Origin of the sequence: Pseudomonas sp. CBC3, assembly GCF_037967085.1 — a bacterium.
GTDB lineage: Bacteria > Pseudomonadota > Gammaproteobacteria > Pseudomonadales > Pseudomonadaceae > Stutzerimonas.
The window spans coordinates 171,455-285,934 of sequence record NZ_JBANEO010000001.1; the positions used below are offsets into that span (position 1 = coordinate 171,455).

Genomic DNA, 114,480 nt, shown 5'->3' on the forward strand with positions numbered 1-114,480 from the left:
TCTCAGGCTCGCGCTGTCATAGAACGCCATCTGGCACCAACGCTACTGGCCATACACCTGTTCGGCTCCGCGCTGGATGGCGGGCTGAAGCCGTACAGCGATATCGATCTGCTGGTTACCGCGAGCAATCCTCCCAGCAAAGCCATCCGAAGGGCGCTCTCGCTCGATCTGTTGACCGTCTCGGCGCCGCCCGGCCACAGCGAGGCGCTGCGGCCGCTGGAGGTGACTGTTGTTTCGCTGAGTGAAGTGCTGCCCTGGCGCTACCCGGCCCGGCGCGAGCTTCAGTTCGGGGAGTGGCTGCGAGAAGACCTTGTTGCGGGCGTCTTCGAGCCGCCTGTTCTGGATATAGACCTTGCGATTCTGTTGTCGAAGACGAGGCAGCATAGCCTCGCGCTGACGGGGCCAGCGGCGGACAGGCTTTTCGAAGCGGTGCCCAAGCAGGATTTCTACGCGGCACTCGCCGACACCCTCAAGCAGTGGAAGGCGCCGGAAGATTGGGCGGGCGATGAGCGAAATATCGTGCTCGCGTTGGCTCGCATCTGGTACAGCGCTTCGACCGGCCGGATCGCGCCGAAAGAGGTTGCGGCGGCCTGGCTGCTGGATCGCTTGCCTCGTGAGCATCAGCCGGTACTGCACGAGGCTCGGCACGCCTACCTCAATGGCGGGATAGATAATCTGGCGGCTCGCGCAGAGGAGACGACGGCATTCATGCGCTTCGCCAGAACCACGATCTCTGGCCTGCCTGGAATGTCCAAAACATAACCACTCATCCGAGCGCGACGGGCGCAAAGAGCGTCGGTCATCGTCCCGTAAGAAACCCGGCATAGCGTGCGTTGGCTAACTCCAATAACCGAACGCCGAGGCCTGCATGAGAAACCCGACCCGCCTGACCCGCACTGCGCTGTCGACCGCGCTGACTTTGGCTCTGCTGCCGTTGGCCGCTCAGGCCGCGCCTTCGCGGGCTGCGGAGTATTTCGAGCGGGTTGCGACCTTACCGGTGTATCGCAATCTTGGCGCCGATGAAGACGCGTCAAACCAGACCGTCGCTGAAATAACCGCCGTGAGCCGCGATGGCCGGACGTTGGTTTACACCGACAGCCCTGGCAAGCGGATTGGTCTGGTGGACATTCGTGATCCGAAATCACCGAAGCCGGCGGGCTTCGTGCAGCTCGAAGGCGAGCCGACCTCGGTGGCCGTGCACCAGCACTACGTGCTCGTTGCGGTGAATACCTCGCTCAGTTTTGCCCAGCCCGATGGCGTGTTGGCGGTGTTCGACATTCGCAATCCCGCGCAGCCCAAGCGCGTCGCCACGCTGCCCATGGGCGGACAGCCGGACTCCATCGCTATCAGCCCGAGGGGTCGCTACGCCGCGGTGGCGATCGAGAACGAGCGTGACGAAGACCTCAACGACGGGCTGATCCCGCAATTGCCGGCCGGCTTTTTGCGCATCGTCGACCTCAAGGGCCAGCCGTCGCGCTGGAGCACTCGGGATGTGGACCTGACCGGACTTGCCGATGTGGCCCCAAGTGATCCGGAGCCGGAGTACATCACGATCAATGACCAGGATGTCGCTGCCGTCACGCTGCAGGAGAACAACCACATTGTGCTCGTCAACCTGCGTCGTGGCCGCGTGTTGCGCCACTTCAGCGCCGGCCAGGTCGATCTCCAAGGCGTGGACGTGGAAGAGAACGATCGCATCGAACCCGTCGGCGTGCTCGCTGGCAAACGCCGCGAGCCGGACGCCATCGCCTGGGTCGGGCCGTTGCTGGCGACCGCCAACGAGGGCGATTACACGGACGCGAACGGCGAGGAAGGTGGCAGCCGCAGCTTCACCTTATTCGACTACAACGGCAGTGTCTGGCATGAAGCCGGCGCCTCGATGGAGCACGCCTTCATCCGCGCGGGCCATTACCCGGAAAGCCGCTCGGAGAACAAGGGCATCGAGCCCGAAGGCATCGCCTCGGCCAGTTTCCGCAAGCAGGACTTCCTGTTCGTCGGCAGCGAGCGCGGCAATGCAGTGGCCGTCTATGACGTGGCGCGCCCGTGGGCGCCGGTGTTGCATCAGCTTCTGCCGACAGGCATGGGTCCGGAAGGGTTGCTGCCGATCCCGTCGCGCAACCTGTTGGTGGTCAGTAGCGAGGAAGACTCCGCTGAAGACGGCTATCGCTCCACCCTTTCAATCTATCAATTCGGCGCCAAGACGGCGTCATATCCTGAGATTCGCTCGACCGATAGTGCGCTCATCCCATGGAGCGCGCTTAGCGGCCTGGTCGCGGACCGTATGCAAGACAACCGCCTGTACGCCGTGCCGGATAGCTACTACAAGGCCTCACGCATCTTCAGCATCGATACCAGCAAGACGCCGGCGGTTATCGATGGGCAGATCGAACTGCACAAGGCAGGTGAGACGGTCGACTACGACCTGGAGGGGATCGCCCAGGCCGGTAATGGCGATTTCTGGCTGGCGTCGGAAGGCAACGGCAAGGCCAAGCCGAACCTGCTGATTCGCACCAATGCACAGGGCGAGGTGCTCGAAGAATATGCCCTGCCCGCAGACGTTGCGGCGCAGCAGACCAGCAATGGTTTTGAGGGTGTTGCGGTGGTCGGCGAAGGCGCCAGCACCCGCATTTACGTGGCTTTCCAGCGGGAATGGAAGAACGACCCGGCCGGAAAGGTGCGCATAGGCGTGTTCAATCCGAACAGTGGCGAGTGGGGCTTCTATCACTACCCGCTCGACCCAGCTGTCGAGGGCGGCTGGGTCGGGTTGTCCGAACTCACCTCGATCGGCAACGGCCAGTTCCTGGTCATCGAGCGCGACAACCAGCAGGGACCTGCGGCCGAGGTCAAACGCCTGTACCGCATCGATCTGGCCGGTATGCAGCCCGGCACCCAAGGCCAGCGTTTCCCTCTGGTCAACAAGCAACTGGCGCGTGACCTGCTGCCTGACCTGAAGCGCACCGGCGGCTGGGTGCTGGACAAGGTCGAAGGCGCCGCCGTCGACAGGCAGGGCCGCCTGTTCGTCGTGACCGACAACGATGGCGTGGAAGACGCTAGCGGCGAAACGCGCTTCATGCGTCTTGGCACGATCAAGCGATAGGACCAGCCGGACCGCCGACTCAGCGGCGCACGTAGCGGTGCTGGATCGGGGGCTTCATCGCTACGTGGCATTGGCCTGCACCGCGGCGGCCAGCGCGACCACCGTCAGGCCGCCATCTTCTCGCACTCCTCGGCGCACTTGCGGCAAGCATCGGCGCATGCTCGGCAGTGGTCCGCCTGGTACTTGGCGCATTCTTCGGCACAGGCGCGGCAGGCTTGTGCGCAGATCCGGCACATTTCCTTGGCCAAGGCGCTATCACGAGTCATCAAGACGGCGGCAAGCGCGCAGAGATCGGCGCAGTCGCGGTCCAGCGTGATGCAGCCGGCCATCATCTTCACGTCTTCCTCGCGCAGGCAGGACGCCGCGCAGTTTTCGCAGACGAGTGCGCAGTTGGAGCATGCCTGGATACATGCCTGATACTTGGAATTGAGCATCGCTGTTCTCCTCGGTAAGTCGCTGTTGGGTAGGTCGCCATCCCGACGACACTGGTATTTCGTTTGGGGAACGCGGGCGTCTTAAGTTCAGCCTGATCCACCGAGCGGTATCTGTGTGTTCAGCGCAGCACGGCCTCGGACGCCGGTACAATGCCCGCCTACTCCACTACGCAAACACGCCGATGACGTTCACCCTCGCAGCGCCTTGTGAGTTCCAGGAAACCATTCGCAAGAGCCGCTTTCTCGCCATGGCCGCCCCGGTATCCAGCCCTGAAGAAGCCCAGGCGTTCATTCAGGCGGTCAGCGATGCCACCGCGACGCACAATTGCTGGGCGTGGAAGATCGGCAGTCAGTATCGGTTCAGCGATGACGGCGAGCCCGGCGGAACGGCAGGCCGGCCCATGCTGACTGCGATCGAAGGTCAGGACTGCGATCGGGTCGTGGTGGTCGTGATCCGCTGGTTCGGTGGCATTCAGCTCGGCACCGGCGGCCTGGCCCGCGCCTATGGCGGCTCTGCCGCGAAGTGTCTGCAGGCGGGCGTGCTTGTCGAGTTGGTCAGACGCGAGCGCTACGGCTGTCATTGCCGCTTTGCCGAGCTGGCCTTGTTCAAGGCGCGCCTGGGCGAATACGACACTTTGATCGAAAGCGAGACGTTCGACGCAGAGGGTGCAGAACTGGTGCTGGCGTTACCGCCCGAGCAGTGGTCACGGCTGCAGCAAACGCTCGCGGACATCAGCCGTGGTCGCAGCGAACTGCGCCTTCTGAACGCCTGACTGCCCGTCCCTGTGGGAACTGCAAGCAACACGGGAAGTCGCTATTACAACGGCACTGTGTTGGGTCAACCGTTCAGCTGCGCGCTTTGTCCCACCAATGTCGTGGTCGTGGAAGTGCCGAAGCACGCATTCCCGTTGCGATAGAGGAGTCAACCAATGAAAAGCAATTACAAGTGGGTCATCCCAGGCGCCGTGCTGCTCGCCTCCTTAGGCCTCGCCGGTTGCGATGTGGAAAAAACCGAAGAAGGCTCGCTGCCGGACGTAGAGGTCGAAGGCGGCAACATGCCCGAATACGATGTGGATGCGCCGGATGTAGATGTCAATACCGAGGAGAAGACCATCACGGTGCCTGACGTCGACGTCAATATGCCCGCAGACGACGAGCCGGATATGGGTGAGCCCGTCGAGCCCAACGTACCGGCTCCAACAACCGAGCCGACTCCACAAAACTAAACGGCTATGTGGCGGATGTTCTAACGAACCCGTTGTCCGTTTGAGCCATGCCCTCCTGTCAGGGCGTGGCGTTTTTTATTGATAAGTTTTCCACTGCTGCTGTGCATGGCTTTGTGGATAACATTGGGAAGAAGCGCGCAAGGCCAGTAGCGATGGGCGCTCGAGACGGTCGTTCATTTTTTAGCCAAACTGCGCCCACTTCAATCAAGGGCTCTGAAAGGCCTTGATTTAAAAGCATTTTTGGCGTTCCAAGCGGCCCGACAAGCTATAGCAGCAAAATGCTATCTCCCAAGCGACTTTTATGCGCAATTTAAGTGGAAAACTCTGTGGATAATCTTTGGATCGTCTATCGCCGGGCACGGCTGCGCTCGTTTGCAGCGTGTTGGTCAATTCTTGCGCAGGACAGGCGATCCGCTTAGTTTCGTCCCGTGCGCCCTGACCTTGGGGTCAGCTCTTCGCGCGTTGTGGTTAGAATGGCGCTTTCCTACCGGACGGGGTTTCCTTATGTACGACTGGCTCAACGCCTTGCCTAAAGCCGAGCTGCACCTGCATCTCGAAGGTTCTCTCGAGCCCGAACTGCTGTTTCGCCTGGCCGAACGCAACAAGATCGCCCTGCCCTGGGGTGACGTAGACGCCCTGCGCAGCGCGTACGCGTTCGGCAATCTTCAGGAGTTTCTCGACCTCTACTACGCGGGCGCCGACGTGCTTCGTACCGAGCAAGACTTCTATGATCTGACCTGGGCCTATCTGCAGAAATGCGAAGAGCAGAACGTGGTCCACACCGAGCCCTTCTTCGATCCGCAGACGCATACCGACCGCGGCATCCCATTCGAGGTGGCCATGCGCGGCATCAGCGAGGCGCTGGCCGATGGGCGCGAATTGCTGGGTATCAGCAGCGGTCTGATCCTCAGTTTCTTACGTCATCTGCCTGAAGAAGCGGCTTTCAAGACGCTGGAGGAGGCGATGCCCTTCCGCGACGCTTTCTTCGCAGTCGGCCTGGACAGTTCCGAAATGGGTCATCCGCCGAGCAAGTTCGAGCGCGTGTTCGCCAAGGCGCGCGCAGAAGGCTTTCTCGCCGTCGCCCATGCCGGTGAGGAAGGCCCGCCGCAATACATCTGGGAAGCGCTGGATCTGCTGAAAGTCAGCCGCATCGACCACGGCGTTCGCGCCGCCGAAGACCCGAAGCTGATCGAACGCCTAATTGAGCAGCAGATTCCGCTCACGGTCTGCCCGCTGTCGAATACCAAACTCTGTGTGTTCGACGACATGAGCCAACACAATATCCTGCAATTACTGGAGCAGGGCGTGAAGGTCACGGTGAATTCCGACGACCCGGCCTATTTCGGCGGTTACGTGACGGAGAATTTCATGGCGCTGCATGAAAGCCTGGGCATGACGGAAGAACAGGCGCGCCGGCTGGCACAAAACAGCCTCGACGCACGGCTGGCCAAGTGATAACCAGCGGGTCGCCAAGCGCAACCCGCATCAATGCGCGAACGGTGCCTGCTGGAGCAGTAGCCGGCATCGGTCGACGAGATGTTCGCGCAACAGCCGTACCACTTCGCCCAGATGAGCGCGATGAGCACAGATCAGGTTCAGCGGCGCCGGCTCGCCCAGCAGCTCCGGCAACAGCACCAACAGACGTCCCGCCTGCACATCCTGGGCAACGTCCAGCCACGATTTATATACCAATCCCCGTCCTGCCAACGCCCAGCGCCGCACCACATCGGCATCGTCACTGATACGATCACCGCTCACGATCTGCTCCAGTTCACGTCGACCGTCGTAAAAGCACCAGCGCTCGTGAACCCGCCCCGCCAGCATGAAGCGCAGGCAGTTGTGGTCAGTGAGCTCGGCCAGCGAGCGCGGCGCCCCACGTGTGGCAAGGTAGTCAGGCGCAGCGCAGAGCACGCGGCGATTAGCGGTCGCCACGGGCAGCGCTACCAGGCTGGAGTCCTCCGGCTGGCCGTAGCGCAACGCGATATCGACCGGCTGTCGAAACAGATCGGCATTGCGATCAGCCAGTAATAATCGAAGGCCCAAGCGCGGATGCAACACCTGAAATTCGTCCAGCCAAGGCAAGAGCACGTTGCGGCCGAAGTCCGACGGAGCCGATAGCTGCAGTGTCCCACTGATGGTTGCCTTCCCTCCCGCCAGCAGTTGCTGCCCGTCGACAAGGCTCTGCAAGGCCGAGCGCGCATGAGGCAGATACAGCTCGCCTTCACCTGTCAGCCTCAGGCTACGGGTCGAACGCGCCAGCAACCGACAGCCCAGCTCCGCTTCAAGCCGCTTGAGGGCCATGCTTGCCACGGCAGGCGACAGCTCCAGCCGCCGAGCTGCGGCAGACAGGCTTCCCAGTTGGGCGGTCAGAACAAACACGTGGAGGTCATCGGCACGCAGCATTTTCAATAATCCGTTGAAAGAGCCTCTGCGGAATATGCTGTTTTTCTTCGTGGCGCGAAAGCCGAACATGACGGCATTCCGCTTTCCATCCCCGAGGAGACCACCATGAAAGCCATCGGCTACCAACAGTCGCTACCCATCGGCGATCCGCGCTCATTGCTCGATATAGAACAGCATGATCCAACGCCAGGCCCGCGCGATCTGCTGGTGGAAGTACGCGCCATCTCGGTAAACCCCGTGGATACCAAGATTCGCATGCGCGTCCAGCCGGAAGACGGCCAGCAGCAGGTGCTCGGCTGGGACGCGGCTGGCGTGGTGCGTGCGGTAGGTAGCGAGGTCAGCCTGTTCAAGCCCGGCGATGAGGTCTTCTACGCCGGGGCGCTGGATCGGCCAGGGGCCAATAGCGAGCTGCATCTGGTTGATGAACGCATCGTTGGCCGCAAACCGGCCAGCCTCGATTTCGCTGCAGCTGCGGCGCTACCGCTGACCTCGATAACCGCATGGGAGCTGCTGTTCGAACGCTTGCAGGTCAGCGAAGGCAAGGAGGACCGGGGCCAGCGTCTGCTCATCGTCGGCGCCGCAGGCGGTGTCGGTTCCATCCTCACGCAGCTGGCGCGACAGCTGACCGGACTGCAGGTGATCGGCAGCGCCTCGCGCAGCGATACTCAGGCCTGGGTTCGCGAGCTCGGCGCCCATGAGGTGATCGATCACAGCCAGCCGCTGGCCGCAGAGCTCCTGCGTCAGGGCATCAGCAACGTCACACACGTCGCCAGCCTGACCCACACCGACCTGCACTTGCCGCAGATCGTCGAGGCGTTGCAGCCACAAGGTCGTCTGGCCCTGATCGATGACCCGGCGAGCCTCGACATCAGCCTGCTCAAGCGCAAGAGCCTTTCGCTGCATTGGGAGTTCATGTACACCCGTTCGCTCTACCAGACGCCCGACATGATTGCGCAGCACCATTTGCTCAACCGCGTCGCAGAGCTGATCGACAGCGGTGTGCTTAAGACCACCCTGGGTGAGCACTACGGCTCGATAAACGCCGAAAACCTGCGCCGCGCTCATGCCTTCATCGAAAGCGGCAAGGCCAAGGGCAAGATCGTGCTCGAAGGGTTTTGAGCCAATCGCGCCGCAACCCGGGCGGCGTCCTCAGGAGGATGGCGCCCGCGACGCATTCGTTTGCTGACCGGTGTACCAGGCCAGACACGCAGCCATCAGCGCGCAGACCGTAATCACCAACGCCATGGGTACGGCCGTGCCGTTGTGCAGCGCGCCGACCGCCGCCGATGCGCCAGCCGCGACCCCGAATTGCAGGCTCCCCATCAGCGCGGAGGCCAGCCCCGCCTGCTGGCCCTGGCCCGCCATTGCGCAGGCGGTCGCATTCGGCAGGATGCTGCCAAGGCTTCCCAATCCAATGAACAGCGGGATTAGCAACGGCCAGAGCGACGCCGGCTGGCTCCAGGCAATCACCAGCAGCGTGGCGCCGCATGCGAAGTAGAACCAGACGAAACGCCGCAGCCAGAACCCCGGACCGCGAAGCCGCAACAATCGCGCATTAACCTGCGATATCACAATGAACCCCGCTGCGTTACAGCCGAACAGCCAACCGTAGTGCTCGGCGGGGATGCCGTATAGCTCGATGAATATGAACGGAGAACCGGCGATGTAGGCAAACATGCCTGCCATCGACACGCCGCCACAGAGCGCGAAGGCGATGAACTCGCGATCACGGAAGAGCCCGAGATAACGCCCCAGCGTGCCGCCGAGCGGGTGTTTCGGTGCATCGGCCGGAAGCGTTTCAGGCAACCGCAGGGCAACTGCGAGACCGCACAGTGCACTGAAAATCGTCAGCGCGACGAAGATCGATTGCCAGCCAAACGCATTCATCAGCAGCCCGCCGGCCAGCGGCGCAAGGATCGGCGCCACGCCCATCACCAGCATCAGCTGGGAGAACACCTTGGCGCCCTGAACAGGATCGCAGCTGTCGCGCACCACCGCGCGTGTCACCACGATTCCGGCACAACCGCCGAGCGCCTGGACCACGCGTGCGGCGATCAGCCAGTCCAGCGTCGGCGCGAACGAGCACGCCAACGAGGCCAGGGTAAACAGCGTCACGCCGATCAGCAGCGGCCAGCGTCGCCCGTAACGATCAGCCAGCGGCCCGTAGATCAACTGGCCGACCGCAAGGCCGATGAAATAAGCCGCCAGGGACAATTGCACATGTTCGACATCGGTAGAGAATGCTCGCGCTATGGCCGGAAACGCGGGCAGGTAGAAGTCGATGGCCAGCGGGCCAAAGGCGCTGAGGGCACCCAGAATCAGGAGAAGCGGGAGGGGCATCAAGGAAACTCGCAGAATGGGAATGCCGGTTCGCCAGCGCAGAACGGGTCGTGGCTGATTTCGAACGTTTACAGGAACGGTAAGATGCTGTTACATACAGGGACGTTTGTAAACAGCCAACGTTGCAGAGAATTGAGCAATCAACTCAGCACCATCCGCCTTCAGGACCCTAACGCAGCCTCAACGCTGCCGTAGTGCAGACATGCGAAGAACCAAAGAAGACGCCGAAAAAACCCGTATCGCCCTGCTCGCCTCGGCCGAGCGGTTGTTTCTGGATAAGGGCGTGGCGCACACCAGCCTCGATCAGATCGCTCGCGACGCTGGCGTTACTCGCGGCGCGGTGTACTGGCATTTCCAGAACAAGGCTCATCTGTTTCACGAGATGCTGAATCAGGTGCGGCTGCCGCCGGAACAAATGACCGAACGGCTCTGCAGCTGCACGCAACAGCAGCCTTTGCAGGTGCTACGCGAACTCTGCATCGAAGGCCTAGGTGCGCTGGGTCGTGACGAGCAGAAACGCCGCGTGATGACCATCCTGTTGCATCGCTGCGAGTTCACCGAGGAGCTGCGCGAAGCCGAAGAGCGTCACCAGGCGTTCATCAACATGTTCATCGATCTCTGCGAAAAACTATTCGAGCACGCCGCCGACGCACTGTATCCGGGCATCACGCCGCGGCTTGCCGCACGCACGCTCCATGCATTGATCGTCGGCCTGTTCAGCGACTGGACGCGCGATCCTGATTTGTTCGACCCCGAGTCCGACGGCCCGGCGCTGATCGATCCGATATTCCGAGGACTGGTGCGCGATTGGGACCGTGCCCAGGCGAAAAACTGAGGCGCGCCGTCCAGGAATGGCGCGCCCGCTGCCGTGACGATTACCCGACCTGATAACCCTCCTGCTCGACCGCCTCGCGGATCGCCGATTCGCTCAGGTCACCCTCGACTTCCACCACACCGCTCTGGCGATCGATCCGGACCCGGGCCTGTGCGTCGAGCGCCTGAATCGCGTTGGTCACGGCGCGCTCGCAATGGGCGCAGGTCATCCCCTGTACGTTGAACGTCTGCATAGATAAGTCTCCTCTGTTCGTGGGCATGCTGTTCGGTGAGCATGATCAACCTTGCCATATAGGGAAGGTCAAACCTTCGCTGCGACGTCACTGGTCTTGACCTTTCCATAAGGTAAAGGTTGAAGATGCTGGCGACAGACCACTCGGGGAGCGAACCATGACCAGCTCAACCTTCACCCTGCCCATCAGCGGCATGACATGCGCCAGCTGTGCCGGGCGAGTCGAACGCGCATTGCTGAAAGTACCCGGTGTGCAAAGCGCAGCCGTGAACCTGGCCGCCGAGCAGGTCCGTGTCGACGCCACCGAGGGCAACGCCGCCGAGCTGATCCGGGCCGTGGAAAAAGCCGGCTATGGCGTGCCGGTGAGCACGCTGGAACTCGCCGTGGAGGGCATGACTTGCGCCAGTTGCGTCGGTCGCGTCGAACGCGCCCTGCTCAAACTACCCGGCGTAAGCAGCGCCTCGGTAAACCTGGCCAGCGAGCGTGCCCGCGTCGAGGTGCTTGGCACGGCCGATCCAGCGGTACTGATACAGGCCGTCGAGGCCGCGGGGTACCAGGCTCGGGCCGCCAATACCGCACAGGCGAACACCGAAGATGGCAAGAGTCGCCTGTTGCGTGAACGCCTCGCCATGATCGCCGCGCTGCTGCTGGCCGCGCCCTTAGTAGCCCCGATGCTGGGCGAGCCGTTCGGCCTGCACTGGATGCTGCCGCCGTGGATGCAGTTCCTGCTCGCCACGCCCGTGCAATTCATTCTCGGCGCTCGTTTCTATGTCGCCGGCTGGAAGGCCGTGCGCGCCGGCGCGGGCAACATGGACCTGCTCGTGGCGATCGGCACCAGCGCCGGTTATGGCCTGAGCCTCTATCAATGGTGGGCAGCGCCGGCGGGGCAGATGCCGCATCTCTACTTCGAAGCCTCGGCTGTGGTCATCGCCCTGGTGCTGCTGGGCAAATACCTGGAAAGCCGCGCCAAGCGCCAGACCAGCGCGGCCATCCGGGCATTGGAGGCGCTTCGGCCGGATCGTGCGGTACGGGTCATCGATGGCCGCGAAGAAGACGTCGCCATCACCACGCTGCGACTGGATGACCTGGTGCTGGTCAAGCCCGGTGAGCGCTTCCCGGTCGATGGCGAGGTGGTGGAAGGCGAAAGTCAGGCCGACGAAGCCTTGATCAGCGGTGAGAGTCTGCCCGTCGGCAAAGCCCCCGGCGATCGCATCACCGGCGGTGCGATCAATGGCGAAGGCCGGTTGCTGGTACGCACCACGGCGCTCGGCGGCGAGACTGTCCTGGCACGCATCATCCGCCTGGTCGAAGATGCCCAGGCCGCCAAGGCACCGATCCAGAAGCTGGTGGACAAAGTCAGCCAGGTGTTCGTGCCGGCCGTGCTGATCATTGCGCTGGGCACCCTCGCCGGCTGGCTGTTGGCTGGTGCTTCGGCAGAGGTTGCGCTGATCAATGCCGTCGCCGTGCTGGTGATCGCCTGCCCTTGCGCCCTCGGATTGGCAACGCCGGCGGCGATCATGGCCGGCACGGGCGTGGCGGCGCGCCACGGTATTCTGATCAAGGACGCCGAGGCGCTGGAAGTGGCCCACGCCGTTACGGCGGTGGCCTTCGACAAGACCGGCACCCTGACGTCAGGCGAGCCGCGGATTGTCCATCTGCACGCCATCGACGGCGATGAATCCGCACTGCTGCAACAGGCCGGTGCACTGCAACGCGGCAGCGAGCACCCGCTGGCGCGCGCCGTACTGGATCGTTGCGCGGAGCAAGCGCTGACGGTCGCGGACGTGAGCCGCAGCCAGTCGCTGACCGGTCGCGGCATCGCCGGCGAGCTTGACGGCCGTTCGCTGGCGCTGGGCAACCGCCGCATGCTCGATGACAGCGGCCTGCAGCCGGGCGATCTGGGCGCCAAGGCCGAGGCCTGGGAAGCCGAAGGACGCACCCTGTCGTGGCTGATCGAAACAGTACCGCAACCGCGCGTGCTCGGCCTGTTCGCCTTTGGTGACAGCCTCAAGGAAGGCGCCGCCGATGCCATCGCCCATCTCAATGCGCGGCATATTCGCAGCCACCTGATCACTGGCGATAACCGGGGCAGCGCTCGGGTGGTGGCCGAGGCATTGCAGATCGATAGCGTCCATGCCGAGGTGCTGCCGGCGGACAAGGCCGCCACGGTGGCCGACTTGAAGAAGAACGGCGCAGTGGTCGCGATGGTGGGTGACGGCATCAACGACGCGCCGGCATTGGCCGCGGCCGACGTCGGCATCGCCATGGGCGGCGGCACCGACGTGGCGATGCATGCGGCCGGCATCACGCTGATGCGCGGCGATCCACGGCTGGTGCCGGCAGCGCTGGAAATCAGCCGGCGCACCTACCGCAAAATCCAGCAAAACCTGTTCTGGGCCTTCATCTACAACCTGGTGGGCATCCCGCTGGCCGCGCTGGGCTTTCTCAGCCCGGTGGTCGCGGGTGCGGCGATGGCGTTGTCGAGCGTCAGCGTGGTCAGCAATGCTCTGCTGCTCAAACGCTGGAAGCCTGAGGAATGAGCACGTATGCCCTGGGGCTGCGACTCGGGAATCGAATAGACCTTCAAACGAGGGAAGCCACATGAACATCGGCCAAGCCGCGAAGAAAACCGGTCTGTCGGCGAAGATGATCCGCTATTACGAATCCATTGAGCTGATCTCGCCGAGCGGGCGCAGCGCCAATGGCTATCGTCATTTTGGCGAGGAAGACCTGCACCGCCTCGCCTTCATCAAGCGCTCGCGGGATCTGGGCTTCTCGCTGGAAGAAGTGGGTCGGTTGCTAACACTCTGGCAGGACCGCCAGCGAGCCAGCGCAGACGTCAAAGCGCTAGCCGGCGCGCACATCGACGAGCTGAACCAGAAGATCGCCGAACTGGTGAGCCTGCGCGATACGTTGCAACAGCTGATTGACCATTGCCATGGTGATCACCGCCCCGACTGCCCCATCCTTCAGGACCTGGCGTCCGGGTGCGGTTCGAACCCGCAACGGTGATACAGCCGCGAGGTGCGTCGCCACGTCACTGGTAAGTCCACTTATCTGAATCATTGCAATATGTAAACCCGATGAATAAACTTCCGCCCATGCAAGGCGGTCAGCGGCTTTATTGCCACTGGCGTTTCACCGGGCTTAATTCCAGCCCTGATCACGCCGCCTTGTCTCCAGAGGCCTCTGGCCTTCCCCGCGTCACCTGAACCAATAAAAAGAAGAATAGGCTGCCTTGCCTGCAGCCTGTTCGGTAGATTCGTTCGCCACTTCCCGGCGTCCCTGACCTGATTCGGCGTCGCGTTGCGCGCCCTGCCTCGCCGCATCACGTGTGGCGGTCAGCTTCAGTGTCACGGCGCTCGGTATGGTCATACCAATTATCCGAGCAGACCCATGCGGCCATGCCATTGGTCAACAGGTGCGCATTCGATAATTGACTAGGGCAACGAAACCACCGATGAAAAAACTTACAGTGGCGCTCTTGTGCTTGGGCCTGGCCGCCTGCTCCAAGCCCAACGAGCCCGAGAAAACCGTTGATGTACTGCTAATTGGCGGCGGCATCATGAGCGCGACCCTAGGCACCTACCTGCACGAGCTCGAGCCCGAATGGACCATCGACGTCTACGAGCGCCTGCCCAGCGTCGCCGATGAAAGCTCCAATGCCTGGAACAATGCCGGTACCGGCCATTCCGCATTCTGCGAGCTGAACTACACCCCGCAGAAAGCCGATGGCAGCATCGACATCAGCAAGGCTGTGACCATTGCCGAGTCGTTCGAAATCTCCAAGCAGTTCTGGGCGCATCAGGTCGAGCGCGGCGTGCTTCAGGAGCCGCGCCGGTTCATCAATTCCGTCCCGCACATGAGCTTCGTCTGGGGCGAGGACAACATGGAATTCCTGCGCAAGCGTCATGCGGCGCTGCAACAAAGCCCGCTGTTCAGCGACATGGAATACTCCGAGCAGCCCGAGCAGATTGGCGAATGGGTTCCACTGCTGATGAACGGCCGCGACGAAACCCAGCCGATCGCCGCCACGCGCATGTCGCTCGGCACCGATGTGAACTTCGGCGAGATCACCCGCCAGCTGTTCGATGCCCTGAGCAAGAACGAGCAGGTCAAGCTGCACCTGCAGCATGAAGTGCGCGACATCGTGCGCAACGACGACGGCACCTGGACCGTGGTCTCGGCCAACCTCGCCGACGGTGAAACTCAGACCAGCGTCAAGGCCCGCTTCGTCTTCATTGGCGCCGGTGGCGGCGCGCTGAAGCTGCTGCAGATGGCTGACATTCCCGAAGCCAAAGGCTATGCCGGCTTCCCGGTGGGCGGCCAGTTCCTGATGACGCGTAACCCCGAAGTCGTTGCCCAGCACCAGGCCAAGGTCTACGGCCTGGCATCGGTCGGCTCCCCACCGATGTCCGTTCCGCATCTGGATACCCGCGTGATCGACGGCGAGAAAGTGCTGCTGTTCGGACCCTTCGCGACCTTCTCCAGCAAGTTCCTGAAGAATGGCTCGCTGATGGATCTGCCTAGCTCGGTCAGCACCGACAACGCACTGCCGATGATCCAGGCCGGCCTGGATAACCTCGACCTGAGCCAATATCTGGTCGGGCAGCTGATGCTCAGCCAGGAAGACCGCATCGAGGAGCTGAAGAATTACTTCCCCGAAGCGGATGCCAGTGACTGGGAACTGATCACCGCAGGACAACGCGTGCAGATCATCAAGGACGATGCCGAGAAAGGCGGCGTGCTGCAGTTCGGCACCGAAGTCGTCAGTTCTGCAGACGGCTCCATCGCCGCCCTGCTGGGTGCCTCGCCGGGCGCCTCCACGGCCGCGCCGATCATGCTCAACCTGCTGAAGAAGACCTTCGCTGAGCAGGTCGAATCGCCGGAATGGCAAGCGAAGCTGAAAACCATCTTCCCGTCGTACGGCCTGGCGCTGAACGACGACGCGGACCTCACCGCGCGCGTGCGCGCCTTCACCAGTCAGCAACTGCAGCTCGACGTGCCGGCCGCCCAGGCCACGGTGAAGCCGAGCGCAACTCCGGTGAACTGAGGCACTCGCTCGAACCGAGAAACCCGCTTCGGCGGGTTTCTTTTTTGTGACCCGATGCCAGCGCTTAGGCGTCGCAAACAGCTCGTCCCGCCCATTTAATTGGCGTCATATTCACGTCGCAGGGATACGCCGGCTCCTCCGATAGCGCAGCGGCTCAGTGCGACGATGACCGACAGCTTCTTTGATCCTCATTTATTGGTATCTGCATGAACAGATGGTTTGGAAACATTGGCGTCAGCCGCAAGCTCACCATCGGCTTCGGTGCCGTTCTGATCCTTACGCTTGTCCTGGCCTGGATCGGCTGGGGCAGCTTAAGCAGCGTCATCCAGCGCAGCGGCTGGATGACGCAAATCGCCCAGCTCAACAACGACCTGACGGATCTGCGCATCGCGCGCCTGCAACTCATGTTGGCCAACGGCGACGCAACCACCAGCGCACGCGTGGACCAGACGCTGGACGTCTACCTGACCCATCAGACCAAGCTGCTCAACTCCTTCAAAAACCCGGTAAACGTGGCGATGCTCAAGGAGCAGGCCGGCTACAACGAGCTGTTCCGCCGCTCGCTGGACGACATGCGCCAGGGTTATGCGCTGGCCAACGACGCCCGCCAGACGATCGATGACAATGCCTCACGGCTCGGCGAACTCACCACGCAAGTCAGCGCACGGGTCATGCAGCTGGCCGAAGACAACGTCCAGCACCTCGGGCAGTACCGCGCCATCACTGAGGTCAAGGAAGCGATCAAGCAGGCTCAGTATCTGCTGCGAATCTACATGGCCTCTTCGACCTCACAGAACGCCCAGGCCGTCTATGCGCAGCTCGATGCAGCCGTGGCCACCCTGGACCGGCACCACGGCGCCCTCCAGCTGACCAGCCGGGATGCGGCGCCGCAAATTCGCACGGTTCTTGGCCAGTACCGCACGGCAATCGAATCGCTCGAAGCCGCGACCCAGGCAATCGCCAAGGCACGCCAGGGCATGATCGACCATCAGACGGAAATCCTGCGACTGAGCAAGGCACTGTATGCCTATCAGCTGGAACGGCTGGATATCGAGGGCAGCGAAGCGGGCAATCGCCTGATTCTCAGCGCAACATTGGCTGTACTGCTCGGCATTCTGGCGGCGTGGCTGATCACCCGGCAGATCGTTCTGCCGCTGCGCACCACCCTCGCGGACGTCGAACGCATCGCCGCGGGCGACCTGACCGCCACCGCGCAGATCACCCGCCGCGACGAACTGGGCGTTCTGCAGCAGGGCATCCAGCAGATGGGCAGCACCCTGCGAGCGTTGATCGGCGGCATTCGCGACGGCGTGAGCCAGATCAGCAGCGCCGCCGAGGAGCTGTCGGCGGTGACTACCCAGACCAGCGCCGGGGTCATTAGTCAGAAAGAGGAAACCGATCAGGTCGCCACCGCCATGCATGAGATGTCGGCCACTGTCCATGAAGTCGCGCAGAACGCCGAACAGGCGGCGCGGGCTGCCACCGAGGCGGATATCGAAGCGAGCGACGGCGACCGCGTGGTTGCCGAGGTGGTCACGCAGATCGAACGCATGGCCAGCGAAGTCATCCGCTCCTCGGAAGCGATGGCGGCGCTGCAGCGCGACAGCGACAAGATCGGCAGCGTGATGGGCGTGATTCGCGCCGTGGCCGAGCAGACCAATCTGCTGGCGCTCAACGCTGCCATCGAGGCGGCGCGCGCGGGCGAAGCCGGTCGCGGTTTCGCCGTTGTAGCCGATGAAGTGCGCGGCCTGGCGCAGCGTACGCAGAAATCCACCGAGGAAATCGAACAACTGGTCACCGCCCTGCACAACGGCACCCAGCAGGTCGCGGCCATCATGCAAAGCAGCCGCAATCTCACCGATAGCAGCGTCGAACTGGCGCGTCGCGCGGGTAGCTCGCTTGCCAGCATCACCCGCACCGTGTCCAACATCCAGGCGATGAACCAGCAGATCGCCACGGCGGCGGAAGAGCAGAGCGCCGTAGCCGAGGAAATCAGCCGCAGCGTGGTGAACGTACGCGACGTCTCCGAGCAGACCGCCGCAGCCAGCGAGCAGACGGCTGCATCGAGCGTCGAACTGGCCCGTCTGGGCAGTCAGTTGCAGACGATGGTCAGTCGCTTCCGTATCTGACCGGTCGTTGCCCGAGGCCAGGCATTGCGCCTGGCCTCGCTTGCATCAACTCCCCTGCGATTGCAGATAGTTCTGCAGGCCGATGCGGTCGATCAGTCCCAGTTGCTGCTCGAGCCAATACGCATGATCTTCTTCGGTGTCCATCAACTGCAGCGCAAGAATGTCACGCGTCTGGTAGTCGCCGTGCTGCTCGGCCAGCGTGATGCCCTTGGCCAGGGCTTCGCGCACTTTGTACTCCAGAGCCAGATCGCTGCGCAGCATCTCGGGCACGGTATGCCCGGCGTTGATCGCATGGGGCGTCATGTCAGGCGTGCCTTCGAGGAACAGGATGCGTTGCAACAGCGCATCGGCGTGCTGGGTTTCCTCTTCCATCTCGTGGTTGATGCGCTCGTAGAGCTTGGAGAATCCCCAGTCGGCATACATTCGCGAGTGCAGGAAATACTGATCGCGCGCGGCCAGCTCTCCACGCAGCAGTTCTTTCAGATATTCGATGATCTGTGGCTGACCTTGCATTGCGACTCTCTCCTGCGCTGATCTGAAAACCCGGGCAATGATACGCCCAATCGGCATCGGACGAACCGCTGCCCCCATGGTCGCGGGCAAAACCGCCTGACCGGCCGGTCACTACAGCATAGGTCGAACTCCCGAGCCGGAGCGGGGCTCTACTGAATCTGTCGCAGCGTTTCGCATCGTCGCCGCGACGCCTTTGCCCGCCCTATCAGGAGTACGGATGCCGCAGCCAATGCGAACACCCCGAGGCCCGCTATCACATTCCCGCATCACCGCCGCCTTGTGCGCATTGCTGTTCTTGTCCGGCTGCGCCGACGACGAGACGCCCGCTCAAGTGCCGCCGCGCGTGGCCTTCGTCGAGCCGCTGCAACGCATCGAGCACGGCCCGCAGACCCTGCGCTTTCCTGGCGTGGTCGAGAGCGTGACCACCACACAACTGGCTTTCCAGGTACCGGGGCGTGTCGAACGCATGCTCGTCGATGAAGGCGAGCGCGTGGAAAAGGGCCAGCCGCTGGCCAAACTCGACCGCACGGATTATGAGCTGCAACTGCGTGAGGCCGAGGCGCGGCTGCGCCAGCTGGAAGCGGACCTGGCACGCAAGCGCACGTTGCTCGCCGAAGGCATTCTCGCGCCGGCGGCGGTCGAGCCGTTGCAGGCCAATGTCGTGGCGGCGCGCGTCGCCCGTGACAGCGCGCTGCGTGACATCGACCACAGCACGCTGAATGCCCCTTTCGACGGCGTCGTCGCGCGGCGCCTGGTCGAGCCGGACATGGTGGTCGCCACCGGTTCGTCCGTACTCGAACTGCAGAATAACCAGCACATCGAGGTCACGGTCGACCTGCCCGAGACCGCCGCCTTGAACGTCCCGCTGAACGCCACCTTGCAGGCCGAAGGCGAGCTGGTCATTGCCGACCTGACGCTGCCGTTGACCTACAAAGAGCACAGCACCCAGCCACGCGAAGGCTCGCGCACCTATCGTCTGACGCTGCGAGGCGACCCGCCGGCAGACTACAACCTGCTGCCGGGGATGGCCATGCGGGTTCGCCTGCAGCGCCCGCCCGCCGCGCAGGACGATGCGCCGCCACGTTTTCGCCTGCCGCTGACGGCTGTACAAGCGGCACCGAACGGCAGCCACTATCTGTGGCTAGCGGTGGACGGCCACGTCCAGCGCCGCGACCTGCAACTCGAACGCATCGAAGCGGATCATGCGGTGGTCAGCGGCGAGCTGAACGATCAGATGCTGGTGGTGGTGGCCGGTGGCAGCAAGCTGTCCGAAGACCAACCGATCAAAGCCGAACGGCGGAAGTGAGCGGATGGACTTAGCCCGTTACGCCATCTGCAAGCCGGTCAACATCTGGGTGTTGCTGCTGATCTGCCTGATTGGTGGGACCATCGCGTTCTTCGAGATGGGTCGCCTGGAAGATCCCGAATTCACCATCAAGGAAGCCATCGTCACGGTGCAATATCCCGGCGCGACCGCCATTGAGGTCGAACAGGAAGTCATCGAGCCTTTGGAAAGCGCCATCCAGGAACTCGCGGAGATCAAGGAAATCCGCTCGCGCTCGATGATCGGTCAGGCCGAAATCCGTGTGGAAATCCAGGACCGCTACACCGGCGAGCAGCTCGATCAGATCTGGGACAAGCTGCGCAACAAGCTCGACGATGCCCGCCAGGAGCTGCCACCGGGTATCGATCCGCCGCTGGTCAATGATGATTTCGGTGACGTCTACGGGATTTTCTTCGCCCTCACCGGCGACGGCCTGACCCTGGAAGAACTGCACGAAGTAGCCAAGGATCTGCGCCGCGGCCTGATCACGGCCGATGGCGTTGGCCAGGTTGAAATCGCCGGCGTGCGCGAGGAACGGATTCTGGTCGAGGTCGATCAGGCGCGCCTGGCCGCGTTGCGTCTGTCTCCGCAGGAACTGGTCGCCGCGCTCAGCGACGCCGATGCCGCGGTGGAGGCCGGCGGTGTCCGCGCCGGTGAGTTCTTCGTACACATCCGCCCGAGCGGCGCCTTCGATTCGCTGGATGCCCTGCGCGCATTGCCGGTCGGCCAGGGCCAGCAGAGCGTCGATCTGGGCTCCATCGCCACATTGAAACGCGAGTACGCGGAGCGGCCTCGCCAGATCATCCGCCATAACGGTGAGCCGGCGCTGACGCTAGGAATCAGCGGCATTTCAGGCAGCAACATTGTCGAGGTAGGCGATAGCGTCGAAGCAGCGCTGCAGGCCATGCAGCACCTGGTGCCGCTGGGTGCCGAGCTGCATCCGCTCTACCAGCAGCACAGCATCGTCAACGAGTCGGTTAACAGTTTCGCGCTGAACGTCTTCCTGTCGGTGGCGATCGTCGTCGGCGTGCTGTGTCTGGCGATGGGCCTGCGCGCCGGCATGATCATCGGCGCGGTGCTGTTCCTGACGGTGCTCGGCACGTTGCTACTGATGTGGCTGGCCGGAATCGAGCTGGAGCGCATCTCCCTCGGTGCGCTGATCATCGCCATGGGCATGCTGGTGGACAACGCCGTGGTGATCTGCGATGGCATGTTGATCCAGAAGCAGCGCAGCATGAGCATCCTCGACGCATCACGCAAGACCCTGCAACAGACGCAATGGCCGCTGCTGGGCGCAACCATCATCGGCATTTTGGCGTTCGCCGGGATCGGCCTGTCGCAGGACACCACCGGTGAATTTCTGTTCTCGCTGTTCTTCGTCATCGCCGTCTCGCTGCTGCTGAGCTGGCTGCTGGCGCTGCTGGTGGTGCCGTTGTTCGGTCATTACCTGTTGGAGCGCAAAGACGACCGGCAAGCGGACGACGCGAACGGCGCCGACGAGGCCTACAGCGGACCGATCTACAACCGCTACCGTCGCATGGCCGGCGCAGTGCTGGCGCACCCCTGGCTGACGCTGGGCGTGCTGGTGGTGCTAACCGTTTTCAGCGTGCTGGGTTTCAGCCGCGTACCGCAGAGCTTCTTCCCACCGTCGAGCACGCCGCTTTTCTACGTCAATCTGTTCCTGCCGCAGGGCACGCACATCCGCGAAACCAGCCGCACCGCCGAAGACGTCGAGGGTTACCTGGAGGGGCTCGACGGCGTCACCGATGTGTCCACTTTCGTCGGGGCGGGCGCGTCGCGCTTCATGCTGACTTACGCGCCGGAGCAGCCCAACTCCTCGCTGATGCACTTTCTGGTGCGCACCGAAGACGCCGAGGTGATTGCCGAGCTGGTTGGCGAAGTGAATCAGACATTGCCGGGCCGCTACCCTTCTGCCGATGTCGCCGCCGCGCAATTCCTGTTCGGACCCAACGCCGAAGCCAAGCTCGAAGCACGCATCAGTGGCCCCGAACTGGATGAGTTGCGCCAATTGTCCGCCGAAGGTCAGCGCATCCTTCAGGAACAGGGACAGGTCTTCAACATTCGCGACGACTGGCGCGCCCCGGTGCCGGTGCTACGCCCGCAACTGGATCTGGACCGCCTGGCCGATGCGGGGCTGACCCGTCAGCAGGTGGCGCAAGCATTGGCCGTGGCCAGCGAAGGACAGCAGGTAAGCGTTTTCCGTGATGGTGACGAGCTGATCCCGATATTGCTACGCGCAACGCCCGAGGATCGCACGGCACCAGGCGACCTGCTGCAACGGCTGATCTGGAGCCCGTCGACCAGCCGCTACGTGCCGCTGGCACAGGTGGCCGATGGCATCGAGGCCACCACTGAAGAATCGATGATTCGCCGCTACGGTCGCGAGCGCACCATCGCCGTGCGCGCCGAACCGCGCGACGGAGAAAACACCAACGTAGCCTTCCAGCGGATTCGTCCGCTGATCGAGGGCATCGAATTGCCGGTCGGTTACTCGCTGGAATGGGGCGGCGACCATGAGCAGTCTTCCGACGCGCAGCAGGCTCTGGCCAGCACGTTGGCGCTGCCGTACTTGGCGATGGTGCTGGTCACGGTGCTGTTGTTCGCCAAGGTCCGCCAGCCGCTGATGATTTGGCTGGTAGTGCCGATGGCGCTGTGTGGCGTCACCCTCGGCCTGCTGCTGACCGGCCAGGCATTCGGCTTCATGGCACTGCTCGGCCTGCTCAGCCTGACCGGCATGCTGATCAAAAACGCCGTGGTGCTGGTGGATGAGATCGACCGGCAAATCGCCGACGATGTGCCGCGCCTGACCGCCATCATCGAGGCATCCGCCTCGCGCTTACGGCCCGTGGTCATGGCTGCGGGCACTACGGTGTTGGGCATGGTGCCACTGCTGTTCGATCCATTTTTCGCCAACATGGCAGTGACCATCATGGGCGGGCTGGGTTTCGCCACGCTGCTCACACTGTTGGCGGTGCCGTGCCTGTACCTACTGTTCATGCGCGTCAAACCGGAGGAAACCTGATGCCGCGCCGATTGCCTCGCACGCCCCTGATCTGCGCATTGGCATTGGCGCTCGGCGCCTGCTCCAGCGTGCCGGAGCGGCCCGAGCCCGATGTGCCGGAATCCTGGTTTCATGCGGTGCGCGAGCAACCGGCAGACGCTGAGGCGCTCGCCGACTGGTGGCGGCAGTTCAAGGATCCGGCGTTGACCCAGCTGGTGCACCGGGCATTGGAAAACAACCGCGACATCCGTCTGGCGATGCTGCGCGTCGACACCGCGCGGGCGCAGTTGCGTCAGGCCCGCGCAGGGCTGTTCCCATCCTTCGATCTGCCAGGTTCGGTTAGCCGTCAATGGATCGAAAACAACAACGAGCAAGACCCCGACAGCCCCATCGGCGAGTTCGTCCCGGATGAGGACGTGATCACTTTCGACAGCTGGGAGCTGGCGCTACAGGCCACTTGGGAGTTGGATATCTTCGGCGCCACCCGCGCGCGGACCGACAGTGCACGGCAGCAGATTCGCTCGGCCCAGGCCCAGGCCATCGCCGCTCGGCTGGCGGTTGCCTCGAATACGGCGCAAGGCTATATGCAACTGCGCGCGCTGGAAGGCCAGCGGGCGTTGCTGGTCGAAGGCATCGAATTGGCTGCGGAACTTGAGCGTATCGCCCGCGCGCTGTTCGAGGCCGGCGAGGTCACCCGTCTGGATGTCGAAGCCAGCGCTGCCGAACGGGCTTCGCTGGAGGCCGATCTCGATGAACTGGACATCAACCTGGCCGAAGCGCGACTGGCATTGGATACGCTACTCGCCGAACCACCAGGCAGCATCGCGCGACAGCTCACGACGTCGACCGAAGTGCCGCTGGCAGGCCAGCCCATTCCGCCGGGGCAACCGCTGGACCTGCTGCGCAGACGCCCGGATCTGATCGCCGAAGCCGCGCAATTGGAGGCCGCACAACTGCAGTCGCTAGCCGCTCGCCGCGACCTGTTTCCGACGCTGGCCCTGCAGGCTGCCGTAGGCCGTTCAGGGCTCGCGCTGGGGGATGCCATTTCCAGCGCTTCCAACTTTGCCCGCCTAGGCGCAACCTTTGGCCTGCCCTTCCTCGATTACCGGCGACGCGGCGCAGCCATCGAACTGGCCGATGTCGAGGGTGAAAGCACGTATCTTGGTTTTCAACAGGCCCTGGCCGAGGCGTTGGAAGAGGTAGAACGATCATTGGTACGCATCGACGGGCAGCAACGCCGCCTGAATTCGCTGCGTAACACCCTGCGCCATCGCCAGTACGCCTACGAGCTCGCGCAGAAGAGCTATCGATTGGGCGAGGCGAATCTCAACGAAGTACTCGATGCCCAACGCGGCTCGCTGCAGGCGAGGCAGCAAGCCCTGCAAGGCCGTACTGCTCTGGCGACAGCGCAGGTCGCGCTGTTCGTGGCGCTGGGTGGCGGCTGGGAGATGGATCCGAATGCGCTCGGAGCTGGGACGGACGCCGAGACGTCAGGCCAGTAGAGTTAGCCCGCCGAACGCGAGTGGGTCTGGTGGCGCCAGGCGCTCCGGCGTCTTGGACGCAAAGCGTCCCGAAGCGCCGTGCCCGCGCGGGAGCGTGGGTACGATCCAACTTTTATTTCATCGATTATCGAGCGGTTTGATGCGCGGGTTTCGCCCTGCTGGGCGAGTCACTTTTTCCAAACGCCGGATGGTCGGCCCCGAAAAAAGTAACCAAAAACGCTTGCCCCTGCATACGGCCCCGGCTGCGCCGGGGTTCGTTCGCTCCATCGCCGCACCGAGGGTCGTCGTACAAGGGCCATCCACCCTTTACGACTCTCGCCGCATCCCTGCGGCTCGCCCCTCTACGCAACGATTCCGCTCACCCTTCTGAAAGGGGCGGTTGGGTGTTGCCTGATGGGTTCGTGCATCGGGCCAAAAAGCCAAAGCAAGGATTTTATGATCTCTCACTCGCCCAGCAGGGCGAAACCCGACCATCAAGCGACTCGACAAACAAGTCACGACTCAACAAGCCATCACCCCCGCATCCACGGCGGCGTCGGCGGCTCGTCGTTGGGCTCATCCGTCGCATTGCGCAACGCTTCCTTACGCGCCTGTTCGGCCAAAGTGGCTTTAATCTCACGCATCACCGCGTCCAGGTCAGCAGCATCCTCCGGCTCGGCAAATTCACCGGTCAGCTCGGTATCCGGCGTCAGCTTGCCGTCCTCATACAGCGCCCACATTTCCTTGGCATAACGGGTGAACTTGAGTTCCGGCGCGAACTGGCCGAAGTACGCCGACATGTTGCTGACGTCGCGTTCGAGCATCTCGAACGCATGGTTATTCCCTGCCGCGTCGACCGCCTGCGGCAGGTCAATGATGACCGGGCCGTACTCGTCGAGTAGCACGTTGAACTCGGACAGGTCGCCATGCACCAGACCGGCGCAGAGCATCTTCACCACCTCGCCGATCATGAAGGCATGAAATTCGCGGGCATCGTCGGGGTGTAGATCAACGTCGTTGAGCCGTGGTGCGGCATCGCCATCCTCGCCAGAGATCATTTCCATCAACAGGACGCCGTCGAGAAAGTCATACGGCTTGGGTACGCGTACGCCAGCATCGGCCAGACGGAACAATGCCGCCACTTCGGCGTTCTGCCAGTTCTCTTCCTTTTCCTTGCGCCCGTGCTTGGAGCCCTTGGCCATGGCTCGGGCGTCGCGGCTGCTGCGTACCTTGCGACCTTCCTGGTACTTCACCGCCTGACGAAAACTGCGGTTGTTGGCTTCTTTGTACACCTTCGCGCAACGCAGCTCTTCACCGCAGCGCACCACATATACAGCTGCTTCCTTGCCGCTCATCAGCGGCCGCAGCACTTCGTCGATCAGCCCATCCTCGACCAGCGGCTCGAGTCGTTTTGGCGTTTTCATCAGTGGCTTACAGACCCTATTCGACTATGCAGGCCTGCAGGTTACGGTAATCGTCAGCACGCTTCCATGCTCGCCAGCAAGTTTGAAAGCGCATTGCGGATTGGCATCGCAGGCGAGCAGGACGGACAATCGAACCCGACTACCCAAGGAGCCGCGCAATGATCGATTTTGACCGCTGCTGGCAAGCCCTCTGCGAACGCGACGCAGACTTCGATGGCCGCTTCGTGTTCGCGGTACGCTCGACCGGCATCTTCTGCCGCCCAAGCTGCCCGGCGCGTCGCCCCCGGCGGGACGGCGTGAGTTTCTTCAGCAATTCAGCCGACGCCGAAGCCGCCGGCTATCGTGCGTGCAAGCGCTGCGCGCCGCATGGCCAGAGCCCGACCGAGCAGCTGGATGCACTGGTAATCGCCGCCTGCCGTCTGCTCGATGATTCCGAGCCGATGACGCTGGACCGATTGGCTGCCCACATCGGCCTGTCCACCTCGCACCTGGCCCGCGCATTCAAGGCCCGAACCGGCCTTACGCCCCACGCATGGGCGGCGGCACGCCGACGCGAGCGGTTGGAGGCGCAGCTTCCGGGCGCCGAATCGGTACTCGGCGCGGCGCTGGAGTCTGGCTATGGCAGCACACGCGGCGCCTATCAGCACATTGCCGCGCTCAGCCCGGCGCAGCGCCGGCGCAAGGGCGCCGGCGAAGCTCTGCGTTATGCAATCAGTCCGTGCCCCCTGGGATTGTTGCTGGTCGCTGCCAGCGACAAGGGCATCTGTGCCCTGTTGTTCGGCGATGAGGAGCAGGCTCTGCTCGACGAGCTTCAATCCCGCTTCGCCGCGGCGGAATTGATATGCGACCAGGCCGGGCTCGGCGAGTGGCTGCGCTCGATCCTGGAGCAGTTGCAAGAGCCAACCCGCGCCGCGCTGTTGCCGCTGGACTTACGCGGCACGGCATTTCAGCAACGCGTCTGGCAGGCCTTGCAGGACATTCCGGCCGGCGAGACTCGCCGTTACGGCGAACTCGCCGCGAGCCTGGGCACCCATGCGCGCGCCGTCGCCCGAGCCTGCGCCAGTAATCCGATCGGGCTGCTGGTTCCGTGCCACCGCGTCGTCGGGGCCAACCAGGCGCTGACCGGTTACCGCTGGGGCATCGAGCGCAAGACCGCTCTGCTCGAATCGGAGCGAGGAGAATCGGGAGCCTGACGGCGATCTGGCGGTCGGATATTCCACGCCACCGGAAAAGAGCCGCCGCCATGACCGAACTGAAACGCTACCGTATCCATTACCTGATCAATGGCAACCCGGCGTCGCTGACGCTGGACGCCTTCGAGGAGCCCGCCATCGAGCAGGCCGAGCTGGAGATTCTTCTGCACCACGTCAGGGAACCGCGCGCAGCCACCGACGCCCCTTGGGAGATTCCGGAGCGCGCCAGCGAGCACAGCCGCATGGCCGAGCTGGGCGTCAGCGACATTCAGATCGAAGAGGAAAAGCGCTGAGCGCCTATGACCCGATGCCACGAAAGGAGACGCCCGCCGTGCGCCTGATCGACACCCACACGCACCTTGACTTCGACCCCTTCGACACCGACCGCAGCGAGGTGCTGGCCCGCTGCGCCCGTGTGGGCGTCGAGCGCGTGCTGGTGCTCGGCGTGCATCAGGCCAACTGGAAGAGGGTCTGGCAAATGGCGCTGGACGAGCCCGCCGTGTACGCCGCGCTGGGCCTGCATCCGGTCTTTCTGCAGGATCATCGACCGGAGCACATGGACGAGTTGCGCGATTGGCTGCAACGTCTGCAAGGGGAAGAAAAGCTCTGCGCCATCGGTGAGATCGGCCTGGACTATTACATCGAGGATCCGGACAAGGAGAGGCAGCAGCACATTCTCGAAGCCCAGCTGGACCTGGCGGGCGAGTTCGAGCTGCCGGTACTGCTGCACGTACGCCGCGCGCATGCAGCGATGATCGCGACGCTGAAGCAGCGCAAGCTCAAGCGCGCCGGCATCGCCCACGCTTTCAGTGGCAGCTGGGAAGAGGCCAGCGAGTACATCAAGCTCGGCTACAAGCTCGGCCTGGGCGGCGCCGGTACCTGGCCACAGGCGCACCGTATGCACCGCGTGCTGCAGCAGCTACCGCTGGACAGCATCGTGCTGGAAACCGACGCGCCCGACATCACCCCTCACAGCCATGCCGGCCAGCGCAACAGCCCGGAATTTCTTCCCGATATCTGTCGCGAGCTGGCGGAACTGCGCGGTATCGCCCCCGAAGAGTTGGCTGAGGCCAGCTATCGCAACAGCTGCGAGCTGTTCGGCTGGCGCTGAGCCTATACGCGGAACGCGCCAATGAGTTGCTGCAACCGACCAACCAGTGCGCTGAGCTCGCGGCTGGCTTGCTCGGTATGCCCAGCGCCTTCGGCGGTACGCTGCCCGGCTTCGTTGATTGCGACGATGTTGCGATCGATATCGTGCGCGACGGCGGTTTGTTCCTCCGCAGCCGCGGCGATTTGCTGGTTCTGATCGACGATAACGCCGACCGCACCAAGAATGTTTTCCAGTGCCTGACGAACCTGGGCCGACTGATTGACTGTCGCATCGGCCATCGAATGGCTGGCATGCATGGTCTTCACCGCAGCACCGACACCGCCCTGAAGTCGCGCAATCATCTGCTCGATTTCTTCGGTGGACTGCTGGGTGCGTCTGGCCAGGTTGCGCACTTCGTCGGCGACCACCGCGAAACCACGTCCCTGCTCGCCGGCGCGCGCCGCTTCGATCGCGGCGTTGAGCGCCAGCAGATTGGTCTGCTCGGCGACACCTTTGATGACATCTAGCACCTGGCTAATGGCCTTGCTGTCGCTGGCCAGCTGATTGATCACGTTGACCGACTGCTCGATCTCCGCGGCCAGTCGCTCGATGCCGCTGACCTGCGCTTCGACCAGGCTGCGCCCGCTCACCGTTTCTTCATTGACGCTCTGCGCGCTGCCAACCGCCGCCTCGGCACTGGACGCAACGCCCTGCGCGGTCGCTGACATCTGATTCATCGCGGTGGCGACCTGCTCGATCTGCCCGCGCTGTTCGGACACCGTCTGATTGCTTTCGCCAGAGACGGTTTCGACGCGCGAAGCCTGACGCTCCACCTCGCCGACCGTCTGACCGACCCGTTCGATCAACTCACGGATCTTGGCCACGGTCTCGTTGAATACCTGGCCCAGCTCGCCCAGCTCATCGCGGCTTTGCACATTGAAACGCGCGGTCATGTCACCGGCGGCGACGCGGTCCATGGTTGCACCGAGGCTCTTCAACGTCGCGCGAGTGGACATGTAGAACGCGCTGTAGAGATACACCACAAGCACGAACACCAGCACCAGCGCGGCCAGCAACAGGGTCATGAGCAGGCGCTTCTGCTCCAGACGCTGTTCGAGTTGTTCGTCGAGGAAGCCCAGAATCGCGTCGTTGAGCGCGTAGGTCTTGGCCATCTCGGCGCTGATCAGGTCATAGAACGCGTCCCATGGCTGATCCAGCGCTTCGGCCATGATCACCTGGTCCTGGAATATATCGCTGCTGATCTTCAGAGAGTCGCGACTGGCGGCGGTGTGGCTGTCGAGCTGGCGCTGCGCAGAGCCGCTACTGGCCAATACGTCCTGTAGCTGAGCGCCGTATTGAGCCTGTTGCTTCTCCAGCTCCAGGAGAAGTTCGTCCAACTTGTTGCTGGCGTCGGAGTTCAGATAGCCCTGGCCAAAGGTGTAGGAGCCGACCGCTCGCCCCTCGCCGAGAATGGCGGTGATCGAGGGCGTGACCGAGGTCAGTAGCTCCGCCAGCATCCGAACATCGCGCTGGCTGTCCTGGCTCAGACCCGACTGGCTGGCGATCAGCTTGATCATCACCTGAGCCTTGCCCAACAGCGCACGCGCCATGGCGACCTTGGTTTGCAGGGATTGCTGCGCCTGCGCCTCGCGCAGGGCGGCATCGAGGTCGTCCCGGCGGGTATTGAATTCGGCCACCTGTTCAGGATTATCGCTGACCGGCGTCAGGCTTTGCATCCGCGCGGACAATCCTCGTTCGGCATCCGCCAATCGGGTCACCAGCGCCTGCACCTCGCCGGTCTGGCCAATGATGCCCTCGATTTCCACCAGGTCTTTCCAGTCTTCCATCTCGCGGCGCAGCTGCAATGCCGTACCCAGCAACTCAAGGCTCTGCAGTTCGGTGCGGGTGCCCTCGAACTCCCGATAGGAGTCGCGCACCAGGTAAAAATTGGTGAGCAGCATGGGGACGAAGAAAAGCACGCTGATCAGGCTGAACTTCATGCCGAAGCTCAGGCGATTCATCAACGCGATGGCGGGATACAAAAGACCTTTCAAAAGACGTCTCCCAATTTTTATTGTTGCCAACAGCATCAAGGCTGCAGCAGGGCTCGTCAGAGTGTGAGGAACTTATACGGGATATCGGTCACAGGTTATGTAACTTAAGGTAATGGCAGAGTGATGGCGCGACAAGCGGCAGAAGGCCCGCCAATTCCGGCCTATCCACGGCGCTTATGCAGAGCGCCGGACGACGGGCTGAGGCGGCGCAGAGCCCGATACGATTGTGCTGGGCGGCTAGAGAAAGAGCGTCCAGAGCGCGATGGCGGCATACCAGAGCATGCGGGTTCTCACCAACAGCGCGGCAAGGCTGTCCAGCCGTGAGATACCCGCCTCGCCTTCATACGGCTCGCGCAGATCCGCCGCAGCCGGACCGATGTCGGCCAGCAGCTGCGGGGCGGGCGTTTCCCAACGCAGCAGATCCTGCAGCAGGGCGCGATTCATTGCGACGAAGTTACCGACCAATCCGAAGCTGACCAGCAGAAGCCGCACCGGCAGCCAGTCGAAGGCGTGTCGCAGCTGCCCCGCCCGCTCGCGCATGGCTTCGCTCCCGGTGTGCTCGATCGTCAGCGCAAGAAGCCGGTAGGCCAGCGCGGCCATGGGGCCAAGCAGCACATACCAGAAGATCACCGCAAAGAAGCCCTGATGATTGCGCCAGAGCAGCTGCGCCTCCACGGCGCGCAACAGGCTCGGCGCATCCAGCGCGCTGAGGCCCAGATCACGCTCGGCCACCAGCGCGGCGGCGTTGTCATCGCCCCGGCGCCAGGCGTCGCGGAATGCTCCGAATTCACGCTTGCCCTGCCCTCGTCCCAGACTGTAGAGCAGCACCAGCAGATGCAGCGGCAAACTGAGCCAGCCGTAGGCCAGCGGCTTGAGTGCCATCAGTAACAAGCCGAGCACCAGCACCGGCAGCAGTACCAACAGCGAAAGACTCAGCCATGGTCTGGACGCCATGTCCGCGCGCCCTTCGACTCGCCGCAGCAGCTGCAGCCACGGGCCGTCGTGCTGCACATCACGTCGCCAATCGGTGAGTTTGTCGATGAGCAGAACCAGCAGCACCACGAGAAAAATCATTATCGAATCCTATGCGAGGCTCTCAGGCCACGATCGAGGCCGCGCGCAGGCGCAGCCAGTCGAATGCCGGGCCGGGGTCGGTCTTGCGGCCCGGTGCGATGTCGCTGTGACCGCGAACCCGCTCCGGCGTGATCGCCGGATATGCCTGCTGCAGCAGGAGGCAAAGGCGGATCAGGCTGTCGTACTGGGCCTCACTGAAGGGCACGTCATCGGTGCCTTCCAGCTCGATACCAAGGGAGAAGTCGTTGCAGCTTTCTCGTCCATTGAAGCAAGAAATTCCGGCGTGCCAGGCGCGATCCAGGCAGGAGACGAACTGGGTGATCGCACCATCACGCTCGATGAGGAAATGCGCAGAGACCTGCAAGGTGGCGATTTCTTCGAAGAAGGGATGTTCGTCGGTGGGCAGGCAATTCTGAAAGAACTGCTGGACCTTGCCGGTCCCGAAGCGACCCGGCGGCAGGCTGATGTTGTGGATGACCAGTAGTGAAATCTCGTCATCCGGGCGCTTGTTGAAATTGGGCGAGGGGCAATGGCGAATGCCTCGGCACCAGCCTGTCGCATGATCCAGCTGCATCGAAGCGGAACCTGGGTTGGCTGTGGGGTCTGCAGGCTAGCGCCTGCACGCTGCCGGCCGCAACCCGGCTGCGCTACCCGAGGTCGATGGTCTGCTGCCCGCCCGCACGCTTTTCATCCCTGCGCGAGGCCAGACGGTCGGCCAACCGCGTCGGCTCCGGTAGCCGATAGCGGGTGACATAGCGCATCACCAGTTGCGGGGCAGTCGCCAGGCTGACCCGGTTGCCGGGCGAAATGATTAGTGGCCGAACCTTGTCCTTGCTGCGCAGCACCGTGCCGATCACCTTGCCGTGCTTGTCCAGCAGATCGACCTGATCGCCGCGCCGCTCGCCGAGCGGCTCATGCTGGCCGGTGAGGATTTTCTTCGCCACTCCGATCGTCGGCAGCCCGGTGATGACGCCCAGATGCGCAGCGATGCCGAGGCCGCGCGGATGCGCAATGCCGTGCCCGTCGGAAAAGATCAGGTCCGGCGTCTGGCCAAGCGAATCGAGCGCCTGCAACACGGCGGGTAGCTCGCGAAAAGACAGCAGCCCCGGAATATACGGCATGCAGGTAGGGATCCGCGCCAAGGTCTGCGCCAGCGGTTCGAGGGTTTCGGCGTCCAGCAGCACCACTGCGGCACGGGTGATCTGGCCGCCCTCTTCGAAACCGACATCGACGCCCGCGATCAGCCGCAGCGGCCCGAAGTCATCCTCTAGCACGACCTTGCTGGCCAGCTCTTTCTGCATTTCCCGGGCAGCGCCGGGACTGCCATCCCAGCCGCTGAATGCACCGGCGCTCGAGCGTGTTGTATTGATTGTCATGGAAGCCCTCTTTGCTGATCAGATCGGCAGAGCCGTGAGCGGTTCCGCCGACTGAGACGGATTGCGACTAGACAGTCAGTCGAAAAACAAGGACGCTCCCGCCGGACTACGGCAGTTTTACCCTGCATTGTCGCTATAAAAGTCCCTATAAAAACAACCGAAACACGTAGAAATCACACCCATGCTCACCGCCCAACCGTTGAAACGTATCAGCATTCTGGCCACCGATGGGGTGTTTGCATCCACCCTGATGCATGCCAAGGATTTTTTCCACATGGCCAGCCTGCGCTATGGCAAACAGCTGGGGATGGATTTGACGCCGGCCTTCGAGACGGTGCTGGTCAGCCCGGATGGCCGGCCGGTCACCACGTTCAGCGGTGCCAGCGTTGCGGTAGATGGCGCGCTGGATGGCGCCGATGCGGTGATATTGCCGGCGTTCTGGGGCGATTTCGATGCGCTTGGCCAGCAGTACCCGCAGGTGACGCCCTGGCTGAAGGAACGACACGCGGCCGGCAGCACCATCTGCGGCGAAGCCACCGGCGCATTCTGGATGGCTGCCGCGGGATTGCTCGACGAGCGCGAAGCCACGACTCATTGGCGCTTCGCGCGTGAGTTCGTCGAGCGATTCCCACGAGTGCTCTTTACTCAGGAGAAGCATCTGACCGACAGCGACAATCTGTACTGCGCAGGCGGCACCACTTCGGCATGCGATCTCTACATGCATCTGGTCGAACGCTTCTGCGGCTCGCATATCGCGCAGGGCATGGCCCGCGACGTGCTGTTCGAGGTGCAACGCAACTACAGCCCAGGACGCATCGGCTTTGGCGGCCAGAAGCTTCATCTGGACACTCGCGTGCTGCAGATTCAGGAATGGCTCGAGGAGCATTTCGCGGAGAAATTCCGCTTCGAGGACGTGGCGCGCGACCACGGTATGAGCATTCGTAACTTCATGCGCCGGTTTCAAGCGGCGACCGGCGACAAACCGTTGCATTACCTGCAGCGGTTGCGCATCGAGACAGCCAAAAACCTGCTCTCCACCACCCGCAAGAGCATAAAAACCATTAGCTACGAAGTGGGTTACGACGACGCCAGCTTCTTCGCTCGGCTGTTCCGCCAGCACACCGAGCTATCGCCGAATCGGTATCGGCAGCAGTATCGGTATAAGAGCGGCTAGAAGCTGTCAGCGGGCCGGACAGAATCCGGCCAACCTTTGCTTTTTTTGAGCCTCAAGCTTCTGGCTTCAAACTTCCTCTCTACGGTTTATGCGGTCGAGCCAGATACTCATGCGACTGCATTTCCAGCAGACGGCTGAGGGTGCGCTGGAATTCGAATTCCAGACGGCCGCCGGCATACAGGTCCTTGAGCTCGACCTCGGCCGAGAGGATCAGCTTGACGTTGCGGTCGTAGAACTCGTCGACCATGTTGATGAATCGCCGCGCCATGTCGTCCTTGGAAACGTCCATTCGCTCGATATTGGAGACCAGCACTGCGTCGAATATCTTGCCCAGCTCGATATAGTCGTTCTGGCTACGCGGTCCATCACAAAGCTCGCGAAACTCGAACCAGGCGACGCCGCCGGCCGTCTTGCGTGCGACGATCTCGCGGTTTTCGATCATCAGCGCTTCGTTTTCCTGCACCCGACACTGCTCCGGCAACAGGCTGCGAAAGCTCTTCTCCAAGCTCAGCTCCGCCTCGGCATCGAGCGGGAAGTGGTAGAGCTCGGCCTGTTCGAGCGCGCGCAGGCGATAGTCGATGCCGCTGTCGACGTTGACGATCTCGGTGTGCTTCTTCAAAAGCTCGATAGCCGGCAGGAAGCGGGCCCGCTGCAGACCGTCCTTGTACAGGCCGTCCGGAACGATGTTGGACGTGGCCACTAGACTCACACCATTCTTGAACAATTCTTCGAGCAGGGTCGCGAGGATCATCGCGTCGGTGATGTCCGACACGAAAAATTCGTCGAAGCAGATCACGCGTGACTCATCGGCGAAGCGCTTGCCGATGATGGTCAGCGGGTTCTTCTCGCCCTTGAGGGTGCGCATTTCTTCGTGCACGCGCTTCATGAAGCGGTGGAAATGGGTGCGAGTCTTCTGCTCGAAGGGCAGCGCGTCGAAGAAGGTGTCGACCAGATAGGTCTTGCCGCGACCGACACCGCCCCAGAAGTACAGGCCCTTTACCGGTTCCTGCTGCTTCTTGCCGAATAGCTTGCCCAGCAGCCCGGATTTGTTGCGGTCGTCGGCGAGCAGATCGTCATACAGACGCTGCAGATGGCGCACGGCAGTTTCCTGGGCGGCATCGTGGAAGAAGTCGGGACGTTTCAGGTCTGCCTGATAGCGCTCAAGAGGTGTCATGGCGGGGTCTGGGTAGTGAAACGGGGCCGACACTTTAGCCGTGCCCTCGGTGGTTGGCAATTTACGCAGATCGTTCAAGCGCTTGGGCCTCGAGGAAAACAGGGATCGGCAGCGATGCCGTTCAAGTAATGAACGGCAGACAGCCCTAAGAACTACACGGCAAGTGTCGCCAATGCCTGGCGCAGGCGCAGCATGGCGGCTTCCAGCGCCTGCTCATCTGCGTAGCCGGGGCTGTCGGCGATGCATTCGCCATCCAGCCACAGCGTGAATTGATTGCTCTCATCGGCACGGAGTTCCAGGGCATCCACACCCTGCGCGATCAAATGTTGGCTGGTCACACCGATCGCCTTGGGATCGTTGAACGGCCGCGATAACAGCAACTCTTCGCCATCGGCTGCAAAAAATCGGAAGCGGAAGCTACCATCGCTTTCACGGAAACTGGCGAAGCGCGCGGCCTTTCCGCCTTTTTTCTTGGCTGGCGCGGCGCTTGCCACTTCACTGCGGAAATTACGCAGCCCCACCGCTTCACGCAGCTCGCCGAGGAACGGTGTAGCGAGCTTGCGCGCCTTGGCGGCACCGGCCTGCAGGATGTCCTCAAGATCGCCGGGGCGCTGCATCAGTGCGTGATAACGCTCGCGAGCCTCGCCCAGCTCGTTGTCCAGCAATTGGAACAGACGCTGCTTGGCCTCGCCCCAAGCCAGCCCGCCGACTAGCTCAGCGCGGAACTCGGCCAGTTGCGCCGGCGCGGCGAAGGCTTGGTAAATAGTGAACAGATGGGAGTCGTCCGGGTCTTTCGGCTCGCCCGGCAGTTTCGAGTCGGTGACGATGCGCGCGATGGTGCTTTTCAGCCCCTTGGCACTGGCGAACAGCGGAATGGTGTTGTCATAGCTTTTGGACATCTTGCGCCCATCGAGCCCCGGCAAGGTCGCCACGCCCTCCTCGATCACGGCGGCAGGCAGGGTAAAAAACTCCTTGCCATTGCCGAACAGATGATTGAAGCGTTGGGCGATATCACGCGCCATTTCGACATGCTGAATCTGGTCTCGACCGACTGGCACCTTATGTGCGTTGAACATAAGAATGTCCGCCGCCATCAGCACCGGGTAGCTGAATAGCCCCATGGTGACGCCAGCATCCGGGTCCTCGCCCAGTTCGACATTCTTGTCCACTGATGCCTTGTACGCATGCGCGCGGTTGAGCAGCCCCTTGCCAGCAACGCAGGTCAACAGCCAGGTCAACTCAGGGATTTCCGGGATGTCGGACTGCCGATAAAAGGTCACCCGATCCGCATCCAGACCACAGGCCAGCCAGGTGGCGGCGATCTCCAGGCGCGACTGCTGGATGCGCAGCGGATCGTCACACTTGATCAGTGCGTGATAGTCGGCGAGGAAGTAGAAGGAATCGGCATCGGCTTCGCGACTGGCCACGATAGCCGGCCGAATGGCCCCGGCATAGTTGCCCAGATGGGGCGTGCCCGTAGTGGTGATGCCGGTAAGGATTCGGGTTTTCATACGATCATCTCGATTCAGTCAGCGCAAACGGCAGGCGGCTAGAAGGCCATTTGAAGGCGGTCACGCAGCGGAGCACTAGGCCAGCCGCGGCGCTACCAGCTCTTTCAGCTCGACCAGCTTGCCGTGGAAAAAGTGGCCGCATTCTGCCACTTTCAGCAGCTCGTGGGGGCGCTGGAGCTCAGCCGAGAACGCGTGCACCGAAGCCGGATCGACGACTTCGTCATCGTCTGGCTGGATAACCACCAACTCGCAATGCTCGGCCAGCGGCTGATCCGCCAGTCGCGAAACCGCCGGCGCGACCATGAACAACCGTTCCAGCGACTCGCCACGGGCCTCGAGCCGACCAGCCAGCGTGGCCGCTACGAAACCACCAAAAGAGAAACCCATCAGGGTCAATGGCAGCCCGGGATGCTGATCACGAAGCCAGCGCAGGGCAGCTTCGGCGTCATCCACTTCACCGGTATTCATGTCATGGCTGCCGGCGCTGCCGCCAACGCCACGAAAGTTGAAGCGCAGCGTGGCATAGCCGGCATCGCGCGCGCTGCGCTGCAGCGTCGAGACCACCTTGTTGAGCATGGTCCCGCCCTTTACCGGGTTGGGATGACAGATCAGCGCCAGCCCGCGAGCATCGGGTTGATCGAAATACAGGCCTTCCAGCACACCGGCCGGACCCTCGATGGAAATGGGGGTTTCACGTTTCAACAAAGTAACTCCGTGACGTTAGGGCGAGTCGACTCGTCTTGCTTGCACCTGCGTCGCGATCGCCGCATCGCGTCGCGGTATACAGGGCAGGTACGAGACGTTAACGTATCAGGCCGTGGGAAAACCACCGCACAGCAGCCGATAGGACGGTGCAGAGCACCGGATGTCAGCTGCGTCCGGCATCTCACCATCACACAGCTTCGCTGCCGAACAGCACAGCCGTTTATATAGAGGAAGTACTCGTGGAACAGACCCTCGCGACCTGGTTGCTCCCGATCGTTGGCGTGATTGCCGGCATCGTCATTGGATATCTGATCGCGCGCAACAGCGCACCGAACAGCACGCAGCGTCAGGTGGATGAATTGCAGGAGCGCCTCGATACCTATCAGAGCGAAGTGGTCACGCATTTCAATACGACTGCCAGCCTGCTGCGCAAGCTGACTAACAGCTACCAGGACATGCAGAATCATCTATCCGAAGGCGCCGACAAACTCGCCCTCGACGAACAAACCCGTCAGCGTCTGCTAGCCGCGTTGCATAGCGAGGAAAGCCACAGCCACCGGGAACGCTTGAACTCACCGGCATTTACCGAGCCGCCGAAGGACTACGCGCCCAAAGACGGCGACACGCCCGGCACACTGAACGAAAACTTCGGCCTGAAAAGCCGGCATTGACTCTAGGGCGGCACGTCTCGCGTGCCGCTCCCTCACGCACTACTGCTTCAAACGCATAGACAGATCGATCGCCCGCACGTGCTTGGTCAGTGCACCGATCGAAATGTAGTCCACACCGGTTTCAGCAATCGCGCGTAGCGTCTCGTCATCGATGCCACCCGAGGCCTCCAGCTTTGCCCGCCCCGCCGCGATGCCTACCGCAGTTCTCATGTCAGCCAGGCTCAACTCGTCGAGCATCGCGATATCGGCGCCTGCGCGCAGCGCCTGCTCCAGCTCGTCAAGATTCTCCACCTCCACCTCTACCGGTTTGCCCGGCGCGATGCGATGAGCCGCGGCAACGGCTTCGACGATTCCACCACAGGCGGCAATATGGTTTTCCTTGATCAGGAACGCGTCGTACAGGCCGATTCGATGGTTATGGCAGCCGCCGCACGTCACCGCATATTTCTGGGCCAGGCGCAGGCCCGGAAGCGTTTTACGCGTATCGAGCAGACGGACTCCGGTACCCTCGACCAGATCCGCGTAATGCCGACAGCGCGTCGCGACGCCGGACAGCGTCTGAAGAAAATTCAGCGCCGCACGCTCGCCACTGAGCAAGGCGCGCGCAGGCCCCTCAAGATGAAAAAGGACCTGATCGGCCGCGACCTGCTCGCCATCGGCCGCATGCCAATGAACCGCCACCCGCGGATCCAGCTGCCGAAACACGGCATCGACCCAGGCCGTGCCACTGATTACCGCTGCCTCACGCGTGATGACCGAGGCATACGCGAGCCGTTCAGCAGGGATCAATTGAGCCGTGATGTCACCGGTGCCGACGTCCTCTGTCAGCGCTTTACGCACATTGGTTTCGATTTCGGCGGAAAGGTCCGCAAGAGTGATATTGGTCACGACGGGCTCCCATTGAATTCGACGAGAGTATACGGCGTCGCCCCGCCACGACGCAGCATAGAGCCGTTTGCGGGCAAAAATGCCCGTGGGCAGCCGTGCCTGGGCTAATGCCTTGCCAACCGCTTGTAGGAATTTCGGGAAGTATCTGTGAGCCGCATCATGTCCAAGGCAAAACCGCGCTAGGCTAATAAATAAGATGCATGTAATGTCTCCGTTAATTGGCGCCACCAAAATGGCGGCCATTGGCCATGACTGACAAATCGTTGCCCCTGCCCATTAACAGCGGCATGCTACGGGTTGTTGAGCGCTTGCATCAGCAGGCGACCGGAGAGTCTCGATGCGAACCGATGCGAAAGTGGTGCACCTGAAGGCCGCCCCTGAGCAAAAGCAGACCTCACCGACAGGCAGGTTGCCCGTCGCGCTCATCAGCGTCCGCGATAAAGCAGCTCAGCAGCTGCGTTCGGCATTGCAAACGCTGTTCGACAACGCTGACGACTCGCTCTTCGAAATCGCAGACCGCGCTACCAGCAACGCCGAACAGAACGCATTCTTCGAAGCCATGCGCGATCTGCGGATGAAGCGCCGCGGCATCGAGCGCAGCTTTCTACAGCAGGTTTTCGAATCCTTTTCCAAGCTCAACCAGTACGAAATCGGAAAACCCGCGCCGCAGGAAGCATCATTCGAAAGCCTGGCGCTGGTGCAGAACGACGAACTGGAAGAGTCGGTTGCGATCGACACCATGGTCGCCAAGGTAATGAGCCGCACCACCCAGCCGCTCAGTCACCTCACCACACGCATGAATGTTCTGGTCAGCAGGAAGCTGGACGACAAGAGCAACCCGCTTGGCCCACAGCAGCTATGCGAATACTTTCTTGAGGCCTGCCGCAACCTGGGCGTCGAGATCAAGGTCAAGCTGATCATTCTCAAACTGTTCGAGCGTTACGTGCTGACGGACCTCGAACAGCTTTACGCCGAATCGAACCAGACCCTGGTCGCAGCAGGCGTTCTGCCGGAACTGCAGTCCAGCCCGCCGCGCCGCTCACCTAGCCGCCCGAACGCACAGGAAGGCAGTACACAACGAACACCGGGCTCAGGCTTCAATCAGTCGCCCGCATATTCAGATGACAGTGCTCACGAAGCGTTTGGCGCGCTCCAAACACTGCTTTCGGAACTACGCGGAAGCGCGCTGCCCGCCCGCAACCTGCCTAGCGATGCCATTCCGATTTCCAGCAATGACTTGATGCGGCTGCTTTCGCATCTCCAGTCTCGCGCCCCACAGCAGATCGATGAATACGATCTGCAGGGCCAGCTCGAGCAGCTCCTGCACCGCGTCAGCGCCAAGAGCGGTAAATCTCGTGTGGTTGGAGAGGTCGACGAAGACGTCATTAATCTGGTGTCGATGCTGTTCGAGTTCATCCTCGACGACCGCACCCTGCCCGACTCGCTCAAAGCGCTGATCGGTCGATTGCAGATCCCGGTGCTGAAAGTTGCCGTTCTGGACAAGACCTTCTTCAGTCGCGGCAGTCACCCCGCCCGTCGCCTGCTCAACGAGATCGCCTCGGCCGCCATGGGCTGGGTCGATCAGGACGAAGCGCAGCGCGACAGCCTGTATCAGAAGATCGAGCAGATCGTGGCTCGCCTGCTGAACGACTTCGTCGACGATCCTGCCATCTTCTCCGAATTGCTTGCCGACTTCCTCGCTTTCACAGGAGACGAGCGCCGTCGCAGCGAGCTGCTTGAACAGCGCACGCGAGACGCCGAAGAAGGACGCGCCAAGGCCGAAATGGCCCGCCAGGAAGTAGAGCACGCTCTCAATGAACGCCTGCTCGGCAGAACTCTCCCCGAGGTAGTCGTCCGGCTGCTGCAGGAAGCATGGAGCAAGGTTCTATTGTTGACCTGCCTGAAAAACGGCACTCAATCCGAGCAATGGCGGGACGCCATGGCGACGATGGACGACCTGATCTGGAGCGTTACGCCTCACGAGGATCCAGCGTCCCGGGAAAGGCTGCTCGAGCTGGTTCCCAGCCTTCTTAAGAATCTTCGTGAAGGCCTGGTCAGCGCAGCATTCGACCCCTTCTCTACCAGCGACTTCTTCACCCAGCTCGAAGCGCTGCATGTCCAGACCCTGCAGCAGCTCAACCAACCTACTTCGAATAACGCCCCGCTCGCGCACGGTGAAATCATCACCGAACCGAAGCTGGAACTGCCGCCGCGCGACGAACACCCCGCCGAAGCCCCCACGCCAGCGATGGTCGAAGTCAGCGAGGAAATCGTGCTATTGGCGCCTGGTGAAAGCCGGGAGAAGGAACCCGAGATCAACCTGGCGGACAATGATGAAGCGCTGATACAGGTCGATAATCTACGGGTCGGTAGCTGGGTCGAATTCCAGGAAGACGAGGACCACAAGCTACGTTGCAAGCTGGCCGCTGTGATCAAGCCCACCGGCAAATACATCTTCGTCAACCGCACCGGCATGAAGGTTCTGGAAAAGACTCGCATGGGGCTCGCCACAGAGTTCCGTCGCGGCGCAATCCGCCTACTCAACGATGCCCTGCTTTTTGATCGCGCACTGGAATCGGTGATCGGAAACCTTCGCAGCCTGAAGAGCAGCGGACGCTAAGTGCAACCGGCGTGCCGGCTGATGCCTGCATGCCCTCCTTTCGTTGTCCGCTGCCGCATCACACAGCCTCCGCCCTGCTTCGATACCCGCCCTCATTTGCCGCCGCGCTTGGCATTTGCCGTCGCGCCGCTAGAATGCCCGCATATCCTTCGAGGTGCGTATGCCCAGCCGCCTGAACCCCGACGACCAAAAACGCGTTGACCAATACCTCAGCGCGCCACAGCACCAAGTCGAGCGCCGCCCCTTTCGGCCCTGGCTGCTCCTTGCGCTGATACTCGTGACGGTCATCGGCCTGGGCTTATTGAGCCGCCTCCTCAGCCGCCTGGTGTTATGAGTATCGCCCAGATGAGCAACCGAATTCCGCAAAAGCCTTATGAGTCCATCCATGACACACCGTATCGTAATCGTCGGCGGCGGCGCCGGCGGCCTGGAGCTTGCCACCCGCCTGGGTAGAACGCTGGGCAAGTGCCGCAAGGCGCGCATCACCCTGATCGACGCCAATCTGACGCATATCTGGAAGCCATTGTTGCATGAGGTCGCTGCCGGCTCGCTGAACTCGTCCGCCGATGAGCTCAATTACGTCGCACAGGCCAAATGGAACCATTTCGAGTTCCAGCTCGGCCGTATGAGCGGACTTGAGCGGGAGCGCAAATGCGTACACCTTGCCGCCTCGCTCGACGAACACGGCGCCGTGCTGGTACCGGCTCGCACGCTCAGCTACGACACCCTGGTGATCGCGGTCGGCAGCACCACCAATGACTTCGGCACCAAAGGCGCAGCCGAACACTGCATCTTCCTCGACACCCGTGAGCAGGCTGAGCGCTTTCACCGCCGCCTGCTCAGCCACTACATGCACGCTCACGCCAGCGAAGGCCGGCACGGCACGATCAACATGGCCATCGTCGGCGCCGGCGCGACGGGCGTCGAACTTGCCGCCGAGCTCCACCATGCCGCACGCGAGCTCGCTGCTTACGGCCTGGATGGCATCAAACCGGAAAACGTCCATATCACGCTTATAGAGGCTGGCCCGAGGGTTCTGCCGGCGTTGCCGGAGCGCATCAGCCAACCTGTACATCAGACGCTACAGAACCTGGGCGTGACCGTGCAGACCAACGCCGCCGTGAGCGAGGTAACCGAGGAGGGTCTGCATACCAGCAATGGCGACTTCGTAGCGGCGACCCTGAAAGTCTGGGCGGCCGGTATCCGGGCGCCGAGCTTCCTGCACGAAATCGACGGACTGGAAACCAACCGGATCAATCAGCTGCAAGTTCTGCCAACTCTGCAAACCACGCGGGACGAGAACATATTCGCCTTTGGCGACTGCGCCGCCTGCCCTCAACCGGACAGCGACCGTAACGTACCGCCGCGCGCCCAAGCCGCGCATCAGCAGGCTTCACTGTTGGCTAAATCGATCGCTCGACGCCTCGAAGGCCAAAACCTGCCTAGCTATCGCTACCGTGATTACGGCTCTCTGATTTCGCTCTCGAGCTTCTCTGCGGTCGGCAATCTGATGGGCAATCTCACAGGCAACGTCATGCTCGAGGGCTGGCTGGCGCGGATGTTCTATGTCTCGTTATACCGAATGCATCAGATCGCGCTGTATGGAGTAGCTCGTACCACGCTGATGATGATCGGCGACAAACTCAGCACCAGTACCGTGCCGCGCCTGAAACTGCACTGAGCTTTATGCCCATGGGTCTGTTCCCGCTCCACGCGAGCATGACTCATGGCGTCGCTTCGCGAATGCCAATGCAGCAGGGCCTCGCCCAATAGAAGACAAGCGTGCGCGGGTTAGCGATTGCCCGCAGTGCTTCGCCAATATATGCGCAAGGCCACAATTTACGGCTGCGATTTGAGTCCCCGTTCGTGAGCGAGCTCGCTCCTACAAACGACCTTCGAAAAACGCACACAAGAAAAAGCCGGAAGACCCTCTCGGATCTTCCGGCTCTCGTGCGCCTTTAGCGCTTTTTGGTGGGTCGTGTAGGATTCGAACCTACGACCAATTGGTTAAAAGCCAACTGCTCTACCAACTGAGCTAACGACCCAAAAATGGTCGGGGTAGGGGGATTCGAACTCCCGACATCCTGCTCCCAAAGCAGGCGCGCTACCGGACTGCGCTATACCCCGATTGGAAATTGGCTCCGCGACCTGGACTCGAACCAGGGACCCAATGATTAACAGTCATTTGCTCTACCGACTGAGCTATCGCGGAACTATCACTTCCAGCTCTTCGGATGGTTCGCTGTGATGCTTTGCAAACCCCCTTCAGAGGCGCGCCATTTTACGGTTCTCGACGCGCCTGTCAACAGAAAAAATGCGATTTACTACAACGCGTTGCGAGCTCAGCCGACTCGCGACGAACGACACGGGAGCCTTGCCACAACCTCGACAGAGCCACCTTGGCTGGGTGGCCCTGCCGCCGACCTCAAGCCTTGGCGAAGCGGATCTCATCACCCTCCACTGTGCCGGCTATGCTGGCCCCCGGTTCGAACGCGCCAGACAGGATGTCTTGAGCGAGCGGGTTTTCAATCCAGCGCTGAATGGCACGCTTCAGTGGCCGCGCGCCATAGACCGGGTCGTAGCCAACCGCGACCAGCTTGCTCATCGCCTCTTCGCTGAGCTCAAGGCTCAACTCACGCTCGGCCAGACGCTGCCGCAAGCGGCCCAGCTGAATCTGAGCGATACCCGCGATCTGCTCGCGCGCCAGAGGATCGAACACCACCACTTCATCGATACGGTTGATGAATTCCGGCCGGAAGTGGCTGCTGACCGCGTCCATGACCGCCGCCCGCTGCGCATCGGGATCACCCACCAGATCCTGGATCTGGCTTGATCCCAGGTTCGAGGTCATCACAATCACCGTATTGCGGAAATCCACCGTACGTCCGTGGCTATCAGTCAGGCGGCCGTCCTCGAGCACTTGCAGAAGAATATTGAAGACGTCCGGGTGAGCCTTCTCGACTTCATCCAACAGCACTACCGAGTACGGTTTGCGACGGACCGCTTCGGTCAGGTAACCACCCTCTTCGTACCCCACATAGCCGGGCGGTGCGCCGATCAGCCGCGCCACCGAATGTTTCTCCATGAACTCGGACATATCGATGCGGATCATCGCCTCCTCGGTATCGAAAAGGAATTCGGCCAGCGCCTTGCACAATTCAGTCTTGCCGACGCCAGTTGGCCCAAGGAACAGGAACGAACCACTGGGGCGATTCGGGTCGGCCAGCCCGGCACGCGAGCGGCGCACCGCATTGGCGACCGAAACCACCGCCTCGTGCTGCCCGATCACGCGCTGATGCAGTAGTTCCTCCATCTTCAACAGTTTCTCGCGCTCGCCTTCGAGCATTTTCGAGACCGGGATACCGGTCCATTTTGAGACGACCTCGGCGATCTCTTCATCGGTCACCTTGTTGCGCAGCAACTGGTTCTCCGCCTTGCCGTGCTGGTCGACCATCTGCAGGCTGCGCTCCAGATCCGGAATGATGCCGTACTGCAGCTCGGCCATTCGCGCCAGGTCGCCCTTGCGTCGCGCGGCTTCGAGTTCGGCCTTGGCCTGCTCGATCCTCTGATGCATCTGGGCGGAGCCCTGCACCTCGGCTTTTTCCGATTTCCAGATCTCTTCCAGATCGGCGTATTCGCGCTCCAGCTTGACGATTTCCTCGTCGAGCTTGGCCAGGCGCTTGCGGGTCGCCTCGTCGTCTTCGTTCTTCAGCGCCTCGCGCTCGATCTTCAACTGGATCAAGCGTCGATCGAGGCGATCCAATTCCTCAGGCTTGGAGTCGATCTCCATGCGAATGCGACTACCCGCCTCATCGATCAGGTCGATGGCCTTGTCCGGCAGTTGCCGATCAGTGATGTAGCGGTGCGACAGCTTCGCGGCGGCGATGATCGCGCCGTCGGTGATGGATACGCCGTGATGCACCTCGTAGCGCTCCTTCAGGCCGCGCAAGATGGCGATGGTGTCTTCTTCGCTCGGCTCATCGACCTGAACGCGCTGGAAGCGCCGCTCCAGTGCCGCATCCTTCTCGATGTACTGGCGATACTCATCCAGCGTGGTGGCGCCGACGCAGTGCAGCTCGCCACGCGCCAGTGCCGGTTTGAGCATGTTGCCGGCATCCATGGCGCCCTCGGCTTTGCCGGCGCCGACCATGGTGTGCAGCTCGTCGATGAACAGGATGACCCGGCCTTCCTGCCTGGACAACTCATTGAGCACGGCCTTGAGGCGCTCCTCAAACTCCCCGCGAAACTTAGCGCCGGCGATCAATGCGCCCATATCCAACGCCAGCAAGCGCTTATCCTTGAGGCCGTCGGGCACCTCGCCGTTGACGATGCGCTGGGCCAGCCCCTCGACGATGGCAGTCTTGCCGACACCAGGCTCGCCGATGAGCACCGGGTTGTTCTTGGTCCGCCGCTGCAGCACCTGGATGGTTCGGCGAATCTCGTCGTCGCGGCCGATCACCGGGTCGAGCTTGCCGTCTTCGGCCCGCTTGGTCATGTCGACGGTGTACTTATCCAGCGCCTGACGCGATTCCTCCACATTGGGATCGTTGACCGCATCGCCACCGCGCAGGTTGGCGATAGCGTTTTCCAGCGCCTTCTTGCTTACACCTTGGGCCAGCAGCAACTTGCCCAGCCGGGTATTACTATCGAGCGCTGCGAGCAGCACCAATTCACTGGAAATGTACTGATCACCCTTCTGCTGCGCCAAGCGGTCGGCCTGGTTGAGCAGACGTGCCAGATCCTGCGACATGTTCATGTCACCCGTGGGGTTCTGCAGCTTGGGCAGCTGATCCAGCTCCTTGGTCAAAGCCTGGCGCAAGCCGTTGATGTCAAAACCCACCTGCATCAGCAGCGACCTGATCGAACCGCCCTGCTGATCGAGCAGCGCCTGCATCAAATGCAGCGGCTCGATGGAGGGATGATCAAGACCGACGGCGATGGACTGGGCATCGGAGAGGGCAAGCTGCAGCTTGCTGGTCAAACGATCGATACGCATGTAGTCACCTTTCAGTAAGGCAGGCCGGCGCACTCAATCGCACCTCGAACGAAAGCCTGCGAGATGGAAACTTAGATGAGGCTGATTGTGAGAGATTCAAGCCGGATGGGGCTGATGCATGTCATGGGTGGGGCTGCAACTTGCCGGTTTGGGGTTGCCAGACGCGCCCTTGCAGCTCCAGCTTGCCGCTCTTTATCCGTCTATCCAGACCAAGCTGGCGAAGCGTCCGGTACGAGCGGCCCGACGATAGGAATAGAAGCGAGGGTCAGTCACGGTACACAAGCCCCCGCCGAAGACCCTGGTGACACCGCAGGCAGCAAGCCGGATGCGGGCGAGCTGATAGATATCAGCCATGTAGCGACCTGCGTTGCGGCTGGGTACGAACGCTTCGGCTGCTATTGCATGCTGTGACACGAACGCCTCACGCACCTCGGAGCCGACCTCGAATGCAGCGGGTCCGATCGCCGGACCGAGCCAGGCTATCAACTGCGCATCTGACCCGCCCATCGCTGCCACCGTCGCCTCCAGCACGCCGCCGGCCAACCCGCGCCAGCCGGCATGCGCGGCCGCTACCCGGGTCCCGCCGAGGTTGCAGAACAACACCGGAAGGCAGTCGGCGGTCAGTACGGCGCTGGCGATACCCTGCGCGCCCGTCCAGCTGGCATCGGCGGCGGGACATGCATTCGGATCAGCTTCGACGATAGAGCTCGAATGCACCTGACTCATCCAGGCCGGCTGGCAACCGAGCAGCTGCTGCAAGCGCTGCCGATTTGCAGCCACAGCGACCGGATCATCGTCGACGTGATCACCCAGGTTGAAGCTGTCGAAAGGCGCCTGACTCGTCCCGCCGTTGCGGGTGGTGACACAGGCCCGCACGTGCTGCGGGGCCGGCCAGTCGGGGACGATCCAGTCGCCAGGCCAGGCGTTCACCCGACGAACGCCTCGCGATCCTGCTGCAGCAGCGCCAGCAACCAGACGAAATCATCCGGCAACGGCGATTCCCATTTCAGCCGCTCACCACTGACCGGATGGTCAAGCTCGAGAAACCGCGCGTGCAGCGCCTGTCGTGGGAAGTCGCGCAGCGTCTGCACCATGGTCGGGTTCGCTGCCGGCGGAATACGGAAGCGCCCGCTATACAGTGGGTCACCCACCAGCGGATAGCCAATATGGGTCATATGCACGCGAATCTGGTGGGTGCGCCCGGTTTCCAGCTTGACCCGGACATGGGTGTGCGAACGGAAGCGCTCCAGCACTCGATAGTGACTGACGGCGGGCTTGCCGCCTTCAACCACCGCCATGCGTTGGCGCTGCTGGCCGTGCCGGCCGATGGGCGCGTCGACAGTACCGCCGGTGATGATCACACCAATGACGATGGCTTCGTAGATGCGGCTGACGCTGCGCGCCTGCAACTGCTCGACCAGACGCGTCTGCGCTTGCAGCGTCTTGGCCACGACCATCAGCCCCGTCGTGTCCTTATCCAGACGATGCACGATGCCGGCGCGCGGCACATTGATCAGATCCGGCACATGGTGCAGCAGTGCGTTGAGTAGCGTGCCATCGGCATGCCCTGCCGCGGGATGCACCACCAGACCAGACGGCTTGTTCAGCACCAGGATGTGCTCATCCTCGAAGACGATATCCAGCGGAATATCCTGCGCCACCCACTCGCCCTGCGCCTGTTGCTCGGCGGAAAGCTCCAGAACCGCGCCCGCATGCACAGTATCGCGGGGACGCAACGCGGCGCCGTCTACCGTCAGCCGCCCGTCCTTGATCCAGGCAGCGAGGCGCGAACGGGAATGTTCCGAAAAAAGCTGCGCCGCAACCTGATCGAGGCGCTGCCCGCCGAGGTCGAACGGCACCTCGGCGCGAAGATGGATGGCCTGAGTCGAGATCGTGGACATAATTAAGGGCGCTTCATAAATGAGGGGAAAGGCAAAGGGTGCGGCAGTTAGGCCAGGGTGACGAGCGATTATCGACCGAGTGCCGCCAAGGGCCCATGACAAAACTGGCTGACGTACAAGAAGAACCGACCTGCGGATAGCGACGCAGGCGGAGCCTTTGGTTTCGGCAACACGCTTGTGTTTAAATACGGCGTCTTTGTCCCGGCCAACCGGGGCGCTCATCATAACAGGACGGCTCAGCGCGAGACAGCCAGCCGTCACAGGGACGCAAGCCGCCATGCAAGTGAAACACCTGCTGCTGATCGCCATTTTCGCCCTAACCGCTGCCTGCTCATCGAACGAAACCATCAGCGAAAACCTCGGCGAAGCGGAACTGTACCGGCAGGCACAGGCCGACCTGGACAACAAGAGCTATACCAGCGCCATCAACAAACTGAAGACCCTTGAGTCTCGCTATCCCTTCGGCCGCTTCGCCGAGCAGGCGCAGCTGGAACTGATCTACGCCTACTATCGCAATACCGAGCCCGAAGCCGCGCGCTCCTCGGCCGAACGATTCATTCGTCTGCACCCACAGCATCCGAGCGTCGATTACGCCTACTACCTGAAGGGCCTAGCCTCCTTTGACCAAGATCGCGGGCTGCTCGCGCGCTTTCTGCCACTGGACATGACCAAGCGTGATCCGGGTGCCGCGCGCGATTCCTTCAACGAATTCGCCCAACTGACCACCCGCTTCCCGAATAGCCGCTACGCCCCGGACGCAAAGGCACGCATGGTCTATTTGCGTAACCTGCTGGCGGCAAACGAAATCCATGTCGCCGATTACTACCTGCGTCGCCAGGCCTATGTCGCTGCGGCCAACCGCGGCCGCTACGTGGTGGAAAACTTCCAGGGCACACCCGCTGTAGGCGATGGTCTAGCCGTCATGACGGAAGCCTACCAGCGCCTGGGACTCGACGACCTAGCCGGCACCAGTCTGGAAACACTGAAGCTCAACTACCCGCAGCATCCTAGCCTGGAAGACGGCGAGTTCGTGCCGCGCGAAGAAGAAGCCGACAACCGCGGCTGGCTGTCTCGCGCCACGCTTGGCCTGATCGAAACGGAAAACGAGGTTCCGGACACCTCGCAATCCAACCGCGACGTCGTGCGCCAGTACGAAAACGCCGCACAGGATCTGCCGGATGAACTGCGCCCCGTCCTGCGGGAGGCAGAAGCCGAAGCGGAAAACGAGCAAGAAGGTGAAGGCCGCTCCTGGTGGAGTTACCTGACCTTCGGCCTGTTCGATTAAGGCAGCCCGACGCCAGGACGACCAACGTGCAATACCACAGAACCTGCCAGACGGCAGATCCGCATGCCTTAGCCAGGAAGTAGCAATATGGGCCTGTTTCGTCTGTTGTTCTGGATCATTCTGATTGCCGCGGCGTTCTGGCTCTGGCGCCGCCTGACAAGCAAGCCGAAGGCGACCGGCAAACCGCAACAGCCCACCGTGATGATGGTTCGCTGCGCTCACTGCGGCGTGCATCTGCCACGCGAGCAAGCGCTGCCGAATCATGATCGCTGGTACTGCAGCCAGGGACACCTGGAACAGGACAATCAGTCAGGTGGGAATTGAGCGCCTGACGTTTTTGGGCCACCAAGGCCAGCGAATCCTTCGCCTCTACCATCTCTATCGCGTTGCGATCGGCATCGTGCTGGTGCTGCTCATCAGCAGCGATCTACATAGCGACCTGATGCGCATGATCAACCCGGCGGCCTTTCACTATGGCGCCTGGGTCTACCTGATTCTCAATATTCTCATCGCCGTACTGCTGCAAAATCCGAAGCGAGAGCTGCCGGTGCTGGGCCTCGCCCTGCTGGACGTCGTACTGCTCACGGCGCTGTTCTATTTTGCCGGCGGCACGCCCAGCGGGATCGGCAACCTGCTGATCGTCGCGGTCGCCATCGCCAACATACTGCTGCATGGGCGCATCGGTTTTTTCATCGCCGCGGTTGCCGCGACCGGGCTCATCTACCTGACGTTCTACCTCAGCCTCAGCGATCCCTCCACGGGCAGCCAGTACGTCCAGGCCGCAGCGCTGGGCACGCTCTGCTTCGCCGCCGCGCTATTGGTGCAAGGTCTGACGCGGCGGCTGCAGGTCAGCGAAACCCTGGCACGCCAACGCGCAGAGGAAGTCGCCAACCTCGAAGCGCTGAATGCGCAAATCCTGCAGCGTATGCGCACCGGGATACTCGTGCTCGACCAAGCGGAACGCGTGCTGCTCGCCAATCAAGGCGCGCTCGACCTGCTTGGCCAACAATCACTGGCTGGAGAGCGGCTGGCGCCACGCTGCCCCGACCTAATCAAAGGCCTGCAACAATGGCGCGACAACCCGACCCTGCGCCCGCGCAATTTCAAAGCAACGCCCAACGGCGCCACGTTACAACCGAGCTTCGCCATCCTGCAGCACGGCGTGAAACAGGACACCCTGGTGTTTCTCGAGGACATTTCTCAGATCGCGCAGAAAGCCCAGCAGCTCAAGCTGGCATCCCTTGGCCGCTTGACGGCAAGCATCGCCCACGAGATCCGCAACCCGCTCGGCGCAATCAGCCACGCCGCTCAGTTGCTGCAGGAGTCGGAAGTCCTGGACGCGGCGGATCTGCGGCTCACGCAGATCATTCAGGACCATTCGCGGCGCATGAATCTGGTCATCGAAAACGTGCTGCAGCTGTCACGCCGACGCCAGGCCGAGCCGCAATTACTGGACCTGAAATACTGGGCGCATCGATTCGCCAGCGAGTTCCGTGAGAACTTGCCGCCACATCAGCGCGTGCACGTGGAAACCCGCGGCAGCTCCCTGCAGACCCGCATGGACCCGAACCAGCTGATCCAGGTGCTGACCAACCTCGTGCAGAACGGCCTTCGCTACAGCGGCCAGCTGAACGATCAAGCACAGGTGTGGCTACAGCTGTTCCGCGACGAGTCCAGCGATCTGCCGGTGCTCGAAGTGCTCGACGACGGCCCAGGCGTGCCAACCGACAAACTGCAGAATATTTTCGAGCCTTTTTTTACGACAGAGAACAAGGGCACGGGGCTGGGCCTCTATATCTCTCGAGAGCTATGCGAAAGCAACCAGGCTCGTCTGGACTACCGAGAACGAGCCGAGGGCGGCAGTTGCTTCCGTATCGTCTTCGCGCATCCGCGCAAGCTGACCTGACGAGGCGGCACGGGTCACACATCAGCCAGGTCGCGGTACAAAGCACGCGCTGTAGCGTTAACATTGCCGACTCCGCGCCACAACCGAAAGACCGAGACCATGACCGCCCGCCAGAAAGCGCTGATCATCGATGACGAACCCGATATCCGGGAACTCCTGGAGATCACCCTCGGGCGCATGAAGCTGGACACCCGCAGCGCCCGCAATCTCAAGGAAGCCCGCGAGTGCCTGGCGCGCGAGCATTACGACCTGTGCCTGACCGACATGCGCCTGCCCGATGGCTGCGGACTGGAGATGGTGCAGTTCATCCAGCAACAGTATCCGCAACTTCCTGTGGCGATGATTACCGCCTACGGCAGCCTCGATACGGCCATCGGAGCGCTCAAAGCCGGTGCTTTCGACTTTCTCACCAAACCGGTCGATCTTGGCCGGCTACGGGAACTGGTCAACACGGCGCTGCGGCTGCGTGCGCCGAACCCCAATGATCTGAGCGTCGATAGCCGTCTGCTCGGCGCCTCGCCACCGATGAACGTGTTACGCAAACAGATCGGCAAACTGGCACGCAGTCAGGCGCCGGTCTACATCAGCGGTGAGTCCGGCAGTGGCAAGGAGTTGGTGGCGCGGCTGATCCATGAGCAAGGTCCACGTCACGAGCGCCCGTTCGTTCCGGTCAACTGTGGCGCGATTCCATCGGAGCTGATGGAGAGCGAATTTTTCGGCCATAAGAAGGGCAGTTTCACGGGCGCGGTGGAAGACAAACCGGGCCTGTTCCAGGCAGCCGCTGGCGGGACCTTGTTTCTTGACGAAGTGGCGGACCTGCCCCTTCCGATGCAAGTGAAACTGCTGCGCGCGATTCAGGAAAAAGCCGTCCGCTCGGTCGGCGGCGCGAAAGAGGTGGTGGTGGACGTACGGATTCTCTGCGCCACCCATAAGGATCTCGCCAGCGAAGTGGCGGCCGGCCGTTTCCGTCAGGACCTTTACTATCGGCTCAACGTCATCGAGCTGCGCGTACCCCCGCTGCGGGAGCGCCGCGAAGATATCGCTCAATTGGCCGAAGCCATGCTCCGCCGCCTAGCCCGGGAATGCAACGACACGCCGGCGCGACTACATCCCGACGCAGTGGCCAAACTGCAGAGCTATCGGTTTCCCGGTAACGTTCGCGAGCTGGAAAATATGCTGGAACGGGCCTACACGCTTTGCGAAGGCGATGAGATCAAGCCCAGCGATCTGCGCCTGGCAGACGCACCCGGCACGTCGGAAAACGGCGAAGCGAACCTCGCGCAAATCGACAACCTCGAAGACCACCTCGAGGATGTCGAACGCAAGCTGATCATGCAGGCGCTGGAAGAAACCCGCTGGAACCGCACCGCGGCCGCCCAACGGCTGGGGCTGTCGTTCCGCTCGATGCGTTATCGGCTGAAGAAACTCGGGTTGGATTGAGAAAACTGAGCTGCAAGCTGCAAGCTGCAAGCTGCAAGCTGCAAGTAGGTAGGGTGGGCTTCAGCCCACCAAACCAGGCACCGAAAACAACAAGGCTGAAACGAAACGCCGCCCCTGCAACGCTCACATCCTTATTCGCTCAGCTTTCCAGCCTCCAGCCCCCCTCTCGCCTTCACCCCTGCGACAGCAGCATGCGCAGATCGATGATCGCCGCGTTGGCACGCGAGATGTAGTTCGCCATCACCAGCGAATGATTCGCCAGCACGCCATAGCCACTGCCGTTGAGCACCATCGGGCTCCAGAGCGGCTCCTGTGCAGCTTCGAGCTCACGGATGATCTGCCTGACGCTGATCGTCGCGTTCTTCTTCGCCAGCACATCAGCGAAGTCCACTTCAATGGCGCGCAGTAGATGCGACAACGCCCAAGCCTGCCCACGCGCCTCGTAGAACACGTTATCGATCTGCAGCCAGGCGGTTTCGACGCGCTCTTCCTCGAGCACTTGCTGCACGCCTTCACGCTCCAGCTCCGGCGCTACCTGGGCATCCAGGCGTACCCGGCCAACGCTGGCCGACAGTCGCTGGGACAGCGAGCCCAGCCGAGTACCGACATCTCCCAGCCAGTTATTCAGATTATCGGCACGCGAATAGAACTGCGCCTTGGGCGCCGGGTCGCTCAAGCGCGCCAGGTAACGGTCCAGATAGCGGATGCCGTTGCGGTATTCCGATTCGCTGGCAGGCAGAGCCCAGCTGCGATTGTCGAAATTGAACAGCGGCTCGGCCTTGGACAGGTCGGTATCCTCGGTCGATTGGGATTGTGATCGTGCAAAGTCCTTGCGCAACGCTCGGCTAAGATCACGCACCTGAACCAGGACCCCGTATTCCCAGCTTGGCATGTTGTCCAGCCACAGACCGGGTGGCGCGACGTCATTGGTCAGGTAGCCGCCTGACTTGTCCAGCAGGGTGCTGGCAACCCGCTTGAGGGTCTCGACTGTGGTGTAGCCATTGACGATCTGCTGCTGCGAAGCATTGGCTGCCTGCTGAACGTGCTGTTGCACCGAGAAGCGATCAGGCTCGGAACTCCAGTACCAGCCCACCAGCAACGCAACCAGCAAATAGACTGCAATCACTGCGACGAGCGCCAGCACCAACGGATTGCGAGTCGTCCCGTCCGTCCTGGCTGTGCTTCCCGACGAGCCGAGACGGCCGAAGCGGTTCTTCCAATCCAACATGGGTCTGTCCTTCTTCTCAAAATGCAAAGATTCGACCATCGGTCGCTAAGAGCGTTGCGGCAGGCGAACCACTATAACGCAGCCGATTCACCCAAACCTCATAATGAGAACCAAGCCACCTACGTGCACGCTGTCGATCGACCAGTTCAGTGGTAGCATGCGGCCACCATCGCGCCCTCTCAGAAGACTGCCGCAGCGGGCCCAGAGAACCGAAAATGTCGGACCAAGAAGAACTCAAACAGCACTTCGCGCAACGGGTGATCCACCAGGCACGAGAGGTACTCGAAGTCTGGCAGCAGCTGCAACGCAGCGAATGGAACGATCACTACCGAACTGCCCTTGCCGATGCCAGCCAACGCCTGCGGCGATTTGCCGAACGCTTCGAACAGACCGAGCATCGACAACTCGCACTCGCTATCGAGGAGTGCCTGGGGGATATCAACGAAAACCGCGGGCGCTTGTCGAGCGACACCATCGCCACCCTCAGTCAACTGATCTATCGCCTGGCCCGTACCGGCCTGCGTCATAGCGATCCGCGCGGGCAGTCCGGCTATGTCCCGGCATTGAGCAAGCCTATCTACATCGCCCTGGAGGACAACGAGCGCGCCAATCACGTGGTCCGCCAGCTTGAGTTCTTCAGCATGGCCGCTCAGGCATTTGCCAGCGACGAAGCGTTTCGTGCCGCCATGCATGAGCGCCACCCCGCAGCCCTGATCATGGATGTTGACTTCAATGGCCCGGGCGAAGGGCTGAAACTCGCCGAGCGCGTGCAACTGGGCCTGGAAGAGAAACTGCCGTTGATCTTCTTCAGCCACGAGGAAACCGACACGCCCATGCGCCTGGCCGCGGTGCGCGCCGGTGGCCTTGAATTCTTCACCGGTACCATTGACGCATCGAGCCTGCTGGAAAAGGTCGAAGTGCTTACCCGTACCGCCCACTACGAACCCTTCCGCGTGCTCATCATCGACGACTCGCGTGCCCAGGCGACACATACCGAACGCGTACTGAACAACGCGGGGATCATCACCCAGACGCTCAACGAACCCATTCAGGCCTTTACTTATCTGGCTGAATTCCAGCCCGATCTGATCATCCTGGACATGTACATGCCCGAATGTCTGGGCACCGAACTAGCCAAGGTCATTCGGCAGCACGAACGCTACGTGAGCGTGCCGATCATCTATCTGTCGGCGGAAGATGATCTCGAAAAACAGCTCGATGCGATGAACGAAGGCGGTGATGACTTCCTGACCAAACCGATCAAGCCAAGCCATCTGATCGCTACCGTGCGGACTCGCGCCGAGCGGGCACGCAATCTCAAGGCACGAATCGTTCGCGACAGCCTGACCGGGCTATACAACCATACGCACAGCCTGCAGTTGCTCGAAGACGCCGCCTCACGAGCCCGCCGAGACGGTCAGCCACTGTGCTTCGCCATGATCGATATCGATCATTTCAAAAAGGTCAACGACACCTACGGGCATCCCATGGGCGACAGAGTCATCAAAAGCCTCGCCCTGTTCCTGAAGCAGCGTTTGCGCAAAACCGACCATATTGGCCGCTATGGTGGGGAGGAGTTCGCTGTGGTGCTGCCGAACACCGATATCGAAAACGCGGCAAAGGTGCTCGACGAAATCCGCCTGCGCTTTGCCGAGATCCGCTACCCGGCACAACCAGCCGACCTGTCCTGCACCTTCAGTTGCGGCATTGCCGAACTGACTCCCGGCGCCGACACCCGGTCGCTTACCAAGCAGGCTGACGAAGCGCTCTACCGCGCCAAACACGGCGGCCGCAACCGAGTCGAGCGGTACACCCTGTCACATGGGTGACATCAAATAGCCATACATTGCTGACCTCCCTACCATTTGGAGGTCAGGATGCGTCTGAAGTCGCTCACCACAGTCAACACATGCCTGCTCGTTGCGATCTGCCTCGCCTTGGGCATCACGCTCTGGTGGTCTGAGCGCGAACTGCGGCGCCCTTATCAACTGATGGATAGCTATCTTGGGCTTTCTCAGCGATTCGAGCACCAGGCCGCTCACAATATCCATGACTACCTGGCTAGCGGAAACGCGATCAGCCACAGCGCGGCAATGCAGGCGCTGGAAGGGCTTTCGGCGGAGGTGGAAGCCCTGCCGAACCAGTTTGCCGATCGCCTAAGACCCAGCCTGGAGCAGCTTGAGCAATACACTGCCAGCGAGTTGCTGGCCGCCGGCAAGCTCGCTGGCGATCCCCAAGGCCTGCTGTTGCAAGCCGAGCGGGAGATTGCCGGTACATTGGCACAGCTGCATCGATACGTAGCGCAAAGCTCCCAGGCTGCGGCGCAGTCATACCAGACACCGCTATTCGAGGCCAGCCGCCAGCTGCTGCGCCTCAGTCATGCGCGCGGCAAGCTGGTCAGCAGCGGTCAGGACGAACTGGCGATGGAGGTGAATCAGGTATTGCAGACACTGAGCAAGGAAGCGGACACGCTCGATGCGCTGCCTTTGCTGGGCATCGCAACCAAACAGCGCACGGGTGCCAGCGCCTTCGCCGCATTACTGAATCTTGAACAGGAGCAGTCCGAGCAGGCCGCTGAAGACCAGGGCATCGCCCTCAAGCGCGACTTGCTTGGGCTGATCAATCGCTACCCTGCCGAGCTTCAACGCACGCGGGAACAGATCCAGCAACGCAGCGAACTAATGACCGGCAGCGCACAAAAAATCGCTGCGCTGCAGCTGGCACTCGCCGAACTGGAGCCGGTAATTCGCGCCGAACATGGACGCATCCAATCGGAGGTTCGCGTCATCCAGGGCACCATCATTGCCCTGATATTGCTTATCGCGCTCGCCATCGATCGTTTGCAGCGCCAGCTGACACGCTCGTTGGCGCAACTCGCGCCCGCGCTTTCGGCATGGGCCGGAGGCGACTTCGAAAAACCCGTCGGGCTTCATACCCGAACACCGGAAATGATCGAGATCGGCACATCGCTCAACCAACTGCGCAGCTATCTGCTCACGCTGGTCGGAACGCTGCGCCAGCACGCCCAGGAGGTCACCGGCAACAGCCGCAGCCTGGCGGATATGAGCAGCGATCTGCACCGAAGCGCCAGCCGTCAGAGCAGCGACACCGCACAGATTCGAGACGCTCTTAGCGAACTGGAAGCAACCATCCAGGAGGTCGCCAATAGCGCCGAACAGACAGCCGACGCCGGCCGCGCCGCCAGCCTGGCCGTCAACCAGGGGCAGGACGTCATCGGCAAGAGCCTGACAGGACTGCATAGCCTAGTCAGCGAAGTGCAGGGCAATGCCCGAGCCATCGAACACCTCGCCGATGAAACCGGCACCATCGGCAAGGTGTTGATCGTGATTCGCTCAATCGCCGAGCAGACCAATCTACTTGCGCTGAACGCCGCGATCGAGGCAGCCAGAGCAGGCGAGCAGGGCCGTGGCTTCGCCGTGGTCGCCGATGAAGTCCGTACCCTGGCGCAACGCACCAGCGGCGCTACCGAAGAGATCCAACTGCTGATCGGCAACCTGCAGAAAGCCGCCCATCAATCGGTAGAGGCCATGCGCATCCAGGTAGATCACGCCGAAGCGACCGCCCAGCTGGCCGAAACAGCCGACTCGGCATTGGATCAGATCGTCGTCACCATTGGCTCAATCGAACACATGGCGGCGCAGATCGCCCATGCAACTGCACAGCAGAGCGAGGCGGTGAGCGAGATTCGCGGCCATAGCGAACGCATCCATCAGCTGGGCGATAGCAATCTGACGTATATCGGACGCGGTCGCGAGCAAAGCGAACAAATGCTGCGCCTGGCCAGCGAACTGAACCAGGCGACACTTGCCTTCAAGAGTTAAGAGCGCCGGACCATCGAAGCTGGGGTGGCAGCAACCTCAACGCGGCGCGGCGGGACGCTGCGAAGGTTTACGACTCTTGCCGGATGGCTTTCCACCACCGGCTGCGGCCTTGCGCCGCGCTTCAGCAGCGGCCTTGGCCTGCTCGCGCTTGTCCCAGGCATTGCCGTCGTGGCTGCGCGGCGGCAGCCCGTTGTGCTGGGTGAGAATCTGCCCACCCTGCCCGGCCTTCTTGCTTCCCACCGGCGTGGAATTCTTGCGCCGTGCGCTCTGGTAGCCATCCGCTGCCGGCTGATGCACAGGAATCAGCTGGTGCTTGCCGGATCCGATCAAGTCGGCGCGACCCATGCGCTGCAGGGCTTCACGCAACAGCGGCCAGCCCTTGGGATCGTGGTAGCGCAGGAAGGCTTTGTGCAAGCGGCGCTGCTCCTCGCTCTTGACGATGGCTACCCCCTCGCTCTTGTAGGTCACCTTGCGCAACGGATTCTTGCCGCTGTGATACATCGCCGTGGCCGAGGCCATCGGCGAGGGATAGAAGGCTTGCACTTGATCGGCACGGAAGCCGTTGGCCTTCAGCCACAGGGCGAGGTTCATCATGTCCTCATCCGTAGTGCCCGGATGCGCGGCGATGAAGTACGGAATCAGGTACTGCTCCTTGCCCGCCTCCTTCGAATACTTCTCGAACATCCGCTTGAAGCGATCATAGGAACCGATGCCCGGCTTCATCATCTTGTCCAGCGGGCCGCGCTCGGTGTGCTCCGGGGCGATCTTCAGATAGCCGCCGACATGATGGGTGACCAGCTCTTTGACGTATTCCGGCGATTCCACCGCCAGGTCGTAGCGCAGGCCCGAGGCGATCAGGATCTTCTTCACGCCAGGCAGCGCACGCGCCTTGCGATACAGCTCGATCAGCGAGCTGTGGTCGGTATCGAGGTTTTCGCAAATACCCGGGAACACGCAGGATGGTTTACGGCAATGCTTCTCGATATCGTGGCTCTTGCAGGCCAGCCGGTACATGTTGGCGGTCGGGCCGCCGAGGTCCGAGACCACGCCGGTGAAGCCCGGCACACTCTTCATCTCTTCGATCTCGTGCAGGATCGACTCGTGCGAGCGGCTCTGGATGATGCGCCCCTCGTGCTCGGTGATCGAGCAAAAAGTGCAGCCGCCAAAGCAGCCGCGCATGATGTTCACAGAGAAGCGGATCATCTCGTAAGCGGGAATCTTCGCACCGCCATAAGACGGGTGCGGAACACGCGCGTACGGCGAAGCGAAGACGTAGTCCATCTCTTCGGTGGTCAGCGGTATCGGCGGCGGATTCAGCCAGATGTCGTGATCGCCGTGACGTTGCACCAGCGCACGGGCGTTGCCCGGATTGGTCTCCAGATGCAGCACGCGGTTGGCATGGGCGTACAGCGCCGGATCGTTGCGCACTTTCTCGAACGACGGCAGACGGATCACCGTCCTGTCGCGTTCAATCTTCGGGTTCGGCAGCAACTGGACGACCTTCGCCTCGTTCGGGTCCTCGACGGGCCCCTTGTCCTTCTCGATGGCGCAGGCCTGCATGTCCTGGGTACTGACGTAGGGATTGATGATCTGGTCGACTTTGCCGGGTCGGTCGATCCGGGTCGAATCGATCTCGTACCAGTCCGGAGCTGCGCTCTTGCGGATGAAGGCGGTACCGCGCACATCGGTGATCTGCTCGACCGCTTCGCCACGCGCGATGCGCTGGGCCACTTCGACGATGGCACGTTCGGCATTGCCATAGAGCAGGATATCCGCAGTCGCATCCATCAGGATCGAACGGCGCACCTTGTCGGACCAATAGTCGTAATGCGCAATGCGGCGCAGCGAGGCTTCGATACCGCCCAGCACCACCGGCACGTGCTTGTAGGCTTCCTTGCAGCGCTGGCTATAGACCAGGCTGGCACGGTCCGGACGCTTTCCAGCCAGACCACCGGCCGTATAAGCGTCGTCTGAACGCATTTTTCGGTCGGCCGTGTAGCGGTTGATCATCGAGTCCATGTTGCCGGCGGCGATGCCGAAGAACAGGTTCGGCTCGCCGAGCTTCATGAAGTCATCTTTGCTGTGCCAGTCCGGCTGACTGATGATGCCAACGCGAAAGCCCTGGGCTTCCAGCAGCCGCCCGATGATCGCCATGCCAAAAGACGGATGGTCGACGTAAGCATCACCGGTGACGATGATGACGTCGCACGAATCCCAGCCGAGCTGATCCATCTCCTCCCTGCTCATCGGCAGGAAAGGCGCCGGACCAAAACACTCGGCCCAGTATTTGGGATAGTCGAACAGGGGCTTGGCAGCGTGCATGGCGAAAAACCGGGCAACGAAAACGGGCGCGGAATATAGCACAAAAAATGATCAGGAAGGCCGAGTAAACACCTCGGTCTTTGTGCTAGAAGCTGGAAGCCAGTGTGGGGACCACACTACGCCACCAAGCTTCTCGCTCTTGTTTCAGGCTTTCACCTGCTTCTACCCGATATATCGCCGCGGCACCCGCTGCGTCACCTTGGTGAGCAACTCGTAACCGATGGTGCCGCAAGCATGGGCCAGCTCGTCGACGGGCATCTGTGCGCCCCAAAGCTCGACCGCATCGCCGATGGCCGCGTCGGGAATATCGGTCAGATCGATCGCCAACATGTCCATCGACACCCGTCCTGCTAGCGGTACGCGCTGACCGCGAACCATGACCGACGTGCCCGATGGTGCATGACGCGGATAGCCATCGGCATAACCACAACTGACGGTGCCGATACGCGATGGGCGCTGCGCTACCCAGGTCGCGCCATAACCGACGCTTTCGCCGACCGGCACTTCGTGCATGGCGATTACCTCGGCTTTCAGAGTCATGGCCGGCTGCAATCCCAGCTCGGCGGCACTGCGCTCGGCAAACGGCGAGGCGCCATAGAGCATGATGCCGGGGCGCAACCAATCCATGTGCGCCGGGGCTAGCGTCAATACGGCTGCGGAGTTGGCAAAGCTGCGCTGGTCGAAGACGAGATCCTGCAGCCCCTGATAACTTTCCAGCTGACGCTCGGTCAGCTGATGCATGTGCTCATCGGCGCAAGCGAAATGGCTCATCAGATTCAGCTCTGCCACCTGCGGCGCGGCGCGCAAACGCTCGGCCCAAGACCTCAATTCGGCCGTATCGAAGCCCAGTCGGTGCATCCCCGAATCCAGCTTGAGCCAGACGTTCAGCGGGCGCGTCGTCGCATAATCCAGAAGCCGCTGCGCCTGCTCGGCACCCTGCACCGAGATATCCAAACCCAACTCCATCGCCGCCCGGCAATCCTCCAGATCGAAGCAACCTTCGAGCAGCAGCACGCGTGCCTCGGGCGCCTGTTCCCGTACGACGCGCGCCTCCTCGACGCTGCACACGGCGAAGCCGTCAGCTTCAGCGCGTAGAGCCGCCACTACCGACGCGGCGCCATGCCCATAGGCATCGGCCTTGACCACCGCAAAAGCCCGCCGCCCCGGCGCGCAACGTTTCGCAAGGGCGTAGTTGTGACGGATGGCGGTCAGATCGACCGTGGCAACGAGGGGGCGCATGGGAGGGTTCCTGGCATCGAGGGGAAGATGGAATCTTAGGCTGAACCGCTGGAAGCTGGAAGCTGGAAGCTGGAAGCTGGAAGCCAAGCGTCAGGGACATGTCGTTTACATCTGATGCCCCACTCATCGAATGGGAAGCTTGGCCCACCCTACGATCCGCAACCGATCGCGATCAAGCTCCAAGCTGCCTTTATTCATCATCGAACTGGTAACTGCCCGGCGCCAGGTTCTCGAAGCGGGAGTATTTGCCGAGGAACGCCAGCCGCGTGGTGCCGATGGGACCGTTCCGCTGCTTACCGATGATGATCTCGGCCACACCCTTGTATTCGGTTTCGGGATGATAGACCTCGTCCCGGTAGACGAACATGATGATGTCGGCGTCCTGCTCGATGGCGCCGGACTCACGAAGGTCAGAGTTCACCGGCCGTTTGTTCGGACGCTGCTCCAGCGATCGGTTGAGCTGGGACAGCGCGATCACCGGGCAATTGAACTCCTTGGCTAGACCTTTGAGCGAGCGGGAAATCTCGGAAATCTCGTTGGTACGGTTGTCGCCACTGGAGCCGGGAATCTGCATCAGCTGCAGGTAGTCGACCATGATCATGCCGATCTCGCCGTGCTCTCGGGCAAGGCGCCGCGTACGGGCGCGCATTTCCGAGGGGGAAATGCCGGCCGTGTCGTCGATGAACAGCTTGCGGTCGTTGAGCAGGTTGACCGCCGAAGTCAGTCGCGGCCAGTCGTCGTCGCTGAGCTTGCCGGTCCGCACCTTGGTCTGGTCGATACGGCCGAGCGAGGCCAGCATACGAATCACGATGGAGTCGGCGGGCATTTCCAGCGAGTAGACGAGGATCGCCTTGTCTGAGCGCAGTACGGCGTTCTCGACCAGGTTCATCGCAAAGGTGGTCTTACCCATCGAGGGTCGGCCCGCGACGATGATCAGGTCCGCCGGCTGCAGACCGCTTGTTTGTTCGTCGAGGTCGGTAAATCCGGTGGAAATGCCCGTGATCGCTTCACCCGCGTTGAATAACGAGTCGATGCGATCGATGGCCTTGACCAAAATGTCGTTAATACCGATCGGCCCGCCCGTCTTGGGGCGAGCTTCGGCGATCTGAAAGATCAGCCGCTCGGCTTCGTCGAGAATCTCTTCCCCGGTTCGGCCCTGTGGCGCATAGGCGCTGTCGGCGATCTCGTTGCTGATACCGATCAACTGCCGCAGTGTCGCCCGCTCCCGGATGATCTGCGCATACGCCTTGATGTTCGCAACCGAGGGCGTGTTCTTCGCCAGTTCACCCAGATAAGCCAGACCACCGACCTGTGAAAGATGCCCTTCCTTGTCCAACTGTTCGGAAAGCGTCACCACGTCGAATGGCGAGTTGCGCTCGGCCAGCGCGAAGATGGCGCGAAAGATCAACCGATGGTCGTGACGGTAGAAGTCACCATCGGACACCTGATCCAGCACCCGCTCCCAGGCGTTGTTGTCCAGCATCAGCCCGCCAAGAACGGCCTGCTCGGCCTCGATGGAATGCGGCGGCACCTTGAGCGCGGCGGTTTCCAAATCGTACTGTTGGGGGATGCTGATGTCGTTCATGGCACTCGGTGTTCTTATGGCCTGGTGGCGTTTCGTGCGGCTTGCCACGAAATATCAACAGAGCCTCATGTTCAGAAAAACAAAGGGCACGTTCCACTCGCATGGAAACGTGCCCGATGTTACGCGTCAGGCACCAGAGGTACCAGACGACGGCTGGTCTCAGCCAGCAACCACGATCAGCTTCACGGTCGCTTCGACGTCGGTGTGCAGATGCACGGCTACGTCGTACTCACCAACCTGACGGATGGTGCCGTTCGGCAGACGGATTTCGCTCTTCGCCACTTCAACGCCGGAGGCGGTCAGGGCGTCAGCGATGTCGTGAGTACCGATGGAACCGAACAGCTTGCCCTCATCGCCCGCAGTCGCGGTGATGGTGACTTCCAGCTCAGCCAGCTGAGCAGCGCGAGTTTCGGCAGAAGCCTTACGCTCGGCAGCAGCTTTTTCCAGGTCGGCACGGCGAGCTTCGAACTCGGCGATGTTGGCCGGGGTTGCAGCAGTAGCCTTGCGCTGCGGCAGCAAGTAGTTGCGGCCGTAACCAGACTTGACGTTTACCTTGTCGCCCAGGTTGCCCAGGTTTGCGACTTTTTCTAGCAGGATGACTTCCATTTGAGTCTTACCTCTCTAACTTAACCTTCACCGTTCGCAGGCCCCGCATCGTCATCACGAGATGCCCGACCGCGAAAATCAAACAAACTGTCGACAATAGCCATGACGGCCAGTAACGGATAAATCAACTGCATGAACAGCACCAGCGTGACGTAAAGCCCCACCAGCCAGAACCGCGACATCCGATTCTTCGCCACCAGCCCGTGCACCAATGCAATACCGGCAAACGCCAGCGGAACACTGCACAGCGGAGCCAGCATCGCCATCTGCACACCAAGGCTTGGCCCTAGCAACATGCCCGCAAGAAGCACCATCGCCGGCACCGGCGAAAAGCGCAGCGCCCGGAACTCGAGCCCGAAGCCACCCGGGTTGTACAACAACGCTTGCCAATACCGTCCGAGCATCAGACTGAGCAGGGTGATTATCTGCAGCAGCGCTGCCAACAATCCGGTTAGAACCGGTATCAGCAATGCGCCCAAACGGGTCTGCTCTTCCACCGAGAGCTGCTGATAGGCCTCCGACAGCATGTCGGGCAGCACTTTCTGCAACTCGGTGGCGAGCGCCGCGATCGGCTCGCCGAAAACCATTCCAAGCGCCCAGGCATACAACAACCCGAGCCCCACACTGCACAACATCACTCGAGGCCAGGAACTCCGGTTGCGCAACAACAGCGCCAACCCGAACGATCCCAGCAGTACCAGCAGCGTGCGAGGATCCCCGAAATACCACCAGGCCAGTGCGGGCAATACAGCCCAGACCAATACGCCTAGCGCGTCATTCAGACCTCGACGCAACAACACCAGGCTTCCTGCTGCAGCACATAGCCAGAACAACATCGGCAACGCCGCAGAGCCAGCCACTACAACAATCGCCTGCATACGGCCGCGCATGATGAAGTCAGCCAGGGCACGCATGCGATCTATCCTTTACGTCTGTCGAACAGCTCGATCAACGGCCGTGGCTGTCGGTGTAGGGCAGCAGGGCCAGGAAGCGGGCGCGCTTGATAGCGGTAGCCAGCTGGCGCTGATAGCGTGCTTTGGTTCCGGTAATACGGCTAGGAACGATCTTGCCGGTTTCGGAAATGTAGGCTTTCAGTGTGTTGAGATCCTTGTAGTCGATCTCTTTCACGTTTTCTGCAGTGAAACGGCAGAACTTACGACGACGGAAAAAACGTGCCATGAAATAGGCTCCTCAATAGGTCCGTGGATTACTCGTCAGCGTTGTTGTCGCGGCTGTCGCTGTCGCTGTCATTTTCGTTGACAGAGTCAGATTCAGGGCGATCACGACGTTCACGGCGCTCGCTACGGTTTTCCTCAGCCTTGAGCATCTCGGACTGTTCAGTCTCGGCTTCATCGCGACGAATGACCAGGTTACGGATGACGGCGTCGTTGTAGCGGAAGTTGTCTTCCAGCTCGGCCAGTGCTTTGCCGCTGCACTCGACGTTCAGCATCACGTAGTGGGCCTTGTGGACGTTGTCGATGGCGTAAGCCAGCTGACGACGACCCCAGTCTTCCAGGCGATGGATCTTGCCACCGTCCTCTTCGATCAGCTTGGTGTAACGCTCCACCATGCCGCCAACCTGCTCGCTCTGGTCGGGGTGGACCAGAAAGATGATTTCGTAATGACGCATTGTTGCTCCTTACGGGTTGCAGCCTGCCGCAACACGCGGATCAGGCAAGGAGTGAATGAGTATGTTGTCTTGCCTGCCAGAGAGGCGCGCAAACGCCTGCCATCCGGGCAAGGGGCGCAATTCTAGAGAAGCCCGGCCAACCACGCAAGGCGCTTTGGTGATTATTTAACCAGCCAGGCTCAGCCGCGCGCGACACTCATTCGTTCGGCCCGAATGCTGTCGAGCAGCGTCCTGACCTGATGAATGTCATAGGGTTTGAGCATGGTGCGTAGATTATCCAGCCCTTCTTCACGAGCATTGATGGCGTATCCGGAGGCGATCACGATACTCAGCGCAGCATCGCGCGACCGCGCCTGACGCACCAGTTCAATACCGCTCATACCGGCCAGCCCCACATCGGTCAGCAACACGTCGAAGCGACGTTGCTCCAGCATTTCCAGCGCAGCCTCCGCCGATTCGCAGGGACTGACCTGGTGGCCGAGCTCCTCCATCACCTCGCCGGTGAGCATGCGCAATGTCGGATCGTCCTCGACGAAGAGAATGTTCAAGCCTGCAGCCTGCTCCGGCGTCGCCTCGGCCATGCCGACGCTGGACGCCGACGCAGGGTTGCGCTCACGTTCGCCGCCCGACTCGCCCCCTTCAAAGCCCTCGGCAGCGGCCCTCGGCAGATAGACCCGCACGGTCGTGCCTTTACCCTCTTCGCCTTCCAGCACAACAAAGCCTCCGCTCTGCCGAACGAAGCCATACACCATACTCAGACCGAGCCCCGAGGCATTGGCGTCCTGGCGCGTGGTGAAGAAGGGTTCGAAGGCGCGCGCCAGCACCTCGGGACGCATGCCTTCGCCTTCGTCGATTACACTCAACTCCACGTAAGCCCCGGCAGCGACACCAGGCTGATCGGCCAGCTGCGCAGCACCCAGCGAACGGTTGCGCAGTTGTATGTACAGCGCACCGCCACCGACCATCGCATCACGTGCGTTGACCGCGAGATTGAGAATAGCGGCCTGCAGATTGCCGACATCGGCGAAAATCGACCATAGATCCGACTGGATATCGACCTTCACCTGCACGGCCCGTCCCAGCGCGCCGCTCAACAACTCGCTCATCTGATCCAGCAGCTCACCCAGATCGATCGACTGCGGCTGAAGCGGCTGACGGCTGGCAAACGCGAGCAACTGGGACGCCAGACGTGCGCCTTTTTCCACACCGCCAACCGCCGACTCCAAACGCCGCTGCGCCGTCTCGTCGCCGCTCAAATTGCGGCGCAGCAACTGCAAATTTCCACCGATAATCTGCAGCATGTTGTTGAAGTCATGGGCGATGCCGCCGGTCAGCTTACCGACCGCTTCGAGCTTCTGCGCCTGCATCAGCGCCGCCTCTGCCACCCGGCGCTCGGACTCGCTATGCAATAGCTCCCGCGTCCGCTCACGAACCAGATCCTCAAGATGTTCGCGGTGTTCCTGCAACTCTTGCTGGCTGCGATGCTGCTCGGTCACGTCGCTGCCCTGCACGAAAATACCTGACGTCCGCCCGTCACGCCCAATGATTGGCTGGAACACCAGATCGAGATAGACCTCCTCGGGCTCGGCATCGGGACGACGCTGCAACAGCGTCCGCAACCCTGCGCCACGGTAGGGCTCGCCCGTACGATAAACCTGGTCCAGCAGATCGATGAAGCCCTGCTCCGCCAGCTCGGGCAATCCGTCATTTACCCGCTTGCCGATCAGTTGACGATTACCGGTGAGCTGCTGATAGGCCTCGTTGACCAACTCGTATACATGTTCCGGACCGCGCAGGAAGCAGACAAAACCCGGAGCTTGTGCGAATAGCTGGCGCAGCTGATTGCCTTCGTCCTGAATCAATCCGGCGCGCGACATGATCGCTGCTTCGAGCTGTTGCAGCGGCTGCCCCCACGATTCGGCCGAGCGCTGCGAAGCCTTCAGCGATTGCAGCTCGGTAATGTCCATGGTGTGCTGCAGGATCGCGATCACCTCGCCCTGCTCATCGAGCAACGGGCTGTGCGTTGCACTCCAGTAACGATCCTCATAAGCCGCACCGTTATCGGCGCTTACCGCGATCGAGTAGCGGATGATCGGCAGCGTATCCACAGCCCCGGTGCTTAGCACACGGACGAACGATTCCAACAACTCCTCGACATGGGTCGTTTCCGGCGCTTGCGGATCAGCGGCGAACGCGTCGTGTATGCGACGCTCTACGATGTCTTCGAGCTGGCGCCCGGTGAGCTTCAGGTATGCCTCGTTGGCATCCAGGATGGTCAACTCGCGATCAAGCAATAAATAAGCGTTCGGAGAAGTCCTGAACAATGCCTCGAAAGGCGGGCGCTGCGGCATACAACCTCCATGAAGCGCGCTTGATTTGGCCGCTATCGATAGCGGCCATCAGATGCACGACCAAACCAATAGTCGACAGAGCCGACCAGAAACGGACAATTGACCGCTACAAGAGCGATCCGTTTCGCGATGAACGGCAACGCGGGGGGCAACTTGTCAGTCAACCCTTAACCTGCCGAACGACGCTGGCGCAGTGCCTCGAACAGACAGACGCCTGTGGCGACCGACACGTTGAGACTGCTGACGCTTCCAGCCATCGGCAGGCGGACCAGGAAATCACAGTGCTCGCGTGTCAGACGGCGCATACCCTTGCCTTCCGCACCCATCACCAGAACGATAGGACCACTGAGGTCCTGATCGTAGATCTCCTGCTCGGCCTCCCCCGCCGTACCGACCACCCACAAGCCACGTTGCTGCAGCTTTTCCAACGTTCGCGCCAGATTGGTCACAGCCACCAGCGGAATGACTTCCGCCGCACCGCAAGCCACCTTGCGCACCGTAGCGTTAAGGGTTGCGGACTTGTCCTTGGGAATGATCACCGCCAGCGCGCCGGCCGCGTCGGCGGTGCGCAGGCAGGCACCGAGGTTGTGGGGGTCGGTTACACCGTCGAGCACAAGCAGCAACGGCGCGCCCTGGGCCCGGTCCAGCAACTCTTCGAGCATGGCATCGCCCCAGACCTGACTGGGGCTGACATCAGCCACCACGCCCTGATGCACGCCCTCGACCCAGGCATCCATTTCACGACGCTCGCACTGACCGACGCGGACTTTCGATTGCGCAGCCAATTGAACCAGCGCCTGTACTCGAGGATCGTCGCGCCCCTCGGCCAGCCAGATCTGCTTGACCCGCCTCGGATGGTGACGAAGCAAAGCCTCCACGGCGTGCAGGCCGTAGATTTTTTCAAGATCACTCATGACTTGGCCTTACGCTTTCGCGGGGCACCGCCTTCAGCTTTGGCCGACGGCTTGCTGTTAGCCTTAGACTTCGAGGAGCTGCGTTTGGGCTTGCTCGCGGTCGACTTGCTTCCTTTCGCATCCGCGAGCAGCGCCTTTTTGATTTCCCGGCTCTTGCGAACCTCCGGGCTGACCGGCTCCCCGCCTTTGGCGGAACTTTCGGTGCCTTTTCGGCCGCGCCCTGTTTTCCGGCTATCACCTTTGTCACCAGCCGAGCCACGTTCACCCGCGCCAGCTTTGCTGCCGCCGCTGATCAGTTCGAAGTCGATCTTGCGCTCATCGAGATCGACACGCATCACCCGAACTTCGACGCTATCACCCAGGCGGAAACTCCGCCCACTGCGCTCACCGGATAGCCGATGGTGCAATGGATCGAAATGGTAGTAGTCACCCGGCATTGCAGTGACGTGAACCAGTCCCTCCACGTAAATATCAGTCAGCTCGACGAACAAGCCGAATCCGGTCACAGCGGTGATCACGCCGGGGAAGGTTTCGCCGACGCGATCCTTCATGAATTCGCACTTGAGCCAATTCACCACATCCCGCGTCGCCTCGTCGGCGCGCCGTTCGGCCATTGAGCATTGCTCGCCGAGCTGCTCCAGAGCGGCCTCATCATAGGGATAGATGCGCGCCTTTGGCATACTGGTCGCGCCCTCTCGACGTACATGCCCCGTATCGCGACGCGAGCGGATCACGCTGCGGATCGCGCGATGAATCAATAGATCCGGATAGCGACGGATAGGCGAGGTGAAATGCGCGTATGCCTCGTAATTCAAGCCAAAGTGACCATTGTTGTCCGGGCTGTAGACCGCCTGACTCAACGACCGCAACATTACCGTCTGGATCACGTTGAAATCGGGCCGCCCCTGAATCCGCTCCAGTAGCGCCTGATAATCCTTTGGCGTAGGCCCTTCCTTGCCCTTGTGCAGCGTCAGCCCCAGCTCGCCGAGAAAAGCCCGCAACTTTTCCTGACGCTCCAATGGTGGCCCGTCGTGAACGCGGTACAGACCGGGAATATCATGATCCTGGAGGAAGCGCGCCGTGGCCACGTTGGCGCATAGCATGCATTCCTCGATCAGCTTGTGCGCATCGTTGCGCTCGGTAGGGGTGATGGCCGCGATCTTGCGCTCCGCCCCGAAGACAATGCGCGTTTCCTGAGTTTCGAAATCGATCGCACCACGCGTGTGGCGCGCCTTGAGCAACACCTTGTACAGCGCGTGGAGCTGCTTGAGATGCGGCAATACTTGCGCGTATTCGCCAATCAATCGCTTGCCTTCGGCCGAGGAAGGCTGCTCAAGCATGCTGCTGACCTTGTTATACGTCAGCCGCGCATGGGAGTGGATAACCGCTTCGTAGAACTGGTAATCGGTCATTTTCCCTGATTTATTTAGGGTGATTTCGCAGACCATGGCCAGCCGATCGACGTGCGGATTCAGCGAGCAGAGACCGTTGGACAGCTCCTCCGGGAGCATTGGCACGACCCGTTCGGGAAAGTACACCGACGTACCCCGCAGCTCGGCTTCCTTGTCCAGCTCCGACCCGACTTTCACATAATGCGATACGTCCGCAATCGCGACGTACAACCGGAAACCACCGGAAAATAGCTTCCAGCCACTCAGCTTCTCGCAATAGACCGCATCGTCGAAGTCACGAGCGTCTTCGCCATCGATGGTGACGAAAGACAGATGCCGCAGATCGACACGCTTCTGCTTGTCCTTCTCCTCGACTTCCGACTTGAGCTTGGCCGCTTCACGCTTCACCGCATCCGGCCAGACGTAGGGGATATCGAAACTGCGCAGCGCAACGTCGATTTCCATGCCAGGGGCCATGTAATTGCCGATCACTTCGACCACGTCGCCCTGAGGCTGGAAGCGCTGAGTCGGCCAGTGGGTGATCTTGATCTCGACGAACTGGCCCGGCTTGGCATCCATGGAGCGACCCGGCGTCACCAGCACTTCCTGCTGAATCTTCGGGTTGTCGGCCATGACGAAACCGATACCGCTTTCTTCCTGATAACGTCCGACGATGGTTTCATGCGCGCGACTGATCACTTCGACGATCGCGCCTTCGCGCCGCCCGCGGCGATCGAGTCCGGCAACCCGAGCCAGACAGCGATCGCCATCAAATACCAGGCGCATTTGTGCAGGGCTCAGAAACAGGTCGTCGCTTTTATCGTCGGGAATCAGAAAACCGAAACCGTCGCGATGACCGCTGATGCGCCCGCAAACCAGGTCAAGCTTGTCCACCGGGGCATAAGTGCCACGCCGGGTATAGATCAACTGACCGTCACGCTCCATCGCACGCAAGCGGCGGCGTAGAGCTTCGATATCGTCTTCGGAGGATAATCCGAACTCTTCCACCAGCTCCTCACGCGCCGCTGGCGAGCCGCGCTCGCTCAGGTGCTGGAGAATCAGCTCGCGGCTGGGAATGGGGTTTTCGTACTTTTCCGCTTCACGTGCGGCCTCGGGATCGAGGGATTGCCAATCGGCCATTAAGAGATGTCACCTTTCATTCATTTATAGAGGCAGAACGCCCCTATCTATTGAAGCGCGAAACGCACGCCGGCGGCAGCTTTCGAGCGAATTATTTTTCCTGGGCGGGGCTTTACAAGGCATAACCTCGCCCGTATAGTTCGCGCCCACAATGTCTGGTAGACGTTGTAACACGGAAACGATGAAGTATCATCGTTTGTGCAGTGCCCAGGTGGCGGAATTGGTAGACGCACTAGGTTCAGGTCCTAGCGATGGCAACATCGTGGAAGTTCGAGTCTTCTCCTGGGCACCATTTATTCGATGAAGCTCTTGCCTTGGCGAGAATTCATAAACACGAGGTTTGTCGGCCTCGACCAGCAATCGACAGAAGTCGGTGAGCAATCATCGCAATGTGCCCAGGTGGCGGAATTGGTAGACGCACTAGGTTCAGGTCCTAGCGATGGCAACATCGTGGAAGTTCGAGTCTTCTCCTGGGCACCACTCTTCAGAAAAAACCGAGCCATTGGCTCGGTTTTTTCGTTTCCGCTACGACGAATCCGATAGCGCCCCAACAACGCTGATCGCATCGCGCCGGCAGCTCAAGAGCTCAGCGCGGCTTAAGCAGAAATGAAAAGACCGCCCTGAGGCGGTCTTTTTATCATCAGCCGCGATCAGGCGTAAGGATGACGCAGCACGATGGTCTCGTTGCGATCCGGCCCGGTTGAGATGATGTCGATGGGCGCCTCGACCAACTCCTCCAGACGCTTGATGTAAGCGCGGGCGTTAGCCGGCAGCGCATCGAGCGACTTGGCTCCGACGGTGGATTCGGCCCAGCCCGGCATTTCTTCATAGACTGGCTGCAGACCCTGGTAGCTATCCGCGTCGGTCGGCGCATCGACGAGCACGTCGCCGTTGCGATCCTTGTAGGCAACGCAGATACGGATGGTTTCCAGCCCGTCGAGCACATCCAGCTTGGTCAGGCAGATGCCCGACACACTATTGATCTCGATGGCACGACGCAGCACCACGGCATCGAACCAGCCACAGCGGCGGGCGCGGCCGGTGGTGGAACCGAACTCGTGACCGCGCTCAGCCAGACGCGCGCCGGTCTCGTCGAACAATTCAGTGGGGAACGGACCGGAACCGACCCGAGTCGTGTAGGCCTTGGTAATACCCAAGATGTAGTCCAGATACAGCGGACCGAAACCGGAACCAGTAGCCGTACCGCCAGCGGTGGTGCTGGAACTGGTGACATATGGATAGGTGCCATGATCGATGTCCAGCAACGAGCCCTGAGCACCTTCGAACATGATGCGCGCGCCCTGCTTGCGCAGCTCATGCAGGCGAGCCGACACGTCGGTCATCATCGGCTTGAGAATCTCGGCGTAACCCAGCGCCTCATCCAGCGTCTTCTGGAAGTCGACAGGCTCGACCTTGTAGAAATTCTGCAGAATGAAATTGTGGTACTCGAGCAGCTCACGCAGCTTGACGGTAAAACGCTCGGGATTGAACAGATCGCCGATGCGCAAGCCGCGACGCGCAACTTTGTCTTCGTAGGCTGGCCCGATGCCACGACCCGTCGTACCGATCTTGCCTTCGGAACGCGCCGCCTCGCGCGCCTGATCCAGCGCCACGTGATACGGAAGGATCAGGGTACAGGCCGGACTGATGCGCAGGCGCTCACGCACCGGCACGCCCTTCTCTTCCAGCTTGGTGATCTCACGCATCAACGCGTCCGGCGCCACGACTACGCCGTTGCCAATCAGACATTCCACGTTTTCACGCAAAATGCCGGATGGAATCAGGTGCAGCACAGTTTTTTCGCCGTCGATGACCAGCGTATGACCGGCATTGTGGCCACCCTGGAAGCGGACTACAGCCGCCGCCTGATCGGTCAGCAGATCGACGATCTTGCCCTTGCCCTCATCACCCCACTGGGTGCCCAGGACCACGACATTCTTACCCATAAACCTTTGTCCTCTTGGCGAAGCATTACCGGTCACGACCGGCGAATTCTGGAAACCAGCCTGGCACTTACGATCCAGCCCGCATCAGCGGGTCAGCGGCGTTACGGTCCAGGACCCCTCTTGCAACACTAGCTGCCGGTCGCAGCCAACACTTAGCGCCGCATCGCCCTGCTGTCCATCCAGAGCTTGCACTACACGCTCACCCTGTTCGCGCAGCCGACAGACCGACTTCCATAACCCCGGGTCAGTGTCATAGGGCGCCCAAATACCGACTGCGGGGGACGCTAATTCGGCATTACCGAGGCTGACCAAGGTTTTCAAATCCGTCGAGAAACCGGTCGCCGGACGCGCCCGCCCAAAATCCGCACCGATGTCGTCATAACGACCACCCTGTGCGATCGACTGCCCAACGCCAGGCACGAACACCGCGAACACGACGCCGGTGTGATAGTGATAGCCGCGCAGTTCGCCCAGATCGAAATACAACGGCAGATTCGGATACCGCACCGCCAGCTGTTCAGCGATCTGAATCAATCCATCGAGCGCTTCTCGCACTGCCGACGGAGCGCCAGCCAGGACGACTTTCGCCGCATCCAGCGTCTCGCGCCCGCCGCAGAGCCGTGCCAGTGCGCGCAGCATGCTCGCCAGCGACGGCTCGACGTTGGCGGTCAAGGCCGCAATTTCGTCCATCGCCTTACGCTGCAATGCGTCGAACAAGCACTGCTCGGCATCTCCCGACAAACCTGCCGCACGCGCCAACCCGCGATAAATGCCTACATGACCGAGATCCATGTGCAGATCAGGCACACTGGCGAGACCAAGGGTCTCCAGCATGAGGCTAATCACCTCGAGATCGCTTGAAATGCTGCTGTCGCCATAAAGCTCGGCGCCCAGCTGAATCGGACTACGCGACGTCGCGAGCGCCTGAGGCTTGGCGTGCAGTACGCTGCCGGCGTAGCACAGGCGACTGGGACCTTCCCGGCGCAACGTATGTGCGTCCACCCGCGCTACCTGCGGGGTAATATCCGCACGCAGGCCCATCTGTCTGCCGGACAAGGGATCAATGACTTTGAATGTCTTCAGATCCAGATCCTGCCCCGCTCCCGTCAGCAGCGACTCGAGAAACTCCACATGAGGAGTGATGACCAACTCGTAACCCCAGCACTGGAACAGGTCCAGCACACGGCGCCTTGCGGTTTCGATACGCGCCGCATCGGGCGGCAGCACCTCTTCGATGCCATCTGGCAGTAGCCAGCGGTCTACCGTTGCCATTTCGCCAATCACCTCTCGATACGGCAAGCCTAGTCAAGCAGACGAACACCGGGGCTCCGGCCTGGGCCACCCATCGGTCGCGTGCGATTGTGTTCGAACCATGGCGACAGCGCCACGCCCCATAAGGGGATCGGCATGGCTGGCCACGCCCGGATCAGTCTGCCCCACCAGGGCGCAGACGCAAAAAAGCCGGGTTTTCCCCGGCTCGCGGATCATAACAATGTTTCGCCAACGGGTCACCCGGTGGACGGCATCGTCCAGCCGGATGACCCTTGCGGTCATTGCGCCGTTGCGGACTCCAGATAGCGGAAGAAGTCGCTTTTGGGGTCCAGCACCAGGACATCTTCCTTACTGGCAAAGCTGTCTCGGTAGGCCTGCAGACTGCGGTGGAAGGAATAGAATTCCCGATCCTGCCCGTAAGCTGCAGCATAGATAGCGGCCGCCTGCGCGTCACCATCACCACGCAACTCTTCAGCCTCACGGAAGGCCTCGGCCAGCAGGACGCGCCGCTGACGGTCGGCATCCGCGCGGATGCCCTCGGCCAGCTCTTTACCTTTTGCCCTGTGCTCACGCGCTTCACGCTCCCGCTCGGAACTCATACGCTCGAACACGCTGCGATTCACTTCGCGCGGGAGGTCGATGCCCTTGACACGAACATCGACGACTTCGATTCCGAGTTCCTGCTGCGCGGCTCGGTTCAGACTATTGGTCACAACGGCCATCAGTTCATCACGCTGACCCGAGACCGACTCGTGCAGGGTCCGCTTACCGAACTGATCTCGTAGCGAGGCCTCCAGGCGACGCGCGAGGCGCTCGTCCGCGATCTGCTTCATACCCGACGTCGCGGTATAGAAGCGCTCGGCATCATCCACACGCCACTTGGCGTAGGAATCAACCATCAGCGCCTTCTTTTCCAGCGTGAGGAAACGCGAGGTGGAAGTATCGAGCGTCATCAACCGCCCGTCGAACTTGCGAACACTGTTCACGTAAGGAATCTTGAGATGCAGACCCGGCTTCACGTCGGGCTCGACGATACGACCGAAGCGCAACATCACCGCACGCTCTGTCTGCGAGACGATGTAGAAGCTGTTCCAAAGGACGATCGCCAGCACCACGCCCACAATCAGGGCGGTCAGGGATTTATTGCTCATTAGCGGACCTCCCTTGTACGCACTTCACGCGGATCCAGTTCCGGAGGCATTCGCGTAGTCTGAGTCGAAGCGCCCGAAACGGATGCCGCAGCAGAACGCTCGGCAGAAGCACCACGACTGTTGATCATCTTGTCCAGCGGCAGGTAAAGCAGATTGTTCTGCCCATCCTCACCCGTCACGAGAACCTTGCTGGTGTTACTCAAGACTTCTTGCATGGTTTCCAGATACAGGCGCTCACGCGTCACGTCAGGTGCCTTGCGGTATTCGGCAACCAGCTTGGAGAAACGATCCGCCTCACCCTGGGCCCGGGATATCACCGCATCGCGATAACCGCTCGCCTCTTCCAGCATGCGCTGGGCCTGACCACGCGCTTCGGGAATGACACCGTTGGCATAGGACTCGGCCTGATTCTTCTCGCGCTGCTCGTCTTCACGTGCACGAATCACGTCATCGAAGGCTTCCTGCACTTCACGCGGCGCTGCCGCACTCTGAAGGTTGACCTGGGTGACGATGATGCCGGTGCCATAGTTGTCGAGGAAGCGCTGCAGTCGCTCCTCGACCTCGTTCGCCATGGCCTCACGACCCTCGGTCAATACCTGATCCATCGCCGTGGAGCCTACGACATGGCGAACCGCGCTATCGGTCGCATGCTGTAGCGATGCTTCTGGATCTTCGACGTTGAGTACGAAGGCCTGAAGGTCGCTGATCTTGTATTGCACCGTTAGCGGCACTTCGATGATGTTCTCGTCCTCGGTCAACATCTGCCCTTGCTTGCTATAAGAACGCTCGCGAGTGACGTTAGCCTGGAACTTGCGATCGAACGGCGGGAAATAGATGTTCAGGCCGGGACCGACAGTTTCGTGATATTTGCCGAAGCGCAGCACCACGGCCTGCTCCTGCTCGTCGACGATGTAGATCGCATTGGACAACCAGACGGCCAGCAGCACGACCAAGCCGACCCAGAGCAGCGCGAAACCGCCACGCCGTCCACTGCCACCACCCGACGAGCCGCCGCTGCCGCGCTTCTTTTTGCCGAACATGCCGTTGAGGCTGTCCTGTAATTTGCGGAAAGCCTCATCCAGATCCGGCGGACCTTTCTGATCGCCACCACCGCGACGACCACCGCCACCGCTACCCCAGGGATCCTGGTTGTTCGAGTTGCCACCCGGCTCATTCCAAGCCATAGCGCTCTCCATTCAAATAAAGCTAAAGGCGCGCCAACGGCGCGCCCGCCAATGCTACCGAAAGCCCGGAACGAACGGCTTAAAAGCCCCCCGAGCTTTATTGCAAAGTGTGTTGCTCGAAGAACAGTTCCGCTTCGAGACCCGCGCGACTGATGAGACGATGCAGCTCGACACGCTGCAATCTCACGTCGAGTAGACTGCCGCCCTCATCGTCATGGGATTCGGATTGCACTGCGCCCAAGTCAAACAACTGCGCCCGTAGTCGCCCAAGCTTCTGTGGAAGCCGAAGCGTTCCCACGAACAGATCGTCGCCCAGCAATTCGGCCACTGCCTGCTTCAACAGGTCGAGCCCAAGCCCCTGCTGCGCCGATACCCAGACGCGCTGCGGCACACCGTCTGCGTTGCGCTGGATCTGCGGCTCGATACCCTCCAGCAGATCCACCTTGTTGTAGACCTCCAGTATCGGCAGCTCGTGAGCACCGATCTCGGTCAGCACTGCCAACACCTGCTCGATCTGCTGATCGCGCTCAGGCTCATGCGCATCGATGACATGCAGCAGTAGATCAGCATTGCTGGACTCTTCGAGGGTGGCGCGAAAAGATTCGACCAGTTTGTGCGGCAAGTGACGAATGAAACCCACCGTATCGGCGAGCACCACCGGCCCCAGATCATCCAATTCCAGACGACGCAAGGTCGGATCGAGCGTCGCGAACAGCTGATTGGCTGCGTAGACGTCGGCTTCGGTCAACGCGTTGAATAACGTGGACTTGCCGGCGTTGGTGTAGCCCACCAGAGAGATCAGAGGAATGTCGGCACGGCGACGCCCTCGGCGAGCCTGCTCACGCTGGCCCCGAACCTTCTCCAGCCGCTGCTTGATCTGACGAACCCGCACACGCAACAGCCGCCGGTCCGTTTCCAACTGGGTTTCACCAGGGCCACGCAGACCGATACCACCCTTCTGCCGCTCAAGGTGAGTCCAGCCACGCACCAGTCGAGTACTCATGTATTCCAGCTGGGCCAGTTCGACCTGTAGCTTGCCTTCATGCGTACGCGCACGCTGAGCAAAGATATCCAGAATCAAACCGGTTCGATCGAGCACACGGCATTCCAGGGCACGCTCGAGATTGCGTTCCTGACTGGGCGTCAGTGTGTGATTGAAAATGACCAGCTCGACCTCGCCATCCTTGACGAGGTCACGCAGCTCTTCGACTTTGCCGCTGCCAATCAGAAACTTGGCGGAAGGCTGATGCCTTGCCACATTGACGAAGCCAACAGCTTCAGCGCCGGCTGATCGTGCCAGCTCCTGAAACTCCTGAGGGTCTTCACGCGCCGCTGGATCCTGACCATCCAGATGAACCAGGATAGCCCGCTCACCACCACCGGGACGTTCGAAGAACAAAGAAGGCCCCCTTTAGTCGTTACCCGACTCGGACTGCTCCGCGTCGCCAGCGGCTGGCAAGCGCACCGGACGGCCCGGAACGACGGTCGAAATGGCGTGCTTATAGACCATCTGGCTGACCGTATTTTTCAAAAGGATGACGAACTGGTCGAATGACTCGATCTGACCCTGGAGCTTGATGCCGTTGACCAGGTAGATAGAAACCGGAACGCGCTCCTTACGCAGTGTGTTGAGGTAAGGGTCTTGTAGCGAATGCCCTTTTGACATGTGCCGCACTCCTTAAAGGATCTTTTCATTAATTTTTAGAATCAAACACGGCTGGCCAGTGATTTGAGGATAGCCGGTCAAATTACAGTGTCAGCTCAATATGGTGAGCCTCTCCAAGTATTTCAATGCTCGCGGCAGATTGTCACAGGCTGAACTCTCTAGCCAATGAACGCCCTCCCAACCACGTAACCAAGTCAACTGCCGCTTGGCTAGCTGCCGGGTAGCGATGACCCCGCGTTGAACCATCTCATCGCGCGAATACGAGCCGTCCAGGTAATTCCAGACCTGGCGATAGCCTACGGCACGCATGGAGGGTAGCTCAGGATGCAGATCGTCACGCCTACGAAGCATTTCGACCTCTTCGACAAAGCCCTGTTCAACCATCGCGACGAAGCGTCGCTCGATACGCTGATGCAAGACCTGCCGCTGCGTAGGCGCGACGGACAACTGCGCGACAGTATAAGGCAAGACGCCGCCGTCTGGCGTGCCCGCTCCGGCTTTTTGCGACCTTTGTCGGGCTCGGTGTTCGGACATGCTAATGCCGCTGACCCTGAAGACCTCAAGCGCCCTGACCAGCCGCTGGGGGTCGTTGGGGTGAATTCGCGCCGCGGACTCCGGGTCGACCTCGGCCAACTGCTGGTGCAGCGCCTTCAGCCCCTCTAGCTGTGCCTGCGCCTCCAACTCCGCACGCACAGCAGGATCGGCAGCAGGCATATCGGCGAGGCCCTCGCTCAACGCCTTGAAATAGAGCATGGTCCCACCAACCAGCAACGGAATGCGCCCTGCGGCGGTACTTTCCGCCATCGCAGCCAGCGCATCGCCTACGAAGTCAGCGGCCGAGTAGCTCTGCGCCGGGTCGCGAATATCGATCAGCCGATGCGGAAACTCCCGAAGCACTTCGGTCGAAGGCTTGGCGGTGCCGATGTCCATCCCCCGATATACCAAGGCCGAATCGACACTGATCAGATCACAGGGCAGCACGCGCGCAAGCTCCAGCGCCAGATCGGTCTTGCCGGCAGCTGTAGGACCCATGAGAAAGATGGCGGGGGGTAACGGGAACATCGGTGGAATCCATTAAGAGGAAGCTGGAAGCGAATCAGTCCAGTCTGAGGGCGCGGCCAAACTCTGCAGAGTTCTTATTTCAAGCTTCTGGCTTTCAGCTACAAGCTCATATCCGCTAGCGCCCACGCAAAAACAGCTTATCCAACTCTCCCATGCCCAGCTGCGTCCAGGTCGGCCGGCCATGATTGCATTGACCGCTGCGCTCGGTCTGCTCCATGTCACGCAGCAGACCATTCATTTCCGGCAGGGTCAGGCGTCGATTCGCACGCACCGCACCATGACAGGCCATAGTGCCGAGGAGTTCGTTGAGATGGGCCTGGATGCGATCGCTGGTGCCATATTCGAGCAGGTCGGCGAGTACGTCCTGCACCAGCCGCGTGGCTTCGGCCTGCTTGAGCAGGGACGGAATCTGACGAATCGCCAGACTCTCGGGGCCAAGCCGCTGCAGTTCGAAACCGAGCATCTGGAACCAGTGTGCATGCTCTTCGGCGCAGTCCGCCTCACGCTGGCTGACGGCAATCGATTCAGGTACCAGCAACGGCTGGCCTCGCAGCCCTTCGCTGGCCATCGCCGTCTTCAGCCGCTCGTACATGATCCGCTCATGGGCAGCATGCATATCCACAAGCACCAGCCCCAGAGCATTTTCCGCAAGGATGTAGATACCCTTGAGCTGGGCCAACGCATAGCCGAGCGGCGGGACGTCATCCTGGCTCTCCGGTAAGGCCGCCGGGCTCACCCCGGCCAGCGGCGAAAAGAACTCACGATAGGCGCCCTGTGCTTCTGCGACATTGCCGGTCGGCATTGGCCGAGGCGCCTGATAGCCGGCTCCCGCTCCGCGCCAGAGGGATTGTTGAGGTTGTGGCTGTTCGAGGACGCTGGCAGCGAGGCTCATCTCGTTCTGCCCGGCAAACTCACCCGCAGCGAGGCCAGTGATCTGAGTCATCGGCGTCAAGCTGGCCGGCGCGGCCAGTTGATCCTCTGGACGTACATCTCCGAGCGCGCGGTGCAGCGTGCCGTACAGAAAGTCGTGCACCATGCGGTTATCGCGGAAGCGCACCTCGTGCTTGGTCGGATGGACGTTGACGTCCACCACGGCCGGATCGACATCGAGAAACAGCACGAAGGTCGGATGGCGTCCATTGAATAGCACATCCCGGTATGCCTGACGCACCGCGTGCGCCACCAGCTTGTCGCGGACCATACGGCCGTTCACGTAGAAATACTGCAGATCCGCCTGACTGCGGGAAAACGTCGGCAGACCGACCCACCCCCAGAGGTGCAGTCCGTTGCGCTCGATTTCCACCGGTAGCGCCTGTTCGAGAAAAGCAGGACCGCACACCGAGGCCACACGCCGCGCCCGCGACGCAGCATCGCTGGCCTGATGCAGGGCGAGTACGACCTTGCCGTTGTGCCGCAGATGAAACGCCACATCGAAGCGCGCCAGCGCCAGCCGCTTGATCACTTCCTGCAAGTGGTCGAATTCGGTTTTCTCGGTGCGCAGAAACTTGCGTCGTGCCGGTGTGTTGAAGAACAAATCACGCACTTCGACCGAGGTACCGACCGGATGCGCCGCCGGCTGGACGCGAGCCTCCATGTCCCGACCTTCGGTTTCGACCTGCCAAGCCTCAGCGGCATCGGCGGTGCGCGAGGTGAGCGTCAGACGCGACACCGAACTGATCGACGCCAACGCCTCGCCACGGAAGCCCAGACTCATCACGCGCTCTAGATCTTCAAGATCGCGGATCTTGCTGGTCGCGTGCCGAGCCAGGGCCAGAGGTAGGTCATCGGCAGGAATGCCGCAGCCGTCGTCGCGCACGCGTAGCAGCTTCACCCCACCCTGCTCGACATCCACCTCGATACGCGTGGCGCCCGAATCGAGACTGTTCTCCAGCAGCTCCTTGATGACCGAAGCGGGCCGTTCGACCACTTCACCCGCGGCGATCTGGTTCGCCAGCCGCGGGCTAAGCAGCTGGATGCGCGCAGCCTCGGTCATGGCTGCGATGCCAGAGTCGTAGCGGGGATGTTCAGGGTCTGACCAACCTTGATCACGTCGCCTTTCAGGCTGTTGGCACTGCGCAGCGCAGGCAGGCTGATCTGATAACGCTGAGCAAGCAAGGCCAAGCTTTCACCGGAGCGCACCACATGCTCGCGGGGAACACTGGCAATCTTGCCGGAGTCACGCAGCCAGGCGACATAGGTGCCAGGCGGCGGGTTTTCGTGGAAAAACTGCCGCACACCGCTGTGAATCGAGCGGGCCAGCGACTGCTGGTGGGAAGCGGTTTGCAACTTGCGCGCTTCGGACGGGTTAGAGATAAAGCCGGTCTCCACCAGGATCGACGGGATATCCGGAGACTTCAGCACCATGAATCCGGCTTGCTCGACCCGACTCTTGTGCAGGCGCGTCATCCGGCCCATGTTGCTCAGCACCTTCTGCCCCACGTTCAGACTGGACGCCAGCGATGCAGTCATGGACAGGTCCAGCAGTACACCGGCAAGCATCTGGTCCTCGCCAAGGTTGACGCTGCCGGCACCGCCGATCAGGTCGGAGCGGTTCTCGCTATCGGCCAGCCACCGTGCAGTTTCCGAGGTAGCGCCGCGGTCGGACAGAGCAAACACCGAGGCCCCATAAGCGGACGAGCGCGGCGCCGCGTCGGCGTGTATCGAAACGAACAGATCCGCGCCCTTCTTGCGGGCGATTTCGGTGCGTTTGCGCAATGGAATGAAGTAATCACCGGTTCGGACCAGCTCGGCGCGGAAGCCCTTTTCGGCATTGATCTGGCGCTGCAGCTCTTTTGAAATCTGGAGTACTACGTTCTTTTCGTACGCCTTGCCCGGACCGATCGCGCCTGGGTCCTCGCCACCATGGCCAGCATCGATGGCGATAATGATGTCACGCTTGCTACTGGGCAGCGGTGGCAGTTTCAGCGCAGGCAGGGTCGGTGATACGGGCGCGGCAGGCGTGCTCGGCGTGGTCGTTGCTGGAATATCCGCCGTGGTGGACGGATCGGCACCCTCATCGTACAGATCGACCACGAGCCGATGACCGTATTGCTGATTCGGCGTCAGGGTGAAACTCTTCGGCGTGACCTGGGCGGAGAGATCGATGACCACGCGCAACGTATCGGCATCGAACTTGGCCGCACGCAGCCCGGAAATCGGCGTATTTTTCAGCGCCAGCTGCTCGAACGGCTTGGGTAGATTGCCACCATTGACGTCGATAACGATGCGATCCGGCGCCGTCAGGGTAAACACGTTGTGCTGTACCGGACCGGACAGATCGAACACCAGACGTGTATTGTCCGGCGCGCGCCACAGACGCACGCTCTGCACATCGGATGCAGCCAGGGCCTGTACGGCCGCGAGCATCAATACCAAACCACTCACCAGCGCGCGCATGCGCATACCCAACCCCATGTTGTTCATTGTTCACCGATGGTCAGGATGGAACACCAGCTTTCACCACGCTCGCCTCGTGGCGTCAGGCGCAGCGACCGGCCGGCGCCCTGGGGCGTAATGGTAATGTCCAGGTCGGCCTTTGGCAAAATGCCGGCGCCACGTTCTGGCCACTCTATCAGGCACAGCGCGTCCCCTTCGAAATAGTCGCGAATGCCGAGAAATTCCAGCTCTTCCGGATCGACGAGCCGATACAGATCGAAGTGAAAGACCCGCGCAGCCGGTGTTTCGTAGGGCTCGATCAGAGTAAATGTCGGGCTCTTGACCTTGCCTTGATGACCGAAACCGCGAATCAGCCCGCGCGATAGTGTCGTCTTGCCCGCGCCGAGGTCACCGTGCAGATAGATCACGCCCCGACCGCCGGTCATCTGAGCGATGCGTGCGCCGAGCGCCAGCATCGCCTCTTCGTCTGCAGCAAACAGCGTCACGTCCGGCATGGCGAGCACTCCTCGAGTAACTGGCGGATGGCGGGAATCAGATCGGCGGCAGCCAGCCCGCGTCCTTGCTTGCCGAGACGCTCGCCAGCTACGGCATGCAGCCACACGGCGAGGCAGGCCGCATCGAACGGCGCGAGTCCCTGCGCCAACAGAGCTCCAGCGACACCCGCCAGAACATCGCCGAGCCCCGCGCTGGCCATGGCCGGATGGCCGCGATCACACAGTGCCAGTCGACCATCTGAGTGCGCGATCAGCGTTCCCGCCCCCTTGAGCAACACGGTGCAACCGTAGCGGCTTGCCAGCATTCGGGCCGCCGCGGGACGATCAGCCTGAACTTCGCCAACCGTGATACTCAGCAACCGCGCAGCCTCGCCCGGGTGCGGCGTCAGCAGGCAATCGCTCGGCAGCTCGACCGCGCCTGCCGCCAGCAAATTCAGCGCATCGGCATCCCATACCTGAGGTACGCGACACTGCGGCGCCAGCGACAGCAAACTGCGCCCCCACGGCGCCTGCCCCAAGCCTGGACCGATCACCAACACATCGGCGCGCTGGGTTAGCGTCGTCAACGCATAGGTGGACTCCACGCCACTGCACATGATTTCCGGACGCCGCACTAGCGATGCCGTCACGTGCTCTGGCCGCGTCGCCAAGGTCACCATGCCGGCACCGCAACGCAGCGCCGCTTCGGCACTGAGCAACGCCGCGCCGCCAGTGCCCAGATCGCCACCGATCACCAGCACCTGACCAAAGCTGCCCTTGTGCGCCGTCGGCTTACGAGGGGCCAAGGTCGGAAGGTTCGCCGCGCACAGATGTTCAAGGCTGGGCTGGATCTGATCGAGGATGATCTGATCGGCCTGCAAGTCATCGAATACCAGCTCGCCGACCCGATCCGGCCCATCACCCGTGAACAACCCGACCTTCAGGCCGATAAACGACACCGTGAGGTTCGCGGATACCGCTTGTCCGAGCACGCGCCCGGTATCGGCACAAAGGCCGGACGGCAGGTCCACAGCAAGCACCGGCCGAGGGCTATCGTTCATTGCGCGAATGGCACTGGCGTACGGCTCGCGGACCTCTCCGGAGACCCCGGTGCCCAGCAGCGCATCGACCAGCACACCGTGCAGACTTGCATCCGCCGTCCATTGCAGCACATTGACGCCAGCCTCACGGGCCACGGCGAAAGCCTGAGCGGCATCACCCTGAAGCTGCTGCGGATCACCTACCGCGAGCACCTGAACCTGACGGCCGCCACGCTGCGCCAAGGCAGCGATCAGGTAACCGTCACCTGCATTGTTGCCACGTCCAGCCATCACGGTGATCCGCTGCTCGTCAGGCCAACGCCGACGCAACGAACGCCAAGCAGCATGCGCCGCGCGCTGCATCAGCTCGAAACCGGGTGTTCCCGCAGCGATCAGACGTGCGTCGATCTCCCGCACCTGGGCGGCCGTGTATAAAGAGGTGGGCAAGGTATCGGTGGTCTGAGACATGAATCACCCGAACGAATATCTGGCAGAATTATACGCATGCGCCACCCGGCCCGCCCGTGGATGCATCGAGTTTCACCGCAGCTGCTCAAGCGCAACGGGCGGTCGGCCGATGTACTCACTGTCCTTTATATACCGCGCCGAACCAAACGACCCCGCCATACGCGAGCAAGTCTCGAAGACCTTATCCAATGTCCAGCCAAACCCTCGACCCCGCCGCCCTCGCTCAGTCCATCAAGGAGTGGGGGCGCGAACTGGGCTTTCAGCAGGTCGGCATCACAGGTGTCGACCTGGCCGAGCATGAAGCGCATCTGCAGCGCTGGCTGGATGAAGGCTACCAGGGCGAAATGGACTACATGGCCGCCCATGGCAACAAGCGCTCACGGCCCGACGAACTGGTCCCCGGCACGCTGCGGGTGATCTCGTTGCGCATGGACTATCTGCCCGGCGACACTCGCATGAGCCAGCGGCTGGCCGAGCCGGAGAAAGCCTATGTGTCGCGCTACGCGCTGGGCCGCGACTACCACAAGCTGATCCGCAAGCGAATCCAACAACTGGCCGAGCGTATCCAGCAGGTGGTCGGCCCGTTCGGCTTCCGTGCCTTCGTTGACAGCGCGCCGGTGCTGGAAAAAGCCGTGGCGCAGCAAGCCGGGCTCGGCTGGATCGGTAAGAACACCCTGCTGCTCAATCGCAAGGCCGGTAGCTGGTTCTTCCTCGGCGAGCTGTTCGTCGATATCGACCTGCCCGTTGACGAACCCGTTACCAGTCAGCATTGCGGCAGTTGCCAGGCCTGCCTGGACATCTGCCCCACCGAGGCCTTCGTCGGCGAACGGATACTGGATGCGCGGCGCTGCATTTCCTACCTGACCATCGAGCTGAAAGGCCCGATCCCGGTGGAATTGCGCAGCAAGGTTGGCAACCGCGTGTTCGGCTGTGACGATTGCCAGATCGTCTGCCCTTGGAACCGCTTCGCCAAGCCGACCGAACAGACCGACTTCCACCCACGCCACCGCCTGGACAATGCCGAGTTGGCAGAGCTGTTTCGCTGGACCGAGGACGAGTTTCTCAGCCGCACCGAAGGCTCGCCGTTACGCCGCGCGGGCTACGAGCGCTGGTTGCGCAATCTGGCGGTGGGCCTGGGCAACGCGCCGTCGAGCATTCCGGTGCTGGAAGCCCTGCAGGCGCGCCGTGACGATCCCTCGGAGCTGGTGCGTGAGCATGTGGAATGGGCATTGGCCCAGCACGGCAACCCTCTATAGCCCGCCACTCACGCCCAACCCGATACCGAGCTCCGCCGCCACGGCGAATGGCAATAACAGCGTATCGAGCAGCAGACTGGCCGGCAGGTCCAGAGCAGCATGCTTCGGCGCGGTGGCACCGAAGCGCTCCTGAGGACAGCAGCCGCCGTTGAGGCTGTACCAGTCGAGGCGCGTACCGGAATAGATGATCGGCGCGCCGGGCTTGGCCGCATCGAGGGTGCGGACCGTGGCGCAGCCAGATAGCAGAAGGACGGCAAGCAGTGTCGACCCGAGGGTAGCCTTGTGTTTCACCTGCAGCTCCTGAAATGGGTATCGCTGCGCTCAATGCCATCCTCGGCGCGCTTCACTCGTCGCTGACGAAATGGTGCTCACCCCAACGCGGCAGCATGTCCTGGGGAATCTGCAGCAGATTGAGGATGCGCGCGACGACGAAATCCACCAGATCATCGAGGGTCTGCGGCTGGTGGTAGAAGCCGGGCGAGGCCGGCAGGATCACCGCGCCCAGATTCGACAGCTTGAGCATGTTTTCCAGATGAATGCTCGAATAGGGCGCCTCGCGCGGCACGAGAATGAGCTGGCGGCGCTCCTTGAGAGTCACATCCGCCGCGCGCTCGATCAGGTTGTTGCAGGCGCCGGTGGCAATCGCCGAGAGCGTGCCAGTCGAGCATGGCACCACCACCATAGCCGTCGGCGCGCCGGAACCTGAGGCCGGTGGGGCCATCCAGTCTTCCTTAGCGAACACACGGATCTGCCCCGCCGCCGCGCCGGTGTATTCGGAGAGAAAGGCCTGCATCGCCTGGGGTTTGGCCGGCAGTACGACGTCGGTCTCGGTGGCCATCACCAGCTGCGCGGCCTTGGATATCAAGAAGTGCACCTCGCGGTCCTCCTGGATCAGGCAATCCAACAGGCGTAAGCCATACTGCGCGCCTGAAGCGCCGGTCATCGCCAGGGTGATGCGTTCGGGGCCGCTCATTCGTTTTGTTCTCGCACTATTGCGTTGTTTTTGGTGGGCTGAAGCCCACCCTACGGGGGCTGGGTAGAGTGGGCCGGGCGGCGTTCCGCTTCAGCCCACCAATAAGGCCCTACGCCAGCGCCTCGGCCAATTTGCCATGCAATCCACCAAAACCGCCGTTGCTCATGACCACCACCTGAGTGCCCGGCGTGGCGTCGGCCCTGACCTTGGCGATGATCGTCTCTAGCGAGCCGCATACGGTCGTCTCGACGGGCGAGTCGGCGACCGTCGCGGCCAGGTCCCAGCCGAGATTTGGCGGTGCGTACCAGATCGCCTGGTTCGCCAGCGCCACTGACTCGGCCAAGCCGTCGCGATGCGCGCCAAGCTTCATCGAATTGGAACGCGGCTCGACCACCGCAATGATCGGCGCATCGCCGACGCGCTTGCGTAGGCCGTCGAGCGTCGTGGCGATGGCGGTCGGGTGATGGGCGAAGTCGTCGTAAATGGTCACGCCATTAACGTCTGCGACCTTTTCCATGCGTCGCTTGACGCTGCGGAATTCGCTCAGCGCCTCGGCGCCCTGCTTCGGCAATACGCCAACATGGCGCGCCGCCGCGAGCGTGGCCAGGGCATTGCTGACGTTGTGCAGGCCGGTCAGCTCCCAATCCACTACGCCCTGCACAGCGCCGTCGAAAATTACCTCGAAACGCGAGCCGTCGGCGCTGAGCAGGTTAGCCTGCCATTGCCCGCCGTCGCCGGTTGTCTGCACCGGTGTCCAGCAGCCCATGCCGATCACGCGCTTGAGCGCCTCTTCCGATTGCGGATGAATGATCAGCCCCTCGCTGGGCACGGTGCGTACCAGGTGGTGGAACTGCCTTTCGATCGCCGCGAGATCCGAGAAGATATCGGCGTGGTCGAATTCAAGATTGTTCAGGATCGCCGTACGCGGTCGGTAATGGACGAACTTGCTGCGCTTGTCGAAGAAGGCGCTGTCGTACTCGTCCGCCTCGACCACGAAGAACGGCGTGCCGCCCAGGCGAGCAGAGATGCCGAAGTTCTGCGGCACACCGCCGATCAAGAAGCCCGGGCTCATGCCAGCGTGTTCCAGCACCCAGGCAAGCATGCTGCTGGTGGTGGTCTTGCCGTGTGTGCCCGCGGCGGCCAGCACCCAGCGGCCCTGCAGCACATGATCGGCTAGCCATTGCGGGCCGGAAACGTAGGGCAGCCCCTTGTTCAGCACGTACTCCACCGCCGGGTTGCCGCGCGACAGCGCGTTGCCGATCACCACCAGATCCGGCGCCGGATCGAGCTGGCTCGGCTCATAGCCTTGGGTCAGTTCAATGCCCTGAGCCTCAAGCTGGGTACTCATGGGCGGATAGACGTTGGCATCGGAACCGGTGACCCGATGGCCCAGTTCCTTGGCGAGAACGGCCAGCGAGCCCATGAAGGTGCCGCAGATGCCGAGAATATGGATATGCATGAATGACCTCTGGATTGGCCACGCCGGGCTCCGGAATCACGGAGCGTCGGGCGAAAAAACTGCGCCGCAGATTAGCACAGGCGGCCCGACACAGCCCGCCGCACGCATCCGGGCACAAGCACGCCCACACGTCGCCTCGCTCGCGGACCGTCAGGCCTTGATCTACGCTGAATCACAGCAGTCCACACGGCAATTACAAGATTCGGAGACGCATCATGCGCTACGCCCATCCCGGCACCGAAGGGGCCCTCGTTTCCTTCCAATCCCGCTACGGCAACTTTATCAACGGCCAATTCGTCGAACCGGTTGGCGGGCAGTATTTCACCAACACTTCGCCAGTCAACGGCCAGCCCATCGCTGAGTTCCCGCGCTCCGACGCGGCCGATATCGAGAAGGCGCTGGACGCCGCTCATGCCGCTGCCGATGCGTGGGGCAAGACCAGCGTACAGGCGCGGTCGCTGGTCCTGTTGAAGATCGCCGATCGCATCGAACAAAACCTGGAGAAACTCGCCATCACCGAAACCTGGGACAACGGCAAGGCGGTGCGCGAGACGCTGAACGCCGACATCCCGCTGGCTGCCGACCACTTCCGCTACTTCGCCGGCTGCATCCGCGCCCAGGAAGGCACCAGCGCCGAGATCGACGAGCACACCGCCGCCTATCACTTCCACGAGCCGCTGGGCGTGGTCGGGCAGATCATTCCGTGGAACTTTCCGATCCTGATGGCCTGCTGGAAACTTGCACCAGCCCTGGCAGCCGGCAACTGCGTGATCCTGAAACCCGCCGAGCAGACGCCGCTGGGCATCACCGTGCTGGCGGAAATCATCGGCGACCTGCTGCCGCCGGGCGTGCTCAACATCGTCCAGGGCTTCGGCAAGGAGGCCGGCGAGGCGCTGGCCAGCAGCAAACGCATCGCCAAGATCGCCTTCACCGGCTCCACCCCGGTGGGTTCGCACATCATGAAGATGGCGGCAGAAAACATCATTCCCAGCACTGTGGAGCTGGGCGGCAAGAGCCCCAACATCTACTTCGAAGACATCATGCAAGCCGAACCGACCTTCATCGAGAAGGCGGCCGAGGGGCTGGTGCTGGGTTTCTTCAACCAAGGCGAAGTCTGTACCTGCCCGTCGCGGGCACTGGTGCAGGAATCCATCTACGCGCCCTTCATGGAAGCGGTGATGAAGAAGGTCACGCAGATCAAACGCGGCGACCCGCTGGACACCGACACCATGGTCGGCGCCCAGGCCAGCCAGCAGCAGTTCGACAAGATCGTCGGCTACTTGGACATAGCCCGGCAGGAAGGCGCCGAAGTGCTCACCGGTGGCGGTGTTGAGAAACTCGAAGGCTCGCTCGCGACCGGCTATTACATCCAGCCGACCCTACTCAAGGGCCATAACAAGATGCGCGTGTTCCAGGAGGAAATCTTCGGCCCGGTGATCGGCGTGACCACCTTCAAGGATGAAGCCGAAGCGCTGGCCATCGCCAACGACACCGAGTTCGGCCTCGGCGCTGGCGTCTGGACCCGCGACATCAACCGTGCCTATCGCATGGGTCGGGGGATCAAGGCCGGACGGGTGTGGACCAACTGTTACCACCTGTATCCGGCACATGCCGCGTTCGGTGGCTACAAGAAGTCCGGCGTTGGACGCGAGACCCATAAGATGATCCTCGACCACTACCAGCAGACCAAAAATCTGCTGGTCAGCTACGACATCAATCCGCTGGGCTTCTTCTGATGGCTGGCGCGGGTGGCTGACGCCGCCCGCGTTCGAACAAGACACCTGCAAGGCTCCGCCGTGGTGCTGCGGAGCCCGCAAAAGGTGCGTTCCTGCCGGACTTCGCTGACAAAACACCGCGAATGCAAGGTTCGCGGCGCAGGGCATGACGCTTGCTAGGGAGACGCTAATCCAACAACGAGGGATTCCCCATGGCTTTCGAACACAGCAGTGCGACCCCACCGCAACATGCCGTAGATTTCGAAGCAGTCGGCAGTAGCTATTTCCAGGAACGCGAACTGAAGAAAGGCGCCGCCGGCTGGGTGCTATTGGTCGGCCTCGGCGTCGCCTACGTGATTTCCGGCGACTACGCCGGATGGAACTTCGGCCTGGCACAGGGCGGTTGGGGCGGGCTGTTCATCGCCACGCTGCTGATGGCAACCATGTACCTGTGCATGTGCTTTTCGCTGGCCGAGTTGTCGTCGATGGTGCCCACCGCCGGCGGCGGTTATGGCTTCGCCCGCACGGCGTTCGGCCCGCTGGGCGGCTTTCTCACCGGCACGGCGATCCTCATCGAATACGCCATCGCGCCGGCGGCCATAGCAGTGTTCATCGGCGCTTACTGCGAGTCGTTGTTCGGCATCGGCGGCTGGATGATCTACCTGGCCTTCTACATCGCATTCATCGGCATCCATATCTTCGGCGTAGGCGAGGCGCTCAAGCTGATGTTCATCATCACCGCCGTCGCCGCACTGGCGTTGGGCGTGTTCATCGTGGCCATGGTGCCGCACTTCTCTGTAGCCAACCTGCTGGATATCACCCCCACCACCGCAGCCGGCGCCAGCGCCTTCCTGCCGTTCGGCTACGTCGGCATCTGGGCGGCGATTCCCTATGCGATCTGGTTCTTCCTCGCGGTCGAGGGCGTGCCGCTGGCCGCCGAGGAAACCAAGAATCCGCAGCGCGACATGCCGCGCGGGCTGATCGGCGCCATGCTGGTGCTGCTGGCCTTCGCCGGGCTGATCCTGCTGGTTGGGCCGGGCGGCGCCGGTTCCAGCACACTGATCGAATCCGGCAACCCGCTGGTGGAGGCGCTGACCACCGCCTACGGCTCCTCAACCTGGATGAGCGGCTTCGTCAACCTGGTGGGCCTGGCCGGGCTGATCGCCAGCTTCTTCTCGATCATCTTCGCCTACTCGCGGCAAATCTTCGCGCTGTCGCGGGCCGGCTACCTGCCGCGCAAGCTGTCGCTGACCAACCGCAACAAGGTGCCGGTGCTGGCGCTGATCGTGCCGGGGGTGATCGGCTTCGTCCTGTCTCTGACTGGCCAGGGCGACCTGCTGATTCTGGTGGCGGTGTTCGGCGCGACCATTTCCTACGTGCTGATGATGGCCTCGCACATCACCCTGCGCCTGCGCCGTCCGGACATGCACCGTCCTTACAAAACGCCCGGCGGCATCTTTACCTCGGGCGTCGCCCTGGTGCTGGCGTGCATCGCGGTGGTCGCGGGCTTCTTGGTGGACCCGCGGGTGGTGATCGGCGCGGCGATCATCTACGGCATCTTCATCGCCTATTTCGCGCTGTACAGCCGACATCACCTGGTCGCCGGCACGCCGGAAGAGGAGTTCGCGGCGATCGAGAACGCCGAGGCAACGCTGAAGTAAGGAGGCAGTCATGACGTACTCGCACAGCGTGGGCGGCACCACCTGGCGTTTCGACGACCTGCGCGAGCTGATGGCCAAGGCCAGCCCAGCGCGCTCCGGCGACCTGCTCGCCGGGGTCGCCGCAGGCAGCGATGCCGAGCGCGTGGCGGCGCAAATGTGCCTGGCCGAGGTGCCGCTCAAGCGCTTTCTCGAAGAAGCGCTGATTCCCTACGAAAGCGACGAAGTCACCCGGCTGATCATCGACAGCCACGACGCGACGGCCTTCGCCCCGGTCAGCCATCTCAGCGTGGGGGATTTTCGCAACTGGCTGCTCGGCGATGAAGCCGATGGCGCCGCGATGGCCGCCCTGGCGCCGGGGCTGACGCCGGAGATGGTGGCCGCCGTGTCGAAACTCATGCGCGTGCAGGACCTGATTTTGGTCGCGCAGAAGCCACGCGTGGTGACGCGCTTTCGCAACACCATTGGCCTGCCGGGGCGGATGTCCACCCGCCTGCAACCCAACCACCCCACCGACGACGGCGCCGGCATCGCCGCGAGCATTCTCGACGGCCTGCTCTACGGCAACGGCGACGCAGTGATCGGCATCAACCCGGCCACCGACAGCACCGCCGGTATTTGCGAGCTGCTGAAGATGCTCGACGCCATCATCCAGCGCTACGAGATCCCGACCCAAGCCTGCATTCTCACCCACGTCACCACTTCCATCGCGGCGATCGAGCGCGGTGCGCCGCTGGATCTGGTGTTCCAGTCCATCGCCGGTACCGAAGCGGCCAACGCCAGCTTCGGCATCAGTCTGGCCACGCTGCAGGAAGGTTACGAGGCGGGCCTGTCGCAGAAGCGCGGCACCCTCGGTGACAACCTGATGTACTTCGAGACCGGCCAGGGCAGCGCGTTGTCGGCGGGCGCCCACCATGGCGTCGACCAGCAAACCTGCGAAGCGCGCGCCTATGCGGTGGCGCGGCGCTTCAAGCCACTGCTGGTGAACACCGTGGTCGGCTTCATCGGTCCGGAATACCTCTACAACGGCAAGCAGATCATCCGCGCCGGCCTGGAGGACCATTTCTGCGGCAAGCTGCTCGGTGTGCCCATGGGCTGTGACATTTGCTACACCAACCACGCCGAAGCCGACCAGGACGACATGGACATGCTGCTGACCCTGCTGGGCACCGCCGGCATCAATTTCATCATGGGCATTCCGGGTTCGGACGACGTGATGCTCAACTACCAGACCACCTCCTTCCACGATGCACTCTACGTGCGGCAAGTGCTTGGCCTCAGGGCCGCGCCCGAGTTCGAGGACTGGCTGGCGAAGATGCAGATTCTTCAGCAGGACGGTAACCGGCTGCAGCTGGGCAATGAGCTACCGGAGCCGTTCCGTCGTGCATTGAAGCAGTTGTCGTGATGATTGCATTCCATGCAGGGAATAGCCGGGGCGCTCCGAGCTGCCTGGAGGTTTGCTGGTGCGCTGAAGCGCACCCTACGGTTGGTGAGCCACGCTTCATAGTCATAGGCGGGAAAACCACCGTCTGCCCCCCACGCCCGGCCACCCGAGGTAGCCATGCCTGACCGCTCGCCCACTATCGACAACCCCTGGCAACACCTGCGTCAGCTCACCCCGGCGCGCATCGCTCTCGGCCGGGCTGGCACCAGCCTGCCTACTAATGCACAGCTCGATTTCCAGTTCGCCCATGCGCAGGCCCGCGATGCCGTGCATTTGCCGTTGGACAGCGAGGCGCTGATCCGCGAGCTGCAGCAACATGAGCTGGACTGCCTGCGCCTGCACAGCGCCGCCGCGGATCGTCAGGTCTATCTGCAACGGCCAGATCTGGGCCGGCGCCTGGACGAAACCAGCGCCGCTCTGTTGGATGAGCGCGATCAACCAGCCTGCGACCTCGCCCTGGTAATCGCCGACGGCCTCTCAGCATTGGCCGTGCAGCGCCATGCGCTGCCCATGACGCTGAAGATCGTCGAGCACTGCCACGCCGAAGGCTGGTCGCTAGGCCCGATCACCGTCGTCGAACAGGGCCGCGTGGCCATTGCCGACGAGATCGGCGAACGCCTCAAGGCCCGGATGGTGGTGATCCTGCTGGGCGAACGCCCCGGCCTCAGCTCTCCGGACAGCCTGGGCCTGTATTTCACCTGGGCGCCGCAAGTCGGCCGCCACGATGCCCAGCGCAACTGCATCTCCAACATCCGCCCTGAAGGCCTCGCCTACAACCTGGCCGCGCATCGCCTGCTGTATCTCATGCGCGAAGCCTGTCGTCGCCAGCTTTCAGGTGTGAGCCTCAAGGACGAAGCCGAGGTGCCGACGCTGGACGGCGCGCCCCGCGCCGGCAACTTCCTGCTGGGCTGAAACTCCAGCGCGTATTCGTTTAAAGCCCACTTACCGGCTCCGACGAGCCGCCCGTTTCGTCCGCAAACACACCACAGACCGGAGGCGAGCCGCACGATGCAGCGGCAGTCACGCCTCGGGCAGCAACACCACCGCCTCTATCTCGAAGAGCATGCCATCCAGCGCCAGGCGTGGCACCGGGATCAGCGTGCAAGCCGGCTTCGGTCCCGATCCCAGCGCGCCGGCCAACTCCTCGCCGAACACCTGCAGACGTGCCTCACTGTGGTCGACGATAAGCACAGTGAGTTTGGCGATCTGCTGCGCAGTGCCGCCCACCGCCTCGATGGCGAGGCGGAGATTGGCCAGGGCCTGGCGGACCTGTTCGCGAAAATCCTCGGACAAGCGCCCGCCAACATTCTCGCCACCCTGCCCGGCGATGAATGCGAGCCGGGCTCCAGGCGGCAACAACGCCACATGGGAATAGCCATTGGGCGCCGGGTCGTACAGACCCGGCGGATTGAGCAGTGACAGGCCGTTGCGACCCGAATGTTCAGTCATGACTTACTCCTCTCGGTAACGCCCCGCAGATCGGCAAAGCGCTCCAGCGCGCGCTTCATCGCCCCATCGAGATCCCCGGGCCGGTACTGCCCCGGTTCGCGCCCGAAGGCAACGCTCAGGCGGTTCCAGCTGTTGATCACGACGAGGGCGAAGGTCAGCCGGGTGATCACTCGCGGCGAGAAATGCTCGGTCAACTCACCGTAGCAGCGGTCGAGCGTTTCGCCATCCGGCAGCTCGGTGACGGCCTCAGCCCATGCCAGCGCGGCACGTTCGGCCGGGCTGTAGACATTGGCCTCACGCCAGGCCGGCAGCAACAGAATGCGTGGCAACGGCGTATCCAGCGCCAGCAGATCTTTGCTATGCATGTCGATGCAATAGGCGCAGCCGTTGAGTTGCGAGGCGCGCAGCTCCATCAGCGACAGCAGTTGCGGATCCAGATCGGATTCGTGCAGGTAGCCGCTGATAGCCGTCAGTGCTTGCAGTGGCAGCGGGTCGGCGTGCTTGAGGTAGTCGAGTCGCATGGGAATACTCCGGTTGGTCATGAGTGACATTGCCAGGACGTACCCAACGGGCTCGTTGTGACAGCTCGTCTCGGCTGTCACAACGGCGCGCGCCGGACCGTCCATACTGGATCAACCGTCACGAGGAGCCGCCGTGCAGAATCGCGCCCATTACTACGAAGGATTGCGTCCGCGCCTGTTCGGCCTGGCTTACCGCCTGCTGGGCAGCCGCGCCGATGCCGAAGATTTGCTGCAGGACGCATGGTTCAAATGGAGCGCGGCCGACCCTGCCGCGATCCGCGATGCCGAGGCCTGGCTGGTCACCGTGGTGACCCGGCTGGGCATCGATCAGTTGCGTCAACGCCGCGCCCGCCGCGAGGAGTACCTCGGCCCCTGGCTGCCGGAGCCGCTGCTGGGCAGCATCGACCACGAAGGCGAACGCTTGATCGAACTCGGCGCGGACATTTCCATGGCCTTCTTGGTGGCGCTGGAGCGACTGGGCGCCGAGGAACGCGCAGCCCTGCTGCTGCGCGACGTGCTGGAACATTCCTACGAACAGATCGCCGAAACGCTGGGCAAAACCCCTGTGGCCTGCCGCCAGATCATCAGCCGCGCCCGTCGGCGGGTGCGCGACGAACGGCCACGCTTTGCCGTCGACGCCGCCGTACACCGTCGCTTGGTCGAGCGCTTTGCCACGACGCTGCTGGACCCCGACGGCACGGCCTTCGCCGAGCTGCTCGCCGAGGACGTGAGCTGGATCGCCGACGGCGGCGGCCAAGCTACTGCCGCCTCGAAGGTGTTGCACGGCGTGCGCGCCTCGGTGCGGCTGGCTGTCGGCATCGCCCGCCGCGCGGATGGCCAATGGCACACCCGGGTCACCTGGATCAACGGCGAACCCGGCGTGCTGGTGCTGCATGGCGAGCGCATTCATGCCGCGATGACCCTGGTCAGCGACGGCCAGCACATCCGGCACATCTACTCGGTGGTCAACCCGCACAAGCTCGCCATGGCAGGCCGGGAGCACCACGCTGACGCCCTTGCCGCGTACACCCGCGGCGCTTAAGGTGAGCGCCCCGCCCCGCTGGAACTTCGTGCATGTGGTCCTTCCGCGCCTGGCAGCGCAAACGCATCCTCGCCCGCAACCCGATCAGCGCTGAGCTGTGGCGCCGCGTGGTCGGCAGCCTGCCGATCCTCGACGGTTTGAGCGATGAGGAACTGGCGCGCCTACGCGAGCGCGCCGTGCTGTTTCTGCACGAAAAGCGCCTCACCGCACTGCCAGGCGTCGAGCTGCAAGCCGAAGATCGCCTGCGCCTGGCGCTGCAGGCCGAGTTGCCGCTGCTGCACCTGGCTGAGCTCGGCTGGTATCGCGGCTTTCACGAGATCGTGCTTTATCCCGACGATTTCCTCAGCCCGCAGAAGTATCGCGACCCGGCCGGTGTCGAGCATGAATGGGACGGCGAGCACAGCGGCGAAGCCTGGCTGCAGGGACCGGTCATCCTCGCCTGGCCCGGCGTCCAGGGAAGCGGCGGCTGGGAAGGCTACAACCTGGTGATCCACGAACTGGCGCACAAGCTCGACATGCTCAACGGCGATGCCAACGGCCTGCCGCCGCTGCACCGCAACATGCACATCGAGGCCTGGGCAAGCGCGATGCAGAGCGCCTACGACCAACTCGACGCCGTGCTGGATGCCGATCCGGATGCCGAGACGCCGATCGATCCCTACGCCGCGGAAAACCCGGCGGAGTTCTTCGCTGTCACCAGCGAATACTTCTTCAGCGCGCCGGATGTGCTGCACCAGGCCTTTCCCGAGGTCTACGCGCAACTGGCGGCCTTCTACCGACAGGATCCGCTGACGCGCCTGCAGCAGCTACAGCACAGTCATCCGCAGTACGCGGAACCTCATTGAGTTCGGGCCGTCGAATGCGCGCCATTTTGCCGGCAAGGGTTCACGTGACCGGCATGGCAAAACGCCCGACAGTGCGCCTATAATCGCGCCCACTTTTTTCGCCCCAGGCCGCGTTGGCCGACCACGGAGCAATGTTCATGAGCTACAGCAAAGTCCCGGCCGGCAAAGACCTGCCCAACGATATCTACGTCGCCATCGAGATTCCGGCCAACCACGCGCCGATCAAATACGAAATCGATCACGACACCGATTGCCTGTTCGTCGACCGTTTCATGGCCACCCCGATGTTCTACCCGGCCAACTACGGCTTCATCCCGCACACCCTGGCCGACGACGGTGACCCGCTGGACGTGTTGGTCGTGACGCCCTACCCGGTCGCGCCGGGCTCGGTCATCCGCTGCCGCCCGGTCGGCGTGCTGAACATGACCGACGAAGCCGGCGGCGACGCCAAGCTGATCGCCGTCCCCCACGACAAGCTGAGCCAGCTGTACGTGGACGTTAAGGAATACACCGACCTGCCCCCGCTGCTGATCGAGCAGATCAAGCATTTCTTCGAGAATTACAAGGATCTGGAGAAGGGCAAGTGGGTCAAGGTCGAAGGCTGGGGCAACGCCGACGAAGCCCGCGCAGCAATTACCAAGGCGGTTGCGGCTTATCAGAAGTAAGCCAATACCGCTAAAGGAAAGCCGGCCCACGAGGCCGGCTTTTTTATGTTTTCAGGTTTTTGTTTTCGGCTGGCACAAAAGGCACCATCTCGTCTGCCCAACCAGTTGCCACGCCTTTCCCAATCGTCGTAAAAAAAACCGCAAGCTCACTTCCAAGTGGCTGGCGATCGCGCCTCCAGACCAGCGACCTGGCGCTATTGGACGTCCCGTGCAATATATACAGGGCGACCGCCTTGAAGTCTGAACGGATCCCTCGATGCTAACCACCTACAACACTGCATTGGTGAGCCTGTCCATCCTGATTGCCATTGCTGGCTCCTTCACAGCGCTCGACCTGGCCAGCCGCGCGCGCGCTTCAGCCGATTGGATGCGACATGCCTGGTTATGCGCAGCGGCCGTCTGCATGGGCGGCAGCATCTGGTCGATGCACTTCGTCGGCATGCTGGCCTTCGGCATGCCCGGCATGGAGATCCAGTACGACCTGGCGCTCACTCTCTGGTCGCTGGTCGTGCCGATTGCGGTGACGGCGATCAGCTTTTTCGCCGTTGGCATTCGCGGACTGGGCCGCAAGACACTCGGGATCGGTGGTCTGTTCATGGGGCTCGGAATTGGGGCCATGCACTACATAGGCATGGCGGCCATGACGATGCATGCCGAGCTGTCCTATGACCCGTTTTGGGTGGGTATCTCCCTCATCATCGCAATCGGCGCGGCCACCGTAGCGCTCTGGCTCTCCGCCCGCGGCAGGCGCCTGATACTGCAGGCGGTCTCGGCCGTGGCGATGGGCTTTGCCGTGGCGGGCATGCACTACACGGCCATGGCCGGCGCGCGCTTCACTCCGCTGCACGATGCGATGCCCGCGCCGCACGACAGCGGCCTGGATCTGTTGACGCTGGCGTTGTCGGTTGCCGGCTCGACCTTCATCGTGCTGTTCTTCGGCCTTGCCGCCTCGATGCATGACCGGCGCATGGCGATCATCAGCGAGCGAGAAGCGGCGGCCTTGCGCCAAAGCGAGGAGCGGTTCCGCGAGCTGTACAGCAAGACGCCGTTGCCGCTGCATTCGCTGGATGAAGAAGGCCGGATCGAGTCGGTCAGCGATGCCTGGCTCGTACTGATGGGCTATCGCCGAGGCGACGTGATCGGCCGGCCCCTGATCAACTTCATGACCGAAAGCTCGGCGCGCCAGATGCTCAGCCAGGACTGGCCGGCATTGCTCGAAACCGGCGAATGCCTCAACGCCGAGTACCGCTTGGTGGCCAGGGCTGGTGCGTTCATCGATGTGCTGGCGTCCACGCGTCTCGAACAGACCACCCGCGGCGTGCTCATCATCGGCGGCCTGGTGAACATCACCGAACGCCGGCACGCCGAGGCCGCGCTCCGGCAGGCGCAGAAGCTGGAAGCGATCGGCAAGCTGACCGGCGGCATCGCTCATGACTTCAACAACCTGCTCGCCGTGGTCAGTGGAAATCTCGAACTGCTGCGCAAGCGGCTGCCGAACGACACGGCTCGTACCGGCACTCTGATCGAAAACGCGCTGCTGGCGACACAGCGTGGCGCCAGCCTGGTCCAGCGCATGCTGGCGTTCGCCCGCAAGCAGGACTTGAACCCCAGTTCCGTCGTGCTACCGGACGTGGTGATGAGCATGCGAGAGCTGCTGCAACGCTCGGTGGGGACCAATATCGCCATCGAAACGCGATTCTCTCTGAGTCTGCCGCCTGCCTACGTCGACGCGAATCAGCTCGAAATGGTGCTGATCAATCTGGTGGTCAACGCACGGGACGCCATGCCGACAGGCGGCACGATCTGCATCGAAGGCCAGCCGCGTTCTCTCAGGGCACCAACGGAACAATCGACGCAGGAGTTCGTCGCCCTGATCGTGCGCGACGACGGCATCGGCATGAGTCCGGAGACGCTGGCCCGTGCAACCGAGCCCTTCTTCACGACCAAGGGGCCAGGCAAAGGCACCGGACTCGGCCTCTCGATGGCTCATGGCCTGGCCGAGCAATCGGGCGGGCGATTGGAAATGGCGAGCCAGCCGGGCAAGGGAACGACCGTCGAGCTGTGGCTACCCTTGGGCGTCCCGGCACTGATGGCGGCCCCGGCATCCGAACATCCAGACGAACCCGTCGCGGCGCCGGTCCCCGCCTTGTCGATTCTCGTGGTAGACGATGATCCTCTGGTGCTCGCCAATACCACCGAGTTACTCGAGGACCTGGGACATCGAGTCACCGCGGTCGGCGATGGCGAGGCGGCCCTGGTTATCATTCGCCAGCAAGAGGCCTTCGATATTTTGGTCACCGATCAGATGATGCCCGGCATGACCGGCACCCAACTGACCAAAATCGTCAAAATCGAAAGGCCCAACCTGCCGGTCCTGTTGGTCAGCGGCTATGCGGAGCTGTCCGAAGACGGTCGCCCGCTGCATACGCTGGCCAAGCCGTTTACGCAGCACACGCTCAGCGCAGCGATCGGCGACACGTTGGGGCGTCAGAATTCGCGTGTCGTGGTGCCGCTGCATAATCGCCGTTGAAGCGTGGCAGGTGCGTATCTCGACCCGGTTCGCTGATCGTTTATCGATAAAACCTGAACGGATCCGGGCGCGCCGACTCTATCGAACCACGGCTTTCGTTGATTTCGAGGTAATAGATGCGCCATCCGACACGCTTCATCCGCAACCGACTCGTCCCGATAACGCTGGCAGCTCTGCTGCTATCACCAGGCATCGCGACAGCCACCGCCAACTCGCCACAGGTACTCGGCTGGGTCGAGGAAGGGCTGATTCTTCCGGAAAAAGTGGCGGTGAAGTTCAAGCTCGATACGGGCGCGTTGACGTCCTCGATGCATGCGGAAAACATCGACCGCTTCGAGAAAGACGGCGAGGACTGGATACGTTTCACCGTCGAACTGGAAGACATCAATACCGAAAAGCAGGTGAGGACACGCCTGGAGCGCAAGATGGTCCGGGACCTCACGGTGCGTGGCGCAGGCGGTGCCGAGGATCGCCCTGTCGTGCTGATGAAAGTCTGCCTGGGCAGTCAGGTCTATGAAGAGCAGTTCTCGCTGAACGACCGGGACAAGATGAACTACCCCGTGCTCATTGGCCGCCGCACGCTGGAGAAGATCGGCCCGGTGGATTCATCCAAGACATTCACCGTCGAGCCGAGCTGCGCTGACGCCGGCAGCTGATCCGTACCGCACGCTCGAATGACCGTACCGATCCACAGCTCATCGCCTGGGTGCAACTCACCCAACGCCCCTCCGGTCAACTGAAAGCGCCACCGCTGCACCGGCGCCGAGCCTTTCATCGCCCGAACGTCACATTGATGAGATCACCGGACCGAGTCCGCGCCCACCGACACGGCGTGGGTTACATGAAGACAAACCAGGCAGCGCTGGTTCGCGACTTCACCCGTCACCGGAACAGGAGCTTGAGATGACCAACCGCGACCAGACTGCCGTGATCTGCGGCGGAACCGCCGGCGTGGGCCGCGCGACCGCCCATGCCCTGGCGCAGGCAGGTTTTCGCGTGGCCGTGATCGCGCGTGGCGAACAGGGCCTGGCCGACACGCGCCAGGCGCTCGAAGCGGCCGGCGCCACGGTGCTGACGATTGCCGCCGACGTCGCCGATGCCGAAGCGATCGACCGCGCCGCCGAGCGGATCGAAGCCGAGCTGGGTCCGATCGAGCTCTGGATTAACGCGGCCATGGCCACGGTCTTCGCACCAGTCGAGAAAATCACCGCGGCGGAATACAAGCGGGTCACCGAGGTAACCTACCTGGGCTTCGTCCATGGCACGCTGGCCGCGCTGCGACATATGCAACCCCGCAATCGCGGCACCATCGTGCAGGTGGGCTCGGCGCTGTCCTACCGCGCCATCCCGCTGCAATCGGCTTACTGCGCGGCGAAGTTCGCCATCCGCGGCTTCACCGACTCGTTGCGCTGCGAGCTGATCCACACCAAGAGCAAAATCCGCCTGACCATGGTCCAGCTGCCGGCACACAACACGCCACAGTTCGACTGGTCGCGCAACAAGATGCGCAAACGCCCACAACCGGTGCCGCCGATCCACACGCCCGAGGTCGCCGCCCGCGCCATCCTCCGCGCCGCCACCGATGCGCCGCGTGAACTCTGGCTGGGGCGTGCCTCGTTCCAGGCGATCATCGGCAACATGTTCATGCCGGGGCTGCTCGATCGCATGATGGCCAAGCAGGCCTGGAGCGGGCAGATGACCGACGAGCCGGCCAACCCCGCGCAGCCGGACAACCTCTTCGAACCGGTCGAAGACTTACACCGCATCGATGGCCGCTTTGGGGGCCGGGTTCAGGGCCACGCCGTCGCCCTGAGCAGCGAAACCGTCGGCAAGCTGGCGGTGGCAGGACTGGCAGCAGTAACCGTGGGCGCGGTGGCGCTGGTCGCGTCTATCGCCTCGGGTCGCAGCCGACGTTAAGGCGCCGTGCGCAGTTCCTGTCGCGCCTGGCGCACCACCGACCAACCGGCGGAAAGCGCCAGCCCCGCCATGAACAGCGCCACGAGGAAGTCCGGCCAGCCGGAACCCGTTCCGAGAACGCTCGCTGCGGCAATCATCACCGCGATGTTGCCCAGCGCGTCGTTGCGGCTGCATAGCCAGACCGAGCGCATGTTCGAGTCGCCCTCGCGAAACGCATAGAGCATCAGCGCCACGACGACGTTGGCAGCCAGCGCCAGCGCGCCGATCACGCCCATGGTCAGAGGCTCCGGCACCACGCCCACATAGATCGCCCAACCGGCGCGACCCAGCACGAACAGACCGAAGGCTAACATTGACAGCCCTTTCACCATGGCCGCGCGCGAACGCCAGATCAGGCCCATGGACAGCACCACCAGGGTGATGCCGTAGTTGGCGGCGTCACCGGCGAAATCGATGGCGTCGGCCAGTAGCGAGACAGAGCCGGACCGCAACCCGCCGCCGACTTCCACGACGAACATGATTAGGTTGATCGCCAGCGCGAACCACAGCGCCTTGCGAAAACGCGGGCTGACCGCCGGGGTTGAGCAGCCTGAATCACAGCATCTCGACGACATGGAAATGTCTCCTGGACTATATTCGGAGCCATTGCACACCCTGGAGCCGCTCCAGGGTCAAGCCCTATCGTGAGTACGATTGCAGCGAGACGAAGGAGACCATCATGCGTATAGGCGAGCTGAGCACGGCGGCCGACGTGGACGTCGAGACCATTCGCTATTACGAGAAGATCGGGTTGATGCCCGCCCCGGAGCGCGGTGCCAATGGCTATCGGTCTTACTCTTCCAAGCAACTGGCGCACCTGGTGTTCATTCGCCACTGCCGAGCGCTGGACATCGGGCTGGCCGACATCCGTCGGCTGCTGGAGTTTTCCAATCAGCCGGACGCCAGCTGCGGCGACATCAATCTGCTGATCGACCAACAGCTCGAGCGTGTCCAGACGCGGCTGGAAAGCCTCCACGCCCTGGAGCATCAGCTGCAGACGCTGCGCAGTTGCTGCACTGACGGTCGTCCAATGCAGGGCTGCGGCATTCTTAACGAGCTGGCCAGCGCGCGGCCGGACGAGGTTCGGCGCGAGCCTTGAGGCTCCGGTTCGCAAATACAGCGTCGCTGCTGCCAACGCTTGGCGGGCCGCGCGCCCTTGGCTAATCTGCGTCTCTTTTGCCACGAGCCGTTCCGATGCCGCTGTTCGACATGTTGCTATTGATCGCTGCCGGCTTTGCCGCAGGTGGCATGAATGCGCTCGCCGGAGGCGGCACCTTCTTTTCGTTTCCAGCACTGCTGGCCACAGGCCTACCGCCGGTTACCGCCAATGCGACCAATGCCGTGGCGCTCTGGCCTGCAAGCCTCGCTGGCGCCTGGGCTGCGCGCTCGGCTCTCCAGCCGTTGGGACGCTACCTGATCCCGCTGTTACTGGCCGGTCTGATCGGCGGTTTGCTCGGCGGCCTTCTGCTACTGGCCAGTGGTGACGACATCTTCAGTCTGCTCATTCCATGGCTGTTGCTGCTGGCTACCGCGCTGTTCGCCGCCAGTCCTTGGCTGAGTCGCTGGCTCGCCGCACGCCGAAAAGATGAAAGCGCTGTACCACCGCATGCGCCGGCATCGCTCGCGGCACATGGGCTGGTATCGATCTACGGCGGCTATTTCGGGGCAGGTATGGGCATCCTGCAGCTGGCGGCCTTCTCCATCGAAGGCCACCAGCTGGTTCGCGCCAACGCGCTGAAGAATCTGATTTCCGCCGTCATCTATAGCGTTGCCACAGCCACGTTCATCATTGCCGGGCGCGTGAGCTGGTATGAGCTGGCCATCCTGCTGATCGGCACCACGCTCGGCGGCTATGCCGGCGGCGCGCTGAGCAAGAAACTGCCAGCCAACTGGCTGCGCGCCTTCGTCATAGGCGTCGGCAGCGCTATGACGCTTTATTACTTCCAAGATATCTACTGGCACTGAGCGGCGGATCGTCCGGTCGGCTTATGGCGTATGCCGTCCAGCTCTGCTAGTGTCGCGCCCGTTTCAGAGCAGCCGCAGAGAACAGGTTCCGCCATGGCCCGCAAGAAAGTCGCCCTCGATTTCGAACAATCCCTCGCCGAGCTGCAACAGCTGGTCGAGCGCCTGGAAAGCGGCGAGCTGTCGCTGGAAGACTCGCTGACCTGTTTCGAACAGGGGATCGGGCTGACCCGCGACTGCCAGGCCGCCCTGAGCCAGGCCGAGCAAAAGGTGCAGATCCTGCTGGAGCGTGACGGCAAGCTGCAGGAAGCCCCCTTCGAGGTGGACCCGGAAGCATGATCGACGAGTACCAGCAACGCTGCCAGAAGCGCGTCGACAGCTGCCTCGAGACGCTCTTCATTCCCCCCCGCCCACAACTCGAACGCCTCTATCAGGCCATGCGCTACAGCGTGATGAATGGCGGCAAGCGCGTGCGCCCACTGCTGGTCTACGCCGCCTGCGAAGCGCTCGAAGGCGACAGCGCGCAAGCCGACGGCGCCGCCTGCGCCGTCGAACTGATCCACGCCTACTCGCTGGTTCATGACGACTTGCCGGCCATGGACGACGACGACCTGCGCCGTGGCCAGCCGACCACCCACAAAGCCTTCGACGAAGCCTGCGCGATCCTCGCTGGCGACGGCCTGCAAAGCCTAGCCTTCGAAGCGCTCGCAGCCGAGGCGCACAACCCGGGCGATCCAGCCCTGCGCCTGGAAATGTTCAGCAGCCTCGCACGTGCGGCAGGCCCGGCCGGAATGGTTGGCGGGCAAGCGATCGATCTCGGATCGGTCGGCCTGAAACTCGACCGCACGGCGCTGGAACTGATGCACCGCCACAAGACCGGCGCGCTGATCGAGGCCAGCGTGCGCCTCGGCGCCCTCGCCAGCGGACATGCCGATGCCGACAAGCTGGCCGCTCTGCAGCGGTACGCACAAGCCATCGGCTTGGCCTTCCAGGTGCAGGACGACATCCTCGACGTGGAAAGCGACACCGTCACGCTCGGCAAGCATCAGGGCGCCGATATCGCCCGCGACAAGCCCACTTATCCGGCTTTGCTGGGTATGGACGCGGCAAAAGCCTACGCACTAGAGCTGCGCGACCAGGCGCTCGATGCCGTCGCGCCCTTCGGTGCCGCTGCCGAGCCGTTGCGCCAACTGGCCCGTTTTATCGTCGAGCGCCGTAGCTGAGCCGGCCTGTCGCTGGCCGTATCGCCAGCGCCTATGGGGCGACCGTTGATGCCTGGGTCATTCTTCTCCCTGTAACCATCGGGTAAACTGCGGCTCTTTTTTCAGCCAAAACGATCCGCCCGATGCCCAAGACGTTCCATGAGATTCCTCGGGTCCGCCCTGCGACGCCCGTTCTAGACCGCGCGGCCACTCCCGAGCAACTGCGCCGACTGAGCGAAGCGGAACTTGAAGAACTCGCCAACGAACTGCGGCAGGACCTGCTCTACAGCGTCGGCCGGACTGGCGGGCACTTCGGCGCCGGACTCGGCGTGATCGAGCTGACCATCGCTCTGCACTATGTCTACGACACTCCGGACGACCGCCTGGTATGGGATGTCGGCCATCAGGCCTATCCGCACAAGATCCTCACTGGCCGCCGCGAGCAGATGGCTAGTCTGCGTCAGAAAGACGGCCTCGCCGCCTTCCCACGCCGCAGCGAAAGCGAGTACGACACCTTTGGCGTCGGCCATTCCAGCACCTCGATCAGCGCCGCCCTGGGCATGGCCATCGCCGCGCGCATGCAGGGCAAGAAGCGCAAATCCATCGCTGTGATCGGTGACGGCGCGCTCACTGCCGGCATGGCTTTCGAGGCCTTGAACCACGCCCCGGAAGTTGGCGCCGACATGCTGGTGGTGCTCAACGACAACGACATGTCCATCTCGCGAAACGTCGGCGGCATGTCCAACTATCTGGCGAAAATCCTGTCCAGCCGCACCTATACCAGCATGCGCGAAGGCAGCAAAAAAGTGCTGTCGCGCCTGCCTGGCGCCTGGGAAATCGCCCGCCGCACCGAGGAATATGCCAAGGGCATGCTGGTCCCGGGCACGCTGTTCGAGGAGCTGGGCTGGAACTACATCGGCCCCATCGACGGCCATGACCTGCCGACACTGATCGCCACGCTGCGCAACATGCGCGACCTGTCCGGCCCGCAGTTCCTGCACGTGGTGACCAAGAAGGGCAAGGGCTTCGCTCCGGCAGAAGTCGACCCCATCACCTGGCACGCCATCAGCAAGCTGGAGCCCGTTGGCGGTCCGGTTGCGCCGAAGAAACCCAGCGGCCCGAAATATTCCAACGTGTTCGGCCAGTGGCTATGCGACATGGCCGCCGCCGACCCGCGCCTGACCGGCATCACGCCGGCCATGAAGGAAGGCTCCGACCTGGTCGATTTCAGCGAACGCTATCCAGATCGTTATTTCGACGTTGCCATCGCCGAACAGCACGCCGTGACGCTGGCGGCCGGAATGGCCTGTGAAGGCGCCAAGCCGGTGGTCGCGATCTACTCGACCTTCCTGCAACGGGCTTACGACCAGCTGATCCATGACGTCGCGGTGCAGAACCTCGACGTGCTGTTCGCCATCGACCGCGCCGGCCTGGTCGGCGAAGACGGTCCGACCCACGCCGGCAGCTTCGATCTTTCGTACCTGCGTTGCATCCCCGGCATGCTGATCATGACGCCGAGCGACGAAAACGAGATGCGCCGCATGCTGACCACCGGTTATCACTTCGAAGGCCCGGCGGCGGTACGCTATCCGCGCGGCACCGGCCCGAACGCGGCCATCGAACCTGGCCTCGAACCGCTGGAAATCGGCAAGGGCGTGATACGCCGTCAGGGGTCGAAGGTGGCGCTGCTGGTGTTCGGCGTGCAGCTGGCCGAAGCGCTGCAGGCAGGCGAAGCACTCGACGCCACAGTGGTCGACATGCGCTTCGTCAAACCCTTGGACGAGGCGCTTGTGCACCAATTGGCTGAAGCCCACGACCTGCTGGTAACCGTCGAGGAAAACAGCGTCATGGGCGGTGCCGGTAGCGCCATCAGTGAATTCCTGGCCGCTGAGAACCTGCACAAGCCGGTCCTACACCTGGGACTGCCGGACTACTACGTCGAGCATGCCAAGCCGAGCGAGATGCTCAAGGAATGCGGACTCGATGCCGGCGGTATCGAAGCGGCGATCCGCGCGCGGCTGGCGCAGCACTGAACCATCGACGCAAGATGCGCGGCCCACGCCGCGCTGAGTCACGCCCTTTCGACACCATGTCCGGGGGTCGATGGTGCATGTTCGAGCCGCCACAAGCCCGCCACATCCGCTCTCGCGGCCAAGGCTCCTCCCGTTGCCAGCACATTGCTTGTATTTCTTCTGAGCAGCCCTTAAGGTTCCCGCGATTTCCAATCCGCCCAGGTGTGCACGACCGCAAGGTCCGCATTAAACGGGAAGCCGGTGCGCTCGTTGAGCAAGGCCGGCGCTGCCCCCGCAACGGTAATCGACCGCGATCCATGAGGATCGCCGCCCGCTCAACCGCCACTGTGCTCAGCATGGGAAGGCGAGCGTGGTGCGTGTCGAAAGCCCGGAGACCGGCCTGACGGATTCGACTGGTGTTGCGGAGGGCAGCACCGTCAAGCGCGGCCGCCTATCATCATGCCCTCGCTTGTTCCTGCCCTCCTCAAAAGCTGTGATCTTTTGAGGAATTTCAAGAATGAAACTGTCCCGTATTGCTTTGGCCGTGGCGCTGTTGCCCGGCGTATCGGCGTTTGCCGCCGAGATCGAGCATGAACTGCCGAACATGCTGATCACCTCGGCGCGCCAGGCCGAACCCCGTGCGCAGGCTACCGCTGCCAACACCCTGTTCACCCGCGCCGACATCGAGCGCCTGCAAGCCCGCAGCGTGCCTGAATTGCTGCGCCGCGTTCCCGGTGTGCAAATCAGCAGCGCTGGCGGCGTGCCCTCCCTGTCGTTACGCGGCACCGGTACGGCACAGACGCTGGTATTGCTCGACGGCCAGCGTATTTCGTCGGCAACCAGCGGTTTCGCCCGCCTCGACTATCTCGCCATCGACAACATCGAGCGCATCGAAGTCATCCGCGGCCCCCGCTCGTCGCTCTATGGCGCCGACGCCATTGGCGGCGTCATTCAAATCTTCACGCGCAGCGGCAAACGGGGCGTGCATCCCGAAGTGCGCCTGGCCGCCGGCAGCGACCAGACCTTCCAGCGCAGCCTGAATTTATCAGCCGGCACTCAGCAAACACGCGTCCATCTCGGTGCCAGCCTCGATGAGCGCGACGGCTTCGACATCAGCCGCGACAATCGTGGCGCCGATGGCGACGACGACGGCCAGCGCACCAAGGCGCTGCATTTGAAGCTGGATCACCGGCTCAACGCCGATTGGAAAACTGGACTGAGCCTCAACGACCAGCGCGGCGACAACGAGTACGACGATGCTTACGAGTTCGCCCCCGGCATCCCGCAGGACGAGTTTCGCCTCAGCAGTTACAGCGGTTATCTGGACGGGCAGCTGGGCGAAATTTGGAACAGCCGCATAGAACTAGGGCGCAGCTTCGATCGTAATCGCGCGGTCGGCTCTGCGTACAACGACAGCCTCCTGGAAACCACCCGTCATTCCGCCGCCTGGCTCAATCGACTGCAACTGAGCGAGAGCCAACAGTTGAGCCTTGGTAGCGACTGGTACGAGGACCGCCTCGACGCTACCACTGCCTACCAAGAGGACAGCCGCGACAATCTGGCCTTCTTCGCGCAACACAGCTTTGAGGGCGAAGGCTTCGGCACCGAACTCGGCTTGCGCCACGATGACAATGAGCAGTTCGGCACCCATAACAGCTGGAATGCTGCGTTCAGCCTGCCGGTAGGCCTATCGCAGCGATGGATACTGAGCTACGGCGAGGGCTTCCGCGCGCCGACGTTCACCGACCTCTACGCACCGCCAGCATGGGGCCCCAATCCGGACCTGGAACCGGAGACTTCCAAGACCTACGAGCTGCAATGGCGCGCCGATTTCGACGGCACCCTGGTCGAAGCCTCGGTTTACCGTACCGACGTGGAAGAGCTGATCGCCTGGAGCGGCAATCGTATGGAGAACGTCGCCCACGCACGGATCAACGGCTTCGAGGCCAGTATTGCCCGTGAACTGCTGGGTTGGCAGGCCAATCTTGGCTTGAGCATCATCGACCCGCGTGACCGCGACAGCGGCCACGTACTGCCGCGCCGCGCCAAGCGCACGCTCAGTCTTGACCTTGACCGCACATTCGACACGCTTTCGGTCGGCGCCAGCTGGCATGTGTCCAGCACCCGTCACGATGACGCGGCCAACACTCAGGAGCTGTCCGGTTATGGCGTTCTCGATCTGCGCGCGGGCTGGCAGAGCCATCCCGAGCTGCGCTGGGAGGCCAAGGTCAGCAATCTGTTCGACCGCGATTACGCGTTGGCAACCTATGATCGCCCAGCCGGGCCGTCATGGACCGATCCAACGCAGAACCATACTTATCGCGAAGCCGGCCGCGCCGCGCTGTTCGCAGTGACTTGGACGCCGTCGCTCTAAGCGTTAATGATGGGCGCGCGCCATCAGGGCGCCGCCCGAGCCATCACCTCGCAGAGCTTCCCGATCGCCCCGAGCATTTGGAAGCTCGGGCGCTCCAGCCCCTTATCCGGCACTGCCCACAACTGGTCTTTACGCACCGCGGCGAGCTGCGGCCAACTTTTCCACTCGACGAGCTGCGCACCACTGCCGGCCAGGATCACGTCCGGATTCCTCAAAAGCACCGACTCGATGCTGACCTGGGGCGCAGGCAGGTGTAGATCGGCGAACACGTTGCGACCGCCACAGACTTCAATGGCTTCACTGATGATCTGCCGTCCACCGAGGGTATACAGCGGGCGATTCCAGATCTGATAGAAGACCGCCAGCGGTTGCTCGCGGTGGTAACGTTGGCGCAGCTGCTCCAACCCATCGGTGAACTGTTGTTGCAATTGGCGCCCCTGCTCGCCCCGTCCGATCCGCTCGCCGATCAACGCGAATTGCTCGGCCAGCTGTTCGAGCGAGGTCGGCTCCGCAACCAGCACCGGAACGCCAAACTGTTTGAGCTGCTCATGCTGCGCCCGGCTAATGCTATCCGGCCAAAGCAGTACCAGGGTCGGTTGCAGGGCAAGCAGACTTTCCATTTCCAATTGCCCGATCCGCCCCACCGATGGCACCTCGGCCAGCGCTGCCGGCCGATCCCCGCCGTCGAGCACGCCGACCAGCAGATCGGCTGCGTCCAGTTCCAGCATGATTTCGCTCAGCGAAGGCGCCAGGCTGATCACTCGCTCCGTCGCCCCATACGCAGGCGAACTCAACAACGCGACCAACAGCAGCAGGATCGGCATCATTGCAGCTGTCGCGGCACGCGGTAGAGCATCAGCATTACCAGACTGCCGCACACCAGCAGCAACTGAGCGACGGATTCCAGCCCCAGCGGTGCGCCGAACGCCGCCAGCCAGGCCGGCAGAGCCGCGGTCCGTAACGCACGTAGCCGAATGGCGCGCAATGCCGTCCAGGCGGAGGGCTCTGCATCGGTGCCCAAGGCTTTTTCCGTGGCGATCAGGATGTGCTTGTAGGACGTGAATCGGGGCAGATTGAGAAACAGCGTGGCGAGACCAATGCCGAACAGTGGCAAGGCGAGATGTTCAGCGAAGCGGCCTGCCAGTTCGGGAAGTTGTCGGCTGATGAGCACCGGCACCACGATCAGAAGCAGGTGCACCCAACCGTCGCGAGACAACTGGCGACGAGCGGCTCTGCGGTTCACGACTGCTCGGCTTCGCCCTGGTGAATCTCGCCCAGCATATGGCCCAGCTTGCCGGCCTTGGTGGCAAGGTACTTGCGGTTGTGCGGGTTGTGAGCGATCTGCAGCGGCTTGCGCTCGGCGATACGGATGCCGAAGCCCTGCAGCGCCTTGACCTTGCGTGGGTTATTGGTCATCAGCTTGATTTCGGAAATGCCCAGGTGCTCCAGCATCGGCAGGCAAATCGCGTAGTCGCGCATGTCCGGCGCAAAGCCCAGGCGCTCGTTGGCCTCAACGGTATCGGCGCCTTGATCCTGCAGCTCGTAGGCGCGAATCTTGTTCAGCAAGCCGATACCACGCCCTTCCTGACGCAGATACAGCAGCGCGCCACGCCCCTCATCGGCGATAGCCTTCAACGCGGCCTCCAGCTGGAAGCCGCAATCGCAACGCAGGCTGAACAGCGCATCGCCCGTCAGGCACTCCGAATGCAGGCGGCCCAGCACGGGCTTGCCATCGGCGACATCACCCATCGTCAGTACGACATGCTCTTTGCCCGTGTCCTGATCGAGAAAACCATGCATGGTGAACACACCGAACGGCGTCGGCAATTGGGAAGCGGCGACGAAGACGACAGACACCGGAGAGACTCCAGAAGGCGGAAAAGCGGGCATTGTAACAGCAGAAGCAAGCTTGAAGCCCGTGTGCAGGCTGACGCCACACGCTTATGTTTTGACTTTAAGCTTTCAGCTTCAGGCTTCCAGCTGCTTCGCTTAAATCTTCGACTCAAGCCTCAACACGCCCTGGTCCTCGCGCCAGCTGACCCGGCCGAGAAAACTCATGCCCAGCAGCGCCTCGGTGGGCGATGAGCCTTCCACCACCACCGCCTCCACGCCCATCACATCGATGGCGCCGACCTTGACGCTGTTCAGATGTACCTGCCAGGCCTTTGCCGTACCGCTGGCAGTGCCGACCACGATCTGCTTGCCGTCGACGCGATAGTCGATGCCCAGACGGCGCGCCTGATTTTCATTGAACGCCACCGAGGTAGCGCCGGTGTCGACGAGAAACTGCACCGGTTGGCCGTTGATCGAACCAGCGATCCAGTAATGGCCACCCTGCCCCTTGGCGATGCTCAGTTGCTTGCGCTCGGGCTCGGCAAAGCCCGAGCTCAGCTCACGGCTAAGACTGTAGCTCCGCTCGACACCTTCGATGCGCAGCACGGCACCTTTGGCGTCGGCACTGATCACTTCGACACCGCCCGGCCCCATCTGCCCGACACGGACCAACTTGCGCTGGCCATCGACGTTAAGAACTGCAGCGCCGGGAAACAGGCCCACCACCTGTACGCGCGGCGCGGCGGTACCGGTGAAAGCAATCAGCGACAGCGTGGCAGCGAGCAGCAGGGCGACGGAACGCATCGGGGGATCTTCCTTGAGGCACGGGCGGAACGGCATTCTTCCATGGCCATGCGCTGGTTACAGCGACCAGACGCACAGCCCGGCTCAGCCAAGCAGCATGACGACCAGATGCACCACCGCACAGGCGGCGAAGCCGGCGAGAATGTCGTCGAGCATGATCCCGAGGCCACCGGTCACATTTCGATCGATCCAGCTCAGCGGCCAGGGCTTGACGATGTCCAGCACGCGAAACACGACGAAGCCGAGCAACAACCAGTGCCAGCCTGCCGGCACCAGCCAGAAGGTGATCCAAATCCCAGCAAACTCGTCCCAGACGATGCCTTCATGGTCATGCACGCCCAGATCCTGCGCGACCTTGCCGCACAGCCAGATGCCGAACAGCATGCTGGCGACGATCACCAGGCCGTAGCCCCAGCCGGGCATGGCCTGCCATAGCGGCACGAACGCCAGCGCCACCAGCGACCCCCAGGTACCGGGCGCTTTTGGCAAGGTACCCGATCCAAAACCGAAAGCCAGGTTATGCCAGGGATTGCTCCATACCGACACGGGCATTGGCTCGGCGGCAGGCTGCAGGGAATCGGTCAACGGGTTGTCCTCTCGTTCAGGCCTGGATAGGCCGGTCAGCTCTCGAAATGATTGTAGCCACGAGGGCCGACGCCGATGGCATTGCCGCCGGCGTCGAGTAGCTGCACACCCTCGCCCGACGTTACGTGGCCGATCACATGGATTGGCCAACCCTCATCCAGCAGCGCCGGTAACGCCTCGGCTGGCAGGGTGAACGCCAGCAGATAATCATCACCGCCGGTCAAGCCGCACTGCAGGGCCTGTTCCGCACCAGCGAAGCCCAGCAATACCTTCGAAAGCGGCACGCTGGACTGCTCTATGCACAGCGAGACTCTGGACGCGGCGGCAATATGCGCACAATCGGCCAGCAGACCATCGGAGATATCCAGCGCGGCCGTGGCCTTGCCGCGCAAAGCGCGTCCCAACGCGAGCTGCGGTTGAGGTGTCCAGTAGCGTCGCAAAAGCGCCGCCGCCTCGACCGTATCGCTCTCACGCTCACCCAACACGATCGGCAATGCACCCGCGGCATCGCCCAGCGCACCGCCAACGCAGAGCAGATCACCCGGTTGCGCCCCGCTGCGCAGCAATGCCTGGCCTGCCGGCACACGTCCGAACACCGTCAGCGTCATGCTCAGCGGACCGCGCGTGGTATCGCCGCCGATCAGACGCATCGAGCAGCCTGCCGCCATCGCGTCGAGCCCGCGAGCGAATTCGCACAGCCAGCTGGAATCGGCCGTTGGCAACGTCAGCGCAAGGGTAAAACCGATCGGCGTGGCACCCATGCCAGCCAGATCGCTGGTCGATACCGCAAGCGCGCGCTGGCCGAGCAGGTAGGGATCGCAGGAATCGGGAAAATGTACGCCAGCAACCAGCGTATCGGTGGAAACCGCCAGTTGCTCGCCTGCCGGCAATGCCAGCAGAGCGCAATCATCACCGATGCCCAACGCAACATCGCCGCCAGCCCTGGCACAAGCGGCGGCGGCGAAGTAGCGGCGGATCAGTTCGAACTCACCCATCGGTCGGTGCTGGCTCAGCGCTTGCGAGCGTTGACTTCAGCGCTGCGCAGGCTGGGCGCCAGTTTGTCCAGCACACCGTTGACGAACTTGTGTCCATCGGTAGCGCCGAATACCTTGGCCAGCTCGATGCCTTCGTTGATCACCACGCGGTACGGCACGTCGATGCGGTGCATCAGCTCGTAGGTGGACAGGCGCAGGACGGCCAGTTCCACCGGGTCGAGCTCATCCAGCGGGCGATCGAGATGCGGCACGATAGCGCCGTCGACTTCCGTCTTGGCGCGCGCCACGCCGGTCAGCAGCTCATGAAAGTAGGTGCCGTCGACGCCCGAGAAATCGTTGTCGACGCGAAACTGCGCCTCGATTTCGTTCAGGCTCTGGCCCGCCATGTGCCACTGATACAGCGCCTGCATTGCCAGGCTACGCGCCACACGGCGCGTCGCGATCTTGCCCTTGGCCTTCGGCTGGGGCTCCTGGCTGTCGTCGTGATTCAGGCTCACTTGGCCTCCAGCTGCGCCAGCAGGCTCACCATTTCCAGAGCGGAGAGTGCGGCTTCGGCGCCCTTGTTACCGGCCTTAGTGCCGGAACGCTCGATGGCCTGCTCAATGGAATCAACGGTCAGCACGCCAAAAGCGACCGGTACGCCGAACTCCATGGACACCTGGGCCAGGCCCTTGGTGCATTCACCGGCGACGTACTCGAAATGCGGAGTACCGCCACGAATGAC

Annotated in this window: 99 protein-coding genes, 5 tRNA genes, 2 pseudogenes and 1 riboswitch (2 of these 107 only partly in view); of the genes and pseudogenes, 48 read left to right on the top strand and 58 right to left on the bottom strand. The window is 62.2% G+C overall.

Annotated features, from left to right (window positions below):
* On the top strand, positions 1–762 hold the 3' portion of the coding sequence (locus V6943_RS00830; RefSeq protein WP_340553005.1) for an AadA family aminoglycoside 3''-O-nucleotidyltransferase. The gene continues 42 nt to the left of window position 1, outside the view; the window shows 762 of its 804 coding nt (coding positions 43–804); its start codon lies off the left edge, out of view; its stop codon occupies positions 760–762.
* 106 nt (positions 763–868) lie between these two features.
* Positions 869–3,097, top strand: coding sequence for an esterase-like activity of phytase family protein (locus tag V6943_RS00835; protein ID WP_131649838.1), 2,229 nt, complete (start codon positions 869–871; stop codon positions 3,095–3,097).
* A 104-nt stretch (positions 3,098–3,201) separates the two neighbouring features.
* On the opposite strand, the gene V6943_RS00840 is transcribed toward V6943_RS00835, so the two are convergent.
* A complete protein-coding gene (locus V6943_RS00840; RefSeq protein ID WP_340552327.1) occupies positions 3,202–3,531 on the bottom strand; it encodes a four-helix bundle copper-binding protein in 330 nt (109 codons plus the stop codon).
* Between the two features lie 182 nt (positions 3,532–3,713).
* Here V6943_RS00840 and V6943_RS00845 point away from each other — a divergent pair, with 182 nt between their 5' ends.
* The 3 genes from V6943_RS00845 (at position 3,714) to V6943_RS00855 (ending at position 6,212) form a co-directional block, all read left to right on the top strand.
* Positions 3,714–4,304: an IMPACT family protein gene (locus tag V6943_RS00845; protein ID WP_181099985.1), complete on the top strand. Its 591-nt coding sequence runs from the start codon at positions 3,714–3,716 to the stop codon at positions 4,302–4,304.
* Between the two features lie 156 nt (positions 4,305–4,460).
* On the top strand, positions 4,461–4,757 hold the full coding sequence (locus V6943_RS00850; RefSeq protein WP_131649835.1) for a hypothetical protein: 297 nt from the start codon (positions 4,461–4,463) through the stop codon (positions 4,755–4,757).
* A gap of 504 nt (positions 4,758–5,261) precedes the next feature.
* Positions 5,262–6,212: an adenosine deaminase gene (locus V6943_RS00855; RefSeq protein WP_256057862.1), complete on the top strand. Its 951-nt coding sequence runs from the start codon at positions 5,262–5,264 to the stop codon at positions 6,210–6,212.
* Positions 6,213–6,242: 30 nt separating this feature from the next.
* Here V6943_RS00855 and V6943_RS00860 read toward each other — a convergent pair whose 3' ends face one another.
* Complete coding sequence (locus V6943_RS00860) at positions 6,243–7,160, bottom strand: LysR family transcriptional regulator (protein ID WP_340552328.1); 918 nt, start codon at positions 7,158–7,160, stop codon at positions 6,243–6,245.
* A gap of 105 nt (positions 7,161–7,265) precedes the next feature.
* Here V6943_RS00860 and V6943_RS00865 point away from each other — a divergent pair, with 105 nt between their 5' ends.
* Positions 7,266–8,279 carry a zinc-binding alcohol dehydrogenase family protein gene (locus V6943_RS00865; protein ID WP_340552329.1) on the top strand — a complete coding sequence of 338 codons (1,014 nt, stop codon included), beginning with the start codon at positions 7,266–7,268 and terminating at the stop codon, positions 8,277–8,279.
* 30 nt (positions 8,280–8,309) lie between these two features.
* Here the strand turns inward: V6943_RS00865 and V6943_RS00870 are convergent, their stop codons facing one another.
* Complete coding sequence (locus V6943_RS00870; protein ID WP_340552330.1) at positions 8,310–9,500, bottom strand: Bcr/CflA family multidrug efflux MFS transporter; 1,191 nt, start codon at positions 9,498–9,500, stop codon at positions 8,310–8,312.
* A gap of 202 nt (positions 9,501–9,702) precedes the next feature.
* Here V6943_RS00870 and V6943_RS00875 point away from each other — a divergent pair, with 202 nt between their 5' ends.
* Entirely contained in the window at positions 9,703–10,335 is a 633-nt protein-coding gene (locus V6943_RS00875; protein WP_131649832.1) for a TetR family transcriptional regulator, read from the top strand.
* Between the two features lie 40 nt (positions 10,336–10,375).
* On the opposite strand, the gene V6943_RS00880 is transcribed toward V6943_RS00875, so the two are convergent.
* Entirely contained in the window at positions 10,376–10,567 is a 192-nt protein-coding gene (locus tag V6943_RS00880) for a heavy-metal-associated domain-containing protein (protein WP_131649831.1), read from the bottom strand.
* A 157-nt stretch (positions 10,568–10,724) separates the two neighbouring features.
* On the opposite strand from V6943_RS00880, the gene V6943_RS00885 reads away from it, so the two are divergent.
* Positions 10,725–13,106 (top strand): heavy metal translocating P-type ATPase, encoded by a 2,382-nt coding sequence (locus V6943_RS00885; RefSeq protein ID WP_340552331.1) that lies wholly within the window; start codon positions 10,725–10,727, stop codon positions 13,104–13,106.
* Positions 13,107–13,167: 61 nt separating this feature from the next.
* Positions 13,168–13,578 carry a Cu(I)-responsive transcriptional regulator gene (gene cueR, locus V6943_RS00890; RefSeq protein ID WP_131649829.1) on the top strand — a complete coding sequence of 137 codons (411 nt, stop codon included), beginning with the start codon at positions 13,168–13,170 and terminating at the stop codon, positions 13,576–13,578.
* Between the two features lie 192 nt (positions 13,579–13,770).
* On the opposite strand, the gene V6943_RS00895 is transcribed toward cueR, so the two are convergent.
* Positions 13,771–13,941: a hypothetical protein gene (locus V6943_RS00895; protein ID WP_340552332.1), complete on the bottom strand. Its 171-nt coding sequence runs from the start codon at positions 13,939–13,941 to the stop codon at positions 13,771–13,773.
* Positions 13,942–14,026: 85 nt separating this feature from the next.
* Between V6943_RS00895 and V6943_RS00900 the strand changes: the two genes are divergently transcribed.
* From V6943_RS00900 to V6943_RS20310, 3 genes and pseudogenes are all read left to right on the top strand, one after another.
* Complete coding sequence (locus V6943_RS00900; RefSeq protein ID WP_340552333.1) at positions 14,027–15,619, top strand: malate:quinone oxidoreductase; 1,593 nt, start codon at positions 14,027–14,029, stop codon at positions 15,617–15,619.
* A 341-nt stretch (positions 15,620–15,960) separates the two neighbouring features.
* A pseudogene (locus tag V6943_RS20305) lies at positions 15,961–16,842 on the top strand (methyl-accepting chemotaxis protein); the annotation flags it as partial.
* A 201-nt stretch (positions 16,843–17,043) separates the two neighbouring features.
* On the top strand, positions 17,044–17,748 hold the full coding sequence (locus V6943_RS20310; RefSeq protein WP_442963479.1) for a methyl-accepting chemotaxis protein: 705 nt from the start codon (positions 17,044–17,046) through the stop codon (positions 17,746–17,748).
* Positions 17,749–17,793: 45 nt separating this feature from the next.
* On the opposite strand, the gene bfr is transcribed toward V6943_RS20310, so the two are convergent.
* Positions 17,794–18,261 carry a bacterioferritin gene (gene bfr / locus V6943_RS00910; RefSeq protein ID WP_131649826.1) on the bottom strand — a complete coding sequence of 156 codons (468 nt, stop codon included), beginning with the start codon at positions 18,259–18,261 and terminating at the stop codon, positions 17,794–17,796.
* 229 nt (positions 18,262–18,490) lie between these two features.
* Here bfr and V6943_RS00915 point away from each other — a divergent pair, with 229 nt between their 5' ends.
* Genes V6943_RS00915 through V6943_RS00925 form a run of 3 tightly spaced genes read left to right on the top strand, consistent with a single transcriptional unit; the run spans position 18,491 to position 24,109 of the window.
* Entirely contained in the window at positions 18,491–19,567 is a 1,077-nt protein-coding gene (locus V6943_RS00915) for an efflux RND transporter periplasmic adaptor subunit (protein ID WP_340552334.1), read from the top strand.
* A 4-nt stretch (positions 19,568–19,571) separates the two neighbouring features.
* Entirely contained in the window at positions 19,572–22,628 is a 3,057-nt protein-coding gene (locus tag V6943_RS00920; protein ID WP_340552335.1) for an efflux RND transporter permease subunit, read from the top strand.
* On the top strand, positions 22,628–24,109 hold the full coding sequence (locus V6943_RS00925) for an efflux transporter outer membrane subunit (RefSeq protein WP_340552336.1): 1,482 nt from the start codon (positions 22,628–22,630) through the stop codon (positions 24,107–24,109). Before V6943_RS00920 ends, V6943_RS00925 begins: the two co-directional genes overlap by 1 nt.
* 512 nt (positions 24,110–24,621) lie before the next feature.
* Here the strand turns inward: V6943_RS00925 and V6943_RS00930 are convergent.
* Entirely contained in the window at positions 24,622–25,512 is an 891-nt protein-coding gene (locus V6943_RS00930; protein ID WP_340552337.1) for a PA4780 family RIO1-like protein kinase, read from the bottom strand.
* A 158-nt stretch (positions 25,513–25,670) separates the two neighbouring features.
* On the opposite strand from V6943_RS00930, the gene ada reads away from it, so the two are divergent.
* From ada to V6943_RS00945, 3 genes are read left to right on the top strand one after another with little or no spacing between them, the layout of a single operon-like run.
* Positions 25,671–26,705, top strand: coding sequence for a bifunctional DNA-binding transcriptional regulator/O6-methylguanine-DNA methyltransferase Ada (ada, locus tag V6943_RS00935; protein ID WP_340552338.1), 1,035 nt, complete (start codon positions 25,671–25,673; stop codon positions 26,703–26,705).
* A gap of 50 nt (positions 26,706–26,755) precedes the next feature.
* Positions 26,756–26,998, top strand: coding sequence for a hypothetical protein (locus V6943_RS00940; protein WP_340552339.1), 243 nt, complete (start codon positions 26,756–26,758; stop codon positions 26,996–26,998).
* 38 nt (positions 26,999–27,036) lie between these two features.
* On the top strand, positions 27,037–27,816 hold the full coding sequence (locus tag V6943_RS00945; protein ID WP_340552340.1) for a TatD family hydrolase: 780 nt from the start codon (positions 27,037–27,039) through the stop codon (positions 27,814–27,816).
* Positions 27,817–27,818: 2 nt separating this feature from the next.
* On the opposite strand, the gene V6943_RS20315 is transcribed toward V6943_RS00945, so the two are convergent.
* The 5 genes and pseudogenes from V6943_RS20315 to nfi form a co-directional block, all read right to left on the bottom strand.
* Positions 27,819–28,532, bottom strand: coding sequence for a methyl-accepting chemotaxis protein (locus V6943_RS20315; RefSeq protein WP_445324116.1), 714 nt, complete (start codon positions 28,530–28,532; stop codon positions 27,819–27,821).
* A gap of 141 nt (positions 28,533–28,673) precedes the next feature.
* Positions 28,674–29,885: pseudogene (locus V6943_RS20320) on the bottom strand (HAMP domain-containing protein); the annotation flags it as partial.
* A 201-nt stretch (positions 29,886–30,086) separates the two neighbouring features.
* Entirely contained in the window at positions 30,087–30,923 is an 837-nt protein-coding gene (gene ampE / locus V6943_RS00955; protein WP_340552342.1) for a regulatory signaling modulator protein AmpE, read from the bottom strand.
* Positions 30,924–30,945: 22 nt separating this feature from the next.
* A complete protein-coding gene (gene ampD / locus V6943_RS00960; RefSeq protein ID WP_340552343.1) occupies positions 30,946–31,497 on the bottom strand; it encodes a 1,6-anhydro-N-acetylmuramyl-L-alanine amidase AmpD in 552 nt (183 codons plus the stop codon).
* A gap of 73 nt (positions 31,498–31,570) precedes the next feature.
* Positions 31,571–32,299 (bottom strand): deoxyribonuclease V, encoded by a 729-nt coding sequence (gene nfi, locus V6943_RS00965; RefSeq protein WP_340552344.1) that lies wholly within the window; start codon positions 32,297–32,299, stop codon positions 31,571–31,573.
* Between the two features lie 181 nt (positions 32,300–32,480).
* On the opposite strand from nfi, the gene V6943_RS00970 reads away from it, so the two are divergent.
* Positions 32,481–33,473, top strand: coding sequence for a GlxA family transcriptional regulator (locus V6943_RS00970; protein ID WP_340552345.1), 993 nt, complete (start codon positions 32,481–32,483; stop codon positions 33,471–33,473).
* Between the two features lie 79 nt (positions 33,474–33,552).
* Here the strand turns inward: V6943_RS00970 and zapE are convergent, their stop codons facing one another.
* The 3 genes from zapE to V6943_RS00985 all read right to left on the bottom strand — a co-directional run bounded on the left by zapE (position 33,553) and on the right by V6943_RS00985 (position 36,863).
* The gene (gene zapE, locus V6943_RS00975; RefSeq protein WP_256048405.1) at positions 33,553–34,647 is read right to left on the bottom strand and encodes a cell division protein ZapE; all 1,095 of its coding nucleotides are present in this window, start codon (positions 34,645–34,647) and stop codon (positions 33,553–33,555) included.
* 152 nt (positions 34,648–34,799) lie between these two features.
* On the bottom strand, positions 34,800–36,158 hold the full coding sequence (locus V6943_RS00980; protein ID WP_340552346.1) for a tryptophan--tRNA ligase: 1,359 nt from the start codon (positions 36,156–36,158) through the stop codon (positions 34,800–34,802).
* 75 nt (positions 36,159–36,233) lie between these two features.
* On the bottom strand, positions 36,234–36,863 hold the full coding sequence (locus V6943_RS00985) for an alpha/beta hydrolase (protein WP_131649811.1): 630 nt from the start codon (positions 36,861–36,863) through the stop codon (positions 36,234–36,236).
* Between the two features lie 239 nt (positions 36,864–37,102).
* On the opposite strand from V6943_RS00985, the gene V6943_RS00990 reads away from it, so the two are divergent.
* A complete protein-coding gene (locus V6943_RS00990; protein ID WP_131649810.1) occupies positions 37,103–37,534 on the top strand; it encodes a YhcB family protein in 432 nt (143 codons plus the stop codon).
* 39 nt (positions 37,535–37,573) lie between these two features.
* Here V6943_RS00990 and nadC read toward each other — a convergent pair whose 3' ends face one another.
* Positions 37,574–38,422: a carboxylating nicotinate-nucleotide diphosphorylase gene (gene nadC, locus V6943_RS00995; protein WP_131650043.1), complete on the bottom strand. Its 849-nt coding sequence runs from the start codon at positions 38,420–38,422 to the stop codon at positions 37,574–37,576.
* Between the two features lie 337 nt (positions 38,423–38,759).
* On the opposite strand from nadC, the gene V6943_RS01000 reads away from it, so the two are divergent.
* From V6943_RS01000 to V6943_RS01010, 3 genes are all read left to right on the top strand, one after another.
* Entirely contained in the window at positions 38,760–41,042 is a 2,283-nt protein-coding gene (locus V6943_RS01000) for a DUF1631 domain-containing protein (RefSeq protein WP_340552347.1), read from the top strand.
* 160 nt (positions 41,043–41,202) lie between these two features.
* On the top strand, positions 41,203–41,376 hold the full coding sequence (locus tag V6943_RS01005) for a DUF3094 family protein (RefSeq protein WP_131649808.1): 174 nt from the start codon (positions 41,203–41,205) through the stop codon (positions 41,374–41,376).
* A 51-nt stretch (positions 41,377–41,427) separates the two neighbouring features.
* Positions 41,428–42,723, top strand: a complete 1,296-nt coding sequence (locus V6943_RS01010; protein ID WP_131649807.1) for an NAD(P)/FAD-dependent oxidoreductase — start codon at positions 41,428–41,430, stop codon at positions 42,721–42,723.
* Positions 42,724–43,011: 288 nt separating this feature from the next.
* On the opposite strand, the gene V6943_RS01015 is transcribed toward V6943_RS01010, so the two are convergent.
* From V6943_RS01015 to rluD, 6 genes are all read right to left on the bottom strand, one after another.
* Positions 43,012–43,087 (bottom strand) — tRNA-Lys (locus tag V6943_RS01015).
* 5 nt (positions 43,088–43,092) lie between these two features.
* Positions 43,093–43,169: transfer RNA gene (locus tag V6943_RS01020), tRNA-Pro, on the bottom strand.
* Positions 43,170–43,178: 9 nt separating this feature from the next.
* A tRNA-Asn gene (locus tag V6943_RS01025) sits at positions 43,179–43,254 on the bottom strand.
* A gap of 213 nt (positions 43,255–43,467) precedes the next feature.
* On the bottom strand, positions 43,468–46,038 hold the full coding sequence (gene clpB / locus V6943_RS01030; RefSeq protein WP_340552348.1) for an ATP-dependent chaperone ClpB: 2,571 nt from the start codon (positions 46,036–46,038) through the stop codon (positions 43,468–43,470).
* 192 nt (positions 46,039–46,230) lie between these two features.
* Complete coding sequence (pgeF, locus tag V6943_RS01035; protein ID WP_340552349.1) at positions 46,231–46,968, bottom strand: peptidoglycan editing factor PgeF; 738 nt, start codon at positions 46,966–46,968, stop codon at positions 46,231–46,233.
* Positions 46,965–47,939, bottom strand: coding sequence for a 23S rRNA pseudouridine(1911/1915/1917) synthase RluD (gene rluD / locus V6943_RS01040; protein WP_131649804.1), 975 nt, complete (start codon positions 47,937–47,939; stop codon positions 46,965–46,967). Before rluD ends, pgeF begins: the two co-directional genes overlap by 4 nt.
* A gap of 277 nt (positions 47,940–48,216) precedes the next feature.
* Here rluD and V6943_RS01045 point away from each other — a divergent pair, with 277 nt between their 5' ends.
* From V6943_RS01045 to V6943_RS01060, 4 genes are all read left to right on the top strand, one after another.
* Complete coding sequence (locus V6943_RS01045) at positions 48,217–49,224, top strand: outer membrane protein assembly factor BamD (RefSeq protein WP_131649803.1); 1,008 nt, start codon at positions 48,217–48,219, stop codon at positions 49,222–49,224.
* A gap of 87 nt (positions 49,225–49,311) precedes the next feature.
* Positions 49,312–49,548, top strand: a complete 237-nt coding sequence (locus V6943_RS01050; protein WP_340552350.1) for a PP0621 family protein — start codon at positions 49,312–49,314, stop codon at positions 49,546–49,548.
* On the top strand, positions 49,538–51,130 hold the full coding sequence (locus tag V6943_RS01055) for a sensor histidine kinase (RefSeq protein ID WP_340552351.1): 1,593 nt from the start codon (positions 49,538–49,540) through the stop codon (positions 51,128–51,130). Before V6943_RS01050 ends, V6943_RS01055 begins: the two co-directional genes overlap by 11 nt.
* A gap of 99 nt (positions 51,131–51,229) precedes the next feature.
* Positions 51,230–52,570: a sigma-54-dependent transcriptional regulator gene (locus V6943_RS01060; protein ID WP_340552352.1), complete on the top strand. Its 1,341-nt coding sequence runs from the start codon at positions 51,230–51,232 to the stop codon at positions 52,568–52,570.
* A gap of 172 nt (positions 52,571–52,742) precedes the next feature.
* On the opposite strand, the gene V6943_RS01065 is transcribed toward V6943_RS01060, so the two are convergent.
* A complete protein-coding gene (locus tag V6943_RS01065) occupies positions 52,743–53,798 on the bottom strand; it encodes a DUF2333 family protein (RefSeq protein ID WP_340552353.1) in 1,056 nt (351 codons plus the stop codon).
* Between the two features lie 215 nt (positions 53,799–54,013).
* Between V6943_RS01065 and V6943_RS01070 the strand changes: the two genes are divergently transcribed.
* A complete protein-coding gene (locus V6943_RS01070; protein WP_181099929.1) occupies positions 54,014–55,627 on the top strand; it encodes a response regulator in 1,614 nt (537 codons plus the stop codon).
* Positions 55,628–56,860: 1,233 nt separating this feature from the next.
* Entirely contained in the window at positions 56,861–57,640 is a 780-nt protein-coding gene (locus V6943_RS20325; protein WP_445324117.1) for a methyl-accepting chemotaxis protein, read from the top strand.
* A 36-nt stretch (positions 57,641–57,676) separates the two neighbouring features.
* On the opposite strand, the gene V6943_RS01080 is transcribed toward V6943_RS20325, so the two are convergent.
* From V6943_RS01080 to rnr, 10 genes are all read right to left on the bottom strand, one after another.
* Positions 57,677–59,962, bottom strand: coding sequence for a YgiQ family radical SAM protein (locus tag V6943_RS01080; protein WP_340552355.1), 2,286 nt, complete (start codon positions 59,960–59,962; stop codon positions 57,677–57,679).
* 162 nt (positions 59,963–60,124) lie between these two features.
* Positions 60,125–61,201, bottom strand: coding sequence for an alanine racemase (gene alr, locus V6943_RS01085; RefSeq protein ID WP_340552356.1), 1,077 nt, complete (start codon positions 61,199–61,201; stop codon positions 60,125–60,127).
* A 190-nt stretch (positions 61,202–61,391) separates the two neighbouring features.
* Positions 61,392–62,786, bottom strand: a complete 1,395-nt coding sequence (gene dnaB / locus V6943_RS01090) for a replicative DNA helicase (RefSeq protein WP_131649794.1) — start codon at positions 62,784–62,786, stop codon at positions 61,392–61,394.
* Positions 62,787–62,945: 159 nt separating this feature from the next.
* Positions 62,946–63,392 carry a 50S ribosomal protein L9 gene (rplI, locus tag V6943_RS01095; RefSeq protein ID WP_131649793.1) on the bottom strand — a complete coding sequence of 149 codons (447 nt, stop codon included), beginning with the start codon at positions 63,390–63,392 and terminating at the stop codon, positions 62,946–62,948.
* A 20-nt stretch (positions 63,393–63,412) separates the two neighbouring features.
* Positions 63,413–64,306, bottom strand: coding sequence for a hypothetical protein (locus tag V6943_RS01100; protein ID WP_340552357.1), 894 nt, complete (start codon positions 64,304–64,306; stop codon positions 63,413–63,415).
* Positions 64,307–64,340: 34 nt separating this feature from the next.
* The gene (gene rpsR / locus V6943_RS01105) at positions 64,341–64,571 is read right to left on the bottom strand and encodes a 30S ribosomal protein S18 (RefSeq protein ID WP_019340128.1); all 231 of its coding nucleotides are present in this window, start codon (positions 64,569–64,571) and stop codon (positions 64,341–64,343) included.
* 28 nt (positions 64,572–64,599) lie between these two features.
* Complete coding sequence (gene rpsF, locus V6943_RS01110; protein ID WP_131649791.1) at positions 64,600–65,022, bottom strand: 30S ribosomal protein S6; 423 nt, start codon at positions 65,020–65,022, stop codon at positions 64,600–64,602.
* 179 nt (positions 65,023–65,201) lie between these two features.
* Positions 65,202–67,373, bottom strand: a complete 2,172-nt coding sequence (locus tag V6943_RS01115; RefSeq protein ID WP_340552358.1) for a PAS domain-containing protein — start codon at positions 67,371–67,373, stop codon at positions 65,202–65,204.
* A 167-nt stretch (positions 67,374–67,540) separates the two neighbouring features.
* The gene (rlmB, locus tag V6943_RS01120; protein ID WP_340552359.1) at positions 67,541–68,287 is read right to left on the bottom strand and encodes a 23S rRNA (guanosine(2251)-2'-O)-methyltransferase RlmB; all 747 of its coding nucleotides are present in this window, start codon (positions 68,285–68,287) and stop codon (positions 67,541–67,543) included.
* Positions 68,284–70,818 carry a ribonuclease R gene (rnr, locus tag V6943_RS01125; RefSeq protein ID WP_340552360.1) on the bottom strand — a complete coding sequence of 845 codons (2,535 nt, stop codon included), beginning with the start codon at positions 70,816–70,818 and terminating at the stop codon, positions 68,284–68,286. The genes rlmB and rnr overlap by 4 nt, the downstream gene beginning before the upstream one ends.
* Positions 70,819–71,023: 205 nt before the next feature.
* Here rnr and V6943_RS01130 point away from each other — a divergent pair.
* Positions 71,024–71,110 (top strand) — tRNA-Leu (locus tag V6943_RS01130).
* A 101-nt stretch (positions 71,111–71,211) separates the two neighbouring features.
* Positions 71,212–71,298: transfer RNA gene (locus tag V6943_RS01135), tRNA-Leu, on the top strand.
* A 170-nt stretch (positions 71,299–71,468) separates the two neighbouring features.
* On the opposite strand, the gene V6943_RS01140 is transcribed toward V6943_RS01135, so the two are convergent.
* The 11 genes from V6943_RS01140 to V6943_RS01190 all read right to left on the bottom strand — a co-directional run bounded on the left by V6943_RS01140 (position 71,469) and on the right by V6943_RS01190 (position 84,476).
* Entirely contained in the window at positions 71,469–72,764 is a 1,296-nt protein-coding gene (locus V6943_RS01140) for an adenylosuccinate synthase (RefSeq protein ID WP_340552361.1), read from the bottom strand.
* Between the two features lie 84 nt (positions 72,765–72,848).
* Positions 72,849–74,036, bottom strand: a complete 1,188-nt coding sequence (locus V6943_RS01145) for an ATP phosphoribosyltransferase regulatory subunit (protein ID WP_340552362.1) — start codon at positions 74,034–74,036, stop codon at positions 72,849–72,851.
* A 278-nt stretch (positions 74,037–74,314) separates the two neighbouring features.
* Positions 74,315–75,187 carry a protease modulator HflC gene (hflC, locus tag V6943_RS01150; RefSeq protein ID WP_131649785.1) on the bottom strand — a complete coding sequence of 291 codons (873 nt, stop codon included), beginning with the start codon at positions 75,185–75,187 and terminating at the stop codon, positions 74,315–74,317.
* Entirely contained in the window at positions 75,187–76,371 is a 1,185-nt protein-coding gene (gene hflK / locus V6943_RS01155; RefSeq protein WP_131649784.1) for an FtsH protease activity modulator HflK, read from the bottom strand. Before hflK ends, hflC begins: the two co-directional genes overlap by 1 nt.
* A 97-nt stretch (positions 76,372–76,468) precedes the next feature.
* Positions 76,469–77,770 (bottom strand): ribosome rescue GTPase HflX, encoded by a 1,302-nt coding sequence (gene hflX, locus V6943_RS01160; protein ID WP_340552363.1) that lies wholly within the window; start codon positions 77,768–77,770, stop codon positions 76,469–76,471.
* Positions 77,771–77,782: 12 nt separating this feature from the next.
* The gene (hfq, locus tag V6943_RS01165; protein ID WP_021206763.1) at positions 77,783–78,037 is read right to left on the bottom strand and encodes an RNA chaperone Hfq; all 255 of its coding nucleotides are present in this window, start codon (positions 78,035–78,037) and stop codon (positions 77,783–77,785) included.
* Between the two features lie 90 nt (positions 78,038–78,127).
* Entirely contained in the window at positions 78,128–79,099 is a 972-nt protein-coding gene (gene miaA / locus V6943_RS01170) for a tRNA (adenosine(37)-N6)-dimethylallyltransferase MiaA (protein ID WP_340552364.1), read from the bottom strand.
* A 115-nt stretch (positions 79,100–79,214) separates the two neighbouring features.
* Positions 79,215–81,092, bottom strand: coding sequence for a DNA mismatch repair endonuclease MutL (gene mutL, locus V6943_RS01175; RefSeq protein ID WP_340552365.1), 1,878 nt, complete (start codon positions 81,090–81,092; stop codon positions 79,215–79,217).
* The gene (locus V6943_RS01180) at positions 81,089–82,501 is read right to left on the bottom strand and encodes an N-acetylmuramoyl-L-alanine amidase (protein ID WP_181099909.1); all 1,413 of its coding nucleotides are present in this window, start codon (positions 82,499–82,501) and stop codon (positions 81,089–81,091) included. The genes mutL and V6943_RS01180 overlap by 4 nt, the downstream gene beginning before the upstream one ends.
* A 17-nt stretch (positions 82,502–82,518) precedes the next feature.
* On the bottom strand, positions 82,519–82,989 hold the full coding sequence (gene tsaE / locus V6943_RS01185) for a tRNA (adenosine(37)-N6)-threonylcarbamoyltransferase complex ATPase subunit type 1 TsaE (RefSeq protein WP_181099906.1): 471 nt from the start codon (positions 82,987–82,989) through the stop codon (positions 82,519–82,521).
* The gene (locus tag V6943_RS01190; RefSeq protein WP_340552366.1) at positions 82,977–84,476 is read right to left on the bottom strand and encodes an NAD(P)H-hydrate dehydratase; all 1,500 of its coding nucleotides are present in this window, start codon (positions 84,474–84,476) and stop codon (positions 82,977–82,979) included. Before V6943_RS01190 ends, tsaE begins: the two co-directional genes overlap by 13 nt.
* Positions 84,477–84,664: 188 nt before the next feature.
* On the opposite strand from V6943_RS01190, the gene queG reads away from it, so the two are divergent.
* A complete protein-coding gene (queG, locus tag V6943_RS01195; protein WP_131649777.1) occupies positions 84,665–85,732 on the top strand; it encodes a tRNA epoxyqueuosine(34) reductase QueG in 1,068 nt (355 codons plus the stop codon).
* On the opposite strand, the gene V6943_RS01200 is transcribed toward queG, so the two are convergent.
* The 3 genes from V6943_RS01200 to mpl all read right to left on the bottom strand — a co-directional run bounded on the left by V6943_RS01200 (position 85,727) and on the right by mpl (position 88,164).
* Positions 85,727–86,023, bottom strand: coding sequence for a YceK/YidQ family lipoprotein (locus tag V6943_RS01200; protein WP_181099900.1), 297 nt, complete (start codon positions 86,021–86,023; stop codon positions 85,727–85,729). The genes queG and V6943_RS01200 overlap by 6 nt on opposite strands.
* A gap of 52 nt (positions 86,024–86,075) precedes the next feature.
* Positions 86,076–86,705, bottom strand: coding sequence for a flavin prenyltransferase UbiX (gene ubiX / locus V6943_RS01205; RefSeq protein WP_181099898.1), 630 nt, complete (start codon positions 86,703–86,705; stop codon positions 86,076–86,078).
* A gap of 109 nt (positions 86,706–86,814) precedes the next feature.
* A complete protein-coding gene (gene mpl, locus V6943_RS01210; protein ID WP_340552367.1) occupies positions 86,815–88,164 on the bottom strand; it encodes a UDP-N-acetylmuramate:L-alanyl-gamma-D-glutamyl-meso-diaminopimelate ligase in 1,350 nt (449 codons plus the stop codon).
* A 215-nt stretch (positions 88,165–88,379) separates the two neighbouring features.
* Between mpl and exaC the strand changes: the two genes are divergently transcribed.
* The 4 genes from exaC to eutC all read left to right on the top strand — a co-directional run bounded on the left by exaC (position 88,380) and on the right by eutC (position 93,893).
* Positions 88,380–89,900, top strand: coding sequence for an acetaldehyde dehydrogenase ExaC (gene exaC / locus V6943_RS01215; RefSeq protein WP_340552368.1), 1,521 nt, complete (start codon positions 88,380–88,382; stop codon positions 89,898–89,900).
* 191 nt (positions 89,901–90,091) lie between these two features.
* Complete coding sequence (gene eat / locus V6943_RS01220) at positions 90,092–91,540, top strand: ethanolamine permease (RefSeq protein ID WP_131649772.1); 1,449 nt, start codon at positions 90,092–90,094, stop codon at positions 91,538–91,540.
* Positions 91,541–91,550: 10 nt separating this feature from the next.
* Positions 91,551–92,942 (top strand): ethanolamine ammonia-lyase subunit EutB, encoded by a 1,392-nt coding sequence (locus V6943_RS01225; RefSeq protein WP_340552369.1) that lies wholly within the window; start codon positions 91,551–91,553, stop codon positions 92,940–92,942.
* Positions 92,943–93,098: 156 nt separating this feature from the next.
* The gene (gene eutC / locus V6943_RS01230) at positions 93,099–93,893 is read left to right on the top strand and encodes an ethanolamine ammonia-lyase subunit EutC (protein WP_340552370.1); all 795 of its coding nucleotides are present in this window, start codon (positions 93,099–93,101) and stop codon (positions 93,891–93,893) included.
* A 108-nt stretch (positions 93,894–94,001) separates the two neighbouring features.
* Here the strand turns inward: eutC and V6943_RS01235 are convergent, their stop codons facing one another.
* A complete protein-coding gene (locus tag V6943_RS01235; protein ID WP_340552371.1) occupies positions 94,002–94,430 on the bottom strand; it encodes a RidA family protein in 429 nt (142 codons plus the stop codon).
* Positions 94,427–94,951, bottom strand: coding sequence for a carboxymuconolactone decarboxylase family protein (locus tag V6943_RS01240; RefSeq protein ID WP_340552372.1), 525 nt, complete (start codon positions 94,949–94,951; stop codon positions 94,427–94,429). Before V6943_RS01240 ends, V6943_RS01235 begins: the two co-directional genes overlap by 4 nt.
* 133 nt (positions 94,952–95,084) lie before the next feature.
* On the opposite strand from V6943_RS01240, the gene sigJ reads away from it, so the two are divergent.
* The 6 genes from sigJ (at position 95,085) to V6943_RS01270 (ending at position 101,950) form a co-directional block, all read left to right on the top strand.
* On the top strand, positions 95,085–95,993 hold the full coding sequence (sigJ, locus tag V6943_RS01245) for an RNA polymerase sigma factor SigJ (protein ID WP_340552373.1): 909 nt from the start codon (positions 95,085–95,087) through the stop codon (positions 95,991–95,993).
* 32 nt (positions 95,994–96,025) lie between these two features.
* Entirely contained in the window at positions 96,026–96,838 is an 813-nt protein-coding gene (locus V6943_RS01250) for a M90 family metallopeptidase (RefSeq protein ID WP_340552374.1), read from the top strand.
* Between the two features lie 137 nt (positions 96,839–96,975).
* Positions 96,976–97,503, top strand: coding sequence for an inorganic diphosphatase (gene ppa, locus V6943_RS01255; protein WP_003283075.1), 528 nt, complete (start codon positions 96,976–96,978; stop codon positions 97,501–97,503).
* 256 nt (positions 97,504–97,759) lie between these two features.
* Entirely contained in the window at positions 97,760–100,033 is a 2,274-nt protein-coding gene (locus V6943_RS01260; RefSeq protein WP_340552375.1) for an MHYT domain-containing protein, read from the top strand.
* Between the two features lie 116 nt (positions 100,034–100,149).
* Complete coding sequence (gene rloA3, locus V6943_RS01265; RefSeq protein ID WP_177493035.1) at positions 100,150–100,689, top strand: retropepsin-like aspartic peptidase RloA3; 540 nt, start codon at positions 100,150–100,152, stop codon at positions 100,687–100,689.
* Between the two features lie 247 nt (positions 100,690–100,936).
* Entirely contained in the window at positions 100,937–101,950 is a 1,014-nt protein-coding gene (locus V6943_RS01270) for an SDR family oxidoreductase (protein WP_340552376.1), read from the top strand.
* Here V6943_RS01270 and V6943_RS01275 read toward each other — a convergent pair.
* On the bottom strand, positions 101,947–102,564 hold the full coding sequence (locus tag V6943_RS01275; RefSeq protein WP_340552377.1) for a cation diffusion facilitator family transporter: 618 nt from the start codon (positions 102,562–102,564) through the stop codon (positions 101,947–101,949). The genes V6943_RS01270 and V6943_RS01275 overlap by 4 nt on opposite strands.
* Before the next feature lie 104 nt (positions 102,565–102,668).
* On the opposite strand from V6943_RS01275, the gene V6943_RS01280 reads away from it, so the two are divergent.
* The 6 genes from V6943_RS01280 (at position 102,669) to V6943_RS01305 (ending at position 109,539) form a co-directional block, all read left to right on the top strand.
* Entirely contained in the window at positions 102,669–103,088 is a 420-nt protein-coding gene (locus V6943_RS01280) for a Cd(II)/Pb(II)-responsive transcriptional regulator (RefSeq protein WP_340552378.1), read from the top strand.
* Positions 103,089–103,183: 95 nt separating this feature from the next.
* Positions 103,184–103,954 carry a sulfite exporter TauE/SafE family protein gene (locus tag V6943_RS01285; RefSeq protein WP_181099874.1) on the top strand — a complete coding sequence of 257 codons (771 nt, stop codon included), beginning with the start codon at positions 103,184–103,186 and terminating at the stop codon, positions 103,952–103,954.
* 93 nt (positions 103,955–104,047) lie between these two features.
* On the top strand, positions 104,048–104,290 hold the full coding sequence (locus V6943_RS01290; protein ID WP_102837024.1) for an exodeoxyribonuclease VII small subunit: 243 nt from the start codon (positions 104,048–104,050) through the stop codon (positions 104,288–104,290).
* Positions 104,287–105,174, top strand: coding sequence for a polyprenyl synthetase family protein (locus V6943_RS01295; protein ID WP_340552379.1), 888 nt, complete (start codon positions 104,287–104,289; stop codon positions 105,172–105,174). The genes V6943_RS01290 and V6943_RS01295 overlap by 4 nt, the downstream gene beginning before the upstream one ends.
* 122 nt (positions 105,175–105,296) lie before the next feature.
* Positions 105,297–107,186 (top strand): 1-deoxy-D-xylulose-5-phosphate synthase, encoded by a 1,890-nt coding sequence (dxs, locus tag V6943_RS01300; RefSeq protein ID WP_181099872.1) that lies wholly within the window; start codon positions 105,297–105,299, stop codon positions 107,184–107,186.
* 181 nt (positions 107,187–107,367) lie between these two features.
* Positions 107,368–107,583, top strand: a riboswitch (cobalamin riboswitch).
* A 99-nt stretch (positions 107,584–107,682) separates the two neighbouring features.
* Entirely contained in the window at positions 107,683–109,539 is a 1,857-nt protein-coding gene (locus V6943_RS01305) for a TonB-dependent receptor domain-containing protein (protein ID WP_340552380.1), read from the top strand.
* Positions 109,540–109,562: 23 nt separating this feature from the next.
* On the opposite strand, the gene V6943_RS01310 is transcribed toward V6943_RS01305, so the two are convergent.
* From V6943_RS01310 to ribH, 8 genes are all read right to left on the bottom strand, one after another.
* The gene (locus V6943_RS01310; RefSeq protein ID WP_340552381.1) at positions 109,563–110,366 is read right to left on the bottom strand and encodes a cobalamin-binding protein; all 804 of its coding nucleotides are present in this window, start codon (positions 110,364–110,366) and stop codon (positions 109,563–109,565) included.
* Complete coding sequence (locus tag V6943_RS01315; protein ID WP_197445899.1) at positions 110,363–110,782, bottom strand: hypothetical protein; 420 nt, start codon at positions 110,780–110,782, stop codon at positions 110,363–110,365. The genes V6943_RS01310 and V6943_RS01315 overlap by 4 nt, the downstream gene beginning before the upstream one ends.
* Complete coding sequence (gene ribA / locus V6943_RS01320) at positions 110,779–111,396, bottom strand: GTP cyclohydrolase II (RefSeq protein ID WP_181099868.1); 618 nt, start codon at positions 111,394–111,396, stop codon at positions 110,779–110,781. The genes V6943_RS01315 and ribA overlap by 4 nt, the downstream gene beginning before the upstream one ends.
* 132 nt (positions 111,397–111,528) lie before the next feature.
* Positions 111,529–112,176 (bottom strand): retropepsin-like aspartic protease family protein, encoded by a 648-nt coding sequence (locus V6943_RS01325; RefSeq protein WP_197445901.1) that lies wholly within the window; start codon positions 112,174–112,176, stop codon positions 111,529–111,531.
* 84 nt (positions 112,177–112,260) lie between these two features.
* The gene (locus V6943_RS01330) at positions 112,261–112,761 is read right to left on the bottom strand and encodes a phosphatidylglycerophosphatase A family protein (RefSeq protein WP_374105174.1); all 501 of its coding nucleotides are present in this window, start codon (positions 112,759–112,761) and stop codon (positions 112,261–112,263) included.
* Between the two features lie 35 nt (positions 112,762–112,796).
* Positions 112,797–113,756, bottom strand: a complete 960-nt coding sequence (gene thiL, locus V6943_RS01335; RefSeq protein ID WP_197445902.1) for a thiamine-phosphate kinase — start codon at positions 113,754–113,756, stop codon at positions 112,797–112,799.
* Between the two features lie 14 nt (positions 113,757–113,770).
* Positions 113,771–114,253, bottom strand: a complete 483-nt coding sequence (gene nusB, locus V6943_RS01340; RefSeq protein WP_131649752.1) for a transcription antitermination factor NusB — start codon at positions 114,251–114,253, stop codon at positions 113,771–113,773.
* A protein-coding gene (gene ribH, locus V6943_RS01345) for a 6,7-dimethyl-8-ribityllumazine synthase (RefSeq protein WP_197445903.1) crosses the window boundary here: on the bottom strand, positions 114,250–114,480 show its 3' end. Its footprint extends 246 nt past the window's final position; 231 of the gene's 477 nt are visible here — the last part of the coding sequence; its start codon lies off the right edge, out of view — the gene reads right to left on this strand; its stop codon occupies positions 114,250–114,252. The genes nusB and ribH overlap by 4 nt, the downstream gene beginning before the upstream one ends.

What these genes read in the sequence shown, in the direction of transcription:
- V6943_RS00835 (WP_131649838.1), top strand. Translation starts at nt 869, where the DNA reads ATGAGAAACCCGACCCGCCTGACCCGCACTGCGCTGTCGACCGCGCTG.
- V6943_RS00840 (WP_340552327.1), bottom strand. Translation starts at nt 3,531, where the DNA reads ATGCTCAATTCCAAGTATCAGGCATGTATCCAGGCATGCTCCAACTGC.
- V6943_RS00845 (WP_181099985.1), top strand. Translation starts at nt 3,714, where the DNA reads ATGACGTTCACCCTCGCAGCGCCTTGTGAGTTCCAGGAAACCATTCGC.
- V6943_RS00850 (WP_131649835.1), top strand. Translation starts at nt 4,461, where the DNA reads ATGAAAAGCAATTACAAGTGGGTCATCCCAGGCGCCGTGCTGCTCGCC.
- V6943_RS00855 (WP_256057862.1), top strand. Translation starts at nt 5,262, where the DNA reads ATGTACGACTGGCTCAACGCCTTGCCTAAAGCCGAGCTGCACCTGCAT.
- V6943_RS00860 (WP_340552328.1), bottom strand. Translation starts at nt 7,160, where the DNA reads ATGCTGCGTGCCGATGACCTCCACGTGTTTGTTCTGACCGCCCAACTG.
- V6943_RS00865 (WP_340552329.1), top strand. Translation starts at nt 7,266, where the DNA reads ATGAAAGCCATCGGCTACCAACAGTCGCTACCCATCGGCGATCCGCGC.
- V6943_RS00870 (WP_340552330.1), bottom strand. Translation starts at nt 9,500, where the DNA reads ATGCCCCTCCCGCTTCTCCTGATTCTGGGTGCCCTCAGCGCCTTTGGC.
- V6943_RS00875 (WP_131649832.1), top strand. Translation starts at nt 9,703, where the DNA reads ATGCGAAGAACCAAAGAAGACGCCGAAAAAACCCGTATCGCCCTGCTC.
- V6943_RS00880 (WP_131649831.1), bottom strand. Translation starts at nt 10,567, where the DNA reads ATGCAGACGTTCAACGTACAGGGGATGACCTGCGCCCATTGCGAGCGC.
- V6943_RS00885 (WP_340552331.1), top strand. Translation starts at nt 10,725, where the DNA reads ATGACCAGCTCAACCTTCACCCTGCCCATCAGCGGCATGACATGCGCC.
- cueR (WP_131649829.1), top strand. Translation starts at nt 13,168, where the DNA reads ATGAACATCGGCCAAGCCGCGAAGAAAACCGGTCTGTCGGCGAAGATG.
- V6943_RS00895 (WP_340552332.1), bottom strand. Translation starts at nt 13,941, where the DNA reads ATGACCATACCGAGCGCCGTGACACTGAAGCTGACCGCCACACGTGAT.
- V6943_RS00900 (WP_340552333.1), top strand. Translation starts at nt 14,027, where the DNA reads ATGAAAAAACTTACAGTGGCGCTCTTGTGCTTGGGCCTGGCCGCCTGC.
- V6943_RS20310 (WP_442963479.1), top strand. Translation starts at nt 17,044, where the DNA reads ATGTCGGCCACTGTCCATGAAGTCGCGCAGAACGCCGAACAGGCGGCG.
- bfr (WP_131649826.1), bottom strand. Translation starts at nt 18,261, where the DNA reads ATGCAAGGTCAGCCACAGATCATCGAATATCTGAAAGAACTGCTGCGT.
- V6943_RS00915 (WP_340552334.1), top strand. Translation starts at nt 18,491, where the DNA reads ATGCGAACACCCCGAGGCCCGCTATCACATTCCCGCATCACCGCCGCC.
- V6943_RS00920 (WP_340552335.1), top strand. Translation starts at nt 19,572, where the DNA reads ATGGACTTAGCCCGTTACGCCATCTGCAAGCCGGTCAACATCTGGGTG.
- V6943_RS00925 (WP_340552336.1), top strand. Translation starts at nt 22,628, where the DNA reads ATGCCGCGCCGATTGCCTCGCACGCCCCTGATCTGCGCATTGGCATTG.
- V6943_RS00930 (WP_340552337.1), bottom strand. Translation starts at nt 25,512, where the DNA reads ATGAAAACGCCAAAACGACTCGAGCCGCTGGTCGAGGATGGGCTGATC.
- ada (WP_340552338.1), top strand. Translation starts at nt 25,671, where the DNA reads ATGATCGATTTTGACCGCTGCTGGCAAGCCCTCTGCGAACGCGACGCA.
- V6943_RS00940 (WP_340552339.1), top strand. Translation starts at nt 26,756, where the DNA reads ATGACCGAACTGAAACGCTACCGTATCCATTACCTGATCAATGGCAAC.
- V6943_RS20315 (WP_445324116.1), bottom strand. Translation starts at nt 28,532, where the DNA reads ATGAATCAGATGTCAGCGACCGCGCAGGGCGTTGCGTCCAGTGCCGAG.
- ampE (WP_340552342.1), bottom strand. Translation starts at nt 30,923, where the DNA reads ATGATTTTTCTCGTGGTGCTGCTGGTTCTGCTCATCGACAAACTCACC.
- ampD (WP_340552343.1), bottom strand. Translation starts at nt 31,497, where the DNA reads ATGCAGCTGGATCATGCGACAGGCTGGTGCCGAGGCATTCGCCATTGC.
- nfi (WP_340552344.1), bottom strand. Translation starts at nt 32,299, where the DNA reads ATGACAATCAATACAACACGCTCGAGCGCCGGTGCATTCAGCGGCTGG.
- V6943_RS00970 (WP_340552345.1), top strand. Translation starts at nt 32,481, where the DNA reads ATGCTCACCGCCCAACCGTTGAAACGTATCAGCATTCTGGCCACCGAT.
- zapE (WP_256048405.1), bottom strand. Translation starts at nt 34,647, where the DNA reads ATGACACCTCTTGAGCGCTATCAGGCAGACCTGAAACGTCCCGACTTC.
- V6943_RS00980 (WP_340552346.1), bottom strand. Translation starts at nt 36,158, where the DNA reads ATGAAAACCCGAATCCTTACCGGCATCACCACTACGGGCACGCCCCAT.
- V6943_RS01000 (WP_340552347.1), top strand. Translation starts at nt 38,760, where the DNA reads ATGCGAACCGATGCGAAAGTGGTGCACCTGAAGGCCGCCCCTGAGCAA.
- V6943_RS01005 (WP_131649808.1), top strand. Translation starts at nt 41,203, where the DNA reads ATGCCCAGCCGCCTGAACCCCGACGACCAAAAACGCGTTGACCAATAC.
- V6943_RS01010 (WP_131649807.1), top strand. Translation starts at nt 41,428, where the DNA reads ATGACACACCGTATCGTAATCGTCGGCGGCGGCGCCGGCGGCCTGGAG.
- clpB (WP_340552348.1), bottom strand. Translation starts at nt 46,038, where the DNA reads ATGCGTATCGATCGTTTGACCAGCAAGCTGCAGCTTGCCCTCTCCGAT.
- rluD (WP_131649804.1), bottom strand. Translation starts at nt 47,939, where the DNA reads ATGTCCACGATCTCGACTCAGGCCATCCATCTTCGCGCCGAGGTGCCG.
- V6943_RS01045 (WP_131649803.1), top strand. Translation starts at nt 48,217, where the DNA reads ATGCAAGTGAAACACCTGCTGCTGATCGCCATTTTCGCCCTAACCGCT.
- V6943_RS01050 (WP_340552350.1), top strand. Translation starts at nt 49,312, where the DNA reads ATGGGCCTGTTTCGTCTGTTGTTCTGGATCATTCTGATTGCCGCGGCG.
- V6943_RS01060 (WP_340552352.1), top strand. Translation starts at nt 51,230, where the DNA reads ATGACCGCCCGCCAGAAAGCGCTGATCATCGATGACGAACCCGATATC.
- V6943_RS01065 (WP_340552353.1), bottom strand. Translation starts at nt 53,798, where the DNA reads ATGTTGGATTGGAAGAACCGCTTCGGCCGTCTCGGCTCGTCGGGAAGC.
- V6943_RS01070 (WP_181099929.1), top strand. Translation starts at nt 54,014, where the DNA reads ATGTCGGACCAAGAAGAACTCAAACAGCACTTCGCGCAACGGGTGATC.
- V6943_RS20325 (WP_445324117.1), top strand. Translation starts at nt 56,861, where the DNA reads ATGAGCAGCGATCTGCACCGAAGCGCCAGCCGTCAGAGCAGCGACACC.
- V6943_RS01080 (WP_340552355.1), bottom strand. Translation starts at nt 59,962, where the DNA reads ATGCACGCTGCCAAGCCCCTGTTCGACTATCCCAAATACTGGGCCGAG.
- alr (WP_340552356.1), bottom strand. Translation starts at nt 61,201, where the DNA reads ATGCGCCCCCTCGTTGCCACGGTCGATCTGACCGCCATCCGTCACAAC.
- dnaB (WP_131649794.1), bottom strand. Translation starts at nt 62,786, where the DNA reads ATGAACGACATCAGCATCCCCCAACAGTACGATTTGGAAACCGCCGCG.
- rplI (WP_131649793.1), bottom strand. Translation starts at nt 63,392, where the DNA reads ATGGAAGTCATCCTGCTAGAAAAAGTCGCAAACCTGGGCAACCTGGGC.
- V6943_RS01100 (WP_340552357.1), bottom strand. Translation starts at nt 64,306, where the DNA reads ATGCGTGCCCTGGCTGACTTCATCATGCGCGGCCGTATGCAGGCGATT.
- rpsR (WP_019340128.1), bottom strand. Translation starts at nt 64,571, where the DNA reads ATGGCACGTTTTTTCCGTCGTCGTAAGTTCTGCCGTTTCACTGCAGAA.
- rpsF (WP_131649791.1), bottom strand. Translation starts at nt 65,022, where the DNA reads ATGCGTCATTACGAAATCATCTTTCTGGTCCACCCCGACCAGAGCGAG.
- V6943_RS01115 (WP_340552358.1), bottom strand. Translation starts at nt 67,373, where the DNA reads ATGCCGCAGCGCCCGCCTTTCGAGGCATTGTTCAGGACTTCTCCGAAC.
- rlmB (WP_340552359.1), bottom strand. Translation starts at nt 68,287, where the DNA reads ATGAGTGATCTTGAAAAAATCTACGGCCTGCACGCCGTGGAGGCTTTG.
- rnr (WP_340552360.1), bottom strand. Translation starts at nt 70,818, where the DNA reads ATGGCCGATTGGCAATCCCTCGATCCCGAGGCCGCACGTGAAGCGGAA.
- V6943_RS01140 (WP_340552361.1), bottom strand. Translation starts at nt 72,764, where the DNA reads ATGGGTAAGAATGTCGTGGTCCTGGGCACCCAGTGGGGTGATGAGGGC.
- V6943_RS01145 (WP_340552362.1), bottom strand. Translation starts at nt 74,036, where the DNA reads ATGGCAACGGTAGACCGCTGGCTACTGCCAGATGGCATCGAAGAGGTG.
- hflC (WP_131649785.1), bottom strand. Translation starts at nt 75,187, where the DNA reads ATGAGCAATAAATCCCTGACCGCCCTGATTGTGGGCGTGGTGCTGGCG.
- hflK (WP_131649784.1), bottom strand. Translation starts at nt 76,371, where the DNA reads ATGGCTTGGAATGAGCCGGGTGGCAACTCGAACAACCAGGATCCCTGG.
- hfq (WP_021206763.1), bottom strand. Translation starts at nt 78,037, where the DNA reads ATGTCAAAAGGGCATTCGCTACAAGACCCTTACCTCAACACACTGCGT.
- miaA (WP_340552364.1), bottom strand. Translation starts at nt 79,099, where the DNA reads ATGTTCCCGTTACCCCCCGCCATCTTTCTCATGGGTCCTACAGCTGCC.
- mutL (WP_340552365.1), bottom strand. Translation starts at nt 81,092, where the DNA reads ATGACCGAGGCTGCGCGCATCCAGCTGCTTAGCCCGCGGCTGGCGAAC.
- V6943_RS01180 (WP_181099909.1), bottom strand. Translation starts at nt 82,501, where the DNA reads ATGCGCATGCGCGCGCTGGTGAGTGGTTTGGTATTGATGCTCGCGGCC.
- tsaE (WP_181099906.1), bottom strand. Translation starts at nt 82,989, where the DNA reads ATGCCGGACGTGACGCTGTTTGCTGCAGACGAAGAGGCGATGCTGGCG.
- V6943_RS01190 (WP_340552366.1), bottom strand. Translation starts at nt 84,476, where the DNA reads ATGTCTCAGACCACCGATACCTTGCCCACCTCTTTATACACGGCCGCC.
- queG (WP_131649777.1), top strand. Translation starts at nt 84,665, where the DNA reads ATGTCCAGCCAAACCCTCGACCCCGCCGCCCTCGCTCAGTCCATCAAG.
- ubiX (WP_181099898.1), bottom strand. Translation starts at nt 86,705, where the DNA reads ATGAGCGGCCCCGAACGCATCACCCTGGCGATGACCGGCGCTTCAGGC.
- mpl (WP_340552367.1), bottom strand. Translation starts at nt 88,164, where the DNA reads ATGCATATCCATATTCTCGGCATCTGCGGCACCTTCATGGGCTCGCTG.
- exaC (WP_340552368.1), top strand. Translation starts at nt 88,380, where the DNA reads ATGCGCTACGCCCATCCCGGCACCGAAGGGGCCCTCGTTTCCTTCCAA.
- eat (WP_131649772.1), top strand. Translation starts at nt 90,092, where the DNA reads ATGGCTTTCGAACACAGCAGTGCGACCCCACCGCAACATGCCGTAGAT.
- V6943_RS01225 (WP_340552369.1), top strand. Translation starts at nt 91,551, where the DNA reads ATGACGTACTCGCACAGCGTGGGCGGCACCACCTGGCGTTTCGACGAC.
- eutC (WP_340552370.1), top strand. Translation starts at nt 93,099, where the DNA reads ATGCCTGACCGCTCGCCCACTATCGACAACCCCTGGCAACACCTGCGT.
- V6943_RS01235 (WP_340552371.1), bottom strand. Translation starts at nt 94,430, where the DNA reads ATGACTGAACATTCGGGTCGCAACGGCCTGTCACTGCTCAATCCGCCG.
- V6943_RS01240 (WP_340552372.1), bottom strand. Translation starts at nt 94,951, where the DNA reads ATGCGACTCGACTACCTCAAGCACGCCGACCCGCTGCCACTGCAAGCA.
- V6943_RS01250 (WP_340552374.1), top strand. Translation starts at nt 96,026, where the DNA reads ATGTGGTCCTTCCGCGCCTGGCAGCGCAAACGCATCCTCGCCCGCAAC.
- ppa (WP_003283075.1), top strand. Translation starts at nt 96,976, where the DNA reads ATGAGCTACAGCAAAGTCCCGGCCGGCAAAGACCTGCCCAACGATATC.
- V6943_RS01260 (WP_340552375.1), top strand. Translation starts at nt 97,760, where the DNA reads ATGCTAACCACCTACAACACTGCATTGGTGAGCCTGTCCATCCTGATT.
- rloA3 (WP_177493035.1), top strand. Translation starts at nt 100,150, where the DNA reads ATGCGCCATCCGACACGCTTCATCCGCAACCGACTCGTCCCGATAACG.
- V6943_RS01270 (WP_340552376.1), top strand. Translation starts at nt 100,937, where the DNA reads ATGACCAACCGCGACCAGACTGCCGTGATCTGCGGCGGAACCGCCGGC.
- V6943_RS01275 (WP_340552377.1), bottom strand. Translation starts at nt 102,564, where the DNA reads ATGTCGTCGAGATGCTGTGATTCAGGCTGCTCAACCCCGGCGGTCAGC.
- V6943_RS01280 (WP_340552378.1), top strand. Translation starts at nt 102,669, where the DNA reads ATGCGTATAGGCGAGCTGAGCACGGCGGCCGACGTGGACGTCGAGACC.
- V6943_RS01285 (WP_181099874.1), top strand. Translation starts at nt 103,184, where the DNA reads ATGCCGCTGTTCGACATGTTGCTATTGATCGCTGCCGGCTTTGCCGCA.
- V6943_RS01290 (WP_102837024.1), top strand. Translation starts at nt 104,048, where the DNA reads ATGGCCCGCAAGAAAGTCGCCCTCGATTTCGAACAATCCCTCGCCGAG.
- V6943_RS01295 (WP_340552379.1), top strand. Translation starts at nt 104,287, where the DNA reads ATGATCGACGAGTACCAGCAACGCTGCCAGAAGCGCGTCGACAGCTGC.
- dxs (WP_181099872.1), top strand. Translation starts at nt 105,297, where the DNA reads ATGCCCAAGACGTTCCATGAGATTCCTCGGGTCCGCCCTGCGACGCCC.
- V6943_RS01305 (WP_340552380.1), top strand. Translation starts at nt 107,683, where the DNA reads ATGAAACTGTCCCGTATTGCTTTGGCCGTGGCGCTGTTGCCCGGCGTA.
- V6943_RS01310 (WP_340552381.1), bottom strand. Translation starts at nt 110,366, where the DNA reads ATGATGCCGATCCTGCTGCTGTTGGTCGCGTTGTTGAGTTCGCCTGCG.
- V6943_RS01325 (WP_197445901.1), bottom strand. Translation starts at nt 112,176, where the DNA reads ATGCGTTCCGTCGCCCTGCTGCTCGCTGCCACGCTGTCGCTGATTGCT.
- thiL (WP_197445902.1), bottom strand. Translation starts at nt 113,756, where the DNA reads ATGGGTGAGTTCGAACTGATCCGCCGCTACTTCGCCGCCGCCGCTTGT.